This is a genomic window from Streptomyces sp. NPDC001634 (assembly GCF_040298185.1).
GTDB lineage: Bacteria > Actinomycetota > Actinomycetes > Streptomycetales > Streptomycetaceae > Streptomyces.
This window is the reverse complement of record NZ_JBEOZU010000036.1, coordinates 1,115-91,885: the sequence shown is the minus strand read 5'-3', so window position 1 is coordinate 91,885 and position 90,771 is coordinate 1,115. Positions and strand designations below refer to the sequence as shown.

Annotated in this window: 80 protein-coding genes and 4 pseudogenes; 41 read left to right on the top strand and 43 right to left on the bottom strand. The window is 70.5% G+C overall.

Going from position 1 to position 90,771, the window contains the following annotated elements:
• A pseudogene (locus tag ABT186_RS24320) lies at positions 1–411 on the bottom strand (hypothetical protein); the annotation flags it as partial.
• Positions 412–677: 266 nt separating this feature from the next.
• Between ABT186_RS24320 and radA the strand changes: the two are divergent.
• Both radA and disA read left to right on the top strand, forming a co-directional pair.
• Complete coding sequence (gene radA / locus ABT186_RS24315) at positions 678–2,087, top strand: DNA repair protein RadA (RefSeq protein WP_351926806.1); 1,410 nt, start codon at positions 678–680, stop codon at positions 2,085–2,087.
• A gap of 82 nt (positions 2,088–2,169) precedes the next feature.
• Positions 2,170–3,294 carry a DNA integrity scanning diadenylate cyclase DisA gene (gene disA / locus ABT186_RS24310; RefSeq protein WP_351231312.1) on the top strand — a complete coding sequence of 375 codons (1,125 nt, stop codon included), beginning with the start codon at positions 2,170–2,172 and terminating at the stop codon, positions 3,292–3,294.
• A gap of 164 nt (positions 3,295–3,458) precedes the next feature.
• On the opposite strand, the gene ABT186_RS24305 is transcribed toward disA, so the two are convergent.
• Positions 3,459–4,268 (bottom strand): hypothetical protein, encoded by an 810-nt coding sequence (locus tag ABT186_RS24305; RefSeq protein ID WP_351926804.1) that lies wholly within the window; start codon positions 4,266–4,268, stop codon positions 3,459–3,461.
• Between the two features lie 229 nt (positions 4,269–4,497).
• Between ABT186_RS24305 and ABT186_RS24300 the strand changes: the two genes are divergently transcribed.
• The 5 genes from ABT186_RS24300 (at position 4,498) to cseC (ending at position 9,114) form a co-directional block, all read left to right on the top strand.
• Positions 4,498–5,463, top strand: a complete 966-nt coding sequence (locus tag ABT186_RS24300; RefSeq protein WP_351231309.1) for an HhH-GPD family protein — start codon at positions 4,498–4,500, stop codon at positions 5,461–5,463.
• A gap of 407 nt (positions 5,464–5,870) precedes the next feature.
• The gene (locus tag ABT186_RS24295) at positions 5,871–6,410 is read left to right on the top strand and encodes a SigE family RNA polymerase sigma factor (protein ID WP_351231307.1); all 540 of its coding nucleotides are present in this window, start codon (positions 5,871–5,873) and stop codon (positions 6,408–6,410) included.
• Entirely contained in the window at positions 6,398–7,054 is a 657-nt protein-coding gene (locus ABT186_RS24290; protein WP_351231305.1) for a hypothetical protein, read from the top strand. Before ABT186_RS24295 ends, ABT186_RS24290 begins: the two co-directional genes overlap by 13 nt.
• A gap of 9 nt (positions 7,055–7,063) precedes the next feature.
• On the top strand, positions 7,064–7,768 hold the full coding sequence (gene cseB / locus ABT186_RS24285) for a two-component system response regulator CseB (RefSeq protein WP_351231303.1): 705 nt from the start codon (positions 7,064–7,066) through the stop codon (positions 7,766–7,768).
• Positions 7,769–7,776: 8 nt separating this feature from the next.
• On the top strand, positions 7,777–9,114 hold the full coding sequence (gene cseC, locus ABT186_RS24280) for a two-component system sensor histidine kinase CseC (RefSeq protein WP_351231301.1): 1,338 nt from the start codon (positions 7,777–7,779) through the stop codon (positions 9,112–9,114).
• Positions 9,115–9,116: 2 nt separating this feature from the next.
• Here cseC and ABT186_RS24275 read toward each other — a convergent pair whose 3' ends face one another.
• The 3 genes from ABT186_RS24275 to ABT186_RS24265 form a co-directional block, all read right to left on the bottom strand.
• Positions 9,117–9,560 (bottom strand): VOC family protein, encoded by a 444-nt coding sequence (locus tag ABT186_RS24275; protein WP_351231300.1) that lies wholly within the window; start codon positions 9,558–9,560, stop codon positions 9,117–9,119.
• A 58-nt stretch (positions 9,561–9,618) separates the two neighbouring features.
• Positions 9,619–10,128 (bottom strand): helix-turn-helix transcriptional regulator, encoded by a 510-nt coding sequence (locus ABT186_RS24270; RefSeq protein ID WP_351231343.1) that lies wholly within the window; start codon positions 10,126–10,128, stop codon positions 9,619–9,621.
• A gap of 200 nt (positions 10,129–10,328) precedes the next feature.
• Entirely contained in the window at positions 10,329–11,912 is a 1,584-nt protein-coding gene (locus tag ABT186_RS24265; protein WP_351926802.1) for an MDR family MFS transporter, read from the bottom strand.
• 169 nt (positions 11,913–12,081) lie between these two features.
• Here ABT186_RS24265 and ABT186_RS24260 point away from each other — a divergent pair, with 169 nt between their 5' ends.
• The 5 genes from ABT186_RS24260 (at position 12,082) to ABT186_RS24240 (ending at position 14,656) form a co-directional block, all read left to right on the top strand.
• Entirely contained in the window at positions 12,082–12,681 is a 600-nt protein-coding gene (locus ABT186_RS24260) for a TetR/AcrR family transcriptional regulator (protein ID WP_351231296.1), read from the top strand.
• A 190-nt stretch (positions 12,682–12,871) separates the two neighbouring features.
• Positions 12,872–13,069 carry a hypothetical protein gene (locus ABT186_RS24255; RefSeq protein ID WP_351231294.1) on the top strand — a complete coding sequence of 66 codons (198 nt, stop codon included), beginning with the start codon at positions 12,872–12,874 and terminating at the stop codon, positions 13,067–13,069.
• A gap of 56 nt (positions 13,070–13,125) precedes the next feature.
• Complete coding sequence (locus tag ABT186_RS24250; RefSeq protein WP_351926800.1) at positions 13,126–13,461, top strand: hypothetical protein; 336 nt, start codon at positions 13,126–13,128, stop codon at positions 13,459–13,461.
• 103 nt (positions 13,462–13,564) lie between these two features.
• A complete protein-coding gene (locus ABT186_RS24245) occupies positions 13,565–13,984 on the top strand; it encodes a hypothetical protein (protein WP_351231292.1) in 420 nt (139 codons plus the stop codon).
• A 120-nt stretch (positions 13,985–14,104) separates the two neighbouring features.
• Positions 14,105–14,656, top strand: coding sequence for a hypothetical protein (locus ABT186_RS24240; RefSeq protein WP_351926799.1), 552 nt, complete (start codon positions 14,105–14,107; stop codon positions 14,654–14,656).
• 115 nt (positions 14,657–14,771) lie between these two features.
• Here the strand turns inward: ABT186_RS24240 and ABT186_RS24235 are convergent, their stop codons facing one another.
• Positions 14,772–17,297, bottom strand: coding sequence for an ATP-dependent Clp protease ATP-binding subunit (locus ABT186_RS24235; protein WP_351233331.1), 2,526 nt, complete (start codon positions 17,295–17,297; stop codon positions 14,772–14,774).
• Between the two features lie 430 nt (positions 17,298–17,727).
• On the opposite strand from ABT186_RS24235, the gene ABT186_RS24230 reads away from it, so the two are divergent.
• Positions 17,728–18,357, top strand: coding sequence for an SCO3374 family protein (locus ABT186_RS24230; RefSeq protein ID WP_351926797.1), 630 nt, complete (start codon positions 17,728–17,730; stop codon positions 18,355–18,357).
• Here ABT186_RS24230 and ABT186_RS24225 read toward each other — a convergent pair.
• From ABT186_RS24225 to ABT186_RS24180, 10 genes are all read right to left on the bottom strand, one after another.
• The gene (locus ABT186_RS24225) at positions 18,336–18,674 is read right to left on the bottom strand and encodes a histone-like nucleoid-structuring protein Lsr2 (RefSeq protein ID WP_351233335.1); all 339 of its coding nucleotides are present in this window, start codon (positions 18,672–18,674) and stop codon (positions 18,336–18,338) included. The two genes, ABT186_RS24230 and ABT186_RS24225, sit on opposite strands and share 22 nt — an antisense overlap.
• A 273-nt stretch (positions 18,675–18,947) precedes the next feature.
• Positions 18,948–19,481 (bottom strand): amino-acid N-acetyltransferase, encoded by a 534-nt coding sequence (locus tag ABT186_RS24220; protein WP_351233337.1) that lies wholly within the window; start codon positions 19,479–19,481, stop codon positions 18,948–18,950.
• Positions 19,482–19,490: 9 nt separating this feature from the next.
• Positions 19,491–20,006 (bottom strand): BlaI/MecI/CopY family transcriptional regulator, encoded by a 516-nt coding sequence (locus ABT186_RS24215; protein ID WP_502973306.1) that lies wholly within the window; start codon positions 20,004–20,006, stop codon positions 19,491–19,493.
• Positions 20,007–20,186: 180 nt separating this feature from the next.
• Complete coding sequence (locus tag ABT186_RS24210) at positions 20,187–20,366, bottom strand: hypothetical protein (RefSeq protein WP_351233341.1); 180 nt, start codon at positions 20,364–20,366, stop codon at positions 20,187–20,189.
• Between the two features lie 86 nt (positions 20,367–20,452).
• Positions 20,453–21,073, bottom strand: coding sequence for a serine/threonine-protein kinase (locus ABT186_RS24205; protein ID WP_351233365.1), 621 nt, complete (start codon positions 21,071–21,073; stop codon positions 20,453–20,455).
• A gap of 253 nt (positions 21,074–21,326) precedes the next feature.
• Positions 21,327–22,124 (bottom strand): type III pantothenate kinase, encoded by a 798-nt coding sequence (locus ABT186_RS24200; protein ID WP_351233342.1) that lies wholly within the window; start codon positions 22,122–22,124, stop codon positions 21,327–21,329.
• 8 nt (positions 22,125–22,132) lie between these two features.
• Entirely contained in the window at positions 22,133–23,122 is a 990-nt protein-coding gene (gene nadC / locus ABT186_RS24195; protein ID WP_351926795.1) for a carboxylating nicotinate-nucleotide diphosphorylase, read from the bottom strand.
• Positions 23,123–23,127: 5 nt separating this feature from the next.
• Entirely contained in the window at positions 23,128–24,864 is a 1,737-nt protein-coding gene (locus ABT186_RS24190; protein ID WP_351926793.1) for an L-aspartate oxidase, read from the bottom strand.
• A complete protein-coding gene (gene panC / locus ABT186_RS24185; RefSeq protein WP_351233348.1) occupies positions 24,861–25,880 on the bottom strand; it encodes a pantoate--beta-alanine ligase in 1,020 nt (339 codons plus the stop codon). Before panC ends, ABT186_RS24190 begins: the two co-directional genes overlap by 4 nt.
• Positions 25,877–26,797, bottom strand: coding sequence for a Rossmann-like and DUF2520 domain-containing protein (locus ABT186_RS24180; RefSeq protein WP_351233350.1), 921 nt, complete (start codon positions 26,795–26,797; stop codon positions 25,877–25,879). Before ABT186_RS24180 ends, panC begins: the two co-directional genes overlap by 4 nt.
• A gap of 173 nt (positions 26,798–26,970) precedes the next feature.
• Here ABT186_RS24180 and ABT186_RS24175 point away from each other — a divergent pair, with 173 nt between their 5' ends.
• Together ABT186_RS24175 and ABT186_RS24170 are read left to right on the top strand one after the other, a co-directional pair.
• A complete protein-coding gene (locus ABT186_RS24175; RefSeq protein ID WP_502973304.1) occupies positions 26,971–28,233 on the top strand; it encodes a threonine aldolase family protein in 1,263 nt (420 codons plus the stop codon).
• Positions 28,234–28,315: 82 nt separating this feature from the next.
• On the top strand, positions 28,316–29,422 hold the full coding sequence (locus ABT186_RS24170) for a DUF5937 family protein (protein WP_351233352.1): 1,107 nt from the start codon (positions 28,316–28,318) through the stop codon (positions 29,420–29,422).
• Between the two features lie 3 nt (positions 29,423–29,425).
• On the opposite strand, the gene ABT186_RS24165 is transcribed toward ABT186_RS24170, so the two are convergent.
• The 3 genes from ABT186_RS24165 to ABT186_RS24155 form a co-directional block, all read right to left on the bottom strand.
• Complete coding sequence (locus ABT186_RS24165; protein WP_351233353.1) at positions 29,426–30,058, bottom strand: AAA family ATPase; 633 nt, start codon at positions 30,056–30,058, stop codon at positions 29,426–29,428.
• Positions 30,059–30,103: 45 nt separating this feature from the next.
• The gene (locus ABT186_RS24160) at positions 30,104–30,775 is read right to left on the bottom strand and encodes a response regulator transcription factor (protein ID WP_351233355.1); all 672 of its coding nucleotides are present in this window, start codon (positions 30,773–30,775) and stop codon (positions 30,104–30,106) included.
• 74 nt (positions 30,776–30,849) lie between these two features.
• Positions 30,850–32,055 (bottom strand): sensor histidine kinase, encoded by a 1,206-nt coding sequence (locus tag ABT186_RS24155; protein WP_351233357.1) that lies wholly within the window; start codon positions 32,053–32,055, stop codon positions 30,850–30,852.
• A 403-nt stretch (positions 32,056–32,458) separates the two neighbouring features.
• On the opposite strand from ABT186_RS24155, the gene ABT186_RS24150 reads away from it, so the two are divergent.
• The gene (locus ABT186_RS24150; protein WP_351233359.1) at positions 32,459–33,484 is read left to right on the top strand and encodes an SAM-dependent methyltransferase; all 1,026 of its coding nucleotides are present in this window, start codon (positions 32,459–32,461) and stop codon (positions 33,482–33,484) included.
• Here the strand turns inward: ABT186_RS24150 and ABT186_RS24145 are convergent.
• Positions 33,449–34,600 carry an NADH-quinone oxidoreductase subunit D gene (locus tag ABT186_RS24145; RefSeq protein WP_351233361.1) on the bottom strand — a complete coding sequence of 384 codons (1,152 nt, stop codon included), beginning with the start codon at positions 34,598–34,600 and terminating at the stop codon, positions 33,449–33,451. The two genes, ABT186_RS24150 and ABT186_RS24145, sit on opposite strands and share 36 nt — an antisense overlap.
• Here ABT186_RS24145 and ABT186_RS24140 point away from each other — a divergent pair.
• Together ABT186_RS24140 and ABT186_RS24135 are read left to right on the top strand one after the other, a co-directional pair.
• Positions 34,599–35,120 (top strand): PH domain-containing protein, encoded by a 522-nt coding sequence (locus tag ABT186_RS24140; protein WP_502973303.1) that lies wholly within the window; start codon positions 34,599–34,601, stop codon positions 35,118–35,120. The genes ABT186_RS24145 and ABT186_RS24140 overlap by 2 nt on opposite strands.
• 32 nt (positions 35,121–35,152) lie before the next feature.
• Complete coding sequence (locus ABT186_RS24135) at positions 35,153–36,487, top strand: PH domain-containing protein (protein WP_351926810.1); 1,335 nt, start codon at positions 35,153–35,155, stop codon at positions 36,485–36,487.
• A 93-nt stretch (positions 36,488–36,580) separates the two neighbouring features.
• On the opposite strand, the gene ABT186_RS24130 is transcribed toward ABT186_RS24135, so the two are convergent.
• The gene (locus tag ABT186_RS24130) at positions 36,581–38,215 is read right to left on the bottom strand and encodes a hypothetical protein (protein ID WP_502973302.1); all 1,635 of its coding nucleotides are present in this window, start codon (positions 38,213–38,215) and stop codon (positions 36,581–36,583) included.
• Positions 38,216–38,866: 651 nt separating this feature from the next.
• Positions 38,867–39,997, bottom strand: coding sequence for an alpha/beta hydrolase (locus ABT186_RS24125; RefSeq protein ID WP_351236791.1), 1,131 nt, complete (start codon positions 39,995–39,997; stop codon positions 38,867–38,869).
• A gap of 205 nt (positions 39,998–40,202) precedes the next feature.
• On the opposite strand from ABT186_RS24125, the gene ABT186_RS24120 reads away from it, so the two are divergent.
• The 6 genes from ABT186_RS24120 to ABT186_RS24095 all read left to right on the top strand — a co-directional run bounded on the left by ABT186_RS24120 (position 40,203) and on the right by ABT186_RS24095 (position 45,433).
• Complete coding sequence (locus tag ABT186_RS24120; protein WP_351236793.1) at positions 40,203–42,029, top strand: phosphatidylglycerol lysyltransferase domain-containing protein; 1,827 nt, start codon at positions 40,203–40,205, stop codon at positions 42,027–42,029.
• Positions 42,030–42,277: 248 nt separating this feature from the next.
• On the top strand, positions 42,278–43,138 hold the full coding sequence (gene folP / locus ABT186_RS24115; protein ID WP_351236795.1) for a dihydropteroate synthase: 861 nt from the start codon (positions 42,278–42,280) through the stop codon (positions 43,136–43,138).
• Positions 43,135–43,638: a nuclear transport factor 2 family protein gene (locus ABT186_RS24110; protein WP_351236797.1), complete on the top strand. Its 504-nt coding sequence runs from the start codon at positions 43,135–43,137 to the stop codon at positions 43,636–43,638. The genes folP and ABT186_RS24110 overlap by 4 nt, the downstream gene beginning before the upstream one ends.
• 259 nt (positions 43,639–43,897) lie before the next feature.
• Positions 43,898–44,257, top strand: coding sequence for a dihydroneopterin aldolase (folB, locus tag ABT186_RS24105; protein ID WP_351236799.1), 360 nt, complete (start codon positions 43,898–43,900; stop codon positions 44,255–44,257).
• The gene (gene folK, locus ABT186_RS24100) at positions 44,254–44,865 is read left to right on the top strand and encodes a 2-amino-4-hydroxy-6-hydroxymethyldihydropteridine diphosphokinase (protein ID WP_351236801.1); all 612 of its coding nucleotides are present in this window, start codon (positions 44,254–44,256) and stop codon (positions 44,863–44,865) included. The genes folB and folK overlap by 4 nt, the downstream gene beginning before the upstream one ends.
• Before the next feature lie 79 nt (positions 44,866–44,944).
• Positions 44,945–45,433 carry a DUF3180 domain-containing protein gene (locus ABT186_RS24095; protein WP_351236803.1) on the top strand — a complete coding sequence of 163 codons (489 nt, stop codon included), beginning with the start codon at positions 44,945–44,947 and terminating at the stop codon, positions 45,431–45,433.
• A 36-nt stretch (positions 45,434–45,469) separates the two neighbouring features.
• Here the strand turns inward: ABT186_RS24095 and folE are convergent, their stop codons facing one another.
• The 6 genes from folE to dacB form a co-directional block, all read right to left on the bottom strand.
• On the bottom strand, positions 45,470–46,075 hold the full coding sequence (gene folE / locus ABT186_RS24090) for a GTP cyclohydrolase I FolE (protein ID WP_351236805.1): 606 nt from the start codon (positions 46,073–46,075) through the stop codon (positions 45,470–45,472).
• 144 nt (positions 46,076–46,219) lie between these two features.
• Entirely contained in the window at positions 46,220–48,247 is a 2,028-nt protein-coding gene (gene ftsH, locus ABT186_RS24085; RefSeq protein ID WP_351236807.1) for an ATP-dependent zinc metalloprotease FtsH, read from the bottom strand.
• Positions 48,248–48,470: 223 nt separating this feature from the next.
• Positions 48,471–49,031: a hypoxanthine phosphoribosyltransferase gene (gene hpt / locus ABT186_RS24080; RefSeq protein WP_351236975.1), complete on the bottom strand. Its 561-nt coding sequence runs from the start codon at positions 49,029–49,031 to the stop codon at positions 48,471–48,473.
• 124 nt (positions 49,032–49,155) lie between these two features.
• Positions 49,156–50,202: a tRNA lysidine(34) synthetase TilS gene (tilS, locus tag ABT186_RS24075; protein ID WP_351236974.1), complete on the bottom strand. Its 1,047-nt coding sequence runs from the start codon at positions 50,200–50,202 to the stop codon at positions 49,156–49,158.
• Positions 50,203–50,394: 192 nt separating this feature from the next.
• Positions 50,395–51,519, bottom strand: a complete 1,125-nt coding sequence (locus ABT186_RS24070; RefSeq protein WP_351236972.1) for an Rv3626c family coenzyme F420 biosynthesis-associated protein — start codon at positions 51,517–51,519, stop codon at positions 50,395–50,397.
• Between the two features lie 94 nt (positions 51,520–51,613).
• On the bottom strand, positions 51,614–53,275 hold the full coding sequence (dacB, locus tag ABT186_RS24065) for a D-alanyl-D-alanine carboxypeptidase/D-alanyl-D-alanine endopeptidase (protein WP_351236970.1): 1,662 nt from the start codon (positions 53,273–53,275) through the stop codon (positions 51,614–51,616).
• 79 nt (positions 53,276–53,354) lie between these two features.
• Between dacB and ABT186_RS24060 the strand changes: the two genes are divergently transcribed.
• The gene (locus ABT186_RS24060) at positions 53,355–53,846 is read left to right on the top strand and encodes an inorganic diphosphatase (RefSeq protein WP_029381130.1); all 492 of its coding nucleotides are present in this window, start codon (positions 53,355–53,357) and stop codon (positions 53,844–53,846) included.
• A gap of 129 nt (positions 53,847–53,975) precedes the next feature.
• The gene (locus ABT186_RS24055) at positions 53,976–55,733 is read left to right on the top strand and encodes a threonine/serine exporter family protein (protein WP_351236968.1); all 1,758 of its coding nucleotides are present in this window, start codon (positions 53,976–53,978) and stop codon (positions 55,731–55,733) included.
• On the opposite strand, the gene ABT186_RS24050 is transcribed toward ABT186_RS24055, so the two are convergent.
• Positions 55,730–56,674, bottom strand: coding sequence for a DedA family protein (locus tag ABT186_RS24050; RefSeq protein WP_351236966.1), 945 nt, complete (start codon positions 56,672–56,674; stop codon positions 55,730–55,732). The two genes, ABT186_RS24055 and ABT186_RS24050, sit on opposite strands and share 4 nt — an antisense overlap.
• Before the next feature lie 158 nt (positions 56,675–56,832).
• Between ABT186_RS24050 and ABT186_RS24045 the strand changes: the two genes are divergently transcribed.
• The gene (locus ABT186_RS24045; RefSeq protein WP_351926788.1) at positions 56,833–57,198 is read left to right on the top strand and encodes a YbjQ family protein; all 366 of its coding nucleotides are present in this window, start codon (positions 56,833–56,835) and stop codon (positions 57,196–57,198) included.
• Positions 57,199–57,218: 20 nt separating this feature from the next.
• Here the strand turns inward: ABT186_RS24045 and ABT186_RS24040 are convergent, their stop codons facing one another.
• Positions 57,219–57,986, bottom strand: a complete 768-nt coding sequence (locus ABT186_RS24040; protein WP_351926787.1) for a MerR family transcriptional regulator — start codon at positions 57,984–57,986, stop codon at positions 57,219–57,221.
• 156 nt (positions 57,987–58,142) lie between these two features.
• Here ABT186_RS24040 and ABT186_RS24035 point away from each other — a divergent pair, with 156 nt between their 5' ends.
• Entirely contained in the window at positions 58,143–59,429 is a 1,287-nt protein-coding gene (locus ABT186_RS24035) for an ion channel protein (RefSeq protein ID WP_351926785.1), read from the top strand.
• A gap of 113 nt (positions 59,430–59,542) precedes the next feature.
• On the top strand, positions 59,543–60,955 hold the full coding sequence (gad, locus tag ABT186_RS24030; RefSeq protein WP_351230094.1) for a glutamate decarboxylase: 1,413 nt from the start codon (positions 59,543–59,545) through the stop codon (positions 60,953–60,955).
• Positions 60,956–60,962: 7 nt separating this feature from the next.
• Here gad and ABT186_RS24025 read toward each other — a convergent pair.
• From ABT186_RS24025 to ABT186_RS24010, 5 genes and pseudogenes are all read right to left on the bottom strand, one after another.
• Positions 60,963–61,152 (bottom strand): annotated as a pseudogene (locus ABT186_RS24025) (PadR family transcriptional regulator); the annotation flags it as partial.
• Positions 61,145–61,219, bottom strand: a pseudogene (locus tag ABT186_RS48025) (PadR family transcriptional regulator); the annotation flags it as partial. The pseudogenes ABT186_RS48025 and ABT186_RS24025, both read right to left, overlap by 8 nt.
• A 25-nt stretch (positions 61,220–61,244) precedes the next feature.
• Positions 61,245–61,793: a DinB family protein gene (locus tag ABT186_RS24020; protein ID WP_351230092.1), complete on the bottom strand. Its 549-nt coding sequence runs from the start codon at positions 61,791–61,793 to the stop codon at positions 61,245–61,247.
• 146 nt (positions 61,794–61,939) lie between these two features.
• Positions 61,940–63,400 (bottom strand): aldehyde dehydrogenase family protein, encoded by a 1,461-nt coding sequence (locus tag ABT186_RS24015; protein ID WP_351230090.1) that lies wholly within the window; start codon positions 63,398–63,400, stop codon positions 61,940–61,942.
• 135 nt (positions 63,401–63,535) lie between these two features.
• Positions 63,536–64,372, bottom strand: coding sequence for a Sco1979 family transcriptional regulator (locus tag ABT186_RS24010; RefSeq protein ID WP_351230101.1), 837 nt, complete (start codon positions 64,370–64,372; stop codon positions 63,536–63,538).
• Between the two features lie 345 nt (positions 64,373–64,717).
• Between ABT186_RS24010 and ABT186_RS24005 the strand changes: the two genes are divergently transcribed.
• Entirely contained in the window at positions 64,718–65,206 is a 489-nt protein-coding gene (locus ABT186_RS24005) for an ATP-binding protein (protein ID WP_351230088.1), read from the top strand.
• 176 nt (positions 65,207–65,382) lie between these two features.
• Here the strand turns inward: ABT186_RS24005 and ABT186_RS24000 are convergent, their stop codons facing one another.
• The 4 genes from ABT186_RS24000 to ABT186_RS23985 form a co-directional block, all read right to left on the bottom strand.
• On the bottom strand, positions 65,383–65,631 hold the full coding sequence (locus tag ABT186_RS24000; RefSeq protein ID WP_351926783.1) for a DUF397 domain-containing protein: 249 nt from the start codon (positions 65,629–65,631) through the stop codon (positions 65,383–65,385).
• Positions 65,632–65,803: 172 nt separating this feature from the next.
• The gene (locus ABT186_RS23995) at positions 65,804–66,265 is read right to left on the bottom strand and encodes an SRPBCC family protein (protein WP_351230086.1); all 462 of its coding nucleotides are present in this window, start codon (positions 66,263–66,265) and stop codon (positions 65,804–65,806) included.
• Positions 66,262–66,621 carry an ArsR/SmtB family transcription factor gene (locus tag ABT186_RS23990; protein WP_351926781.1) on the bottom strand — a complete coding sequence of 120 codons (360 nt, stop codon included), beginning with the start codon at positions 66,619–66,621 and terminating at the stop codon, positions 66,262–66,264. Before ABT186_RS23990 ends, ABT186_RS23995 begins: the two co-directional genes overlap by 4 nt.
• A 10-nt stretch (positions 66,622–66,631) precedes the next feature.
• Positions 66,632–67,003 carry a VOC family protein gene (locus tag ABT186_RS23985; RefSeq protein ID WP_351230082.1) on the bottom strand — a complete coding sequence of 124 codons (372 nt, stop codon included), beginning with the start codon at positions 67,001–67,003 and terminating at the stop codon, positions 66,632–66,634.
• A 152-nt stretch (positions 67,004–67,155) separates the two neighbouring features.
• On the opposite strand from ABT186_RS23985, the pseudogene ABT186_RS48020 reads away from it, so the two are divergent.
• The 3 genes and pseudogenes from ABT186_RS48020 to ABT186_RS23975 all read left to right on the top strand — a co-directional run.
• Positions 67,156–67,304: pseudogene (locus tag ABT186_RS48020) on the top strand (30S ribosomal protein S14); the annotation flags it as partial.
• A 49-nt stretch (positions 67,305–67,353) separates the two neighbouring features.
• Positions 67,354–67,863, top strand: a complete 510-nt coding sequence (locus ABT186_RS23980) for a hypothetical protein (protein WP_351230080.1) — start codon at positions 67,354–67,356, stop codon at positions 67,861–67,863.
• A 539-nt stretch (positions 67,864–68,402) separates the two neighbouring features.
• Positions 68,403–68,909: a DUF4232 domain-containing protein gene (locus ABT186_RS23975; protein ID WP_351926779.1), complete on the top strand. Its 507-nt coding sequence runs from the start codon at positions 68,403–68,405 to the stop codon at positions 68,907–68,909.
• Positions 68,910–68,942: 33 nt separating this feature from the next.
• Here the strand turns inward: ABT186_RS23975 and ABT186_RS23970 are convergent, their stop codons facing one another.
• Positions 68,943–70,061 (bottom strand): DUF2786 domain-containing protein, encoded by a 1,119-nt coding sequence (locus ABT186_RS23970; RefSeq protein ID WP_351230076.1) that lies wholly within the window; start codon positions 70,059–70,061, stop codon positions 68,943–68,945.
• Between the two features lie 76 nt (positions 70,062–70,137).
• Between ABT186_RS23970 and ABT186_RS23965 the strand changes: the two genes are divergently transcribed.
• Both ABT186_RS23965 and ABT186_RS23960 read left to right on the top strand, forming a co-directional pair.
• Positions 70,138–70,869, top strand: coding sequence for a Clp protease N-terminal domain-containing protein (locus tag ABT186_RS23965; protein WP_351230074.1), 732 nt, complete (start codon positions 70,138–70,140; stop codon positions 70,867–70,869).
• A 57-nt stretch (positions 70,870–70,926) separates the two neighbouring features.
• A complete protein-coding gene (locus tag ABT186_RS23960) occupies positions 70,927–72,633 on the top strand; it encodes a bifunctional 3'-5' exonuclease/DNA polymerase (RefSeq protein ID WP_351230072.1) in 1,707 nt (568 codons plus the stop codon).
• Here the strand turns inward: ABT186_RS23960 and ABT186_RS23955 are convergent.
• Positions 72,596–75,910 (bottom strand): AfsR/SARP family transcriptional regulator, encoded by a 3,315-nt coding sequence (locus ABT186_RS23955; protein ID WP_351926777.1) that lies wholly within the window; start codon positions 75,908–75,910, stop codon positions 72,596–72,598. The two genes, ABT186_RS23960 and ABT186_RS23955, sit on opposite strands and share 38 nt — an antisense overlap.
• Positions 75,911–76,480: 570 nt before the next feature.
• Entirely contained in the window at positions 76,481–77,392 is a 912-nt protein-coding gene (locus ABT186_RS23950; RefSeq protein WP_351926775.1) for a glycosyltransferase family 2 protein, read from the bottom strand.
• A gap of 294 nt (positions 77,393–77,686) precedes the next feature.
• Here ABT186_RS23950 and ABT186_RS23945 point away from each other — a divergent pair, with 294 nt between their 5' ends.
• Positions 77,687–78,523 (top strand): TrmH family RNA methyltransferase, encoded by an 837-nt coding sequence (locus ABT186_RS23945; RefSeq protein ID WP_502973300.1) that lies wholly within the window; start codon positions 77,687–77,689, stop codon positions 78,521–78,523.
• Between the two features lie 75 nt (positions 78,524–78,598).
• Here ABT186_RS23945 and ABT186_RS23940 read toward each other — a convergent pair whose 3' ends face one another.
• Positions 78,599–79,255 (bottom strand): maleylpyruvate isomerase N-terminal domain-containing protein, encoded by a 657-nt coding sequence (locus ABT186_RS23940; protein WP_351230064.1) that lies wholly within the window; start codon positions 79,253–79,255, stop codon positions 78,599–78,601.
• A 361-nt stretch (positions 79,256–79,616) separates the two neighbouring features.
• Between ABT186_RS23940 and ABT186_RS23935 the strand changes: the two genes are divergently transcribed.
• The 5 genes from ABT186_RS23935 to ABT186_RS23915 all read left to right on the top strand — a co-directional run bounded on the left by ABT186_RS23935 (position 79,617) and on the right by ABT186_RS23915 (position 90,631).
• A complete protein-coding gene (locus tag ABT186_RS23935; RefSeq protein WP_502973299.1) occupies positions 79,617–83,390 on the top strand; it encodes a HAMP domain-containing protein in 3,774 nt (1,257 codons plus the stop codon).
• 63 nt (positions 83,391–83,453) lie between these two features.
• Positions 83,454–85,865: a SpoIIE family protein phosphatase gene (locus tag ABT186_RS23930; RefSeq protein WP_351926771.1), complete on the top strand. Its 2,412-nt coding sequence runs from the start codon at positions 83,454–83,456 to the stop codon at positions 85,863–85,865.
• Between the two features lie 662 nt (positions 85,866–86,527).
• The gene (locus ABT186_RS23925; protein ID WP_502973298.1) at positions 86,528–87,748 is read left to right on the top strand and encodes a S53 family peptidase; all 1,221 of its coding nucleotides are present in this window, start codon (positions 86,528–86,530) and stop codon (positions 87,746–87,748) included.
• Between the two features lie 534 nt (positions 87,749–88,282).
• A complete protein-coding gene (locus ABT186_RS23920; RefSeq protein ID WP_351230058.1) occupies positions 88,283–88,765 on the top strand; it encodes a hypothetical protein in 483 nt (160 codons plus the stop codon).
• A 711-nt stretch (positions 88,766–89,476) separates the two neighbouring features.
• Positions 89,477–90,631 (top strand): glutathione-independent formaldehyde dehydrogenase, encoded by a 1,155-nt coding sequence (locus ABT186_RS23915; RefSeq protein WP_351230056.1) that lies wholly within the window; start codon positions 89,477–89,479, stop codon positions 90,629–90,631.
• Positions 90,632–90,771 lie beyond the last annotated feature (140 nt).

Below are 90,771 nucleotides of genomic sequence, written 5' to 3'. Positions count from 1 at the left end.
GGCGCGCCGGTCGGCGGCCTCCTCGTGCACGCGGGAGCCGCGGTCGCGCCCGGCGGCATGGCCGGCCTGGTGGCGGCGCCGGGCCTCGGCGAGCCGGCGCAGACAGGACCAGCGGGCGAGGGCGTACAGCCAGGCGCGGCGGTCGTCGGGGGTCTCCGGGCCGCGTGTGCCGCGGCGCTCGGCGAGTGCGAGGGCATCTCCCAGGGCTGCCGTCGCCGTGTCGTGGTCGCACAGCACGGAAAGGCAGTACGTGAAGAGTCCGTCGAGGTAAGGGTCGTAGCGCGCGGGCAGGCGCTGTGCCGAGGTGCGGTTGTGCGCGCCGCGAGGCGCGCTCCCCCGCTTGCGCGTTTCTCTCCGCGCCGGGTGTGCGCCGCTGGCGTCCTTGGAGGTCTCCGGCCTGCTGCTCATCACCCGTGCGACCGTAGGCGCCCACGGGTGGCACCTTCTTCCCCCTTGAGCACTTTTACTCCGTACGGGTGAAACGATCCCTCATAAGGGGACAGGAACGGCGCATTCCGCGGCTCGGGCGGGGTCGCCGCAGGTGGGCGCGGCCGGAGTGCGGGGAAGGCCGCGGTGACGCCAGTGCGCGGGCGCCCGGCGCGTGCCTCACCGGGCGCACTCCCCGGCCGCCGCAGGCGCGTGCCCCGCTGTCAGTGGGCCCCGCTACCGTTTCGTGCATGGCTGCCCGCACGAAGACCACCAGGGACCGCCCGTCCTACCGCTGCACCGAGTGCGGCTGGCAGACGGCCAAGTGGCTCGGCCGCTGCCCCGAGTGCCAGGCCTGGGGGACGATCGAGGAGTACGGCGCGCCCGCGGTCCGTACGACGGCACCGGGGCGGGTCACCAGCTCCGCCCTGCCCATCGGCCAGGTCGACGGGCGGCAGGCCACCGCCCGTTCCACCGGTGTGCCCGAGCTGGACCGCGTCCTCGGCGGCGGGCTCGTGCCGGGCGCGGTCGTGCTGCTCGCCGGCGAACCCGGCGTCGGCAAGTCCACGCTGCTGCTGGACGTCGCGGCCAAGGCGGCGAGCGACGAGCACCGCACGCTCTATGTGACGGGCGAGGAGTCGGCGAGCCAGGTGCGTCTGCGGGCCGACCGCATCCGGGCCATCGACGACCACCTCTACCTTGCGGCGGAGACGGATCTCGCGGCCGTTCTGGGCCACTTGGACGCGGTGAAGCCCTCGCTCCTCATCCTCGACTCCGTGCAGACCGTCGCCTCCCCCGAGATCGACGGCGCGCCCGGCGGCATGGCCCAGGTGCGCGAGGTCGCCGGGGCGCTCATCCGCGCCTCCAAGGAACGCGGCATGGCCACCCTCCTCGTGGGCCATGTCACCAAGGACGGCGCGATCGCGGGCCCGCGCCTGCTCGAACACCTGGTGGACGTCGTCCTGCACTTCGAGGGCGACCGGCACGCGCGCCTGCGACTCGTGCGCGGAGTCAAGAACCGCTACGGCGCGACGGACGAGGTCGGCTGCTTCGAGCTGCACGACGAGGGCATCACGGGCCTGGCGGACCCCAGCGGCCTGTTCCTGACCCGCCGCGACGAGCCGGTCCCCGGCACCTGTCTGACCGTCACCCTGGAGGGCCGCCGCCCCCTGGTGGCGGAGGTCCAGGCGCTGACCGTCGACACACAGATCCCCTCCCCGCGCCGCACGACGTCCGGCCTGGAGACCTCCCGTGTCTCGATGATGCTCGCCGTCCTGGAACAGCGCGGCCGTATCACCGCCCTGGGCAAAAGGGACATCTACTCCGCGACCGTCGGCGGGGTGAAGCTCTCCGAGCCGGCCGCCGACCTGGCGATCGCGCTCGCACTGGCGAGCGCCGCGAGCGACACCCCGCTGCCCAAGAACCTGGTGGCGATCGGCGAGGTGGGCCTGGCGGGCGAGGTCAGACGGGTCACGGGGGTGCAGCGCCGCCTTGCCGAGGCGCACCGTCTGGGCTTCACGCACGCGCTCGTACCGGCCGATCCGGGCAAGATCCCGCCCGGGATGAAGGTGCTGGAAGTGGCGGACATGGGGGACGCCCTGCGGGTCCTTCCGCGCTCCCGTCGCCGAGAGGCCCCACGGGACGAGGAGGACCGCCGGTAGACTTTGCCCTGGTCTCGCCCGTCCGTACGAACCGAGTGTGCGACACGGGAGCGCCTGAAGAACCTGCGACCGGAGGAGTGCAGTGGCAGCCAACGACCGGGCAGCAGCTCCCGGAAAGTCCGGCGGGAGTTCCGGTGCCGATGGCCTGATGCGCGCCTCACTGAGCGCCGTGGCACCCGGAACGGCCCTGCGTGACGGCCTCGAGCGGGTACTCCGCGGCAACACCGGCGGTCTCATCGTGCTCGGCTCCGACAAGACCGTCGAGGCCATGTGCACGGGCGGCTTCGTCCTGGACGTCGAGTTCACGGCCACGCGCCTTCGGGAGCTGTGCAAGCTGGACGGCGGCCTCGTGCTCTCCTCGGACCTGTCGAAGATCCTGAGAGCCGGCGTGCAGTTCGTCCCGGACCCCACGATCCCGACCGAGGAGACGGGCACGCGCCACCGCACCGCGGACCGGGTGAGCAAGCAGGTCGGCTACCCCGTGGTCTCCGTCTCCCAGTCGATGCGTCTGATCGCGCTGTACGTCGACGGCCAGCGGCGCGTCCTGGAGGACTCGGCGGCGATCCTGTCCCGCGCCAACCAGGCCCTGGCCACCCTGGAGCGGTACAAGCTGCGCCTGGACGAGGTCGCGGGAACGTTGTCAGCGCTTGAGATCGAGGACCTGGTGACGGTCCGCGATGTCTCGGCGGTTGCACAGCGACTGGAGATGGTGCGCCGCATCGCCACCGAAATCGCGGAATACGTGGTCGAACTGGGCACGGACGGCCGTCTGCTCGCCCTCCAGCTGGACGAGTTGATCGCGGGAGTGGAGCCCGAGCGGGAGCTGGTGGTGCGTGACTACGTGCCCGAGCCGACCGCGAAGCGCTCCCGTACGGTCGAGGAGGCGCTGTCCGAGCTGGACGCGCTGAGCCACGCCGAGCTCCTGGAATTGGCCACGGTGGCCCGCGCCTTGGGCTACACCGGCTCCCCCGAGGCCCTGGACTCCGCGGTGTCCCCGCGCGGTTTCCGTCTGCTGGCGAAGGTCCCGCGGCTGCCCGGCGCCATCATCGACCGCCTGGTGGAACACTTCGGCGGCCTGCAGAAGCTGCTCGCGGCAAGCGTGGACGACCTCCAGACGGTGGACGGCGTCGGCGAGGCCCGGGCCCGCAGCGTGCGCGAGGGGCTGTCGCGGCTGGCGGAGTCGTCGATCCTCGAGCGGTACGTCTAGCCGACGGCTGAGCCGGGTGCCGGGGCAGTCACTCGTGGTTGGGCGCCCGGTGCGGTGTGACCGCACCTGGGGGCTGCGCCCCCGGACCCCCATCGGCCTGAACGGCCTCGTCCTCGATCGCCGGACAGGCTGAGATTGCCTGGACTCGGCCGAATTGGGCTGATCTAGTCCTTCGACAGCACGAACGACGTCTGGACCTTCGCGAAGCCGGGCGCCTTCGCCTCCACCAGGTACGTGCCGGCCGACGCGGAACCCGCCGGGGGCGTCGCGCAGTTCGGGGCGCTCGGCTTGCGGTCCCACTTCACCGTGTAGGTGACGTGGTCGTTCGCGGGCACGCGGAACAGCACGCTTCCCGAACCGCTCGGGCAGTCGGCCGAGGACCAGACCTTGTCGTCACTGCCGGTCTGAGTGATCGTCAACACGGCGCTCTTCGGCCCGAGATCGACCTTGCAGTCGCTGCCGGACGAATTCTTGGCGATCAGCTCGAACGTGGGGGTGTCGCCGGGGGCATAGGTGTTGTGGACGCTCTGCAACGTCAACTGCACCGCACTCGCCGTGCAGTTGGGCAGGGAGGACCCGGCACCGGCCGGAAGCTGATTACCGGAGGAGCCGCCGCTGCCGCTGCCGTTGGCCCCGTCGTCCGACCCCCCGGACCCGCTGCCCGACCCACCGGAGCCATCCGACCCCGACGAGGACCCGGGCGACCCCGAACCGGTCCCGCCGCTCGACTCGTCGCGCCCGCCCGGGTGTTGGCTGATCGCCGGACCGGTGCCGGACGGACCCGGCGTGATCGACGACGTGGGACGGTTCCCGTTCGAGCCGTCCGCCTTGTTCTTCCCGCCACTGCTGCCGGAGGAGGTGACCACCCACACTATGAGCAGCGCCAGCACGGCGACCATGGACAGCAGTACGGCCCTCCGTCGCCAGTAGATGGAGGAGGGAAGCGGCCCGACCGGATTGCGCAGAGATCCCACGGCGCAAACTGTACGAGAGATCGAGGCCACGCCTTGCCCCACCCGCCGCCCTGGCCCCAACTTTTCCGGATCATCATCCCGCGCGGGGCCCGCCCACAGGGCCGGCCTGGGCCGCATACGGCGCTCCGCGCCCGGGGGACGGACCATCCCGGCGGAAAGGCCCGCGCACCCGACACCGCGAGCCGGTCCCCCACCCCGGCGCCCCTCGCATGGCAGGATCGAAGACGTCATGACTGCACCCACCACCCCCACTCCCGCCCCCGCCCAGACCGACGCCACCGCCGGCCTGACCCCCACCGATGCCCCCACCGGCCAGGCCCCCGGCAGGGCGTTGCACGGCCCGGTCATCGACTGGTTCGACGAGCACGCCCGCGATCTGCCCTGGCGGCGCCCGGAGGCCGGAGCCTGGGGCGTGATGGTCAGTGAGTTCATGCTGCAGCAGACGCCGGTCAGCCGCGTCCTGCCCGTCTACGAACAGTGGCTCGCCCGCTGGCCGCGCCCCGCCGACCTGGCCAAGGAACCCCCCGGCGAGGCCGTCCGCGCCTGGGGCCGCCTCGGCTACCCGCGCCGCGCCCTGCGCCTGCACGGCGCCGCCGTCGCCATAACGGAACGGCACGGCGGCGACGTACCCACCGATCACGCCCAGCTGCTCGCCCTGCCCGGCATCGGCGAGTACACGGCCGCGGCCGTGGCGTCCTTCGCGTACGGCCAGCGGCACGCGGTCCTCGACACCAACGTGCGCCGCGTCCTGGCGCGTGCGGTCACCGGTGTGCAGTACCCGCCCAACGCGACCACCGCCGCCGAGCGCAAGCTCGCCCGCACGCTGCTTCCCGAGGACGAGCGCACCGCGTCCCGCTGGGCCGCCGCCTCCATGGAGCTGGGCGCGCTGGTCTGCACGGCGAAGAACGAGACCTGCCACCGCTGCCCGATCGCCTCGCAGTGCGCCTGGCGGCTGGCCGGGAAACCGGAGCACGACGGCCCGGCGCGCCGCGGCCAGGCGTACGCGGGGACCGACCGCCAGGTGCGCGGCCGGCTCCTGGCGGTGCTGCGGGAGGCCGTGAACCCGGTTCCGCAGTCCGTTCTCGACCGTGTGTGGGACGAGCCGGTGCAGCGCGCCCGCGCCCTGGACGGCCTGGTCTCCGACGGCTTGGTGGAACCCCTCCCGGGCGGCCTCTACCGCCTCCCGCTCACCTGACGCCACCCCCGTCCGAGCGTCACGACGGACCGCCCGAGCGCCCCATCACCGATGGCGCCCGGGCGGTCCGCGCACAGCCGTCGCTCAGCTGTTTCACAGCCGACAGCTCGCCCTGTCACAGTCAGCCCATCCCATCCGCAGAGTAAATCACCCTATAACCACCCCAACTCCCGCCCCCCTTTACCCCGTTCCTACGGCCGTTACACAACCGACGGACAGCCGAGCGCTCTCCGCAGGCTGCCTCGGACAGGTCCGTGACAACCCCTCCGTAGGTTCATATGCGTGCCGCGGAAGGCCGCGGCACACGAGCTCGCTCGCACGAGCTCACCAAGGTTTTTTGAAACCGGCACCCGGCTGTGGGACCGCAGTCGGAGGACAGGTCGGAAACGGGGATGGAGGCGGTTGCAATGGCGCACGGCGAGGTGCTCGAGTTCGAAGAGTACGTACGCACCCGGCAGGACGCGCTGCTGCGCAGCGCCCGCCGGCTGGTCCCGGACCCGACCGATGCCCAGGACCTGCTGCAGACGGCGCTGGTGCGCACGTACGGCCGCTGGGAGGGCATCGCGGACAAGCGTCTGGCCGACGCCTACCTGCGCCGCGTGATGATCAACACGCGCACCGAGTGGTGGCGGGCCCGCAAGCTGGAGGAGGTCCCCACCGAGCAGCTCCCGGACGCGTCCGTCGACGACTCCACCGAGCAGCACGCCGACCGCGCTCTGCTGATGGATGTCCTGAAGGTGCTCGCTCCGAAACAGCGCAGTGTTGTTGTGCTGCGACACTGGGAGCAGATGTCCACGGAGGAGACGGCCGCCGCCCTCGGCATGTCGGCCGGAACGGTCAAGAGCACGCTGCACCGGGCGCTCGCCCGGCTCCGCGAGGAGCTGGAGGCCCGCGACCTGGACGCACGCGCGCTCGAGCGTGAGGAGCGGGAGCGTTGCGCGGCCTAGGCACGGGGGCCATACGGCCCAGCGGAGCTCTCAAGGCGGCGGTGGCGGCGGTGGCCGCGATCGCCGCCGTCGGCCTTTTCCTGTCCGCCTGCGCCACCGGCGGCACGGGCGCGCGGGACGAGGGTCCGGCGGGCGGCAACTCGTTGGTCGCGGGTGCCGCCTCGCCCTCCGTCTCACCGACCACCGGGGAGCCCTCACGGCTGGACGTGGTGAAACTGGTGAAGGGCGATCCCCGGGTCGCCAAGGTGGTCAAGGACGACCTGAAGCCGTGCGTGGCCGACGAGTACCCGGTCGACGTGTCCTACGGCAATCTGACCGGCGGCAGCGCGAACGACATCGTGGTCAACGTGATGACCTGCCATGATGCCGTCGGTGTGGGGTCGTACGTGTACCAGTTGAAGGACCACCGGTACCAGAATGTGTTCAAGACCGAGGAGCCGCCGGTCTACGCGGAGATAGACCGCGGTGATCTGGTGGTGACGCAACAGATGTACGAGAAGGGCGACCCGGTGTCGTACCCCTCCAGCGAGGAAGTGATCACCTTCAGCTGGTCGGCGAACCACTTCACCGAGCTGTCCCGGACGCGCAACGTATACAGCAACGCGGTGGGCAACAACGGCACGGCCGCCCCGACCAAAAACTGAGAGCAGCGGATGGCAGACCAGACCCACGTCCTGTTCGTCGAGGACGACGACGTCATTCGCGAGGCCACCCAGCTCGCGCTGGAGCGGGACGGCTTCGCGGTCACCGCCATGCCCGACGGACTCTCGGGCCTGGAGGCGTTCCGCGCCGACCGCCCGGACATCGCCCTGCTGGACGTGATGGTCCCCGGCCTGGACGGCGTCAGCCTGTGCCGCCGCATCCGCGACGAGTCGACCGTGCCGGTGATCATGCTGTCCGCGCGCGCCGACTCGATCGACGTCGTGCTCGGCCTGGAGGCGGGTGCCGACGACTATGTGACCAAGCCGTTCGACGGCGCCGTGCTGGTCGCGCGCATCCGCGCGGTGCTGCGCCGCTTCGGCCACGCGAGCGGCGCCGACCGGGCCGCCGAGAACACCTCGTCCGAGGACGGCGGAGTGCTCACCTTCGGCGATCTCGAGGTCGACACCGAGGGCATGGAAGTACGCAAGTCCGGGCAGCCGGTGGGGCTGACACCGACCGAGATGCGGCTGCTGCTGGAGTTCTCGTCGGCGCCGGGCACGGTGCTGTCCCGCGACAAGCTGCTGGAGCGCGTGTGGGACTACGGCTGGGGCGGTGACACCCGCGTCGTGGACGTCCATGTGCAGCGGCTGCGCACGAAGATCGGCCAGGACCGGATCGAGACGGTCCGCGGCTTCGGCTACAAGTTGAAGGCCTGAGCAGGAGTATGCGGGGGATCCTCGGACGCCTGGTCCCGGACGACGCCATACGGACGGGTCTCAGATGGAAGCTCAGCGCGGCGATCGCCCTGGTAGGCGCCATGGTCGCGATCGCGCTGAGCCTCGTGGTGCACAACGCGGCACAGGTGTCGATGCTCAACAGCTCGCGCGACCTCGCCGACGAGCGCATCCAGGTGGCCCAGCGGATGTACGAGTCCGGGCGCACCCAGACCTTCGGGGTCAAGGTCGACGACCCCACCATCCCCCGGGAACTGCTGGAGAAGGTCGCCGAGGGCCGGCGCGCCACGTATGTGTCCGAGGGCGCGCACGGCATGCCGGACATCTGGGCGGCCCTGCCGCTCAAGGACGGCCGGGTGCTGTCCCTGCACACCCATTTCACGGACCGCACGGAAGTGCTGAAGGACCTCGACCAGGCGCTGATCATCGGCTCGATCGCGGTCGTCCTGGGCGGCTCGGCGCTCGGCGTGCTGATCGGCGGGCAGCTGTCGCGGCGTCTGCGCAAGGCGGCGGCAGCGGCGAACCGGGTCGCCAAGGGCGAGACCGACGTCCGTGTCCGGGAGGCGATCGGCGGCGTCGTACGCGACGAGACCGACGACCTGGCACGCGCGGTCGACGCGATGGCGGACGCACTGCAGCAGCGCCTGGAGGCGGAGCGGCGGGTGACGGCGGACATCGCGCACGAACTGCGCACCCCGGTCACGGGCCTGCTCACGGCGGCGGAACTCCTTCCGCCGGGCCGCCCCACCGAACTGGTGCTGGACCGGGCGAAGGCCATGCGCACGCTGGTGGAGGATGTCCTGGAGGTCGCCCGGCTGGACGGCGCCTCCGAGCGGGCCGAACTGCAGGACATCATGCTCGGCGAGTTCGTCACCCGGCGGGTGGCGGCGAAGGACGCCGACATCGAGGTCCGGGTGATCCACGAGTCGTGGGTCACCACGGACCCTCGCCGTCTGGAGCGCGTGCTGTTCAATCTGCTGGCGAACGCGGCACGGCACGGCAAGCCGCCGATCGAGGTGTCCGTCGAGGGCCGGGTGATCCGGGTGCGCGACCACGGCCCCGGCTTCCCGGAGGAACTGCTCTCGGACGGCCCGCAGCGCTTCCGCACGGGCCGCTCCGACCGCTCGGGCGCCGGTCACGGCCTGGGCCTGACCATCGCGGCGGGCCAGGCCCGGGTGCTGGGCGCACGGCTCACATTCCGCAACATCAGGCCGGCCGGGGTGCCGGAGCACATCCCGGCCGAGGGTGCGGTCGCGGTGCTGTGGCTGCCGGAGCACGCGCCGACGAGCACGGGGAGTTTCCCGATGATGCCGCTGTCGGGAGGCTGACGTCAGGCCCAGTCCTTGTCGAGGTCCAGGCCGCCCTCCCGCCGCTGGGTGAAGGAGAACCAGTTGCCGGAGTCGTCTCGGAGGAGCGCCTCGATGCCGTACGGGCGCTCCTGCGGCTCCTGGAGGAACTCCACGCCGCGGTCCTTGAGCTTCTTGTAGTCCCCGTGGATGTCGTCGGTGGCCAGCACGCCGGCACCGAGGGCACCCTTGGCCACGAGCTTCTTCATCATCTCGGCGGACTCGGGGTCCATGGCGGGCGGCCCGGGCACCATGAGCGTCAGCTCGACGTCGGGCTGGTCCGGGGCGCCGACGGTGAGCCAGCGCATACCGCCTTCCCCCATGGTCATGTCCGTACGGACCTCGAGGCCGAGCTTCTGCGTGTAGAACTCCTTGGCCCGGTCCTGGTCGAGGACCCAGACGGTCGTGATGGCGAGCCCCTTGATCATGGCGTTCTCCCAGGTGTGCGGGGTGTTGCTTGCGCTGCCACGGTAGGCACCGGCGACGTCACCGCGCTTCTCCGGAATTGCTCTGTGGATTGCTCCGTGGACTGCTCTCTGGATCGCTCTGTGGATTGCTCCGTGGACTGCTCTCTGGATCGCTCTGTGGATTGCTCTCCGGCTCCCGCTCGGCGCCGGGCCGGAACCCGCCCGCCCAGAGCATCGCGTAGCAACCGGGGATGAGGGCGACCCCGCGGCCCACGTGCTTGGTGCGGTAATCGCTGGGGGTGAGCCCGGTCCAGGCCTTGAAGCGCGCCGAGAACGTGCCGACGCTGCTGAACCCCACGAGATGGCAGATCTCGGTCACGGAGAGGTTGGCGGTCCGGAGGAGGTCTTCGGCCCGCTCGATACGGCGATGCGTCAGGTACTGGCCCGGGGTCTCGCCGTACGCCGCCTTGAAGGCCCGGATGAAGTGATACCGCGAATACCCCGCGTGCGCGGCCACGACGCCGAGATCGAGCTCCGGGTCGGCCCAGTCCCGATCCATGGCGTCCTTGGCCAGCCGGAGCTGCCGCATCTTGTCCACGCCGTCGATGGTGACACGCGGGACCGACAACGCCCCGCGGCCCTGGCAGGGGCACGTCCGCGGCACCCGCACGCCGTCGCGGGGACCGGGACCCCCGCTCCTCAAACGCCGGAGAGGCTGAATTTCGTCGTACACAGGCAAAGGCCCCCGGGGCGGACAACGCCGGGGGCCTTCGGACCGAGGATCGCGCGTCAGACGGCCTCTGCAACCGCCGGCTGCGCATCCGCGGCGTCCCCAGCCGCGTCCCCGGCCTGCTTCTGCGGCCCCGCTCCCCGCAGCGGAACCTCCTTGACGAACACGGCTGCCGCCAGCGCCGCCACGGCCACCACGGCACCCAGCAGGAACGCGGAGTGCGTACCCGCCGACACCGCGTACTGGTACGCCTCCCGTGCCGCAGCCGGCAGCTTCTCCAGGCTCTTCGCGTCCAGCTGCGCGGACTTCTCCGTGATCTTCGAGCCGAGCGAACCCGCCCGCTCGGCCATCACGTGCTGCACCCGGTTGTTGAACAGCGCGCCCATGATCGCGACACCGAAGGAGGAGCCGAGCGTCCGGGCGAGGGTCGTGGTCGACGAGGCGACACCCATGTCCTTCATCTCGACGCTGTTCTGGGCCACCAGCATGGTGATCTGCATCAGGCAGCCCATCCCGGCACCCAGCACGGCCATGTACACACCCGAGGTGAACCGGCTCGTCCCGGTGTCCATCTGGGACAGCAGGAACAGGCCCACGATCATCAGCGCACTGCCGGCCACCGGGAAGACCTTGTACTTACCGCTGTTGGTGGTGACCCGCCCCGCGATCATCGAGACGACGAGCATCGCACCGAGCATCGGCAGAAGCAGCAGCCCGGAGTTGGTCGCGGACGCACCCTGCACCGACTGCTGGTACAGCGGCAGGAACAGCGTCGCACCGAACATCACGAACCCGGTGATGAACCCGATCCCCGACATCAGCGAGAAGTTGCGGCTGCGGAAGATGTGCAGCGGCACGATCGGCTCCACGGCCTTGGTCTGCCAGAACACGAACCCGACGAGCGCGGCGACGCCGATCCCGATCAGCTCCATGATCCGCGCGGAGGTCCAGGAGTACTGGGTGCCGCCCCAGGTGGTGACCAGCACGATCGAGGTGATGCCGACGGTGAGCAGCCCGGCCCCGAGGTAGTCGATACGGCTCTGGGCCCGCTTCTTCGGCAGGTGCAGTACGGCGCTGATGGCGGCCAGGGCGACCACGCCGAGCGGCAGGTTGATGTAGAACGCCCAGCGCCAGCCCCAGTGGTCGGTGATGGTGCCGCCGACCAGCGGTCCGCCGATCATCGCGAGCGCCATGACGCCGGCCATCATGCCCTGGTACTTGCCGCGCTCCCGCGGCGGGATCAGATCGCCGATGATGGCCATCACCCCGACCATGAGGCCACCGGCGCCAAGGCCCTGAATGGCCCGGAAGCCGATGAGCTGGCCCATGTTCTGTGCCATGCCGCTGAGCGCCGACCCGATCAGGAAGATCACGATCGAGCTCATGAAGGCGCCCTTGCGCCCGTACATGTCGCCGAGCTTGCCCCACAAGGGGGTGGAGGCGGCGGTCGCGAGTGTGTACGCGGTCACCACCCACGACAGGTGTTCGAGCCCGCCGAGCTCACCCACGATCGTCGGCATCGCCGTGCCCACGATCATGTTGTCGAGCATCGCGAGCATCATCGTGATCATGAGCGCAAGCAGGACGACCCGTACGCTCCGTGGTTGTTTCTCACTTCCGGCTGGTGCCGTGTTGTCCGCCATGCTCCCCACTCCCCTAGGTACTGCGGGCCGAGCGGCCACTTACTTGCCGCCCGGCTAGTTCACTACACTGAGGGAAGGTAGCCCCGTAACTAGCCGGGCGTCAAGTAAGTTTTGAGGGCTTGCCACTCGGCCGGCATGTAGGTTTTCCGGGAGCGCGAGGAGTACGAGGATGGGCGGCACCACCATGGACGGCACCAAGCGGCAGCGACGCGGGGACACCCGCCAGCGCATCCAGGACGTGGCCCTCGAACTCTTCGCAGAACAGGGCTACGAGAAGACCTCGCTGCGTGAGATCGCCGAGCGCCTGGAGGTCACGAAGGCGGCGCTCTACTACCACTTCAAGACCAAGGAAGAGATCCTGGTCAGCATCTTCGAGGACCTGTCGCGTCCGATCGACGAGCTGATCCAGTGGGGCAAGTCACAGCCGCACAGTCTGGAGACCAAGCAGGAGGTGCTGCGCCGCTACAGCGACGCGCTGTCCGGCGCGGCCCCGCTCTTCCGTTTCATGCAGGAGAACCAGGCCACGGTCCGGGAGCTGAGCATCGGCAACCAGTTCAAGGACCGGATGCTGGAGATGCGCGACATCATCAGGGATCCGGACGCGTCACTGACCGACCAGGTCCGCTGCATCAGCGCGCTGTTCACCATGCACGCGGGGATGTTCGTCCTCCAGGAGGTCGAAGCCGACCCCGAGGACAAGCGCAAGGCGGTCCTGGAGGTCGCGATCGACCTGGTCACACAGGCGCACTCGGGTGCACAGGCGACGTAAGGACACCTCAGACGCGCACACCCTCGGCCCGCAGGAAGGCGACGGGGTCGACGGCGGCCCGAAGTGCCGGGTCGTACGCATCTCGACGTGCAGATGAGGGCCAACCGAACGTCTCGACGCCTACGAGCGATCGCTCCTGGACGCCGTACGCACCAAACCGGACCTCGGCCGCCTCGCCACCAACCCCCTGATGTGCGGGCTGATCTGCGCGCTGCACACGGACCGGCGCGGGTATCTTCCGCACGCAAGGCAGGAGTTGTACGAGGCAGCCCTCTCGATGCTGCTGACGCGCCGCGACGACGAGCGTGACATGTTCGTCCAGGGGGACGGCATCCGCCTCACGGAACTCCCCCGGATCCAGCTGCTGCAGCGGCCGCGTACTGGCTGATCCGCAACAACCAGTCCGAGACGGACCGCGAGCGCGCGGAGCGGATCGTCGACGACGTGCTGCCGTCGTTGCCGTCGGCGGCGTCCCAGGGCGACGGCGGACAGATCCTGGGCCATCTCCTCGTCCGCAGCGGCCTGCTGCGCGAACCCGTCTCCGGGACCATCGAGTTCGTCCACCGCACCTTCGAGGACTACCTGGGGGCGAAGGCGGCGGTCGAGGACGGCGACTTCGGTCTGCTGGTGCGGGGCGCCGTCGACGAGCAGTGGGCGGATGTGATCCGGATGGCGGTGGCCCACGCCCGGCCGCGCGAACGGGCCGGACTGCTGAGCGATCTGAGTGAGTCGGCCGACAACGCAGAGGGAGTGAGTCGGCCGACAACGCAGAGGGAGTGAGTCGGCCGACAACGCCGAGGGAGCCACCGCGACCCGCATCCGGCTCCTCACGCTCGCCTCACTGGAACACGCGACGGAGCTCGACCCCCGAATCCGCGCCCGGGTGGAGTCGCGTGCCGCCTCGCTCATCCCGCCGCGCACGACGGCGGAGGCCCGCGCCCTCGCCGAGGCCGGGCCCCTCGTCCTGGAGCTGCTGCCCGGCCCGGAGGGGCTGACGGACGCCGAGGCCAGGGCGGTCGTCGTCGCCGCCTCCCTGATCGGCACGGATGCCGCGATCCCGGTGCCGGCCCGCTTCCGCTCGCATTCCGCGCTACCCGTTCGGGCCCAGCTGACCTGGACCTGGCATCGCTGCCGGAGGACCTGTACCTCACGGCCCATTCACCGACGGCACTCCGCGCGCTGCGGGAGCCGGGCGGACGGCCGCGGCTCCAGCTCGTCGGCGACCTCGGCTCTGCCGACATCCGTGCCGCGCTGGTCCCCGACCAGCTGGAGGAGCTCGTCGTACGCGACAACCGTGCCCTGAGCGAGCGATCTGCGATTCCTCTCGGATCAGGGACAACTCACCATTCTCGATATCAGCGGATTCACCCCGGGCCTGGACGATCTCATTCCGCTCGCCGGACTGCCGGTCAGGTGGCTGTCGGTGGACAGCTTGCCCGGTCTGGAAAGGCCCGGCGCCCTGGATTCTCTCGCTGCCTCCAGGACCCTGGACTCCCTCGACATCGGCATCCAGCTGCACGGCGAGTCCCTGGACACGGCTCTTCCCCGGCTGCCCTTGGAATACCTCCGATTCACCAGAAACGCGCTCCGGTTCACCGGGCTGCGCGGCCTACGGCGCATGGCCACGGTAAAGAAGCTGAGCCTTGCCTCACTCCCCCGAAAGCTCACCCCGGAGGACTTCGAGGAGATCGCCGCCATGCCGGCGCTGGAGGAATTGCGCCTCAACTGGAATGCCACCGGATGGGAGGCGGGCCCGGTTCTGCCCCCACATCACCCGGCTGCGTCTGAACAAGTTCGCGGGGAACGAGTGAACAAGTTCACGGGGAACGAGGACATCTCGAAACTCTGCACGCTCTTTCCCGAGGTGCGCAGCGTCTCCGTTCTCCTCGCCCCGGAGGTCCTCGACGTTCCGGACCGCGTCCTCGGCCTTCTGCCGGGTCAGCCCGTCGTCGAGAGGAACGAGAGCGTGCTGTGACGGCATCCGTCACAGCAAAGACGGCACCCTCACAGAAAAAGAGGCACAGGTCGGAGAAAAAGGGGCTGCCCCGGGACCGAAGTCCCGGGGCAGCCCCTTGGCGAAACCCGGAGGGTTACGCCTCCTTGCTCAGGTTGGGCCCGGCTCCACCGGCCGCCTGCTCGATCGGCGGAACGTCCGGCAGCGCCGACTTCTCCTCACCGCGGAAGGTGAAGGTCTGGGTCTCGCCCTCGCCCTCCGTGTCGACGACGACGATATGGCCCGGACGCAGCTCGCCGAAGAGGATCTTCTCGGAGAGCGTGTCCTCGATCTCGCGCTGGATCGTGCGGCGCAGCGGCCGGGCGCCCAGGACGGGGTCGTAGCCCTTCTTCGCCAGCAGCTCCTTGGCGGACTGGGCGAGCTCGATGCCCATGTCCCGGTCCTTGAGCCGCTCGTCGACCTTGCTGATCATCAGGTCGACGATCGCCAGGATGTCGGTCTGGGTCAGCTGCGGGAAGACCACCACGTCGTCGACGCGGTTGAGGAACTCGGGGCGGAAGTGCTGCTTGAGCTCGTCCGACACCTTGTTCTTCATGCGCTCGTAGTTGGTCTTCGTGTCGCCCGCGGCGGCGAAGCCCAGGTTGAAGCCCTTGGAGATGTCCCGGGTGCCGAGGTTGGTCGTCATGATGATGACCGTGTTCTTGAAGTCCACGACCCGGCCCTGGGAGTCGGTCAGACGACCGTCCTCCAGGATCTGCAGCAGCGAGTTGAAGATGTCCGGGTGGGCCTTCTCGACCTCGTCGAAGAGGACCACCGAGAACGGCTTGCGCCGCACCTTCTCCGTCAGCTGGCCGCCCTCTTCGTAGCCCACGTATCCGGGGGGCGAACCGAAGAGACGCGACACCGTGTGCTTCTCGCTGAACTCCGACATGTCGAGGGAGATCAGCGCGTCCTCGTCGCCGAACAGGAACTCGGCGAGCGCCTTGGACAGCTCGGTCTTACCGACGCCGGACGGGCCGGCGAAGATGAACGAACCACCGGGACGCTTCGGGTCCTTCAGGCCCGCACGCGTACGACGGATCGCCTTCGACAGCGCCTTGACGGCGTCCACCTGGCCGATGACCCGCTTGTGGAGCTCGTCCTCCATGCGGAGCAGCCGGCTGGACTCCTCCTCGGTGAGCTTGAAGACCGGGATGCCCGTGGCGGTGGCCAGGACCTCGGCGATCAGCTCGCCGTCGACCTCGGCGACGACGTCCATGTCGCCGGCCTTCCACTCCTTCTCCCGCTTGGCCTTCGCGGCGAGCAGCTGCTTCTCCTTGTCACGGAGAGAAGCCGCCTTCTCGAAGTCCTGGGAGTCGATCGCGGACTCCTTGTCCCGGCGGACGGCCGCGATCTTCTCGTCGAACTCGCGGAGGTCCGGCGGCGCCGTCATCCGGCGGATGCGCATCCGGGATCCGGCCTCGTCGATCAGGTCGATCGCCTTGTCCGGCAGGAAGCGGTCCGAGATGTAGCGGTCGGCCAGGGTGGCGGCCTGGACCAGGGCCTCGTCCGTGATGGAGACGCGGTGGTGCGCCTCGTAACGGTCGCGCAGCCCCTTGAGGATCTCGATGGTGTGCGGCAGGGACGGCTCCGCGACCTGGATGGGCTGGAAGCGGCGCTCCAGGGCCGCGTCCTTCTCCAGGTGCTTGCGGTACTCGTCGAGCGTGGTCGCACCGATGGTCTGCAGCTCACCGCGGGCCAGCATCGGCTTCAGGATCGAGGCGGCGTCGATGGCGCCCTCGGCGGCACCCGCACCGACCAGCGTGTGCAGCTCGTCGATGAACAGGATGATGTCGCCGCGGGTACGGATCTCCTTGAGCACCTTCTTCAGGCGCTCCTCGAAGTCACCGCGGTAGCGGGAACCGGCGACCAGCGCGCCCAGGTCGAGGGTGTAGAGGTGCTTGTCCTTGAGGGTCTCGGGCACCTCGCCCTTGACGATGGCCTGCGCCAGGCCCTCGACGACCGCCGTCTTTCCGACGCCGGGCTCGCCGATGAGGACCGGGTTGTTCTTGGTCCGGCGGGACAGCACCTGCATGACCCGCTCGATCTCCTTCTCGCGCCCGATGACCGGGTCGAGCTTGGACTCACGAGCGGCCTGGGTGAGATTCCGGCCGAACTGGTCCAGGACGAGGGAGGTCGAGGGCGTGCCCTCGGCCGGGCCGCCGGCCGTGGCGGCCTCCTTGCCCTGGTAGCCCGACAGCAGCTGGATGACCTGCTGGCGGACACGGTTGAGGTCTGCGCCCAGCTTGACCAGGACCTGGGCGGCGACGCCCTCGCCCTCTCGGATCAGGCCGAGCAGGATGTGCTCCGTGCCGATGTAGTTGTGGCCCAGCTGAAGAGCCTCGCGGAGCGACAGCTCCAGGACCTTCTTGGCACGGGGGGTGAAGGGGATGTGGCCCGAGGGCGCCTGCTGGCCCTGGCCGATGATCTCCTCCACCTGCTGGCGGACCGCCTCGAGCGAAATCCCGAGGCTCTCCAGGGCCTTAGCGGCGACACCCTCACCCTCATGGATCAGGCCCAGGAGGATGTGCTCGGTGCCGATGTAGTTGTGGTTGAGCATCCGGGCTTCTTCCTGAGCCAGGACGACAACCCGCCGCGCGCGGTCGGTGAACCTCTCGAACATCGTTAATCGCTCCTCAGAGCGGTCAGGCAGTAAGGGGACGCTCCCCTCCCTGTCCTTCCGCAGCTTAGTCCCGCAAGCGGGGACCGCTCATTCCAACTGCCGACACCGTCCTTGGCCTCCTGACCCCGAACGCCGACATCTGCTCCAACCCGATGGTGCGAGACGATGTTCCCGCAGGCCAGGCAGATACCCCACTCGCCAGTACGCCGATGGCGAACGTGAGACGGCCCGTCCTGCGTGTCGCCCCCTCCCACTAGGGATGTCTTACCCGTACGCACCGACACTCCATGCCGTGCGCACCGGTTCCCTCCGCTACGGGCGAACATCCTTGCGCGGCCGAACACCCCCGCGCGCCCCTTTTTTCGACACTCTGCGCAAGCAGCTCGCCACCCAGCGTAACCCAGATGCGATTCCGCCTGTTGCTCTTGGCATGGCTCACACAGTGCCCACAGTGCCCCTCTCCGGGCGCCCGCGCGACCCGAGCGCCGCGATGCGCCACTGGTACGAGCGGGAACTGGGGTGGGCGACCATGCCCGGAGAGCCGTTGCGGCTGGTCACGGGCCTGCGCTTCGACGTTCTGGAGGTCCCCGCGGAAGCGGGGTTCGCGGCGCTGCGGCATCTGGGACCGGGGTCCCCGGTGGCGCTGCACGGGGGGCGGATGCGCCTGCTGGTGGCCGCGGGCAGTGCGGACGAGCTGCCGGGACTGCTCGACTGGCTGGAGTGGGGCGCTCTGGCCCTGGACCTCACGGCGACCGGCGCGGGCGGGCACATGGAGGCGCCGCGGCCGCCGGGGTGGAATCCGGCCGGGAGGCCGTCCGGACGGTCCGGCAGCCCGGGGGCCTGGCCGCTTCCCCTGTGCCGGACCGGTTCACAGGGGGCCGCCGTCTGGCTGCGGCCCCCCGAGCCGAGATGCGAGATCGAACTGCTGCTGCCGACGCTGTCGGCCTTGGGGGGCGGTGGGGGCGCCCCCGATCTGGTACGGCTGGTCGACACGATGGCAACGCAGTGCCACCGGGTCCGGCTGAGGCGTGCGTGTGCTCAGGCGTTGGCCTTCTCGTAAGCCTCGCGGATGGTCGCCGGAACACGGCCACGGTCATTGACCTCGAAACCGTTCTCCTTGGCCCAGGCGCGGATCTGCGCGGTGTCCTGGCCGCCACCGGAAGCAGCGGCGCGGGCCTTGCCGCGTCCGCCGGCCGCACGGCCTCCGGTACGACGACCGCCCTTCACATAGGGGTCGAGAAGGCCACGGAGCTTGTCCGCGTTCGCGGTCGTGAGATCGATCTCGTACGTCTTGCCGTCCAGCGCGAACGTCACGGTCTCGTCCGCCTCGCCGCCGTCGAGGTCGTCGACAAGAAGGACCTGAACCTTCTGTGCCACCGGATTTCCTTTCATCGATAACTTCAGGGCCGAGGGTCTGCGGCCTCTGCCGCTTGTTTCGCGTCCCCTGTTATATGCAGTACTGCAGTACGTCGGAAAGCAAACCGCTTTTGCTGGAAAAACACAAACCCCCCGGGAGAGACCGACGTGCGGCCACGCGACCGGAAACATACGCGTTTCGGACATAGGGAACGTGGGCAAGGGGCGTCGGGCTGAAGGAGGGCCGAATAGTCCGCCGCGATCCCCGGGCGATCCCTTGGCGATCCCTGACGATCACAGATGCAGAAGCATCCGGCTGTTGCCCAAGGTGTTCGGTTTCACTCGTTCGAGACCGAGGAACTCCGCGACTCCCTCGTCATAGGAACGCAACAGCTCCGCGTAGACATCCCTGTCCACGGGCGTCTCGCCGATCTCGACGAAGCCGTGCTTCCCGAAGAAGTCCACTTCGAAGGTCAGACAGAAAACACGGCGAACGCCGAGCCAACGGGCGGTCTGCAGCAACTTCCCCAGCAACTGGTGACCGACACCGAGACCCTTCGCCTCGGGCATGACCGCGAGAGTGCGTACTTCCGCCAGGTCTTCCCACATGACGTGCAGGGCACCGCAGCCCACGACCTCGCCGTTGTCGTCGCGTTCCGCCACCCAGAACTCCTGGATGTCCTCGTAAAGCGTGACCGTGGCTTTGTCGAGCAGGATGCCGCGCCGGACGTAGGAGTCGAGGAGGCGGCGCACCGCCGGGACATCGCTCGTCCTGGCCCGTCGGACAGTGATGGCTTTTGCGGCGGCTTCGGGGCTCTCTGCTGGCATGGGCGGACGTTATCGCCCGGTGCGGTCCTCGGCCGAGGTGGGGTTCTTCCCGCCGCGCATCTCGGCGGGGTTCTCCCCCCGGTTCCCACCGGGCTTCCCCTCGGCGTTCCCGCCGGAACGCTCGGGGGGTGCGGCGGATTCGGGGGATTCGGCTTCCGGAACGGCGGCCGTTTCGGCGCTTCCCGTGTCCTGGGCGCTCTCGGGGCCTTGCACGATGCGTACGGCATCACGCAGTGCCTGTCGCTGTTCGTCGCTCATCATGCCGAAGAAGGCGACGAGTGCGGCGGCCGGGTTGTCACTCTGTGACCATGCGTCGTTCATCAGTGCGGCCGCGTAGGCGGCACGAGTGGAGACCGCCTCATATCGATAGGCCCGGCCTTCCGCCTCGCGGCGGACCCAGCCCTTCTGATGGAGATTGTCCAAAACGGTCATCACCGTGGTGTACGCGATGGACCGTTCCTGCTGAAGGTCTTCCAGGACTTCTCGAACGGTCACCGGGCGGTTCCACTTCCACACCCGCGTCATGACCGCGTCTTCGAGTTCTCCCAGTGGGCGAGGCACGCTCAAAACAATAGTGGGAGAAGTCGCCAATGGCCCGTCGAACGTGCACTTAAGTCGCGAACGGCGACAAAAAGGGCGTACGACTCGAAATGTCAACGAGTCGCACGCCGGGGTGGCGCCGAGGAGTGCGGTCGGGCCCTCGGATCAGACCTCGGCGTCCCGGGAGGCCTGACGGGCGCTCTCCGCGCGTGCGAGGGCGGCGTCGACGGCCGCGTCCTCCTTGGCCTTGTTGGCGCCGCCCTGGGTCTTCACGATCACCCTGATGAGCCCGATGAAGAACACGGCCATGACGACCGGGGGTACGAGCGCGGAGACGTAGTCCATGCGTCCAGAGTAGCCAGGGCCTGTCCGATGGATCCCGGTCGGGTCGGGGTTACCGGATTGGGGCAGGTACGGCGGGCGGGGCGCCCTCAGCCGACGGCGAGCTGCCGCTGCGCGTGCGGAGGCCCGGGCTTCCGCTTCGGCGGGAAGACCTCGCCCGGGGTGGGGATGGGACGGGACGGGCGCGGGGCCTGCGGCTCGGGGCGGGGAGCGGGCTTCTCGGGTTTCCCGGCCGGCTTGTCGGGTTTGCGGGCCGGCTCCCCGGCCGGCTCCTCGGCGCTCGCACGCCCGCCCGGAAGCGCCGTGAGGCGGGCCCGGCAGGCGGGGATCGCGGCCCTGCGAGGGGTGAGACGGGCCCGTACGTCGCGTTCGGCGAGGGCGCGGCAGCGGTCGAGGAGCGCAGCGGCGGCCGGGGTGCCGCGCAGGGCGCGCAGAGCGGCAAGGTCGTCCGGGTCCGGGCGGTGGCCTGCACGCAGGGCGTCCTCCAGGAGGGCCAGATAGCCCGTGGAGGCGCCGGGGAGGGCGGCGCGGTAGCGGGCGAGGTCGGCCAGCAGGAAGGCCCTCAGACGGGCGCCCTCGCGCACCGCCTCCTCGACGGACTGGGCGAGCCGGAGGCAGTTCTGGACGTCCTCGGCGGAGGCGGTACGGGGCTGAAGGGCGAGGGCGAGGGCACGGCGGAGCACACGCAGCTCCTCCGCGCCGAACGCCAGGCCGCCGCGGGATCCGTGTGGCGTGGGCATGCGGGGACGCTACCGCTAATCGGACAAAACCGGCCTATCGCTGTGCCGTGTCGCTTTGGGGTTCCCCCGGGTGGGGGTGAGCCTGCGCCCCTTCGCCAGGGGCGGTTTCTGATCGACGGCGAGTGCAGGTCGTGTGTGGTTGCTCGCGCCCACGCGGCGGAGCCGCACGATGTCACAGCCCCGCGCCCCTATCGGGGCCTGCGCCCCTCAGGGGCGCCGCCCCTCACATACGTGACACGTTCCGTTCGTATACGAGCCGTAGGCCGATCAAGGTCAGCCATGGTTCGTGTTCGTCGATCACCGAGGACTCGCCCAGGACCATGGGGGCCAGGCCGCCCGTCGCGATGACCGTGACGTCGTCCGGGTCGTCCGCCAGTTCGCGGGCCATGCGGCTCACCACGCCGTCGACCTGGCCCGCGAACCCGTACACGATGCCCGCCTGCATCGCCTCGACCGTGTTCTTGCCGATCACCGCGCGCGGTCGGGCGAGTTCGATCTTGCGGAGCTGGGCGCCGCGGACGCCGAGAGCCTCGACCGAGATCTCGATTCCGGGAGCGATGACGCCGCCGGTGTACTCCCCGCGCGCGGAGACGGCGTCGAACGTCGTCGCCGTGCCGAAGTCCACGACGATCGCCGGGCCGCCGTAGAGCTCGACCGCCGCCACCGCGTTGATGATGCGGTCGGCGCCGACCTCCTTCGGGTTGTCCATCAGGATCGGGACGCCCGTCTTGATGCCGGGTTCGACCAGGACCGCGGGGACGTCGCCGTAGTAGCGGCGGGTCACCTCGCGCAGCTCGTGCAGGACGGACGGGACCGTGGAGCAGATCGCGATGCCGTCGATGCCGTCGCCCAGTTCCTCGCCGAGGAGGGGGTGCATGCCCATCAGGCCCTGGAGGAGCACCGCCAGTTCGTCGGCCGTGCGGCGCGCGTCCGTGGAGATACGCCAGTGTTCGACGATCTCCTCGCCGTCGAACAGGCCCAGCACCGTGTGCGTGTTGCCTACGTCGATGGTCAGCAGCATGGCCCTACCTACTCCGCCGCTCGCAGGTCCAGGCCGATGTCCAGGATCGGGGAGGAGTGCGTGAGCGCCCCGACCGCCAGGAAGTCGACGCCCGTGTCCGCGTACGCCTTCGCGTTCTCAAGGGTCAGCCGGCCCGACGCCTCCAGGAGGGCGCGGCCGGCGACGATCGCCACCGCTTCCTCGCACTCGCCCGGCGTGAAGTTGTCCAGCAGGATCAGGTCCGCGCCCGCGTCCACGACCTCGCGCAGCTGGTGCAGGGTGTCGACCTCGACCTCGATCGGCACGTCCGGGAACATCTCACGGACCGCCTTGAAGGCCCCCGACACGCCTCCTGCCGCCACGACGTGGTTGTCCTTCACCAGTGCCGCGTCCGACAGGGACATGCGGTGGTTGACGCCGCCGCCGCAGCGGACCGCGAACTTCTCCAGGGCGCGCAGACCCGGCGTCGTCTTACGGGTGTCCCGTACGCGCGCCTTGGTGCCCTCCAGGGCGTCCGCCCACGCGCGCGTGGCCGTCGCGATGCCCGACAGGCGGCACAGGATGTTCAGCGCGCTGCGCTCGGCGGTGAGCAGGTCGCGCGTGCGGGTGGTCACGGTCAGGAGCTTCTGGCCGGCCTCCACCCGGTCGCCGTCGTCCACGTGGCGCTCGACCTCGAACTCGTCGGTGCAGACCACCGAGATGACCGCCTCGGCGACCCTGAGGCCCGCCACCACGCCCGCCTCGCGCGCGGTGAAGTCGCCCGTCGCGACCGCCTCCTCGGGAATCGTCGCGACCGTCGTCACGTCCACGCCGTGGTCCAGGTCCTCCTGGATGGCGACGTTGGCGATGTCCTCGACCTCCACCGGGTCGAGTCCGGCGTCGGCCAGGAGCTGGGCGAGCGCGGGGTCGAGCCCGCACTCCATGTACTCGTCGAACTCGTCGGCGGCGCCGTCGGCTCCGCAGGCACAGCCGTCGCCGCAGCCGCCGCTCGGGACGAGGGGAAGGTCGGGGGTGGTCACTTCTGTCACTGCTCCTGGGGACGGTGCTGCTGCCGGGTCGGGGGGAAGTCTGCGGTGTCGGTGGTGCGTGCGGCCAGCGATCGGTCCGGATTCAGCCGTACGACGATATGGCGGCGCCAGGCGGTGTCGTCGCGCCCCGCGTGGTCCTCGCGCCAGTGGCAGCCGCGGGTCTCCTCGCGCTGGAGGGCGGCGGCGACCAGGACCCGGGCCACGCACAGGAGGTTGGTGGTCTCCCAGGTGTCGACGCCGGGCTCCGCGGTCTTGCCGTTCTCGTCGAGGGCGTCGCGCGCGTCGCTGTGCAGCCGCTGGAGCCGGTCGGCTGCCTCCCGCAGCGACTGCGCGGACCTGAGGACCCCGGCGCCGTCCGTCATGATCCGCTGGATCGTGAAGCGGTCCTCCGGGGCGAGCAGCGGGTGCTCGGGCTTCTCGGGGTGGGCGACGGGTTCCGGCACGCGCGCGTGGAGGCCGTCCTCCGCGTGGGCCCGCGCGATGTCGGCGGCGATCCGCTCGGCGTAGACCAGGCCCTCCAGAAGGGAGTTGGAGGCGAGCCGGTTGGCGCCGTGCACGCCCGTGCAGGCGACCTCGCCGCACGCGTACAGGCCCGGCACGGTCGTCCGGCCCTGGGAGTCGGTGCGCACGCCGCCGGAGGCGTAGTGGGCGGCCGGGGCGACCGGGACGGGCTCGGTGACCGGGTCGATGCCGTTCGCACGGCAGGCGGCGAGGATCGTCGGGAAGCGGTGCTCCCACATCTCGGCGCCGAAGTGGCGGGCGTCGAGGAACATGTGCTCGGCGTCCTGCTCCTGCATGCGGCGCATGATGGCCTTGGCGACGATGTCCCGGGGCGCCAGCTCGGCCAGCTCGTGCTGCCCGACCATGAAGCGCACACCGTCCGCGTCCACGAGGTGGGCGCCCTCGCCGCGCACCGCCTCGGAGACCAGCGGCTGCTGGCCCTCCGCGTCCGGGCCGAGGAACAGCACGGTCGGGTGGAACTGCACGAACTCCAGATCGCTGACCTCGGCGCCGGCGCGCAGGGCGAGCGCCACACCGTCGCCGGTTGACACCGACGGGTTGGTGGTGGCGGAGAAGACCTGGCCCATTCCGCCGGTCGCGAGGACCACGGCGGGCGCGTGCACGGCGCCCACGCCGTCGTGCTGGCCCTCGCCCATGACATGCAGGCTCACGCCCGCGGTGCGGCCTTCGGTGTCCGTGAGCAGGTCCAGGACCAGCGCGTTCTCGATGGTGCGCAGCCCACGCGCGCGTACCGCCTCGACGAGCGCCCGGGAGATCTCGGCACCGGTCGCGTCACCGCCGGCGTGCGCGATGCGCCGGCGGTGGTGGCCACCCTCGCGGGTGAGCTCGATGCCGCCCTCGTCGTCGGTGTCGAAGTGCGCGCCGGTGGAGATGAGCCGGCGTACGGCGTCGGGGCCCTCGGTGACCAGGATGCGCACGGCGTCCTCGTCGCACAGGCCGGCTCCCGCGACCAGGGTGTCGTCCAGGTGCTGTTCGGGGCTGTCGCCCTCGCCCAGGGCCGCCGCGATGCCGCCCTGCGCCCAGCGGGTGGAGCCGTCGTCGAGGCGGGCCTTGGTCACGACGACCGTCCTCAGTCCGGCGGCCTCGCAGCGCAGGGCCGCGGTGAGGCCGGCGACGCCGGAGCCGACGACCACGACGTCCGACGAGACGGACCATCCTGGGGCGGGTGCGTGCAGTCGTATGCCTGTGCTGGTGTGCCTGCGCTGGTTCACGAGGCGGCTCCGTGAGGGTCGACGGGTTCGGGGGCTCCGAAGGAGAGGGGGATGTTGTCGATGAGCCGGGTCGTCCCGACCCGGGCGGCGACGGCGAGGACCGCCTCACCGTTGAAGTCGTCGGGGATCTCGGTGAAGTCCGACGGGTCGACCAGGGCCAGGTAGTCCAGGACCAGCGGCGGTTCCTGGCGGGCGGCCTCGTCGAGGACGAGCCGGGCGGCGGCGCGGACGGCGGCGGGACCGCCGGGGACGGCCTTCGCGACCGCGTGCGCGTCGGCTGCGGCGCGCGACTCCCCTATCGCGCTGAGGGCCTCGGCACGCGCGTGCGTGGAGGGCACCTCGCGGGCACGCGCGCGCAGCGCCTCCTGCGCGGCGTGCCGGTCACGGCCCGCGAACAGAGCCCGGGAGAGAGCGAGCGCGGTGTGCCGCTCGTCGGCCGCGAGGTAGCGGTTGCGGCTGGAAAGGGCGAGACCGTCGTCCTCGCGCACGGTGGGCACGCCGACGATCTCCACGCCGAAGTTCAGGTCGCGCACCATCCGGCGGATCAGGGCGAGCTGCTGGGCGTCCTTCTGCCCGAAGAGGGCCGCGTCGGGGCGGGTGAGGTGCAGCAGCTTGGCGACGACGGTGAGCATGCCGTCGAAGTGGCCGGGGCGGAATGTCCCTTCGAGACGCTCGCCCATGGGGCCCGCGGTGATCCGCACCTGGGGTTCGCCGCCCGGGTAGACCTCGTCCGCCGAGGGGGCGAACACGACGTCCGCGCCGGCCTGTTCGGCGACCTTCAGGTCGGCGTCCAGGGTGCGCGGATAGCGGTCGAGGTCCTCGCCCTTGCCGAACTGCAGCGGGTTGACGAAGACGGTGACGACGACCTCGCCGTCCGGCCCGGCGATCTCGCGGGCGGCGCGGATCAGGGTGGCGTGGCCCTCGTGCAGCGCGCCCATGGTCATCACGACGGCACGGCGGCCGCGCTTCACGCGCGCGTGCAGTTCGTCGACGGTACGCATCAGGGCGGTGGTCATCGGGCGTCCCCTTCGGTCCCGTTGGCGAGTACCCCGAGAAGGTCTTCGGCCAGCTCCGGCTTGAGCAGTCCGTGGGCCAGGGCCCGGTCGGCGGTCGCGCGGGCCATCGCCAGATAGCCGGCCACGGTCTGCGGGGCGTGCCGGCGCAGCTCGGCGACGTGCGCGGCGACCGTGCCCGCGTCGCCGCGCGCGACAGGGCCCGTCAGGGCCGCGTCCCCGGAGCGCAGGGCGTTGTCGAGGGCGGCGCCCAGCAGCGGGCCGAGCATCCGGTCGGGGGCCTCGACGCCCGCGGCACGCAGCAGCTCCATGGACTGGGCGACCAGGGTGACCAGGTGGTTGGCGCCCAGAGCGAGGGCCGCGTGGTACAGCGGGCGCATCTCCTCGGCGATCCACTCGGGTTCGCCGCCCATCTCGATCACGAGTGCCTCGGCGGCCAGCCGCAGCTCCTCGGGGGCGGTGACCCCGAAGGAGCACCCGGCCAGGCGCTGGACGTCCACGGGAGTGCCGGTGAAGGTCATGGCGGGGTGCAGGGCGAGCGGCAGCCCTCCCGCGCGCAGGGCGGGGTCGAGCACCTTGGCGCCGTACCGCCCGGAGGTGTGCACGAGCAGCTGTCCCGGCCGTACGGCCCCGGTCTCTGCGAGACCCTCGACGAGTCCCGGCAGTGTGTCGTCCGGCACCGTCAGGAGGACCAGGTCGGCCCGCTGCAGTACCTCGGAGGGCGTCAGGATCGGCACGTCGGGGAGCATCAGGGCCGCACGTCGTCTGGAGGCGTCCGAGACCCCCGAGACGGCGACGGGACGGTGCCCGGCGAGCTGCAGCGACGCGGCGAGCGCCGGGCCGACCCGGCCGGCTCCGACCACGCCCACGGTGAGCCGCGCGGGGCGGTCCTTGGGGTCTGGCTGTTGGAATGTACTCACTCGACGGTGGCCTTCCGTTCCAGTCCGCTCGGGGTACCGGACGATTTCTCGTCATGTTAACGCAAACTGTCGACGGGCTGGACGGTTGTCCACAGGCTGTGGGTTTCCGCAGGTCGTGGTGGGTACGGAAATCAGGGTGCCGGGCGCGGTGGGCGCGCGGCATCATCCGGGGGATGACCACGAGGGCGGAGCGGGACATGGCGCGGACGGCGGGACCGGGCGGGGAGGCCTCGGCCGGGCAGGGCGGGGAGGCCTCGGCCGGGCAGGGCGGGGAGCGGCCGGCCCGGTCGCCGGAGGAGGAGCGGCGACGGCAGCGGGAGCGCCGGATCGCCGCCTACCGGGGCGCGGAGCGTGTCCTGGCGCGCCCCGGCTTCCTGGGCACGCTGCGGGAACGGCTGGCGCTGCTCGACGGCGCGCAGGACCTGTACGACCTGGACGAGTCGTCGGACATCTACGGCAACGGCGTCGTCGAGGCTCTGGAGGAGAAGGTCGCCGGGCTGCTCGGCAAGGAGGCCGCCGCCTTCTTCCCGACGGGCACGATGGCCCAGCAGGTCGCCCTGCGCTGCTGGGCGGGACGTACCGGCGACCCGACGGTCGCCCTGCATGCGCTGGCCCACCCCGAGGTCCATGAACGGAACGCGTTCAGCCAGGTCAGCGGCTTGCGCCCGGTCCGGGTGACGAGCGAGCCGCGACAGCCGACCGCCGACGAGGTGCGCGACTTCGAAGAGCCCTTCGGGACGCTGATGCTCGAACTGCCCCTCAGGGACGCCGGTTTCGTGCTGCCCTCCTGGGAGGAGCTGTGCGAGGTGGTGGAGGCCGCGCGCGAGCGGGACGCGGTCGTGCACTTCGACGGCGCGCGCCTGTGGGAGACCACGGTCCACTTCGGCCGCCCGCTGGACGAGATCGCGGGCCTCGCGGACAGCGTCTACGTGTCGTTCTACAAGTCCCTCGACGGCTTCGGGGGCGCGGCGCTCGTCGGCCCGAAGACGCTCGTCGACGAGGCGAAGGCCTGGCGGCACCGGTACGGCGGCATGGCGTTCCAGCAGTTCCCCACGGTGCTGTCGGCCCTCGCCGGTCTGGAGCGGGAACTGCCCCGGCTGCCGGACTACGTGCGCCACGCGCGCGTGGTGGCCGCCGCGCTGCGCGAGGGGTTCGCGGCGGCCGGGGTGCCGTGGACGCGCGTACACCCCGGGGAGCCGCACACGCACGACTTCCAGGTGTGGCTGCCGTACGACGCAGGTGTCCTCGGGAAGACCGCCATCAGGCAGGCCGAGGAGACCGGCACCCTCCTGTTCGCCCACGCCTGGGACCGCGGCGGCCCGGACCTGGCCTTCACCGAGGTCTATGTACGGGCTGCCGGGCTGGAGTGGACGGCCGACGACGTGAAGGCGGCGGTGACCGAGTTCGTGGCGCGGCTGCCGGGGGCCGGTGGCTGAGGCGGTTCGGCGGCCCGGGTTCGATTGACGGCCACCGTCAATCGTCGGCGGCGTTGTCAGTGGCGGGGTGCACCATGAGGTCATGAGCGTGGACATCGACATCACCGGTCTGCGGCGGGAGAGGGTCGCCGTGGTGCCCTCTCCGCTGGCCGAGCTCGGGATGGCCCTGCACGCGCTGTCCGAGCCCGGCCACCATCCCGGGCTGCAGGGCTGGGCGACCGGCGTGACCGCCGGCCTCGACTCGCACCTCGCCGACCGGATGTGCGAGGCCGATTTCCTGTGGCGTACGACGTTCTCGGACCTCTTCCTGCCCTGTGCGGGCCTGCCGGGCCGGGACACGCTCCCCGGTGCCACGCTCGCCGAGGAGCTGGACCTGCTGGACAAGCTCAGCGACGAGCAGTTCGTGGACGCGGCGCTGGAGTTCACCTGCGCGCTGCCGTACGGCGCCCCGGGCCCCGACGCGCTCACCGACGCCGAGGCCCGCCGGCGCGCTCTGGAACTGGCCGCCGCACGCGGACCGCAGCAACTGCGGTTCAGCGAGCGGCTGCTGGCCGACCCGCCGCGGACCCGGGCCTGGCTGCGGCAGTTCCTGGAGGACTGCGACGCGGCGTTCTTCGCGGACACCTGGTCGCGGCTGAGTCACCAGCTGGCGGCGGACGCCCGCCACAAGACGGACCTCCTGCGGCGCAGGGGCCTGGCCGAGGCGCTGGCGTCGGTGTCGCACGCGGTGGCGCTCGACGAGGAAGCGGGCCGCATCACCGTCGACAAGCTCGGCGAGGGCCGCACCGCCACGGCGGGCGGCGGACTGCTGTTCGTCCCCACCAGTCTGGGATGGCCTCACCTGATGGTGCTGTACCGGTACGGCTGGCAGCCGGTGCTGCACTACCCGGTCCGCTCCCCTGAGCTGTCGGCGCCGCCGTCGCTGGAGCAGCTGACCCTGCGGATGGCCGCCCTGTCCCACCCGGTACGGATGCGCATGTGCCGCCATCTGGCCCGCAGCGCGTACACCACGGGTGAGCTGGCCCGGGTCCACGGCATGACGGCCCCGGAGATATCCCGGCACCTGGCCGCCCTGAAGAAGGCGGGCCTGCTCACCACCCGCCGCCGCGGCCGGTACGTCCTGCACCAACTGGACGTGACCGTGGTGGCCCGGCTGGGCAGCGACTTCCTGGAAGCGGTACTCAGGTAACCGTCAGTCGAACCGGATGTGCTGGAACCCGACCTTCGCCTGCCGCAGCCGGTTCCGCAGCGCACTCTCGTTGTTGGGGCGAAGCGTCAGCCCGGCCAGCACGGCGATCCGGTCCGCCGTCTTGGGCACCGTCGAGTGGTCCGTCCACAGATGCTCGGCGAACTCCGGCTCCCGCAGCCGCTCCAGGCAGTGGTCGAGCTGCTGGACGGCCCAACTCTCCCTGCGCAGTGGGGCGTCCTTCCCGGCGACGTACTGAAGGAGGTGCCCGAAGCCGCGTTCCCGCAGTCGTTTCAGTACCGTCGCGCGCTCGGCGAGGAGCGCGAAGTGGCGTACGTCATGGCCCAGTTCGCGCAGCCGGCCGACCGTGTCCTCGAAGCAGACGGAGTCCGTGACCGTCATCGGGGCGATGACCACGCCATCGTGCTTGCTCAGCGCCAGATCGAGGACCTCGACCACACCCTGCCGCCAGGACACCAGGTCCTGGAAGTTGCCTCGCAGTTCGGGCGGCAGCATGCGGCGCAGGCCGAAGCCGGCGTGTTCCGGGTCGCAGATGACGCTGCCGGGCAGGCGTCGCTGGATCTCGTGTGCGGTCTGTGTCTTGCCGCCCCCGAAGGGGCCGTTGATCCACAGGAGCATGCGCCGACCCTAGTGGGTGCCGGTCACATGGAGGTCACCGTTGACTCAACCGTGCCCGCCCGCCCGTACCAGACCCGTCTCGTACGCGAGGACGACCACCTGCACCCGGTCCCTGAGTCCCAGTTTCGTCAGTATGCGGCCCACATGGGTCTTCACGGTCGCCTCGGACAGCACGAGCCGGGCCGCGATCTCGCCGTTGGACAGGCCCTGGGCGACCAGCACCATGACCTCGCGCTCGCGGTCGGTGAGCCGTTCCAGCTCCTTGTGCCGGGGTTCCGTGGTGCCGCCGGGCAGCATCGGCGCGAACCGGTCGAGGAGACGGCGGGTGGTGGAGGGCGCGACCACGGCGTCGCCACTGTGCACGGAGCGGATGGCGGCGAGGAGTTCGCCGGGCGGCACATCCTTGAGCATGAAGCCGGAGGCGCCCGCCTTCAGCCCGGAGAAAGCGTACTCGTCGAGGTCGAAGGTGGTCAGGATGAGCACCTTCGGCGGGTTGGGCTCGGCGCAGATGCGGCGGGTGGCCTCCACGCCGTCCAGCTTCGGCATGCGCACGTCCATGAGGACCACGTCGACCGCGGTGGAGCGCAGCACCTGGAGGGCCTCGACGCCGTCGCCCGCCTCCGCCACGACCTCCATGTCCGGCTGGGCGGCGAGCACCATCCGGAACCCGGTGCGCAGCAGCACCTGGTCATCGACGAGCATCACGCGGATCGGCATGGCGGGGGTCCTCCGGTCGGCCTTCGGTCGGTGGGTCGGGTCGTGTCATGGGCGGTCGGGCAGGGGTGCACGTGTCAGTGGGCCGGTTTCAGCGGCAGCAGGACGCTGATGCGGAAGCCTCCTCCGGGGCGCGGTCCCGCGTCCAGCGTGCCGCCGACCATCCCGACGCGCTCCCGCATGCCGATCAGTCCATGGCCCTGGCCGTCGGCGCCGCCCTCCTCGTACAGCTCGTGCGGGGCGCCCTTGCCGTCGTCCTCGACGAGCAGTCCGAGACCGTCGTCGAAGTACACCAACCGTACGCTCGCACCCGCATTCGGGCCCCCGTGCTTGCGGGTGTTGGTGAGAGCCTCCTGGACGATGCGGTACGCCGTCAGCTCCACTCCGCTGGGCAGCGGGCGCGGGGTGCCCTCCACCTTGAAGTCGACCGGCAGGCCTGCGGTGCGGCACTGCTCGACGAGCTCGTCGATCTGCTCGACGTCGGGCTGCGGAACGTACTCACCGGCCTCCTTGTGCTCGCCGGTGCGCAGCACGCCGAGCAGGCGGCGCATCTCGGCGAGGGCCTGGCGGCCGGTCCCGGAGATCGTCTCCAGGGCCTTCTTCGCCTGGTCGGGGGCGGTGTCGAGGACGTATGCGGCACCGTCGGCCTGCACCACCATCACCGAGACGTTGTGGGCGACCACGTCGTGCAGCTCGCGGGCGATACGGGCACGCTCGGCGGCCACGGCGACCTTGGCCTGAGCCTCACGCTCCTTCTCCAGCCGGGCGGCGCGCTCCTCCAGCTGGGCGAGGTAGGCGCGGCGGGTGCGCAGGGAGTCGCCGAGGACCCAGGCGAGGGCGAAGGGCACCGTCTGGAAGACGGCGATCGCGACGTTGCCCAGGGGACTCGACTGGTGTTCCGTCCAGCGCGTCACTGAAAGGGCTCCGGCGCACAGACCGGCGACCAGGCCGACGCGCGAGGCCCAGCGGGCACCGTCCGCGGCGACCGTGTAGATGATCACCAGCATGGCGAAGTCGGCGATCAACGGCTGCTGGTCCAGGACCAGCTGCGTGACTCCCATCGCGGCGGCCAGGAGGAGCATCTTCTCCGGCATCCGGCGGCGCAGCGCTACGACCACGGACAGGACGGCGGAGATCGCGAGCCCCACGGGGAGCGATCCGTGATAGTTCCGCGCCCTTTCAAGGTTCGTCACACTCACGCAGGAGAGCCCGAACAGGACGACGGCCCAGAAGCTGTCGACCCACGTCGGGTGTCTGCGGAGGAAGTCATAGAGGCGCTGCACGTAACCCAGCGTAGGGAAGCGTGATGTGTGCAGGGGTCAACCGGAGGGCCGATCCGCGCGGAGCGGGCATACTCCGCAAGGTGGATGCTCCATGATCCCGAACGGTGAGGGGGCTGCCGGACGGGATCGCACGGGAGCCGCCGGGGCCTGGGCTGTGCAGAGCGGTTGCGCGCGCCACGCCCGGGGCGCGTACCGCAGGTGCGGGTCGCCCGGGGCGCCCTCCCTCCTGCCGTCCGCGCCCCGCCCCGGCCGGCCCAGGGCCTGCCTTTCGGATCAGCTCGGCGTCGCGGACCCTGGCACGCACTCCCCCAGAGGGGGGACCCCATGACCACGCTCGGCTGGGCCGCAAGGCACCGCCCCCATCGGCCAACCTGATCCGAAAGACAGACCCTAGCCTGGCCCCGTGACGCACAAGGCGAACGGCGAGTGGCGCGGATGGCGGGCGGCGGCCCAGGAGGCGCTGTACGGGGCGAACGGGTTCTACCGCGGGCCCGAGGGACCCGCGGCGCACTTCCGTACATCCGTGCATGCCTCGCCGCTCTTCGCCGTCGCCGTGGCGCGGCTGCTGTGCCGGGTCGACGAGGCGCTGGGACGGCCGGCCGAGCTGGCGTTCGTGGACATGGCGGCCGGCCGGGGCGAACTGGCCGCCGGTGTCCTCGACGCGCTGCCCCCGGACGTCACGGCCCGTACGCGCGCGTACGCGGTCGAGATCGCCGATCGCCCCGAGGGTCTGGATTCACGGATCGAGTGGCTCGGCAAGCCCCCGGAGGGGATCACCGGGCTGCTGTTCGCGAACGAGTGGCTGGACAACGTGCCGGTCGAGGTCGCGGAGGCCGGCTCCGACGGCGTGCCCCGGCTGGTCCTCGTACGGGAGGACGGGGCCGAGCGCCTCGGGGAGCCGGTCGCGGGCGCGGAGGCCCGGTGGCTGGAGCGCTGGTGGCCGCTGTCCGCCGAGGGGTGCCGCGCCGAGATCGGCCTGCCCAGGGACACCGCCTGGGCCGCCGCCGTCGCCACCGTCGACCGCGGGCTCGCCGTCGCCGTCGACTACGCGCACAGCGCGGACGCCCGGCCGCCCTTCGGGACGCTCACCGGATTCCGCGCGGGCCGGGAGACCGCGCCCGTGCCGGACGGCTCCTGCGACATCACGGCGCATGTGGCGCTGGACGCGTGCGCCCTGCCGGGGGCGCGCCTGCTGACCCAGCGCACGGCCCTGCGCGCCCTGGCAATCACCGGCGCACGCCCCCCGCTTGCGCTCGCATCCACGGACCCCGCCGGATACGTACGCGCCCTCGCACACGCCGGAGCCGCCGCCGAACTCACAGCGCCCGGCGGCCTCGGCGACTTCGGCTGGCTGCTCCAGCCCGTCGGCATCCCCGACGCGCCGCTCGGGGGGCTACTTGTCGATGTCCCCGACCACGAAGAACATTGACCCCAGGATCGCCACCATGTCCGCGACCAGCGTCCCCGGCAGCAGCTCGGTCAGCGCCTGGATGTTGTTGTACGAGGCCGAGCGCAGCTTCAGCCGGTACGGGGTCTTCTCACCCTTGCTGACCAGGTAGTAGCCGTTGATGCCGAGCGGGTTCTCGGTCCAGGCGTACGTGTGGCCCTCGGGCGCCTTCAGCACCTTCGGCAGGCGCTGGTTGATCGGCCCGGGAGGCAGCTCGGCCAGCCGGTCCAGGCAGGCATCGGCCAGGTCGAGCGCGATGTGCGTCTGCTCCAGGAGGCACTCGAAGCGGGCCAGACAGTCGCCCTCACGCCGGGTGACGACCTTGAGGGTGTCCTGGAGCTCCCCGTATGCCAGGTACGGCTCGTCGCGGCGCAGGTCGAAGTCCACGCCGGAGGCACGCGCGATCGGCCCGCTCACGCCGTACGCATGCACGGTCTCCGGTGTGAGGACGCCCACGTCCCGGGTGCGCCCGCGGAAGATCTCGTTGCCGAGCACCAGGTCGTCGAACCGGTCCATGCGGGAGCGCACGTCCGAGACGGTGGTACGCGCGCGTGCGGTCCAGCCCGCGGGCAGGTCCTCCTTGAGGCCGCCGACGCGGTTGAACATGTAGTGCATGCGCCCGCCGGAGATCTCCTCCATGACGTTCTGGAGTTCCTCCCGCTCCCGGAAGGCGTAGAACACCGGCGTGATGCCACCCAGCTCCAGCGGATAGGAGCCGAGGAACATCAGATGGTTCAGGACCCGGTTCAGCTCCGCGAGCAGCGTGCGCATCCACACCGCCCGCTCGGGGACCTCCATGCCGAGCATCCGCTCCACGGCAAGGACCACGCCCAGCTCGTTGGAGAAGGCGGAGAGCCAGTCGTGGCGGTTGGCAAGCATGATGATCTGGCGGTAGTCGCGCGCCTCGAAGAGCTTCTCCGCGCCGCGGTGCATATAGCCGATGACCGGCTCCGCACTCTTGATCCGCTCGCCGTCCAGCACGAGCCGCAGCCGCAGCACGCCGTGCGTGGACGGGTGCTGGGGCCCGATGTTGAGCACCATGTCGGTGCTTTCCGCGGCGCCGCCGATCCCGACCATGGTCTCCGTCGTAGGAGTCATGGACACAGTCTCTCGTACGTACCCTTGCGGCATGGAAACGGGGACTGTGGAGGGCGCCGAGCCCGTCTGGACGGGGCTGCCGCCGGGCCTGCTGCGGATGCGACGGCTGTTGCTGGTGGTGTGGCTGGGACTGCTCACTCTCGTGGTGGGACTGCTTCCGGGTCTGCTCGCCGGACCCGCCTGGGCGCTGTTCGCGCTGCTCCCGCTGGCCACGCTGCTGTGGGGCTGGGTGCTGCTCGGCCGCAACTGGCGCTCCTGGCGGTATGCCGAGCGGGCCGACGACCTGCTGATCAGCCGCGGGGTGCTGTGGCGCGAGGAGACCGTGGTGCCGTACGGGCGCATGCAGCTCGTCGAGGTCACCTCCGGGCCGGTCGAACGGCACTTCGGGCTGGCCAGCGTCCAGTTGCACACCGCGGCCGCGAGGACGGACGCCACCATCCCGGGCCTCGACCCGGCCGAGGCGGAACGGCTGCGGGACCGGCTGACCGAACTGGGCGAAGCCCGATCGGCGGGGCTGTGAGCACGCCCGACGCACAGCCCGGCACGCCCGGCATCGAGGAGGGGCAGGTCGCGGACGGGCAGATCGCGCAGGGACCTGAGGTCACCGAGCGGCGGCTGCACCCCGTGACCCCGTTCCGGCGGGCCTGGGCGCCCGTCGCCGTGATCGCCGGCTGGGCCGTGCACGACCCCGGCCAGGCCCAGGAACAGCTGACGAGGCTGACCACGACCGCACTCCTCACAGGGCTCGCGATACTCGTCCCGGCCGCCTCCCTGTATGGCTTTCTGAGCTGGTGGTTCACGCACTTCGCGGTGACCGACACCGAACTGCGCATCCGCACGGGCCTGCTGTTCCGCCGCACCGCCCACATCCGGCTCGACCGGCTGCAGGCCGTCGACGTCACCCAGCCGCTGCTGGCCCGGGTCGCAGGCGTCGCCAAGCTCAAACTCGACGCCATAGGAACGAACAAGAAGGACGAACTCGCCTATCTGGGCGAGGGTGAGGCCCGCGCCCTGCGCGCCGAACTCCTCGCCCGCGCGGCCGGTTTCGCGCCCGAGACGGCACGCGATGTGGGCGAGGCGCCCGTACGGCAGCTGCTGCGCGTGCCACCGGGCGAGCTGGCCCTGTCCCTCCTCCTCATCGGCGCCACCTGGACTTCGCTGCTCGGCGCCCTCGCCGTATCGGCGCTGGTGTGGTTCGGCACGCACAGCGTGGGGGCGCTGCTCGCCACCGGGCTGCCGTTGCTCGGCGGAGCGGCCACGAGGAGCGTGGGGCAGTTCGTCCGTGCGTACGACTGGACGCTGGGCGAATCGCCGGACGGGCTCCGCATCGACCACGGGCTGCTCGACCGCGCCCATGAGACCGTGCCGCCCGGGCGGGTGCAGACCGTACGCATCGTGGAGCCGCTGCTGTGGCGGCGGTTCGGCTGGGTGCACGTCCGGCTGGACGTGGCGGGCTCGTCCAACTCGGTGCTGATGCCGGTCGCCCCGCGCGCGGTCGCCGAGTCGGTGATCGCACAGGTACTGCCCGGGGTGACCGTGCCCGCGTCCCTGTCCCGGCCGCCACGCCGCGCGGGCTGGTGCCTGCCGCTGTGGTGGCGCGGCCACGGACTGGCCGTCACCGACACCGTCTTCGCCGCCCGGCACGGCCTGTTGCGCCGCACCCTGTCGCTGGTACCGCATGCGAAAGTGCAGAGCGTACGGCTGTCGCAGGGGCCGTGGGAGCGGTTCAGGCGGGTCGCCGACGTCCATGTGGACACCGGCGCGAACAAGACGGTGACAGCGCGCCTGCGGGACGCCGAGGAGGCGGCGGCGCTGCTGTACGCACAGGCGGACCGGTCGCGCACGGGCCGGCGGGACGCCCGGCCGGAGCGGTGGATGGCCTCGTAGACGGGGCCGGAGAACGGTGAGGGGCGGCGGCACGTCGTGTGCCGCCGCCCCTGCGCGTACGTCGACCGGGCGCTGACCCGGCGTCGGCCGGGCTCAGGACGCCGCGGTACGCAGCCCCTGGATGTTGATCTGTTCCGTCTCGTCGTGGGCCGTCAGGTCGATGACCTGGCCGGCGCCGGCGGGGAGCGTCTGCGGGTCCGCGGGCCCGGAGCCCGACTCGGACTCCGCCTTGTGCTCCGCGAGCGCCTCCTGGCCGACGACGTCCGCGAGGTCCTCGTTCTGCATGGTCTCGAGGGCCTCCTGCGACTTCTGTGTGCCGAAGAAGTCGAAACCGCCCTCGACGGCCGGGCGCCGCCGCGGAGCCGGCGGTACGACGGCCACGGCGGTCGGCACGGTGAAGTGCCCGGTGGCATGGGCCGGCTTGGTGACGGCCGGCAGGGACTGCTGTGCGGTCGGGGCGGCCGCGTGCTCCTGCCCGGCGACCGCCGCGGGCTTCCCCTCGGCCTCGCCCTCCTCGCCGTAACCGCCCTCCCGGGCGTCGGACTCGGGGGCGCCGGCCTCGGGGGCGTCGGGCTCGGCGGGGCTCCGCTTCCCGCCGCCGTTGCCGGGGCCGCCCTCCGTCGGGAAGGTCTGCGCGGCAGTCGCGGAGGTCCCGGGAGCCTTACCGGCGTCACCCCGAGCGGGTCCGCCATGAGCGGCGGTGTCCGTCGGGTCCATGGCTGCGTGCTCCTCGGCGGACGCGGTCGCCCCGGTCTCGTCGTCGTCCTCCGCGGACACGGTCGTGCCGGGCCCGTCGCCGTCGCCGTCGCCGTCCTCCGTGGACGTGCTCTGCTGCGCCTCGTCGGTGTCCTCCACGGAAACGGTCGTCTCCGCAGCCTCGTTCTCGGCCTCGGCCTCGTTCTCGGCCTCGGCCTCGTTCTCGGCCTCGGTCTGGGCCTCGGCCTCGGTCTGGGCCTCGGCCTCGGTCTGGGCCTCGGCCTCGGTCTCCTCGGCCGGGTCCGCCTCCTCCTGCTCCTCGACGCCACCCTCCGCGGCGAGCCGCGCCAGCGCCGAGTCGGCCCGCAGGAAGAGCGCGGAGCCCTCCGGGGAGAACACCCGGGGAGTCGACTCCCCGGTCTCGGCGTCCTTCTCCCGCCCGGCGGTGACCGAGGGAGCCACGTCCCCGGCGTCCCGCACATCCGCGGCCGCAGCCACGTTCTCGGCAGTGTCCGCCGTCTTCCGCGCACCGGGCGCGTCCGAGTCCGCCGCGGGCAGCGCCCGCGGCCCCGGAACCGTCGCCTCTATCTCCAGCAGGCGGCGGCCCTCCAGGGCGCTCGCGCGCTCCGTCTCCGCTGTGGCGTACCGCCGCAGCAGCGCCGCGTGTTCGTTGCGCAGCTTCGCCAGCTCGGCGCGCTTGGCCCGCAGCTTGTGCTCCAGCTTGGTGCGCAGCTCGCGCGACTCCTCGAGGTCGGTCTCCAGTTCGGCGACCCGCTCCTCGTGGCGCCACTCGTCGTTCGCTCGCGCGCGCGTGAGGTCGGCGACGCGTTTGCCCGCGGCCACGTCCCAGCGGCGCATGATGACCGCACCAAGGACCGTCGTCACCGCGGCACCCGCGGCCAGCCCACGGAGCACCAGCGGCTCCGCGAACAGCCAGGGCCCCGCGGCGCAGACGACCGAGACGCCGGCGATCACCGAAGAGGGCAGCAGTCTGTGCAAGGGAGGGGAATGGCGGTGACGTCCACGTGGCATGGCCAGAAACTTACCGCGCGTAGGCGAATGATGGTGCCCCGGCTGGTAAAAACACAGCCACCCCGAAGTCTTCAGGGGCCTCGGGAGCACCGGAAACGGAAGATGCGCCTCCCAAATCCGGCGCATTCCCTTCGGTCGCGGATACGCCGTGGCCGCCCGAGCGTGCCGGCAGCCGCCCTGCCAGCCCCTTCCCGGGCTCAGCAGCGGCCTTCGGAAGCCGCCAGACATCCTGCAAGATCATTTCTGTCGGGCACCGGGAACTCGGCCCGAGGCCTTCGCCGCACCCGCGCCGAAAGGGATCCGATGGCGCGCCACCCGGCGAATTCCGGACCCGCCCGGCGACAACGCCGAGGCGGGGGGGGGCCGCCCGGGGCGGGCCGCCCGCGGGGGGGGGGGGGGTACGGGGGGGGGCCCCCCCGGGTGGCCCGCCCCCCCGCGGGGGGGGGGGCCCCCCCCACACAGCCCCGGCGCCCCCCGCGACCCCCGCCCCGCGGCCCCCCCCCCCCCCGCCCCTCCTGGGCCCGGTGCCCCCCCCCCCGGCCCATTCCCGCCCCCCCCCGCCCCCCCCCCCGCGCCCCCCGGCTCCACCATGGAGCCGGCCGCCTTCGGATTGCGCGGAATTCCGCGCGGCGCCGCCGCGTATTCGCCCGCTCAGCGGTCGCTGAGCCGCCCGCTCATCCACTGCAGCGCACCCGGGATCTCCCGCAGCCACGTGTTGAAGTTGTGACCGCCGCTGTCGAGGATGAGCGACGAGATCCTGGTCAGCTTGTTGGCCCGCACCTGCTGGATGAACTTGAGCGTGTCCTTGTAGTGGTACTCGCCGTGCTTGCTGCTCGTGACCAGCAGCGAGGTGTTGGGCGCCGGCATGTGCTTGAGGCACCACATCAGGTCGGCGTGGTTCTTCAGCTGCTTGTTCTTGTGGAAGAGGTCGCCTGTGGTCGGGTCGATCGGCGCCTTGTAGTACGGCGACAGACCCGCCGCGGCGGCATAGACGTCCGGGTGGTGCGTCGCGAACTTCAGCGCGCAGTAGCCGCCCGTGGAATCGCCGATGACGCCCCAGCCGACGGGGCTCGCGCCCACCCTCTTGTAGTGGGACCGGACCGCGTCGGGGAGGTCCTTGGTGAAGAACGTCTCGACCTGCGGCCCGCCCGGGACGTCCACGCACTCCGTGTCCCGCGGCGGCACCACGGTGGGCCGCAGCATCACCAGGATCATCGGCTGCATCTTGCCCTGCTTGGACAGCTCGTGCGCCGTCTGCGGGTATTTCAGCCCCTTGATGAGCGCCGCGGCCGTACCCGGATAGCCGGTGAGGACGACGCCCACCGGGAACGACCGCGTGCGGAACGCCGGCTGGAAGTACTCCGGCGGCAGGTAGACGAACGCGGGCGTGGCGATATGGGTCTTCGGCCCGAATATGGTGACTCTCTGAATCTGGCCGCCGATCTGCGGCTGCGCGCCGCCCGACACGTTCACCGTCTGTGTGCCGACCACCTGGAGAGGGCCGCCGCTCGCTCCCGCGGCACCGTTGTCGACGACCACGCCCTGTCCAGTGTCCTGACCGAACAGATCGGACCAACTGGCGTAGAACCCGAAGGCCTGGTTGGCGGCAAGACCGACCGACGCGAAGATCGCCAGCTGGGTGGCGAACATCAGACCGACGCGGCCGCTGACGGCCCGCCAGTTGCGTCGCGCGAATCTCGGCCAGTACCACACCGTGCCGGCGAACAGCAGCACGGCGAACACGACCGCCAGAACCAGCACTTTGTTGCTCGTGAGACCCATGGGCTCTCTTCCGTCTGCGCTTTCCGCCATGGGGCAAGCCCTCGCACTTTCGCGAGGGCTTGCCCCGAACTTTCCTTCGGCTTTGAACCGGCTTTGTGATGGGGAGTGAACCTCTCTCCCCGAGACACCGTCCTAGAGGGCGCAATGTCGCCGGATGCCCTGATCGGCACCGGACTCAAGGTCTCTCGCAGAACTACGGGATGCGATGTCTGTCAGGATAGATGGGGAAAAGTCAGGTGAGGTTCCGGAGCGGTCTGTGGTGCGGCGCATACTGCGCGGCCCTCGCCCGGAAGCCGTTCCCACGCTGATCGCCAGGGCCTGCACGCTCGTGGGAGTCCTGGACATTGCCGCGGGCGTGTTCCCGCGCTTCCGGCACAGCCGCATGCACCGCATCGCAGAGGTCCTGCCGGGCTCGCTCGGTCCGTTCGCGGCGGCCCTGTCGCTGAGCGCCGGCGTCCTCCTGCTGCTCCTCGCGCACGGACTGCGGCGGCGCAAACGACGCGCGTGGCGCGCGGCGGTGACACTCCTTCCGGCAGGTGCCGTGGGTGAGTACGTCTACCGCCACTCGATCGTCGGCACTCTCATCTCGCTTGCGCTGCTGGTACCGCTGGTGCGTCACCGGAGCGAGTTCGAGGCCCTGCCCGACCCGCGCAGCCGCTGGCGCGCGCTCGCCAACTTCATCCTCATGGGCGCCGGGTCCCTGGGCCTCGGTCTGATCATCGTCAGCGTCCACCCGCACCGCATGGTCGGCAACCCGAGCCTGTCCGACCGCATCGAGCACGTCCTGTACGGCCTCTTCGGCTTCGAGGGCCCGGTCGACTACACCGGCAACGCCTCCTGGACGGTGGGCTTCTCGCTCGGCGCGCTCGGCCTGCTGACCGCCGTCACCACGATCTACCTGGCCTTCCGGCCCGAACACCCGGCCGCCCGGCTCACCGAGGAGGACGAGGCACAGCTGCGCGCCCTGCTGGAGAAGCACGGCGCCCGCGACTCCCTCGGCCACTTCGCGCTCCGCCACGACAAGGCGGTCGTCTTCTCGCCCAGCGGCAAGGCGGCGGTCACGTACCGCGTCGTGTCGGGCGTGATGCTGGCCAGCGGCGACCCCATCGGCGACGTGGAGGCCTGGCCCGGCGCCATCGAGCGCTTCATGGACGAGGCGAAGGCCCACTCCTGGACCCCCGCGGTCGTGGGCTGCTCGGAGACGGGCGGCGAGGTGTGGACCCGTGAGACCGGCCTGGACGCCCTCGAACTGGGTGACGAGGCGGTGGTGGACGTCGCGGATTTCTCTCTCACCGGGCGCGCGATGCGCAACGTGCGCCAGATGGTGAAGCGCATCGAGCGCGCGGGTTACGAAACCCGGGTACGGCGCATCCGTGACCTCGGCGAGGGCGAACTGGAACGCATACGGCGCGCGGCCGAGGACTGGCGCGGCACCGACACCGAACGGGGCTTCTCCATGGCGCTCGGTCGCGTCGGCGACCCGTCCGACGGTGACTGCCTGATCGCCACGGCCCACAAGGCGGACGAGGAGGCCGGCCCGTACGGCGACCTGAAGGCAATCCTGCACTTCGTGCCGTGGGGCCCGGACGGGGCCTCCCTCGACCTGATGCGCCGGGACCGCTCCGCCGACCCGGGCATGAACGAACTGCTGATCGTGGCCGCCCTCCAGGCCGCCCCGAAGTTCGGCATCGCACGCATCTCCCTGAACTTCGCGATGTTCCGCTCGGCGCTCGCGCGCGGCGAGAAGATCGGCGCAGGCCCGGTGCTGCGCGCGTGGCGGGGCCTGCTGGTCTTCCTCTCCCGCTGGTTCCAGATCGAGTCCCTGTACAAGTTCAACGCGAAGTTCCAGCCGCGCTGGGAGCCGCGCTTCATGGTGTACGCCTCCTCCCGCGACCTCCCGCGCATCGGCCTCGCGGTCATGCAGGCGGAGGGCTTCGTGAACCTGGCCCTGCCGTCCTTCCTCCGCCGCAAGGCCCCCGTCCAGCGCCCATGCGCCCACACGGTGGCGGAACACGGGGTGCGGGCCGCGTGAACCGGGCCCGCAACCATGGGCGAGCCCGAAAACAATGAGCCAGGCCCGAAAACAATGAGCCGGACCTGAGCGAAACAGAGTCACACCACGGACAGGCCTGAGCGAGGGCCCGACCCGCCCAGCCCGGGGTCCCCGCTCAGGCCGCACGTCCCTCCGCCCCCAGCGGCCCACAGGCCCCCACTCGGGATGCGACACCGACTGCCGCGCACGAGCCGAACACGGGGCCGCCGGGGGCCTACGCTGAACGTATGAGCACGAAGACCGGGCGTGGCCACGTGACAGGCCTTCCGACATGGGACCGCTGCGCTGTCATGGGGGTGGTCAACGTCACCCCCGACTCCTTCTCCGACGGCGGCCGCTGGTTCGACACCACCACCGCCGTCAAGCACGGCCTCGACCTGGTCACCGAGGGCGCCGACCTCGTCGACGTCGGCGGCGAGTCCACCCGCCCCGGCGCGACCCGCGTCGACGAGTCCGAGGAGCTCAGGCGCGTCATCCCCGTCGTCCGCGGCCTCGCCTCCGAAGGCGTCACGATCTCCGTCGACACCATGCGCGCCTCCGTCGCCGAAAAGGCCCTCGCCGCCGGCGCCGCGCTCGTCAACGACGTCAGCGGCGGCCTCGCCGACCCCGCGATGATCCCGGTCGTCGCGGCCGCCGGCGCCCCCTTCGTGGTCATGCACTGGCGCGGCTTCCTGGAGGGCGGCAACGTCAGGGGTGCCTACGAGAACGTCGTCACCGAAGTCGTCGACGAGCTCCACGCGCGCGTGGAGGCCGTTCTGGAGGGCGGTATCGCCCCCGACCGGATCGTCGTCGACCCCGGACTCGGCTTCTCCAAGGAGGCCGAGCACGACCTCACGCTGCTCGCCCACCTCGACCGCCTGCACGCCCTGGGCCACCCCCTGCTGGTCGCCGCCTCCCGCAAGCGGTTCCTGGGACGCGTCCTGGCAGGCCCGGAGGGCGCGCCGCCCCCGGCGCGCGAACGCGACGCCGCCACGGCCGCCGTCTCCGCGCTCGCGGCCCAGGCCGGCGCATGGGCCGTACGCGTGCACGAGGTCCATGCGACAGCGGACGCCGTACGCGTCGCACGCGCCATCGAAGGAGCCCGGTGAGCACCGCCCACACGGACGTCGAACAGGTCGAACAGGCGAACACGGCCTTCTACGAGGCGATGGAGCGCGGTGACTTCGAAGCGCTGTCCTCGCTCTGGCTGACGCCCTCCGACCTGGGCGTCGACGAGGAGTACCACGACCCGGCGGACGCCGGCGTGATCTCCTGCGTCCACCCCGGCTGGCCCGTACTGACCGGCCGCGGCGAGGTCCTGAGGTCCTACGCGCTGATCATGGCGAACACCGACTACATCCAGTTCTTCCTCACCGACGTCCACGTCTCCGTGACCGGCGACACCGCCCTGGTGACCTGCACCGAGAACATCCTCAGCGGCGGCCCGGCCCCCGACGAGGGCGACGAACTGGGTCCGCTCGTCGGCCAGCTGGTGGTTGCCACGAACGTGTTCCGTCGCACCCCCGAGGGCTGGAAACTCTGGTCGCACCACGCCTCCCCCGTCCTGACCGAGAACGATGACGAAGAGGACGAGGACTCCCCGGCATGAGTGGGTGGCGGCCCCTCGCGAATGGGTAGGCGGCTCGTAGTGGTCGGAATCACCTACTCCTGAGTAGCCGGCGGCTCACCGGCCGATGAGCCGCCGTGTTCCCCAGGGAGAACGCCCGATGAACCCTCCCGCCGTCACACGGGCGCGCGCCCCGATGAGCGAACGCCGTCAGTGCCCGCAGGTAGATTCATTCGAGGCTGGTACGCCGACCGCACTCGGTGAGTACCCGCCGCTACCGACGATTGCAGGAGTGATTCGCGTGGATCGTGTCGCGCTTCGCGGCCTGAAGGCCCGCGGGCACCACGGTGTGTTCCCCAAGGAGCGCGAGGAAGGCCAGACCTTCATCGTGGACCTCGTCATGGGCCTGGACACCCGACCAGCAGCGGCCGACGACGATCTGTCGAAGACCGTGCACTACGGCGTCGTGGCGGAGGAGGTCGTGGCCCTGGTCGAAGGAGAGCCCGTCGACCTGATCGAGACGCTCGCCGAGCGCATCGCCCTCTCCTGCCTCAAGCACGCCCCCGTCCGGGAGGTCGAGGTCTGCATCCACAAACCGGACGCACCGATCACCGTTCCCTTCGACGACGTGACCGTCACCATCACCCGGAGCCGAGTATGACCGCCTACTTCAACGGGGGTCACAGCGACCCGACCGTACAGCCGGTGCCCGCGTCCGTGGTCGAGAAGGTGGACGCGGCCGACACGACCCTGCAGAACCCGAAACGGGCCGTGATCTCCCTCGGCTCGAACCTGGGCAACCGCCTGGAGAACCTCCAGGGCGCGATCGACGCCCTCGAGGACACACCCGGCGTCCGGGTCAAGGCGGTCTCGCCCGTGTACGAGACGGAGCCGTGGGGCGTGGAACCGGGCAGCCAGCCCGCGTACTTCAACGCGGTGGTCGTCCTGAAGACCACCCTGCCCCCCTCCTCGCTCCTCGAGCGGGCACACGCCGTGGAGGAGGCCTTCCACCGAGTGCGGGACGAACGCTGGGGGGCGCGCACCCTCGACGTGGACATCGTTTCGTACGCGGAGGTCGTCTCCGACGACCCGGTCCTGACCCTCCCCCACCCGCGCGCCCATGAGCGGGCCTTCGTCCTCGCCCCGTGGTACGACCTGGACCCCCAGGCCCTGCTCCCCGGCCGCGGCCCGGTGGCCGACCTGCTCGCCGTCGTCACCCGCAACGGCGTCACGCCCCGGGCCGACCTGGAACTCCGGCTGCCCGAGTAGTCGTTAAGGTCTACCGGGCCGGGATCTTCCCCGCTCCATGACCTTGTACGGGCGACCGTCGGGCTGACGAAGGGACATCGTGAAAGAGCTGCGCATCAGGACGCTGGCAGCGGTGTTCGTGGTGGCCGGAGTGCTGTCCTGGGCGGGCGCCCGCCTGTGGAACGCGGTGGGCACGCTGCCCCGGGTCCCCCTGGCCGCGCCCATCGTCCTCGCCCTGATCGCCGTGGTCCTGCTGTCCACGGCCCTCTCCCTCCGCGCCCGCCTCAAGGCCCAGCGGGAGCGCCGCCCCGGGGCCAAGGGAGTCGACCCGCTGATGGCGGCCCGCGCGGTCGTCTTCGGCCAGGCAAGCGCCCTGGTCGCGTCGCTGGTCGCCGGCATGTACGGCGGCGCGGGCGTCTTCCTCCTGGGATCCCTGGACATCCCCACCCGCCGCGACCAGGCCATCTACGCCGGCTTCTCGGTCCTGGCAGGCATCGCGGTCATAGCGGCGGCGTTCTTCCTGGAACGGGTCTGCAAACTCCCGGAGGACGACGACGACCACGACGGCGGGACAGCACCGGTTTCGTGACGGCTACGGCCGCGCGGTGCTGCGAAGGCGCGAGACTCAGCGCGCCATGATGAGGCTCATCGCCTCGTTGCGTGTGGCCACGTCCCGCAGCTGACCGCGGACCGCCGAGGTGAGCGTCTTCGCGCCGGGCTTGCGGATGCCGCGCATCGACATGCACATGTGCTCGCACTCGATCACGACGATCACACCGCGCGGCTCGAGGATCTCCATCAGCGAGTCGGCGATCTGCGTCGTCAGACGCTCCTGCACCTGCGGCCGGCGGGCGAAGACGTCCACGAGCCGGGCGAGTTTGGACAGACCCGTGATCTTGCCGCTGGTGGACGGGATGTAGCCGACATGCGCCACACCCCTGAACGGGACCAGATGATGCTCACACGTTGAGAACACCTCGATGTCCTTCACAAGCACCATCTCGTCGTGACCGAGGTCGAACGTCGTCGTCAGGACGTCCGCGGGCTTCTGCCACAGGCCGGCGAATATCTCGCGGTACGCCCGGGCCACCCTCCCCGGCGTCTCGCGCAGCCCCTCCCGGTCCGGGTCCTCACCGACCGCGAGAAGCAGCTCTCGTACGGCGTTCTCGGCTCGTTTCTCGTCGAACTCGCCGATCGTTCCCTCGCCGTCCAGCGTCACCGGGTCGGTCATCTGTGCCTCGTTCCTGCGCCTGTGACGCGTACGGATCTCGCGTCTCATCAGCGGCCCTACGGAAATGCCGCGCCCCCCAGGCTAAAACCCTGGGGGGCGCGGCAGAAATCCCGGGCCTGGTGAGGGCCTCGGGAGAGCTGTGATTCAGCTCTCGCGGCGGTCCTCCGCAGCGGTCTCCGTGGTCGGGAGGGACTCCGTCGCGTTGGCGATCGCCGGGGTGGCGCCGTTGGCTCCGTTCGTCAGTGCGAGCTCCTTCGGGGAGAGCACCGGCGGGCGGGTGGACGGCGTGCGGCGGGAGGAACCGGTCCAGGCGGGCCGCGGCGGGCGCTTGACGATGGGGGCGAAGATCTCGGCGATCTCCTCCTTGCCCAGTGTCTCCTTCTCCAGCAGCGCGAGCACCAGGCTGTCGAGGACGTCGCGGTTCTCGACCAGGATCTCCCAGGCTTCGTTGTGCGCGTTCTCGATGAGCTTCTTGACCTCTTCGTCGACGAGCGCTGCGACCTCTTCCGAGTAGTCGCGCTGGTGAGCCATCTCACGTCCGAGGAACGGCTCGGTGTTGTCGCCGCCGAACTTGATCGCGCCGAGGCGCTCGGTCATGCCGTACTGCGTGACCATGGCCCGTGCGGTCGAGGTCGCCTTCTCGATGTCGTTCGCGGCGCCCGTGGTCGGGTCGTGGAAGACGAGCTCCTCGGCCGCGCGGCCGCCCAGCATGTAGGCCAGCTGGTCCAGCATCTCGTTGCGCGTCGTGGAGTACTTGTCCTCGTCCGGGAGCACCATCGTGTAGCCGAGGGCGCGGCCGCGGGACAGGATCGTGATCTTGTGGACCGGGTCGGAGTTGGGCGAGGCCGCCGCGACCAGGGCGTGACCGCCCTCGTGGTACGCGGTGATCTTCTTCTCCTTGTCCGACATGATCCGGGTCCGCTTCTGCGGGCCCGCGACCACGCGGTCGATCGCCTCGTCCAGCATCTGGTTGTCGATCAGCTTGCGGTCGCTGCGGGCCGTGAGCAGCGCCGCCTCGTTCAGCACGTTCGACAGGTCCGCGCCGGTGAAGCCGGGGGTGCGGCGGGCGACGGCCGACAGGTCGACGTCCGGGGCGACCGGCTTGCCCTTCTGGTGGACCTTGAGGATCTCCAGACGGCCCTGCATGTCGGGGCGGTCGACCGCGATCTGACGGTCGAAGCGGCCGGGGCGCAGGAGGGCCGGGTCGAGGATGTCGGGGCGGTTCGTGGCGGCGATGAGGATCACGCCGCCCTTGACGTCGAAGCCGTCCATCTCGACGAGCAGTTGGTTCAGGGTCTGCTCGCGCTCGTCGTGACCGCCGCCGAGGCCGGCGCCGCGGTGGCGGCCGACCGCGTCGATCTCGTCGACGAAGACGATCGCCGGGGCGTTCGCCTTGGCCTGCTCGAACAGGTCACGGACTCGGGAGGCACCGACACCGACGAACATCTCGACGAAGTCGGAACCCGAGATCGAGTAGAAGGGGACGCCCGCCTCGCCGGCGACGGCGCGCGCGAGCAGCGTCTTGCCCGTACCGGGAGGCCCGTACAGGAGCACGCCCTTGGGGATCTTGGCGCCGACGGCCTGGAACTTGGCCGGCTCCTGGAGGAACTCCTTGATCTCCTGGAGTTCCTCGACCGCCTCGTCCGCGCCTGCGACATCCGCGAACGTCGTCTTCGGGGTGTCCTTGGTGATGAGCTTCGCCTTGGACTTCCCGAAGTTCATGACCCGGGAGCCGCCGCCCTGCATCTGGTTCATCAGGAACAGGAAGACGACCACGATGAGGACGAAGGGCAGCAGGGAGAGCAGGATGCCGACGAAGGGGTTCTGCTTGGACGGCGAGACCGTGTAGCCCTTCGGGATCTGCTTGTTCTGGTACTTGTCCTGCAGGGTGTTGGCCAGGGTCACGCCCTGGTCGCCGATATAGCTCGCCTGGATCTTGTCGCTGCCGTCGACCTTTTCGCCGTTCTTGAGCGAGACCTTGATGATCTGCTCGTCGCCGGTGGTCAGCTTGGCCTGCTCGACCTTGTTGTCATTGATCGCCTGGACGACCTGGCCGGTGTCCACCGTTTTGTAGCCGCCGGAGGAGCCGACGACCTGCATCAACACGACCACGGCAAGGACGGCCAGCACGATCCACATGACCGGCCCACGGAAGTATCGCTTCACGTCCATCCATACGGAGCGGTGCCGCCCCGTCCCTCCTGCCATAGTGAGTTTGATAAAAACAGTTCTTCTGACGGTACCCCAGGATTGTCACCCGCAGCCGCAGGGGACTGGTGGCAATACCGTCCACGCATGCTCCAACGGCGCTGAACCCGCTCGGGTTCCCGAACGTCTTAACAAAGAACGGAACCCGGGTCCGGCCGCCGTGGACGGCGGCCGGACCCGGGGAGGTTCAGCCGCCGTAGACGTGGGGCGCGAGCGTACCGACGAACGGGAGATTGCGGTACTTCTCCGCGTAGTCGAGGCCGTAGCCCACGACAAATTCATTCGGGATGTCGAAGCCGACCCACTCGACGTCGATGGCGACCTTGGCGGCCTCGGGCTTGCGCAGCAGCGTGCACACCTTGAGGGAGGCGGGCTCGCGGGAGCCGAGGTTGGAGATCAGCCAGGACAGCGTCAGACCGGAGTCGATGATGTCCTCGACGATCAGGACGTGCTTGCCCTTGATGTCGGTGTCGAGGTCCTTGAGGATCCGTACGACGCCGGAGGACTGGGTGCCCGCGCCGTAAGAGGACACGGCCATCCAGTCCATGGTGAGGGGGGTGGACAGCGCCCGGGCGAGGTCGGCCATGACCATCACCGCGCCCTTGAGAACTCCGACGATCAGCAGGTCCTTGCCCGCGTACTCCGCGTCGATCTTCGCGGCCAGCTCGGCCAGCTTCGCGTCGATCTCTTCCTTGGTGATGAGCACCTGCTTGAGGTCGGCACCCATGTCTTTCCCGTCCACCCGCATCACTTTCGGTCGTCCCGCCGCTTTGGTTGCTCGCTCGCCCTCGGGGCGCCCTCGGGTTCGCTCGCGTGGGGCTGACCGGTCCCTCCCCGAAAGGGCGACCGGGCGCCTCCCGCAGGGGGCGTTTTCAGCCTTGCCGAATCACCAGTCTGCCACCCTGTCGCTGGGCGACGACTTTGCCCGGGAGATTGATGGCTCCCTGGCCGCGCCAGCCGGTGATCAGCCGGTCGACTTCTTCGATGTGGCGCGCGAAGAGCGAGCCGGCCGGGGCGCCGGCCTCGATGGCGGCGCGGCGCAGGATTCGGCGTCGTACGGCGGGGGGCAGGGCGTAGAGCTTGGCGCACTCCAGGAGGCCCGTGGCGTCGCGCACGGAGACCTCGGCCTGGCTGGCCCAGGCGTCGAGGGCATCGGCGTCGTCACGGGAGAGCTGCGCCGTGCGGGCGAGGGCTTCGACGACGCCCCTGCCGAGCGCCTTTTCGAGGGCGGGGAGGCCTTCGTGGCGGAGCCGGGAGCGCGTGTAGGCGGGGTCGGTGTTGTGGGGGTCGTCCCAGACGGGCAGGGACTGGGCCATGCAGGCCTTGCGGGCGGTCTGCCGGTCGAGCTGGAGGAAGGGGCGGCGGTAGCGGCCGCCGGCCCCCGAGACCGCGGCCATTCCGGACAGGGAGCGGATGCCGGAGCCGCGGGCGAGGCCGAGCAGGACGGTTTCGGCCTGGTCGTCGCGGGTGTGTCCGAGCAGGATCGCGGTGGCGCCGTGGTGTTCGGCGGTGGCGTCCAGGGCGGCGTAGCGCGCGTCGCGGGCGGCGGCTTCGGGGCCGCCGTCGCGGCCGACGCTCACGGCGACGGATTCGACCGGGCTCAGCCCGAGTTCGCGCAGGCGCAGGACGACTTCTTCCGCGCGCAGGTCGGAGCCCGGCTGCAGGCCGTGGTCGACAGTGATGCCTCCGGCCCGGATGCCGAGCTTGGGGGCCTCGAAGGCAAGGGCGGAGGCGAGCGCCATGGAGTCGGCGCCACCGGAGCACGCCACGAGCACGAGCGGCGGGAACGGGCGCTCGTGTGGGATGGGGCCGGTGGTCTGTGTGGTCTGCTCGGTGAGGGTGGTCTGCTCGGTGAGGATGTCGTGGAGGACGCGGCGAACCGCCAGGCGTATCGCCGCGACCGCAGGATGGGGACCCATGTCCGGTTCCCTTCATGAAGTTTTCGGGGGGTGAGCCCGAAGTCGGTCACTCAGAGTATGTAGATGGTGACAGAAACGGGCCGTTCCCCGAGCATTGCACGCCTACCCATGGCTCACGGTCCCTCGGACGGGTGATTGGCGGGGCGTTCACCTGCCGACGGCCGGATTCGTTTCACTACGCTCGCGCGGGGCTCACGACTCTGCCTTGCGGTGCACCCGTGCGACCCAGTCCGCCGGTTTGGCGATCTCCGCCTTGGTCGGGAGGGTGTTCGGGGAGGTCCACACGCGGTTGAAACCGTCCATGCCGACCTGTTCGACGACCGATCGCACGAACCGTTCGCCATCGCGGTACTGCCTGAGTTTGGCGTCCAGACCCAGCAGTTTGCGCAGGGCGAGGTCGAGGCGGGAGGCGCCCCGGGCACGGCGTTGCTGGAACTTCTCGCGGATTTCGCCGACGGAGGGGACGACGTCCGGGCCGACTCCGTCCATCACGAAGTCCGCGTGCCCTTCCAGGAGGGACATCACCGCGGTGAGACGGCCCAGGATCTCCCGCTGGGTGGGCGTCTGTACGAGTTCCACGAGGGAGCGTCCGTCGTCGCCCTCTTCTCCCTCCGGGCGGCCGCCGGCGAGCGACTGGGCGGCTTCCCTGATGCGCTCCAGGACCGTCATGGGGTCGACGTCGGTCTCCCCCAAGAAAGACTGGATTTCACCCTCGAGGTGGTCACGCAGCCAGGGCACCGCAGTGAACTGCGTACGGTGCGTCTCCTCGTGCAGACAGACCCAGAGGCGGAAGTCGTGGGGGCGCACGTCGAGTTCGCGCTCCACGTGCACGATGTTCGGCGCGACCAGCAGGAGGCGGCCGCCGCCGTTCTCGCCCGCGGGCAGCTCACGGGTCGCCGGGGCGAAGGTCTCGTACTGGCCGAGGACCCGGGAGGACAGGAACGACAGGAGCATGCCCAGTTCCACGCCGGTGACCTTGCCGCCGACGGCGCCGAGGACGGCTCCGCCGGGGGTGTTCCCGCGCCGCTCCTGCATCTTGTCGAGGAGGGGCTTGAGGAGCTCCCGGAACCCGGCGACGTTCGCCCGCACCCAGCCTGGGCGGTCGACGACGAGGACGGGGGTGTCGTGCACGCCCTGTTCACCCATACGAGTAAAGCCTCGGACGTGCTCCTCCGAGGCCTTCGCGTGTCGGCGCAGCTCCGCGACGACGGCACGGGCCTCGTCGCGGCTCACCTCGGGGCCCGGCCGCACGAGCCGGGTCGCGGTCGCGACCGCGAGATTCCAGTCGACCATCTCGGCACCACCGATGCTCGTCATGTGTCAACCGTACGTGGTCGCGCGCGCGTGCGGTGAGGGGTACGACGCCGGGGCGGGTCCAGGTGCGGGGCCCCTGGTGCCGGTGGTGCGGCCGTTACCGGCAGCCGCAGCTCGCCAGTGCCGCCGCCGTACGGTCCAGGGCCGCCCTGGCCGCCGTCTGGTTCATCGAGCCGTCGGTCAGGAACGCGAAGGCCAGCAGGCGGCCGTCGGAGTCGACCACCGTTCCGGCGAGGGTGTTGACGCCGGTCAGGGAGCCCGTCTTGGCTCGTACGAGGCCGACGCCCGAGCGTTCGGCGGCGTCCTCGTAGCGGTCGCTGAGCGTGCCCGTGAAACCGGCCACCGGCAGGCCCGTGAGGACCGAACGGAGTTCGGGCCGGGACGGGGAGCCCGCAGTGGCCAGCAGGGCCGTCAGCAGGTCCGCCGAGAGCTTGTCGTCGCGGTTGAGCCCGCTGCCGTCGTGGAACTGCGCTCCGCCGACCGGCAGCCCGAGGGACTTGAGCCGGCCGGCGATCGCGGCCGCTCCCCCGTCGAAGCTCGGCTGCCCGCCGGTGGCGAGGGCGGTCTGGCGGGCGAGGGCCTCGGCGATGTCGTTGTCGCTGTTGGTGAGCATCCGCTCGACCACGGCGGACAGGGGCGGCGACTGGACCGAGGCCAGAGCGTCCGCGCGGTCCGTGGCCTTCGAGGGGCCTGGTGCCGAGGTCTTGATGCCGCGGTCCTGGAGCAGGTCGCCGAAGGTGCGGGCGGTGTCCGCCGCGGGGTCCTTGCTGCGCGTGGCCGGCCCGCTCGTGGAATCGTTCGTGCGCCCCTCGTCGGCCATCAGGGCGGTGACCGGGGCGAGGTTGTCGTTCTCCCCGATGGGGTGCACGGCCGGGCCCGTGAACAAGGATGTGTCGTACGACAGGGTCACCGAGGCCAGGTTGCGCTTCTTCAGGGCGGCAGCGGTCCGGTCGGCGAGGGTGCGCAGGCTCGCCCAGCCGTCGGTCGCTTTCTCCGTGCGGGCGGTCAGGGTCGGGTCCCCGCCACCGACGAGCACGACCTTGTCGGTGCCGGGCTCCAGCACCGCGCGCGTGGTGAAGCGGTGGTCCGCGCCGGCCGCGGAGAGCACGGCGACGGCCGTGGCGATCTTCGTGGTGGAGGCGGGGGTCAGTGCTTCGTCCGCGCCCTTGGCGTACAGGCGTCTGCCGGTGGCGACGTCGACCACCGCGGCGGTGCGCCGGGTGCCGAGGGCGTTGTCGCTAAGGAGCTGGTCGAGCACGCCGGTCAGGGCCTTGCCGGCCGGCGCGGACTTGGTGCTGTTCGCGGCGCCGCCGAGGCCGAACAGCACGGACGCGGCGCTCGGCGCGGGCGCGGGCTCCGCATCGGTCCTACCGGAAGGACGTCCGTGATCTGCGCCACCCTCGCGGCCCCACGCCACGGCCCGCTCGCGCTCGGCCGTACGCTGACCCGTGGAGTCCCAGGGACCGGCGGCGGTCACGGCCCCGGCCGCGAGAGCCAGGCCCAGAAGGGCGGCGACAGCCGTCAGCTGCGGGGTCGTGAGCTTCCCGGAGCGCGGGCGCACGCCGTGCGCGACCCGCGCGACGTGCGGTTTCACCACCCCGGTGAGCCGTGCCAGGCGTGGTCCGACGGATTCGGTGATCCGTGCCGCACGGGGTTTCAGGGCCTGGGCCGCGCGCGCGAGGCGCGGTTTCACGGTTTGTACGACCCGCACCACATGCGGTCTCGCGGCCCGCCAAGGCTTCAGCTCTGGCACGACCACCAGCCCCTTTCGCGATCACACACCTGCGTGAGGGACACTTAACCACCAGAACTATGTGCTGATCATGGAGGAGCCACCGGTGGAGTTCGACGTCACGATCGAGATCCCGAAGGGTTCGCGGAACAAGTACGAGGTGGACCACGAGACCGGTCGTATCCGCCTTGACCGTCGTCTCTTCACCTCGACCGCCTACCCGACCGACTACGGCTTCGTCGAGAACACCCTCGGCGAGGACGGCGACCCGCTGGACGCGCTGGTCATCCTGGACGAGCCGACCTTCCCGGGCTGCCTCATCCGGTGCCGCGCGATCGGCATGTTCCGTATGACGGACGAGGCGGGCGGCGACGACAAGCTGCTGTGCGTGCCGGCGACGGACCCGCGCGTGGAGCACCTGCGCGACATCCACCACGTCTCGGAGTTCGACCGCCTGGAGATCCAGCACTTCTTCGAGGTCTACAAGGACCTGGAGCCCGGCAAGTCCGTCGAGGGTGCCAACTGGGTCGGCCGCACCGACGCGGAGGCCGAGATCGAGCGTTCGTACAAGCGTTTCAAGGAGCAGGGCGGTCACTGACCCCTGCTGTCGTACAACGGGCCGCGTGACCCCGAGGGGGTGACGCGGCCCGTTGGCGTACGGTGCGCATACTGAGGCGTACGGGAGGTACGCAGGCGACACACGCGCACGAGAGGCAAGGCGGAGCTGGTGGCGGAGCCGGACGCGGAGGACCGCAAGCCGCGGTCGGACGAGGCGAGGAGTGCGTTCGCGGGGCGGGACGGGGGCGAGTCCGCCGTGACCGTCGAGTTCGCCGTCCCGGGGGCCCTCGGCGCCCTGCCGCCGGCCGGCACCGACTCGTCCACAACCTCCGAGTTCGCGATCCCCGAAGGGCTCGACGTGCCCGCGGCGGCTGCCGAGTCCGAGACGACGTCCGAGTTCACCGTCCCGGAGGGGCTGGAGATCCCGCAGCCGCCCGCAACCGAACCGGAGGGTTCGGCGTTCAGCCCGCCGAGCACCTACAGCGCCGGACAGGCCCCGCCCGCCTTCACCCCGCCCTCCGGTATACCCGCGGTCCGGCTGATCAAGGAGGCGCCCTGGCAGGACCGGATGCGCACGATGCTGCGCATGCCGGTGGCCGAGCGGCCCGCGCTGGAACCCGTGCAGAAGCCCGACGAGCCGGGTCCCGCCGTGCCACGCGTGCTCGACCTGACCCTGCGCATCGGCGAACTGCTGCTGGCCGGCGGCGAGGGCGCCGAGGACGTGGAGGCGGCGATGTTCGCGGTCTGCCGCTCCTACGGCCTGGACCGCTGCGAGCCGACCGTCACCTTCACACTGCTGTCCATCTCGTATCAGCCGTCCCTCGTGGACGACCCGGTGACGGCGTCGCGGACGGTACGCCGCCGCGGCACCGACTACACGCGCCTGGCGGCCGTGTTCCGGCTCGTGGACGACCTCAGCGACCCGGAGACGGCGATCTCCCTGGAGGAGGCCTACCGAAGGCTCGCCGTCATCCGCCGCAACCGGCACCCCTACCCCGGGTGGGTGCTGACCGGAGCGAGCGGGCTGCTCGCCGGCGCGGCCTCGGTGCTCGTCGGCGGCGATCTGGTCGTGTTCGTCGCGGCCGCGCTGGGCGCGATCCTCGGCGACCGGCTGGCGTGGCTGTGCGCCGGGCGCGGGCTGCCGGAGTTCTACCAGTTCCTGGTGGCCGCGATGCCCCCGGCCGCGATCGGCGTCGCGCTCACGGTCGCCCATGTGAACGTGGCGGCGTCGGCGGTGATCACCGGTGGGCTGTTCGCGCTGCTGCCCGGACGGGCGCTGGTGGCGGGCGTGCAGGACGGCCTGACCGGCTTCTACATCACCGCGTCCGCGCGCCTGCTGGAGGTCATGTACTTCTTCGTCGGCATCGTCACCGGCGTCCTGGTGGTCCTGTACTTCGGCGTGAAGGTGGGCGCCCAGCTCAACCCGGACGCGGCCCTGACCCTCGCCGAGCGGCCCGTCGTGCAGATCATCGCGTCGATGCTCCTGTCGCTGACGTTCGCGGTGCTGCTCCAGCAGGAGCGGTCCACCGTGCTCTGGGTGACCCTCAGCGGAGGCGTCGCCTGGAGCGTGTACGGCGCCATGCACTACCCGGGCGGGCTGTCACCGGTCGCTTCCACGGCCGTCGCGGCGGGTCTGGTGGGCCTGTTCGGGCAGCTGCTTTCGCGCTACCGGTTCGCGTCCGCGCTGCCGTACACGACGGCCGCGATCGGGCCGCTGCTGCCCGGCTCGGCGACCTACTTCGGGCTGCTGTCGATCGCCCAGAACAACGTCGACAAGGGACTGGTGTCCCTGGCCAAGGCCGCCTCGCTCGCCATGGCCATCGCCATCGGCGTGAACCTGGGGTCGGAGATCTCGCGGCTGTTCCTCCGCGTACCGGGTGCTGCCGCGGCGGGGCGGCGGGCGGCCAAGCGGACCCGGGGGTTCTAGTAGCCCTGGTTGTAGGGGTGCTGCTGACCCTGCTGGTAGTCCTGCTGCGAGCCGTACGGCTGCTGCGGGTAGCCCTGGGGGTACTGCGGGGCGTGGGGCTGCTCGGGCCGGCCGTAGTACTCGTCGTAGCCGCCCTGGTCCGAGCCGTACGGCTGCTGCGCCTGCGGGTAACCCTGGTTGCCGTACTGCTGGTTCTGGTGCTGGTTCTGGTGCTGGCTCTGGTGCTGGTCCTGGTAGGCCGGCTCGACGCGGCGCAGCTGGGTCGTCGCGTCGTCCATGACCGGCGGCTGCTGCTGGGCCGGGGGCTCCTGCGGGTTCTTCCTGGCCTTGGACCGCGCCCGCAGGAACTCGATGATGATCGGTATCACCGAGACGAAGACGATCAGGATCAGGATCGCCTCGATGTTCTTGTGGACGAAGGCCACGTTGCCCAGCCAGGAGCCCAGCAGGGTGACGCCCGCGCCCCACAGGACGCCGCCGATGACGTTGAAGGTCAGGAACGAGCGGTACTTCATTCCGCTGACGCCGGCGACGATCGGCGTGAACGTGCGCACGACGGGCACGAAACGGGCCAGGACCAGGGACTTCGGACCGTACTTCTCGAAGAACTCGTGGGCCTTGGTGACGTTCTCCTGCTTGAAGAGGCGGGAGTCCGGGCGGTTGAAGAGCGACGGCCCGACCTTCTTACCGAACATATAACCCACCTGGTCGCCCAGGACCGCGGCGAGACAGATCAGCGCGATGGCCCCCCACAGGGGGAAGTTGAGCTGGTTGGACGTGATCAGCAGGCCGCATGTGAACAGCAGCGAGTCACCCGGCAGGAAGAAGCCGATGAGCAGGCCCGACTCTGCGAAGACAACGAGGAGCAGGCCCCAGATTCCGAAGGTGTCCAGCAGGTTGTTCGGATCCAGCCAGCTCGGTCCGAGGGCAAGCGTCGTCACGGTTCCGGGCTCCTGAAGAGTGAGGGAAGGTACGGCGTCCTGATGGCGGCCGACACGCAGCAATGGCCGGACAAAGCTATCAACGCACGGTGTCCCCACCAGGTTCCACAGGTGTCCGCGGGATGCACTGTGCGCGGACTGGGGCAAAGCTGTGAACCATGGGCATCGAAGAGTACGGCGGCGGCCAGGGTCCCCAGGCGGACGTTCTGGTCGTGACGACGAACGACGTACCCGGCTACCGCGTCGAGCAGGTCATCGGCGAGGTCTTCGGCCTCACCGTGCGCTCGCGCCACCTGGGCAGCCAGATCGGCGCCGGTCTCAAGTCGATGATCGGCGGCGAACTGCGGGGGCTCACCAAGACGCTCGTGCAGACCCGCAACCAGGCCATGGAACGGCTCGTCGAGCAGGCACGCGCGCGTGGCGCCAATGCAGTGCTGGCGTTCCGGTTCGACGTGACGGAGGCCGCGGACGTGGGCACGGAGGTGTGCGCTTACGGCACGGCCGTGGTCCTGGCCCGGGAGTAGGCCTCCCGGGCCAGGACCCGTCAGGAGGTGTGCCTGTCGGCGTTGGCGGTGATCGCGTCGCGCAGATGCTCGGCGAGGCCCGGCCCCATGGAGTCGTAGTACGCCTTGAAGCGCTCGTCGGAGACGTACATCGCACCGAGGCAGCGGTGCATCTCGTACGGGCATTCGTAGAACCACCTGCTGATGTGCAGCCGGTGCTCCTCGGCCATGTCCATGGCCGCCTCGCCGGACGGCTGCTCGTCGGCGGCCACCAGGGCGGTGTACCGCTCGCTCCAGTCGTCGACCTCGGCCTTGATGCGCTTCCATTCCTCCTTGGTGTAGCGGGCGGCCCGGCGCTGGGACTCGGCCCATGCGGCGGTGTCGCCCCACCGCTGCTCCGCCTCCTCGGCGTACTGCTCGTTGAAGGGGTCCTTGTCCCCGAAGACCTCGAAGCGCTCCTCGGGCGTGAGGTTGATGCCCATCTTGCGTGCCTCCATGGCGTGCTCCACGGCCACGGCCATCTTCTGCAGCTTCTCGATCCGGGCGGTCAACAGTTCGTGCTGGCGGCGCAGATGCGCGCGCGGGTCCGTCTCCGGGTCGTCGAGCAGGGCCGCGACCTCGTCGAGCGGGAAGCCGAGCTCCCGGTAGAACAGGATCTGCTGCAGCCGGTCGAGGTCGGCGTCGCTGTAGCGCCGGTGGCCCGCGCGGCTGCGCTCGCTCGGGACGAGCAGACCGATGTCGTCGTAGTGGTGCAGCGTGCGCACCGTCACCCCGGCGAAACCGGCAACCTGTCCCACGGAGTAGCTCACTTCCGCTCCCTTCTCGTTACGCACTCCACGCTGAGCCCTCACGCGACGTGAGGTGCAAGCCGGTTTTCCTTCCGGTTTTCCTTGCGGTTTTCCTTCCGGATGCCGCGCTCGGATGTTGCACCGGTTTCGCCCGCTTCATCCGTTTATGGTGAGCCCGTGGCCCAGGACACCGCGCAGCAGTCAGCCGCCACCCCGGCGACCCCCGCGCGAGGTCTGCTGCCATTGGTCCTTCCGGCGCTCGCCGTCGGCATCGGGGCCAGTCTGCTCTTCCTCGGGGTGAGCACTCTCGCCGAACGTCTCGAGCACGTCCTGTGGCAGAACCTGCCCGACGCGCTGGGCGTCGGCCGCTACTCCGTGCTCTGGATGCTCGTCATGCTCACCGGCACCGGCGTCCTGGTCGGGCTGGTCGTCTGGAAGGCGCCGGGGCACGCGGGACCGGACCCGGCGACCGTCGGGCTGAGCGTGACGACCCCGCTCTCCCCCGCTGTCGTCCCCGGCCTGCTGGTGGCGGCCGCCCTGATGCTGGCCGGCGGTCCGAGCCTGGGCCCGGAGAACCCGATCATCGTGTCCAACATCGCGCTGGCGTTCTGGCTGGGCCGCAGGATCGCGCCCGGGCTGCCGGGCGACGTGTGGGTGGCGCTGGCCGAGACGGCGACGATCGGCGCGCTGTTCGGGACGCCCGTCGCGGCGGCACTGGTGCTCTCCGAGGCGCTGGCCGGGCAGCCGATCAAGGGCCTGCTGTGGGACAACGTCTTCGGACCGCTCATCGCGGCCGCCGCGGGTGCGCTGACGACCACTCTGGTGGCCCATCCGACCTTCGACCTGCATCTGCCCGCACTCGGCCGGCCCGCCTGGCGTGACCTGCCGGCCGCCCTGGTGGTCGCCTCGGCGGCCGCGCTGCTCGGGATGGCCGCGGTGTACGCCTTCCCGTACGCCCACGGCGCCTTCAGGCGCCTGCGGCACCCGATGGTGGCGCTCCCGGTGGGCGGGCTCGTCCTGGGGCTGCTCGGAGCCCTCGGCGGGCATCTGACGCTCTTCAAGGGACTGAACGAGATGGCGGAGCTGGCGCGGAATCCGGAGGGCTGGTCGGCCGGACAGTTCGCGGCCATGGCGGTGGTGAAGCTCGCGGCGATGGTGGTCGCGGCATCCTGCGGGTTCCGCGGCGGGCGGATCTTCCCCTCCGTGTTCATCGGCGTGGCGTTCGGGCTGTGCGCGCACGCGCTCGTCCCCGCCGTGCACCCGGCGCTCGGTGTCGCCATGGGCGTGCTGGGCATGCTCCTCGCGGTCACCCGGCAGGGCTGGCTCGCCCTGTTCACGGCCGCCTTGCTGGCGCCCTCCGCGATGGTCCTGGCCCTGCTGTGCGTCGCGTCACTGCCGGCCTGGCTGCTGGTCACGGGCCGCCCCCAGATGCAGCTCCGGGAGGACGGAACCGCGATCCGTTGAACCCGGTGAGGAACCGTTGAGGAACGGAGTCCGGGGGAACCGATGAACCAGCAGGCCCCCTTGATCCGATGAATCATTGGCCGCGCTGCCGATGCGATGGGAGACGAGACACCATGCCGCTCCACACAGGCCCGGGGAAGCCCGACGAGCACCCCCGCTCGATGAACCCCTTCTACGGGGAGGCGAATCCGGTCGTCGAGATGACCGAGGCGCCGCCCAGGCAGCGGCTGCCCGAGGGACCGATACTGCCCACGACCGCGTACCAACTGGTCCATGACGAACTGATGCTGGACGGCAATTCGCGGCTGAATCTCGCCACTTTCGTCACCACCTGGATGGAGCCCCAGGTCGCGGCGCTGATGAACGAGTGCCGGGACAAGAACATGATCGACAAGGACGAGTATCCCCGCACCGCGGAGCTGGAGCGCCGCTGTGTGGCAATGCTCGCCAACCTGTGGAACGCACCGGATCCGCAGGCGGCCGTGGGCTGTTCGACGACCGGTTCGAGCGAGGCCTGCATGCTCGCCGGGATGGCGCTGAAGCGGCGCTGGGCCCGGCGCAACGCGGACCGCTACCCGTCCGGGGACGCCCGCCCCAATCTGGTCATGGGGGTGAACGTGCAGGTCTGCTGGGAGAAGTTCTGCAACTTCTGGGAGGTCGAGGCGCGCCAGGTGCCGATGGAGGGCGACCGGTTCCACCTGGACCCACAGGCCGCCGCCGAACTGTGCGACGAGAACACGATCGGCGTCGTCGGGATCCTGGGGTCCACCTTCGACGGGTCGTACGAGCCGATCGCCGAGCTGTGCGCGGCCCTGGACGACCTCCAGGAACGCACGGGCCTGGACATCCCCGTACACGTGGACGGCGCGTCCGGTGCCATGATCGCGCCCTTCATCGACGAGCACCTGACGTGGGACTTCCGGCTGCCGCGGGTCGCGTCGATCAACACCTCCGGCCACAAGTACGGGCTGGTGTACCCGGGTGTCGGCTGGGCACTGTGGCGCGACACGGAGGCCCTCCCCGAGGAACTCGTCTTCCGGGTCAACTACCTGGGCGGCGAGATGCCGACCTTCGCCCTCAACTTCTCCCGGCCCGGCGCCCAGGTCGTCGCGCAGTACTACACGTTCCTGCGGCTTGGCCGGGACGGCTTCAGGGCGGTCCAGCAGACGACGCGGGACGTGGCGCGGGGCCTCGCCGAACGGGTGGAGGCGCTGGGTGACTTCCATCTCCTCACCCGCGGCGACGAGTTGCCGGTCTTCGCGTTCACGACGGCTCAGGACGTGACGGCGTACGACGTGTTCGACGTGTCCCGGCGCCTAAGGGAGTTCGGCTGGCTGGTACCCGCGTACACCTTCCCGGCCAACCGTCAGGACCTGTCCGTCCTGCGGGTCGTGTGCCGCAACGGTTTCTCGACGGACCTCGCCGATCTGTTCATCGAGGATCTGACCCGCCTGCTCCCGCTACTGCGGCGGCAACCGCACCCGCTGACCCACGACAAGGAGGCGGCGACGAGCTTCCATCACTGACACCGCTTCAGCGGTCATACTCCGGAAGCCGCTCTCCCGTGGCGTACGGGTTCTCCTCGCCCTCGGCCAGGACACCCACGAACGGGTTCGTCCTCGCCCGCGAAGGTGCAGGCGCCGTCCCCGATGCGCTCGATCAGCCCGCGGGTCCACGCGGCCTCGCCGTCGGCCGCGTGGACCCACATGGTCATGATCTCGCACCTGGTAGCCGTGGGCCCGCCCGTGCCGGCGGACGGCGCCCAGCACGAGGAGACGGATCGCCGACATGCGCTCCAGCGCAGGACCCGCCAGGTCAGCCCCAGGTCTCGCCTCGCTCCAAGGCCACCAGCTCGAAGGCCGTCTTCCCGTCCAGCGACTCCCTGATGATGTCCGCGTGCCCCGAGTGGCGGGCCGTCTCCCGGATCAGGTGGAGCGCCAGCCAGCGCATCGACACCCGCCCTTCCGGCGGGAACCAGGGGTCGTTCGGCAGCGCGAACGTGTCGTCGAGGCTGGGCACCGAACGGATGAACGCCTCCGTCTCGTCCGCGACCTTCTGCCAGTACGCGAGCTGCGACTCGACGGTCTCGTCACCCATGAGCCGGAAGCACTCGTGCCAGTTCGACTCGTCCCGCTTCACCGCCGGCTGCTCGCCCTTGGCCCGCGCGACCCAGCTCTGCTCGACCTCGGCGACGTGCTTGAGCAGCCCGGCGAGGGACAGTTCGCTGACGCTCGGCCGCGATACGGCCTGCTCCTCGGTCAGCCCGAGCAGGGCCCGGCGAAGTCCGCCGCGCTGCTCCTCCAGGAAGGAGAGCAGCGCTCCGCGCTCGTCGCCCTGCGTCTCGGCCTTCACGTGAGTGACCATGACCGGCTGCCTTTCGTCGGTTCCAGCGAGTGGGTTCTCTGTCTGACAACGACGACGCTACGGGCCCTTGCGGTCAGCTTCTGTCCGCAAGGGCCCGCAGGAACGAGGGAGACGAGGGAGCCGAGGGAGCCGAGGGAGACGAAGGATCAGAACGGGAAGCCGCTCCGGCCGTGCTGCACCGAGATCCACTTCAGCGTGGTGAAGGCCTCCATGGTCGTCTCACCGTTCAGGCGGCCGATGCCCGAGTGCTTCTCGCCGCCGAAGGGGACGAGCGGCTCGTCGTGGACGGTGCCGTCGTTCACGTGGAACATTCCGGTGTCGATCTGCTTCGCGAAGTTCACGCCGCGCTCGATGTCACCGGTGTGGACGGCGCCGCTCAGCCCGTACGGGGTGTCGTTGACGATGCGTACGGCCTCCTCCTCGCCGTCGAACGGGATGAGGAAGGCGACCGGGCCGAAGATCTCCTGCTGGAGGAGGGCCGAGTCGGCCGGGACGTCGGTCAGCACGGACGGCTCGACGAGGTTGTCGGTGGTCGTGCCGTGCACCAGCGCCGTGGCGCCCTCGGCGATGGCCTGCTCGACGACGCCCGAAATGGCGTCCGCCTGCGAGGAGTTGATCACCGGGCCGATGACGGTCCCCGGGTCGCGCGGGTCGCCGACCTTGAGGGACTTCACCTTGTTCACGAACTTCTCGGTGAACTCGTCCTGGAGCGAGCGGTCCACCAGGATGCGGTTGGCGGCCATGCAGACCTGACCCTGGTGCACGTACCGGCTGAAGACGGCCGCGTCGACGGCGTAGTCGATGTCCGCGTCGTCCAGGACGACGATCGCGCTGTTGCCGCCCAGTTCCAGGACGGAGCGCTTGAAGAGCGAGGCGCAGACGGTGGCCACGTGCCGGCCGACCTTGTCGGAGCCGGTGAAGGAGATGACCTTCGGGATCGGGTGCTCGAGGAAGGCGTCGCCGATCTCGGCGATGTCCGTGATCACGACGTTGAGCAGACCGCCCGGGAGGCCCGCGTCCTCAAAGATCTTGGCGACCAGGGAGCCGCCGACGATCGGCGTGTTCTGGTGCGGCTTGAGGACGACGCCGTTGCCGAGCGCGAGCGCCGGGGCGACGGACTTGATCGACAGCAGGAACGGGAAGTTGAACGGGCTGATCACACCGACGACGCCCACGGGCACACGGTAGAGACGGTTTTCCTTGCCGTCGATCGGCGAGGGGAGGATCTTGCCCTCGGGACGCAGCGCCAGCTGGATCGACTCCCGCAGGAACTCCTTGGCGAGGTGCAGCTCGAAGCCCGCCTTCAGGTGCGTGCCGCCGAGTTCGGCGATGATCGCCTCGGTTATCTCGGCCTCGCGCTCGTCGATGATTCTCAGGGCCTTCTCGAACACCGCGCGGCGGGCGTACGCGTTGGTGGCCGCCCACTCCTTCTGGGCTGCCGCGGCGGCCTTGTAGGCCTCGTCGATCTCGTCGACCGTGGCTATCGTGATCGAGGCCAGCTTCTCGCCGTCGTACGGGTTGAAGTCGATGATGTCCCAGGATCCTGTGCCCGGGCGCCACTCACCGCCGATGTACTGCTGAGCCAGATCGGTGAAGTAGGACGACATGTGAACCCTCAATCCCTTGCAGCCGAAGCAGACACCCGTTCACGTACCCGCGATCGCATCACGGTCTGATCACGCGTCATCGTACTTGTGACCGAAGGGAGTTGGTGGGCGCCTCGGAATACTCCGAGAGGGCTCTCAGGAAAGCTGAAGGAGTCCCCGCAGCAGATCGCGGCTCTCGTCCGGTCCGGGGCTGTCCTGCTGCAACTGCTTCATCGCGGTCTCGTACTGGGTGACGTCCTCGCGTTTGTCGAGGTAGAGCGCGCTGGTGAGCTGTTCCAGGTAGACCACGTCGGACAGGTCGGACTCGGGGAAGCTCAGGATGGTGAAGGAACCGCTCTCACCGGAGTGCCCTCCGAAGCTGAACGGCATGACCTGCAGCCGTACGTTGGGGCGCTGAGAGATGTCGATCAGATGCTGGAGTTGGCCGCGCATCACCTGCCGGTCGCCGTAGGGGCGGCGCAGTGCGGCCTCGTCGAGCACGACATGGAACTGCGGGGCGCTCTCCGCGACGAGGTACTTCTGCCGCTCCAGCCGCAGGGCCACACGCCGGTCGATGTCCGCGGCGCTCGCCCCCTTCATGCCCCGGGAGACGACGGCGTGTGCATACGCCTCGGTCTGCAGCAGGCCGTGCACGAACTGGACCTCGTACGACCGGATCAGATGCGCCGCGCCCTCCAGGCCGACGTACGTCGGGAACCAGCTCGGCAGGACGTCGGAGTAGCTGTGCCACCACCCCGCGACGTTGGCCTCCTTCGCGAGGGAGAGGAGGGAGGTGCGCTCGGCCTCGTCCATGATTCCGTACAACGTCAGCAGGTCCTCGACATCGCGCGTCTTGAAGCTCACCCGTCCCAACTCCATGCGGCTGATCTTCGACTCCGAGGCCCGGATGGAGTAGCCGGCCTGCTCTCTGGTGATGCCGCGCGCCTCCCGGAGGCGCCTGAGATGGGATCCCAGCAGAATGCGCCGCACCACCGAGCCGCTCGAGTCCCCAGCGCTCACGTTCGTCAGCCTCCCCAACGTCCTTCAGACCGCGCAGTCTGCCACTAAACCACTTCGAGCAGTACTCGTGCGGTTACAGAAATGGAAAGGAGCCAAAGTTGAGGCACAGAGAAGCATCAGGAAGGGACAAGCAAGAGGGAAGAAAGTGGCAGAAGAAATAAGCAGAAAGCGGTACGGGAACGACCAATTCCGGCGCGTGCACGTGCATCTGCCCTTGCATCTGCCTGGCTCATCCGAAACCATGGTCCCGCGCCACCGCTGCATCGCCACGACCGCGAACACCCGGGAGTGCCTCGCATGGGAACGAATGGATCGACCATGCTCGAGCCCTTACGGCAGGGACTTCCGCCGCTCGACCCCGCTGCCGTGTCCAGCGCCGCCTCCTGCGCCCTGCCCGCCCGCCTCGAAGCGGTGCGCGAAGCACGGCAGTTCACCCGCAGAACCCTCGGACAGTGGGATGTCGGCGAGCGCTTCGACGACGTCTGCCTCGTGGTCTCCGAACTCGTGACCAACGCGCTGCGGCATGCGCTGCCCGCGCCCGCCGCACACATGGGCGAACAGGAACCGGCGGTGCGGCTGCATCTGATGCGCTGGACCTCACGCCTGGTGTGCGCCGTGCGCGACCCCAGTCACGACAGTCCGGTCGCGGGCGACTCGGAGGACTTCTCGGCGGAGTCGGGCCGCGGCCTTTTCCTGGTGGACTCGTTCGCCGACAGCTGGGGCTGGCACCCGCTTGCGGGCACGCTGAGCGGCAAGGTGGTCTGGGCGCTGTTCTTGCTGCCGACGACCCCGATATGCGCGAAGTGACGCCCTGCGGCCTTTTGCGAGGCCACGAATCTACGCGTGTTACAGCCTGCGGCGCGTGAGTGCACCGCAGGCCCGGGGCCGTTGCGGGCAGGCAGGGCACAACACCCCTGTGGCACCCGCCCATTGAGGCCGAGGCCGACAGGGTCTCGATCCACCCCCCGATCCACCTACACGTGTTACGTGATCAGGTGGTCGAACTCGCCGTCCTTGATGCCCAGCAGCATGGCCTCGATCTCCGCGCGGGTGTAGACCAGCGCGGGCCCGTCCGGGAAGCGCGAGTTCCGTACCGCCACGTCTCCCCCGGGCAGCCGGGCGAACTCCACGCATGACCCCTGCGAGTTGCTGTGCCGGCTCTTCTGCCAGGCCACTCCGTGCAGCTCTGTCGCAGCCATGCCGTTGTACACGTCGTACACGTCGTGGTCCACAGGTCGCTCCCCGGGTGGTGCATTGGCTGGTGTGGCCATTGATGCAGCGGTCAACTGCCCCGGATCATAGCTCCGTTCACATGCAGATGCATGGGCAGATGCACGTGCACGCGGGGTGTCCCTGCGGTTACAACTTTTACAGTCCCTTGACTACAGCCTGACGCGCGCCTGGCTACAGCCGGTCAAGCGTCTGCCCCAGAGATCGCAACACATGCGACCTCCAGCCCCCGTCCATGATCTTCCGCGCCATCATCTGTGCCGGGTCGTCCGGGTCGAACCCTTCATGCACTAGGAAGAGACGCGTACCGCGGCCTTCCTGTTCCAATGTCCATGTGATGGTCCAGTCCGCGGGATTGGCGGGGTCGGCGTCGGCCCACCGGACGCGCAGCATCCGCTCGGGCTCGTACGCAAGAACCTGCACGTCAACCGTGCCGGAGAAGTTGGAGCTGGGGCGCGGGACCGACGTCATCGTGTACCGGTGGCCGACTTCGAGACGGAAGTTCTCGCTGCCGGGCATCTGCCACTGGGCGAGCAGTTCGGGCTCGGTGAGGGCCCGCCAGACCTTGGCCGGAGGATGCGGAAGAAACTGGTCCACGCGGACCGTGGTGAGGTCGTCGCCGGGTGCGGTGCTCATGACCGGTCATCGTCCGGCATACGGTCGAGCAGCTCGCCGAGCCCGCGCAGCCGCTGCCGCCAGAACCGCTCGTACGGATGGAGCCAGTCCTGCACCTCGGCGAGCGGCGCCGCCTCCAGACGGTAGATGCGCTGCCGGCCGGAGCGCTGCTCGGAGACGAGGCCGGCCTCGCGCAGCACCTTCAGATGCTCCGAGAGGCTCGGGCGACGCATGTCGAAGTGGTCCGCCAGGGCCTGGACGGGCTGCGGTCCCTCCTCGCGCAGCAGGCGCAGCACCTCGCGGCGCGTGGCGTTGGCGAGGGCGGCGAAGACACGGTCCTCGATGGCGGCGCCCGCCCCGGCCCCGGTCGTGGTCATACCGGTCTTCCTATCCGTGAGCCTCCGTCAGCAGCATCAGACCGTTGCCGTCCGGGTCCCGGAAGGACGCCATGCGGCCCCAGGGGAGGTCGTCCGGGCCCTGCACGGAAACCCCCGCCCCGGCCAGCCGGGCGCAGTCGGCGTCGACATCGGTCGTGACCAACATGATCCCCCGGGTGGAGCCCGGCTCGAAATCACCCATTCCGGGGCCGGAGAGCGTGAAGACGGTCTGTGCGCCCTTGGGCGCCACCTGGAGCCACCGCCCCTGCGGAGTATCCAGGTCGGCGGTGACCACGAATCCGAGGACGTCCGTGTAGAAGCGCAGGGCGCGGTCCTGGTCGGTGACGGGGAGCGTGACGAAGGAAGCGTGCGTGATGGTCATACGAAGCACAATAGGTAGGAGATTACCTACACGTCAAACGTAGGGAATCTCCTACCTGTCTGGGGACGGCCGACGCGATCGGCATCGAGGCTGCCGTGGCCCGATCCGTGCACGCGCTGTGAAGATCTGAAGGGCCGAGGTACCGATATGGCAAAGAAGAGCAAGATCGCGAGGAGCGGGAAGCGGCGAGAGATCGTCGCGCGGTGCGGCGGTACTTCGTGGCCTTCGGCCCGTCCCGGGTGAGCTGCGTGAGCAAGCGCACGCCGGATACCTCCCCGGCGTCCGAAAGTCCTCCTGGTAGCTTGCTGCGGCCGTCCCCACGACCTCATCGGCAACCTTGGGAGACTTCAGTGACTTCGCTGACCCATGTCACGCGTCGGCAGGCCCGCATCGCGCTCGCGGCCGCCGGGCTGACGGCCGCGCTCGTGCTGACGGGCTGCAGCAGCGACTCGGGAGACAACGGCTCCGGCGGCACCTCGACGCCGAGCGCCTCCGCGTCCACGGCGGGCACCGGAGGCTCCGCCTCTCCGAGCGCCAAGCCCGGGAAGCTGGAGGGCAGCTGGCTGGCCACCACCAGCGGCAAGGCCGTGGCACTGGTGATCACCGGCAAGGAAGCCGCGCTCTTCACGACGGGCGGCACCGTGTGCAGCGGTACCGCGGGCGAGGAGGCGGGCATGCAGATGATCCACCTCAAGTGCACGGACGGCAGCAAGAACCGCAGCACCGGCATGGTCGACTCCGTGAACTCCAAGGGCATGAAGGTGACGTGGTCGGGCGGCAGCATCGGCACCGAGACGTATGTGAAGTCCGAGGGCGGCAAGATGCCGAGCGGTCTGCCGACGGCGAGCCTGGGCTCGTGACCTCGCTCGACGGGCCGTGAGACCCCCTGGGGCCCACGGCCCCTTCGTCCGCCATGGACGGTACGGCCGTGCCGAGGGCCTCGGTGAGTTCCTGCTGGGCGTCGAGGATCAGGCCCGCGCCCCGGCGGATGACCGCGCCGGAGACGCCGCCGGCGGCGGACTGCTCCGTGTCCCACAACGTCCCACGCCCGAAGCGCCTCGCACAGGGCGCCCCACAACAGCGCGCCGCCCTCGCACAGGGCCTTGGCGCCCTGCTCGGTCCCGGCGGCCAGGGCGTCGGGAGCGCGTCGCGGTGGGCGCCCCAGCGCCCTACCGGAAACAGCACGACCGGCGCTGCCTGCAAAAGACCGCCCACGATCATCATCACGCGAGGGCCCGAAGCTGCCGCACCGACTCATTCCGTCGGCGTGAGGGAGACATACGGGACGATTCGCGATACCTACGGCCGATGGCGCATGCCGCATTCGGGGGGCGCGCAACATGCGGTCGCCCGCCTGCGTGATGATCCATGAAGACCGTCACAACTCCAGAGGACCTTCATGCGCACCCTCTCCGTCCCCCTCGCCGTCACCGCCCTCGCCGCGGCCCTCACCCTGACCGCCTGCTCCAGCAGCAGCAAGGGCGACGACCACAAGGTGGCGTCCTGCAAGATCGCCGTCAAGGTCGGCCCCGGCAACGCCGCCACCACCGCCGGCGACACCGGCAACGTCCCGGTCACCATCACCAACCACGACACCGGCAAGTGCACTTTCGAGGGATTCCCGGGCATCGAACTGACCGGCGGCAACTCCAACTGGAGCGTCGCGGACCAGAAGGACGCCAAGCCGGCGAAGGTGACGCTGCAGAAGGACGAGACGGCGACCTTCACCATCACATACGTCCGCGGGAACGGCGGCTCGCTCAGCGCCCCGGTGCGGAGCCTGAAGATCACCGTCCCGGGTGCAGGCGACGCGAAGAGCTACCCGTGGTCGTACGGCGATGTGGCGCTGAAGAGCCCGGACGCCCCCGACGCCTCGGTGACCCCGCTCCAGGTCGCAGGCGACTGACCCACGCGTTCAGGGGAGCGGGGCCGTCCGTCTTCAGGGGAGGCGTGGCCGTCCGGCGACCTGCGCCCGGTCGGCGGCCGCCGCCCCCTGTTGCCACCCGGCCGCGTCGCTGACCCCGCGCAGCCGGGTGGTGACCGTCTCCGGGAACATCCGCTCCATGCGGTCCGCGACGGCCACGTCCCGGGCCGCGAGCACCGGCAGCAGGTCCCCCTCGCTCTGCGCCACCTGCCCCTCGGCGGCGCTCTGGAGCCGGTCGCCGATGCGGTGTGCGTACGCGGCCAGGAACGACTGCCGGAACGTTTTCGTACGCTTCCTGCCGCCCTTGCGCTCGGCCGCCTCCGCCTTCGTCATCGCGGTCGTGGCCTGTACGAGCAGCGAGGTGTAGAGCAGTTCGACGGCCTCCAGGTCGGATTCGAAGCCGATGACCGTGGAGAAGCCGAAGGCCTCGTGCCACACGGCCCGGCAGCGGTTCGCGGTGGCCACCGCGTCCAGGAGCACCGCCTTGGCCGTCTCGTACGGCGCGTCGACGCCTATGCGGCAGGCGCCGGGCGTGTCCCCCGCGTGCGTACGGGACGCGAGCAGCGCCTCGTCGATACTGTGCCGCGCCATCAGCTCCTGCGCCTTGGCGCTCAGCGCCTCCGCCTCCTCCGGATAGCCGGTGGCCTCCGCCTTGGCGAGCAGGGCGCGGATGCGGGTGAGCATGCGGGACTCGGGCTGCTGCGGGGCGGCGGACTGCCGGGGCGCGTCGAGGGTTTCGAGGGCGGGGAGGCGGAGAAGCAGGCGGTACAGCTCCAGTACGGCGGTGGCGTACGTGAAACGGTCGGCGGCGTGCGGCGGTTCCGCGTCGAGGTCCTGGAGCTGGGCCGCCCAGCGCGGACCGGGGGAGGGCCGCTCCCCCGCCTCCCGGCGGATCAGCTCCGACACGAGGCGTACATGGGAGTCGTCCAGCGTGCGGCGCACGATGCGTACGACATCGGCGGGCTGCCAGCCGCGCCGCCAGGCCGCGGCGACGAACTCCTCGCCGCGCCGGGCGAGTTCGCCGTCGGCCGCGGGGTCGGCGGCGAGCAGCGACGCGCCCGTGTCGAGGGCCGCGTCGGTGTCGTCGTAGAGGGCGGCCTCGAAGGCGCGGTCCACGGTGGTCGTCGTACTCACGCGTTCGATCGTGACATGCGAGGCCGAGTGTCAACTTCGGGTTGACACTCCCCAGGTGTCAACCTAGGGTTGACACATGACGGAGAAGCCCATCACAGCGAACCTGCGTCTCGACGACCTCATCGAAGCCATCAAGAAGGTCCACACCGACGCACTCGCCCAGCTCCAGGACGCGGTGATCGCCGCGGAGCACCTCGACGACGTGGCCGACCATCTGATCGGCCACTTCGTGGACCAGGCCCGGCGTTCGGGCGCGTCCTGGACCGATATCGGCAAGAGCATGGGCGTGACCAGGCAGGCCGCCCAGAAACGCTTCGTCCCCAAGGAGTCCACGGACCTCGACCCCAGCCAGGGGTTCAGCCGCTACACCCCCCGCGCACGGAACGTGGTCATGGCCGCGCACAACGAGGCGAAGGCGGCGGGCAACGCCGAGACCGTCCCCGAGCACCTCGTTCTGGGGCTGCTCGCCGAGCCGGAGGGGCTCGCGGCCAAGGCCATCGTCGCGCAGGGCGTTCCCCTGGACGCGGTGCGCGAGGCGGCGTCCGCAGCACTCCCGGCGCGCTCGGAAGAGGTCCCGGAACTCATCCCGTACGCCCCCGCCGCGAAGAAGGCCCTCGAACTCACCTTCCGCGAAGCTCTTCGCCTGGGCCACAACTACATCGGCACCGAGCACATCCTGCTCGCACTCCTCGAGCTGGAGAACGGCCACGGCCTGCTGAGCGGCCTCGGCATCGGCAAGGCGACGACCGAGGAGCAGGTGACGAAGGCGCTCGACAAGATCCGTGTGACCTTCGAAGAGGAGGGCTGAGCGGGCCCGGACAGCACGTCCCGGCCCGTTGTCAGACCCCCCTGCGACACTCGCAGCATGACCGGGCGCTGGGCTCTCGCTCCGGCCGAGGACGGTGGCGCGGAAGTCGCCGCCCTCGGCCCGGACGGGCTGCTCGCGGGGCCCGTGGTCAGGGAGGGGGATCTCGGGGAGGCCGTGCGCACGCGGCCCGAGGTCACCCGGTGGGTGTGGCGGTCCACCGCCGACGTCCAGCCGCGTCTGCTCGCCACGGGGGTGCGAGTCGACCGGTGCTACGACGTCGAGGCCGCCGAGACCCTCCTCCTGGGCCACGAGGGACGCCTCGGCGAGCCCCGGTCGGCCGCCGCCGCGCTGGCCCGGCTGCGCGGCGGACCCGTGCCCCCGGATCCCCCGCTGCGCTCCGCCGAGCCGGGCTCGCAGTCCTCCCTCTTCGAACCGAACCCCGTCCGCGTCCCCCTCAAGGACCTCGTCGAGGTGTACGCGGACCAGCAGCGCCGGCACGACGCCACCGCACACCCGGACCGCATGCGGCTGCTGACGGCCGCCGAGTCGGCCGGAATGCTGGTGGCCTCCGAGATGAACCGCTCCGGGCTGCCATGGAGCGCGGACGTCCACCGCGAGGTGCTCCACGAACTGCTCGGCGAGCGTTACGCGGGCGGCGGCGAGCCCCGGCGGCTGGCCGAGCTGGCCGACGAGGTCTCCGCCGCCTTCGGCCGCCGCGTCCGGCCCGATCTGCCCGCCGACGTCGTCAAGGCCTTCGCGCAGGCCGGGATCAAGGTGCGCTCCACCCGCCGCTGGGAGATCGCCTCCATCGACCACCCCGCCGTGAAGCCCCTGCTGGAGTACAAGAAGCTGTACCGCATCTGGGTCGCCCACGGCTGGTCCTGGCTGCAGGACTGGGTGCGCGACGGCCGCTTCCGGCCCGAGTACCTGCCGGGCGGCACGGTCACCGGCCGCTGGGTCACCAACGGCGGCGGCGCGCTGCAGATCCCCAAGGTCATCCGGCGCGCCGTCGTCGCCGACCCCGGCTGGCGGCTGGTCGTGGCCGACGCCGCCCAGATGGAGCCGCGCGTCCTGGCCGCGATCTCGCGCGACCCCGCGTTCATGGAGGTCGCCGGACGCGAGGCCGACCTCTACCAGTCGGTGTCGGACCGGGCGTTCTCCGGCGACCGAGCCCAGGCCAAGCTCGCCGTGCTCGGCGCGATCTACGGCCAGACGTCCGGCGACGGCCTGAAGAACCTCGCCGCACTGCGCCGCCGCTTCCCCCGGGCGGTCGCGTACGTCGACGACGCGGCCCGCGCGGGCGAGGAGGGCCGGCTCGTCAGAACCTGGCTCGGGCGTACGTCCCCGCCGGCGGCCGGGGCGTCGGAGGACGCGGCCGAGGAAGCGGGCATTCCGCAGGAAGCCCCGGAGGACGGTCCAGCGGGCGCGTCCGAGGAACCACAGCAGTGGCTGCCGGGGTACGCCTCCACCAACTCCCGCGCCCGCGGCCGCTTCGCACGCAACTTCGTCGTGCAGGGCAGCGCCGCCGACTGGGCCCTGCTGCTGCTCGCCGCCCTGCGCCGCGCCTGTGCGGACCTCGCTGCCGAGCTGGTCTTCTTCCAGCACGACGAGGTGATCGTGCACTGCCCGGCCGAGGAGGCGGACACGGTGGTCACCGCGATCCGGGAGGCTTCGGAGCTGGCGATGCGGCTGACGTTCGGCGAGACGCCGGTGCGGATTCCGTTCACTACGGCCGTGGTGGAGTGCTACGCGGACGCGAAGTGAGGGCGCGTACGCGGCCGGACGGATCGCCCTGGGGACGACCTGGGCGACCGGCCTGCCCCTCCGCGAGCAGTTCCCTCAGCTCTTCGGGCACCGGGCTGTCCGTCCCGTCCAGCGCGGCGAGCGCGGACGCCCACTGCCGACGGGCCTCCTGGGCGTCACCCTCGGCCTGGTAGAGCAGTCCCCGCTGGTGACGGGCGAGCCCCTCGGCGTACCGGTCGCCGCGGCGGGTGGCGTGGGCCAGCAGCACATCGCACTCCCGCGCGGCCCGCCCGGCGTCCCCCCGCCCCCGCAGCGCCCGCACCAGACCGAGCCGGGTCTGCGACTCGCCCTGCCAGTGGCCATGACCGCCGAGGATGCGCAGGCTCTCCTCGAAGTGCGGTACGGCGGCGTCGGGTTCGCCGAGCGTGAGATGGGCGAACCCGATGTTGCAGTGCGCGGAGTGACGGACGATGACATGGCCGATCCGCTCGCCGATCTCCAGGCTCCGGCGGTGGTGGTCGATCGCGGCCCGCGGATCCGTGTGCTCGTACAGGTTGCCGAGGTTGCTGTAGGTGATGGCCTCCTGCATCGGGTCTTTCAGTACGCGCAGGTACTCCAGGCACTGCCGCAGCGCCTCACCGGACTCCTCGTGCCGGCCGAGCACTTCCAGGAGCAGTCCGCGGTTGTTGAGGGAACGGCACAGACAGGAGACGTACTCGAGCCGCCGCCAGATCTCCAGGGCCTCGTCCAGCAGGGCGAGCGCGTTGTTCCCGCGGCCCTTCATGAAGTGCAGCCCGGCCAGATCCAGCAGCGCGTACGCCTCCGCGGGCGCGTCCGCCAGCCGGCGCGCCCCGCGCAGGGAGGCGCGGACCAGCACTTCCAGCTCGGCGACACGGCCACGGTGTTGGAGAGGCGTGGCGATCATGCGGACGAGCAGGGGCACCTGGGCGGAGGACTCCGCGTGGCGCTCCACGAGCGCCAGCATGTTCTCAAGTTCGAGCACGATCCATTCGGCGGCGGCCCGCGCCGAGCCGAAGGCGGGCGCGGCCGCAACGTCCGCGCGGTGCGTACGAGGCTGTGACGGGGTCGCCCGGAGCCGGTCCTCGCGCTCGGCACCCGGGCCTACGAGGGCCTCGTACGCGCGCACGGCCACGGCGGTGTACCAGCGCAGGGCGAGGTCGGCGACGACATGATCCGTCGCCCCGCCCTCTGCACCCACTGCGCCCACTGCGCCCACTGCGCCTTCTTCGGCCGCCGCGGTCTCGCGGGCGAAGTCCCGGACGAGGTCGTGCGGCGCGTATCGCCCATACGCCGTCTCCTCCAGGAGCGCGACGTCGACGAGCCGGTCGAGGGCGGCCTCGGCACGGCGTTCGTCCGCGTCGAGCAGGTGGGCGAGGAGGGGCGCCCCGTAGCCGGGGAGGTCCAGCGACCCGATGCGGCACAGGGCGCGTGCCGCGTCCCGGTCGGCCTCGCGGTCGGAGGCGCGCAGCGCGTCGTGCGCGACGGCGAGCGATCTGCGGACGCTCAGGTCGTCGTACTCCAGCTGGTGCAACCGCCCTTCGGTGGCCGTCAGCTGACCGGCCAGGACGTCGGGGTTGAGCGCCTGGCGGGCGGCGAGCCGTGCGGCGACGACGCGGAGGGCGAGCGGCAGCCGCCCGGCGAGTTCGACGAGCGGATGTCCCGCGTCGAGCCCGTCCCGGCCCGAGACCGCGCGGAGCAGGGCCGCGCTGTCCTCGGCCGACAGGGGCGCGAGCGGGACCCGGTGTGCGCCGTCGAGCGCGGCGAGCGGGGAGCGGCTGGTCACGATCACCGCGCAGCCGGGGCCACCGGGCAGCAGCGGGCGCACCTGGGCGGCGCTCGCGGCGTCGTCCAGCACCATCAGGGTGCGGGTGGGGGCGAGGAGCGAGCGCAGCAACGCGGCGGCAGCGTCCGGGCGTTCGGGGATGCGGCGCGGTTCGGCGCCCAGATCGCGCAGCAGCGAGGTGAGGGCCTGCTCGGGGGTGAGCGGGGTCATGCCGGGCGTGGCGCCGTGCAGATTGACGTAGAGCTGACCATCGGTGAAACGTTCCCGCAGTGCATGCGCGACGTGCAGGGCGAGCGCGCTCTTGCCCACGCCCGCCATGCCACTGAGCACGGCGACGCGAGGCGCGGAGCGTTCGGCGCCGAGGAAGCCCAGGAGCTCCTCGTGCACGGCGCCACGGCCGGTGAAGTGCGCGGGCGGGGGCGGAAGCTGGGCGGGGCGCGGGACGCCGTCCATGATCGCGCCATGGGTGACCGTGCCGTCGGCGACGGAGGCGTTGGGGACCGCGGAGTTGGCAACAGCGGCGTTGGCGACCGTACGGTCTGTGACCGCACTGCCCGCGCGCGTGTCGTCGGCGACCGCACCGTCCACAGCCGTGTCGTCGGCGTTCGTGAGGTCGGGCTGCGTGCCGTCGGCCTGGGTTCGGTCGCCACGCGCGCTGCCGGCCTGGGTCCGGTCGGCACGCGCGCTGCCGGCGCCTCCCGGCCCGGACCGGTCGTCCCGGAGGATTTCGAGATGGGCCCCGCGCACCCCGGCGCCGGGCTCGACTCCGAGTTCCTCGACGAGGCGTACGCGCAGGTCGCGATGGACGGCCAGGGCCTCTGCCGGGCGGCCGGTACGGTGCAGGACGAGCATGAGCAGCCGGTGGAACCCCTCCCGAAGCGGGTGCTCGGCGACCAGCGCGGCCAACTCCGGCGCAAGACCGCCGAGTCGGGCGCCGCCGAGGTGCAGTTCGGCGTCGTACCGCCACTCCAGGACGAGCAGCCGCGCCTCCTCCAGCCGCTGCACCAGCGCGCGCCCGCCGGTCTCCGGCGGCAGGCCGCTGAGCGGGGTGCCGCGCCACAACCCGAGCGCGGCGGACGCCTCGCGGACGGTGCGCTCCCAGTCGTGGGCGGCATGCCCGGCGCGGGCCGCGACGACATGGTCCTCGAAGACGCGAACGTCCAGCTCGCCCTCGCCGACACGCAGGAGGTAGCCGGGCGGTACGGCGCGCAGCCGCTCGGGGCCGTCGTCGCCGAGGAGCCGGCGCAGCCGGGTGACGTGGTTCTGCAGGGAGGCTTGCGCCGAGGCCGGCGGCGCCCCGCCCCACAGCGCGTCCTTGAGCGCATCGACCGAAACGACCCGGCCCGGCTCCAGCAACAGTGCGGTCAGCAGGGCGCGCATCTTGCCACTGCCGATGGGCCGGATCTCGCCGTCGGCGTCGTACACGACGGGCGAACCGAGCAGTCCGAACCGGAGCGCGTAGCGCGTACTGCCGCCCCGCGACAACGACTTCACCCCCGCGACGACGACTACGCGCCTGCTTCCGGCGACTTCCCGCCGACCGTCCCGCGATTCCTTCTAGAACCGTTGGCCACATGTTAGCGATCTGTTGGCGTGGCCTGATGTGATCCCTTCATCGGATCTGGCCCGACGGCGCGCGCGTTCACGCGTAGCTCGGGGGAGTGTCGCCGCCGTGGCCGGATCCGGGGTAGCGCAAGGGCCCGGTCGGCGGAGGTGAACGACCGGGTCCTTCGTCATTGCCCGGTCCTCGAGGGGTGAATGACCGGATGACCGGTGGGCCGGTGGGCCGGATGACCGGTGGGGCGGCGGACCGGTGGGCCGGATGACCGGTGGGGCGGCGGACCGGTGGGCCGGATGACCGGTGGGCTGGCGGACCGGTGGACCGGATGACCGGTGGGCCGGCGGACCGGTGGGCCGGATGACCGGTGGGGCGGCGGACCGGTGGGCCGAGGGGGCGGTGGGCCGGTGGACCGGATGACCGGTGGGGCGGTGGGCCGGTGGGCCGAGGGGGCGGTGGGCCGGTGGACCGGTCGGCCGATGGACCGGTGGGCCGGATGACCGGCGCTAGATGACCGGCGGCCGGCCGAGCCTGGTGAGCCGCCAGACCGTGCGCCAGCGCATGGGCCGCCGCTCACCACCGGAGGTGCGCAGCCCCTCCATGAACCCGCCGAACCAGGCTTTCAGCCCGCCGACCGATCGCGTCCGCAGGAGGGTGACGGCGATCCACACCCCCAGGTGCACGGGAATGAGCGGAAGGGGCAGCCGCCGCCGCACCAGCCACACGCGGTTCCGCGCCGTGACGCGGTAGTAGATGGCGTGCCGGGCGGGCGAGGTCTTCGGATGCTGGAGAAGCAGTTCGGGCGCGTACAGGATGGTCCACCCGGCGTCGGCGGCCCGCCATGCCAGGTCCGTCTCCTCGTGCGCGAAGAAGAACTCGGCGGGCCAGTCGCCGGTCTCCGCGAGCATCGCCATGGACAGCGCGTGCCCGCCGCCCAGGAATCCGGTCACCGGTCCGCCGCGCATCGGGTCGGCGGCACCGGCCCGCGGGACGTGCCGCCGCTGGGTCTCGCCGTACTCGTCGGCGATGCGGAACCCGACGATGCCGAGCCTGGGGTCGGCGGCGTACAGGTCCCGTACGCGCCGGAGCACATCGGGGTCGACGAGCAGCCCGTCGTCGTCGAGTTCGACCACGACGTCGACGTCCCCGAACTCCCGCAGCCTGGCGAGGGCCACGTTGCGGCCGCCGGGGCAGCCGAGGTTCTCGTCGGTCTCGACACAGGTGACCTCACCGGGAAGGCCGAGGCGCTCGGCGAAGTCGGGCAGCGGGCAGCCGTTGCCGACGATGACGATGCGGGTCGGGGCGAGATCCTGCTTGGCCACGGACGTGAGGAGCGCGTCGACCTCGGCGGGCCGGTTGCCCATGGTGACGACGGCGACGGCGATACGGGGCCCCGGCTCCTGCTGCGTCTGCGACACGACACTCACCCCATTCCGGCCGACGACAATGTCCGCGATGCTAACCGTTCACTATGAGGACGCCTGGTGTCCTTCGGTTCTCCTCGTGCCGGAAGATTTACCTCCTTACTACTGCGGCGCTACTGAGGCCTTTCGGACGGTACGGGTACGGGCGGACACGGGGCGTCGTGGGCGTCGCGCGCGGGCGCCCTCCCCTTGAGACCCGCATGTACGCTGGCCCACGACCGCGCGCAGTGCACAAGAGAAAGGGGGCGGAGGATCGGGGCCCGAAGGGCGCCGTGATTCCCACCGCCGATGTCGTCCATCCCGCGGGTTGGTTCACCCAAGGAAATCTCCAGCCCGAGCAACCCCCATGTGAAGGAACTCGCCGCTCTCCGCCGCCGTCGCAACAGGCAGAGTGCCGGAGTGACGCTCGTGGAGGGGTACGAGGAACTGGACCTCGCCCTACGGGCCGGCGTTCGTCCCCGCGAGCTGTACTTCTGCCCCGCACTGACCGGTGGATCGGACCCGAGGAACGTCGTGGCCCGGGCCGCGGAGCGCGGAGCCGCCCTGTTCAGCCTCAGCCGCCAGGCCTTCGACAAGGCCGCGTACCGCGAGGGCCCGGACGGCTGGCTCGCCGTCGTGCCGGACATCGAGACGGATCTCTCCCGCATCGCGATCGACGACCGGGCCCTGTTCCTCATCTGCGAGAGCGTCGAGAAGCCCGGCAACCTGGGCTCCATGCTCCGCACCGCGGACGCGGCCGGCGTGACCGCCGTCATCTCGGCCAACCCGGTGACCGACTGGGGCAATCCCAATGTGATCCGGGCCAGCAAGGGCACGGTGTTCGCCGTACCGATCGCCTCGGCCGACTCCAAAGAGGTCATGAACTGGCTGGCCGAGCACTCGGTGAACGTCGTCGCCACGACCCCCGACACGGACGTCCTGATGGCGGACGTCGACATGACCGGGCCCACGGCGATCCTGGTCGGCAGCGAGAAGTACGGCCTGTCGGACCAGTGGCTCGCCGGCAGCCACACCAAGGCGAAGATCCCGATGTTCGGCCAGGTGGACTCACTCAACGTGGCGGTGTCGGCGGCCCTGTTCACCTATGAGGCCGTACGGCAGCGGATGGCGTCGCAACAGCGCTGAGAAGCACCTGCACAAAGGTCCGGCCGAAGGTCCCGTTCAGCCAGACGATCAGAAGGTCCCCGTTCAGCCAGACGATCATTCGAGGAAGAGCGGGAGTCTCGCGGCCATCTCGCCCAGTTCGGCCTTCTCCACGTCGGTCGGGGCACGCCGCCCGGTGCCGACCAGCAACGCGTCCTTGTCGGAGAACGACGCGGGGAACACGGCCCGGGCGATCTTCTCCAGCATCTCGCGTGACCGGGCAAGCCCCTCCGCGGACGGTCCCGCCACGTCCGGCAGATGCGCGACCAGGTCGAGGTGGTGCAGCGTCCACTCCAGGACGTACGCGGAGAGGTAGTCGCCCGCGGTGAGGACCTGGTCACGGGTGCGGACCCGGAGGCCCGGGTCGGCAAGTCGGGCGGCGCGACCGGCGGCGGAGCCGACGTCGTCGAGGTGGAACTTGAGCAGCCGCGGCTCCTCGTAAGCGGCGGCCAGCCGGACGATCAGCGCGTCGAGCGGGTCGTCACCGGTCGGCGGCGTTTCGGCGACATCCCAGTAGGTCACCGCGTCGCGGGTCGGTTCCGTTTCGGCGGGGGTCACGAGAGTGATCAGGACGTCCTGTGCGTCGATGATCAGGTGGCACACCAGGTCCCGTACGAGCCAGCCGGTACAGCCGGACGGTTGTGCGAAGTCCTCGCCCGGGAGCTCGGCAACCGCCGTGCGCAACGCTGTCCATGAGCGTAAGAAGAGATCCACATCGGCAACGTAGTGCGGTGCCGAAATGGCGGACAAGCGCATTTACGACGGATTGCGCGATCGCGCCGGGTGGTTCTGGGCGGGGCTCGAGCGTCCGGTTTTGACTGGTCAGCGATGTGCACCTTGTCGACCGGTCCAATCCGTGAGGCGCGGGCCCGGGGCCTTGCCGCGAGGCGCCGGGCGGCGGCCCATGGGGCCACCGTGGCACCTCGGGCCTGCGCTGTCCGCCGTGCCTCGTCGGCGGCACACTGGAGACGACGGGGAGACCGCCAGGCAGCCTCCGGGTCGGGCCGAGGGCCCGACCCTCCAGGCAGCCTTCCGGCCGGCCGGCCGGTGGCGGATCAGTACGGCGGGAGCGGAGATGGCTGAGGCTTCCGGGGCGGCCACGCGGGACGGACCTGCGAGCGTGGCCTCCCAGATGGACGAGACCGGGTTGCGCCGCCTGCTCGCCGGTCTCACCGCGGTCCGGGACGGCGATTTCCGCACCCGGATCCCCGAGGACGGCGACGGGCTGCTCGGCGAGATCGCCACTGTCTTCAACGGCATGCTGGACCAGCTGTCACGGTTCACCTCCGAGGTGACCCGGGTGGCCCGCGAGGTCGGCAGCGAGGGCCGCCTCGGCGGACAGGCCCGGGTGCCGGACGTGTCGGGGTCGTGGAAGGACCTCACCGAGTCGGTGAACGCCATGGCGGGGAACCTCACCACTCAGGTGCGGAACATCTCGCAGGTGGCCACCGCCGTGGCCCGCGGCGACCTCTCCCAGAAGATCACCGTGGACGCTCGCGGGGAGATCCTGGAGCTCAAGGAGACCATCAACACGATGGTCGACCAGCTTTCGGCGTTTGCCGACGAGGTGACCCGGGTGGCCCGCGAGGTGGGCACCGAGGGCAACCTCGGCGGCCAGGCCACCGTCCGCGGGGTCTCCGGCACCTGGAAGGGCCTCACCGACAACGTCAATGTCATGGCGTCCAATCTCACCGGCCAGGTGCGCAGCATCGCGCAGGTGGCCACCGCCGTTGCCCGGGGCGACCTCTCCCAGCGGATCGTCGTCGAGGCCAAGGGGGAGGTCGGCGCCCTCGCCGGGGTCATCAACACCATGGTCGACACCTTGTCCGCGTTCGCCGACGAGGTGACCAGGGTGGCCTCCGAGGTGGGCACCGAAGGCATCCTCGGCGGGCAGGCCCGGGTGCCGCATGTGGCAGGTACCTGGAAGGACCTCACGGACAGCGTCAACTCCATGGCGAACAACCTGACCGGCCAGGTCCGCAACATCGCCCAGGTCACCACCGCCGTCGCCGGCGGTGACCTCACCCGCAAGATAGACGTGGACGCCCGCGGGGAGATCCTGGAACTCAAGACCACCATCAACACCATGGTCGACCAGCTGTCCTCCTTCGCCGCGGAGGTGACCCGGGTGGCCCGCGAGGTCGGCAGCGAGGGCCGCCTCGGCGGGCAGGCCGAAGTTGAGGGCGTCTCGGGCACCTGGAAGCGGCTCACCGAGAACGTCAACGAGCTGGCCGGCAACCTCACCCGGCAGGTCCGCGCGATCGCCGAGGTCACCAGTGCGGTGGCCGAGGGCGACCTGACCCGCTCCATCACCGTGGACGCCTCCGGAGAGGTCGCCGAGCTCAAGGACAACATCAACGCCATGGTGAAGTCGCTGCGGCAGACCATCCGGGCGAACCAGGAGCAGGACTGGCTCAAGACCAACCTGGCCCGGATCTCCGGCCTGATGCAGGGCCGCCGCGATCTCGCCGACGTCGCCAGGCTGATCATGGACGAACTGGTGCCGCTGGTCTCCGCCCAGTACGGCGCCTTCTTCCTCGGCGAGGACACCCACGAAGGCGTGCAGCTGTGCCTCATCGACTCCTACGGACGCCCCGAGGGCACCCGCCGCCCCACGCGATTCCGGCTCGGCGAGTCGCTGGTGGGTCAGGCCGCCCTCAGCCACCGCACCATCGCGGTCGACGACGTACCGGCCGATTACGTCACCGTCTCCTCCGGTCTCGGCGCTGCGGCCCCCGCCAGCCTGGTCGTGCTGCCCGTCATGGCGGAGGAGCAGGTGCTCGGCGTCATCGAGCTGGCCTCCACCGGCCGCTTCACCCCCGTGCACCGGGACTTCCTGGACCAGCTGATGGAGGCCATCGGCGTCAACGTCAAGGCCATCATCGCCAACGCCCGCACCGACGAGCTCCTGGGCGAGTCCCAGCGCCTCGCGGGCGAGCTTCAGGCCCGTTCGGAGGAACTCCAGGCCCGCCAGGAGGAATTGCAGCACTCCAACGCCGAGCTGGAGGAGAAGGCCGCGCTGCTGGCCAGCCAGAAACGCGACATCGAGACGAAGAACCTGGAGATCGAGCAGGCGCGGCAGGAGCTCGAGGCCCGGGCCCGGGAGCTTGCCCGTGCTTCCAAGTACAAGTCGGAGTTCCTGGCCAACATGAGCCACGAGCTGCGGACCCCGCTCAACAGCCTGCTCATCCTCGCCCAGCTGCTGGCCCAGAACCCCACTCGCAACCTCACCCCGAAGCAGGTGGAGTACGCGGAAGTCATCCACTCCGCCGGCTCCGACCTGCTCCAGCTGATCAACGACGTCCTCGACCTGTCCAAGGTCGAGGCGGGGAAGATGGACATCAGCCCCGAGCGGTTCCGCCTGCGTCAGCTGCTGGACTACCTGGAGGCCGCCTTCCGCCCCCTGGCCTCCCAGAAAGGACTGGAGTTCCGGGTCGTCACGGCACCCGGAGTCCCGTCCGAACTGGTCACCGACGAGGCCCGGCTGCGCCAGGTGCTCCGCAACCTGCTCTCCAACGCGGTGAAGTTCACCGAGGCAGGCCATGTCGAGCTGCGGATCGAACCCATCGACACGGCCGCCGCCGACCTGCCCGTCCCCATCCGCCGCGGCAGCCCCGCCCTGGCCTTCCGGGTCAGCGACACCGGCATCGGCATCTCGGACCAGCACCTGGAGAACATCTTCGGTGCCTTCCAGCAGGCCGATGGCACCACCAGCCGCCGGTACGGAGGAACCGGCCTGGGCCTGTCCATCTGCCGTGAGATCGCCTACCTGCTCGGCGGCTCCATCCACGCCCAGAGCACTCAGGGCGAGGGCAGCTGCTTCACCCTGTACCTGCCGGCCGTGCACCCCGCCGTCCAGGACACCGCGGGCCTACCGGCAGCCGCCGGGGCCCCCGTGGCGGCAGTGCCCGGCGCCGAGCCCCCCGTCCACCGCGGCACCGCACCCGGCGGTCCGGGACGCCCCGGCGAAGCCGGCCTCCCCGAGGACACTCACGGCGCGCCACCCGCAGAACGCCGCGTGCTGGTCGTCGAGGCCAGGCCGCGAGGGCTGCTGTCCCTGCTGACCGAGAGCGCCGTCGCCGATCTGCCCGGGGTCTCCTCGCCCGTCCGGGTGGACACCGCCGCCGATCCCGGGGAGGCGGCGGCCGCACTGGCCGGCCGGGCCCACCACTGCGCAGTGGTGGACTGCGGCCTGCCCGGCGAGGGTGCGGGCGAACTGCTGCATCTCCTCGAGGCCGACCCGGCCCTGCGCCACGTCCCCGTCCTGGTCCACTGCAGCCACCCGGCGCCCTCGGCCGAGGAGGAGCACTGGCTCAGGGCCCGGGCCGGCGCCCAGCCGCTCGAAGTGCTCACCAGTCTGGACGAGGTGCGTGAACGCATCCTGCTGCACCTGACCGCCGAGCGCCCCGGCGAGGCCCTGCCACCGGTCCACGCCCCGGAGGCCAGGCCGGAGCCCGCACCTCAGGAGGCCGACCCGCTGGCCGACCGCACCGTACTGATCATCGACGACGATGCCCGGAACGTCTTCGCCCTCACCGGCATCCTGGAGCTGCACGGCATGCGCGTCCTGCACGCCGAGAACGGCCGTGAAGGCGTGGAGGTGCTGGCCGACGAGGACATCGATCTGGTCCTGATGGACGTGATGATGCCGGAGATGGACGGCTACGCCGCCACCGCGGCGATCCGCGCCATACCCGGACGTCGCCGTGTGCCGATCATCGCGGTCACCGCGAAGGCCATGTCCGGCGACCGGGAGAAGTGCCTGGCCGCCGGGGCCGACGACTACGTGCCCAAGCCCGTCGACGCGCAGCGACTGGTCCACTGCATGCGCCGCTGCCTCGACCTGTGATGTGCTTGGGGTGGCACCGGGCGAGCAGCCGCCCGCCGGATCCCCGGGCCGAGGAGCAACCCCATGGTGGAGCAGCAGCGCGAGCCCACGCGGCGGCCGCCCACTTCCGAACCCGCCGCAGGTCCTGCCCGGCACGGTGAGACCGGAGCGGCCGGGCTGGCGGCCACGGTCGACCGGCTGAGTGCCGAGATCCGCGCCCTGCGGGAGGACCGCGAGGCCCGGGTTCTGGTGGAACTCGCCCAGGGCATCCTGGTGGAACGGCTGAACTGCTCTCCGGCCGAAGCCGCGCGGCAGCTGCAGAGGCTTGCCTCCGACGCCCGGATGGCCCTGCCCGAGCTGGCCGCCGAGATCGTCAACCAGGCCGCCCCGGACGCCACCGCCCGCGCGGTCGCGGAAGCCCGTGCAGCGCAGGCCACGCCCGGCACCGGCCCGACGGCAGAGGAAAAAACCTCGGGCCCGCAGGACGGCGGGGCCGCCCTGCGGCTGCGTACGGCGGAGGCCGCCGCCATCCTGGCCGGTGACGACGCCCAAGCGCTCGCCCGCGCCCTCCTCGACCGGGCCCTGAGGCCGTTGGGCGCCACCGCCGCCGCCGTGTGGTCGGCCGCCCCGGACGGCTCCCTCACGTTGGCGGGAGAGGCAGGGTTCGGCCCCGCCGAGGCCGCCCGCTGGCGCTATGTCCCGCCAGGGCTCGGCACCCCGGCCCAGCAGGCCATCACCGAGGACCGAACGCTGTGGATCACCGAGTCCGGCGAGGCGCTGCCGCCCACCATCGGCGGCGGCAGCAGCGGCACACGGGCCATCGTGCCTGCTCAAGGCGGCGGTCAGTGGGTGGGCGTCCTGGAGGTCCACTGGCCCGGCGCCCACCCCACGCTCGCCCTCCAGCGGCAGCTGGACGCCCTGGCCCAGCTGTGCGCCCTGTCACTCTCCGACCACGGCATGGAATCGGGCGGCCCGCCCGGCGGGGCTGCCGCCTGGCTCGTCGGACTGCTCGACGGCCTGCTGGACTCGGCCGCCCTGCTGCGGCCGGTGCGGGACCGCGACGGCCGGATCACCGACTTCATGATCGAGCACACCAATGAGCGCTTCACCGACCCGGCCGGTCGTCCCCGTGGCTCGCTGACCGGACTGCCGCTGCTGGAGGCGTATCCGCTGTTCGCCGGGGAGGGCGGGCTGTTCGAGCGGATCAAGCGGGTGCACAGCACCGGGGCCCCGTATCGCAGCCAGAGCACGGTACTCAGGTTCCCGGGCAGCCCGGCCCCGCCGGCCGTGGTCGCTGTCGTGGGGCTGGCCCGCTTCGGCGATGTGGTGCTGCTCAGCTGGCGACTCCCGGAGGGCGACGCCCGGCTTGCCGACCTGTTGGAGCACGCCCAGCGGGTCTGCCGGATCGGCGCCTTCGAGGAGAGCCTGACCACCGGTGAGATCACCTGGACCGAGCAGCTGTTCACCCTGTACGGGCTGCCACCGGGCGCGGCCCCGGTACCGCTGCACCAGCTCTCCGGACATGCGCACCCCGACGACACCGGCGCCGTGGGGCGCTTCCTGCGCACCGTGCTGCACCAGCGGGAGGAGAGCGCGATCACCTTCCGGCTTCGGCGCGCCGACGGGGTGGTCCGCCACCTGCGGGTGGTCGCCGAACCCCTCTGCGACGCCTCCGGACTCCTGGTCGCAGTACGCGGCGCCTACCAGGACATCTCCCCGCACCACTGGACCGAGGTCGCGCTGGCCGCCACCCGCGACCGGCTGGCCGGTGCGGAACAGCAGGCCGCGGAGCGTCGCCGCCTGGCCAGGCAGCTGCAGCGGGCGATCATGCCCCCGACGGCACACCCGGTGTACAAGGCGGGGCTGCGGGTCGCCGTGCGCTACCGCCCGGCGGAGGAGGACCAGCGGGTCGGCGGAGACTGGTACGACGCCGTCGTACTGCCTGATGGCCGGGTGCTGCTCACGGTCGGCGACATCGCCGGCCACGGCATCGGTGCCGCGACGGGCATGATCGTCCTGCGCAACGCCCTGCGTGGCCTGGCCATCACCGGTGCGGAGCCGGGCCGACTGCTCTCCTGGCTGAACAGCGTCGCCTGTTGCCTCACCGAGCAGGTCACCGCGACAGTCGTCTGCGGCCTGTTCGATCCCGCCGCCCGCACCCTGCGCTGGGCCAATGCAGGACACGTGCCGCCGGTCCTCGTCAGCCACGGGAAGGCCGAAGCGCTCACGCCGCCGGACGGCGTGCTGCTGGGTGCTGTCGACGCCGCCTCGTACGGGGAGACCCGGCACGAGCTGCAGCGGCAGGACATCCTGCTGATGTACACCGACGGCCTGATCGAGCGCCGGGACAGCAGCATGGAGCAAGCCCTCGAACAGCTCCTCGCCGCCGCCAGCCGCCCGGAGGACGACCTCGAGGACTATCTGGACCATCTACTGTCCTGTGACATCGCCGACACCGACGACGACACCTGCCTGATCGCCGTTCAACCGACCTAATCACCGTGCTGCCGCCGGACCGACAGCCGGACCGGGCCCGGCGGACGGCGGCGCCACATCCGCCAAGCAAAAAGCCCAGCTCTAACGCCGTCTGAGCTGGGCTTCACTGGAGCCGCCTTCGGGATTCGAACCCGAGACCTACGCATTACGAGTTGTCCGATCTTCGTCCACGGCGATCCGACACCGTCCACCCACCCGAAAAGAGCGAGGTCAGGGCGTCTCGCACACGTCATAGGACGCCATCGGACGACGCCGGACGGAGCGACTACTGAGACCCCAAGTGAGACCCGTGGCTCTCCAGGGTCGGCCGCAGGTGCGGGCGAGGACCCCAGTCGCCGCTCCGATGGCTTGGGGGCGGAATGTCTGCCTGCTCTCGATCCTGGCCTGCTTCGGAACGGGGACTGTCGACTGAACCCAGGGCGAACCGTTACCCGGGTCGGTCAAGCCATGATCAGGCCGAATTTCGGCCATGACTCACCCAAGGACAACACGCGAACACCTTAGAAAAGGCAAAGGAACGTTCTCGCTTCAACATAGATCTTGTTGACGTGGCCCCGACATCCATACGGTCTGCCCGACCACGGCGCATATCCCGCGCCGAGGTCGTACCCGCGCACCCCCCACAGCCCTTCCCGGTTCACCCACCATGTGGAGGACGTACGTTGCGCAGAACCGTTACCCTCACCGCCGTGGCCACGCTCGCCACGGCAGCCCTCGCCCTGGCCGCCCCCGTTGGCCAGGCAGCCCAGGCCACTGCCTCCCCATCCCATGGCGTCACCGTCGCCCACGCCTGCGCCGCCCCGACGAAGAAGGGCGGGATGGCCTGCAACGCCCTTCAGGTCACCTCGGGCACCCCGAAGTCGGCACACGCCGAGAGCGATCTGACCGCGGCCGCCGCTCCCTCCGGCTACGGCCCCGCCTCGCTGCAGGCGGCGTACAACCTGCCCTCCTCGACGGGCGGTTCGGGCCAGACGGTGGCGATCGTCGACGCCTACGACGACCCCAACGCCGAGTCCGACCTGGCCGTCTACCGCTCCCAGTACGGCCTGTCCGCCTGCACCACCGCCAACGGCTGTTTCAAGAAGGTCGACCAGAACGGCGGCACCAGCTACCCGCGCGGCGACTCCGGCTGGGCGGAGGAGGAATCCCTCGACCTCGACATGGTCAGCGCAGCCTGCCCGAACTGCAAGATCCTGCTGGTGGAGGCCAGTTCGGCGACCATGACCAACCTGGGCACAGCCGTGAATTCGGCGGTCAGGCTGGGCGCCAAGTTCGTCTCCAACAGCTACGGCGGCAGCGAATCCTCCAGCGACACGACATACGACTCCACCTACTTCAACCACCCGGGCGTCGCCATCACCGTCTCCTCCGGTGACAACGGCTACGGCGTCGAGTACCCGGCAGCCTCCAAGTACGTGACGGCGGTGGGCGGTACGTCCCTGAAGACCGCGTCGAACGCGCGCGGCTGGACGGACACGGTGTGGAGCGGCGCGGGCTCCGGCTGCTCCGCCTACGACGCCAAGCCGACCTGGCAGACCGACAGCGGCTGCGCCAGGCGCACCGTGGCGGACGTCTCAGCGGTCGCCGACCCGAACACCGGCGTCGCGGTCTACGACACCTACCGGCAGGCCACCGGCTGGATGGTCTTCGGCGGCACCAGCGCCTCCTCCCCGCTGATCGCGGCGACCTACGCGCTGGGCGGCACTCCGTCCTCCGGCTCCTCCCCCGCGTCCTTCCCGTACGCGCACACCTCGGCGCTGTACGACGTCACCAGCGGCTCAAACGGCAGCTGCGGCGGCTCCTACCTCTGCACCGGCACCACCGGGTACGACGGCCCGTCCGGGCTCGGCGTCCCGAACGGCACCACCGCCTTCACCGGCTGAACCTCCAGGCGAAGCCATCTTGCTCTGCACTGCGGTTGCGGCATAGTCGCGCACCACAGGCTCGCCTCCATCGCCGCGCCCATCGATCGAAAAACCCCAGCTCAGACACTGTCTGAGCTGGGGTTCCACTGGACCGCTCTGGGGATTCGAACCCGAGACCTACGCACATTACGAGTTGTCAGGCCTTGATGCGCGTGGCAGACCTGCCAGCAGCTCTCAGCAACGCAGCCGACGACATCAGGACTGCTGCGGCTTCACTCTCGGGCGCGAGGAGGTACTGAGCAGGGCAAGCACCAACGCCCGGCTACACCGCCACCTGCATTGGATCTACGGCATTAGCGATTTTCAGACGTTGTCCGCGCACGTCAGTGGATCACTGCCTGATCGGGCAGACTGGCAGGCGGAGGGAAACCGCCTTGTGTGCCATTTGGCGTTGAAATGGGGGAAGTAGTGATCGTCCGACGTCACCTAGACAAAGATGACGAACTGGCTCAGCACCTCACTCACCAGCTCAACACTCCACTGGACTGGCCAATGGACGCAGAGCTGGACACCGAGCACGTCGCGAAGATTGCTGCTGCGGCAGCCTGCGACGTCTCATACAACCAAGCGGCCAACGGTCATTTGGTCGACCTCTTCGCCGCGCTCCCGCTGCCAGGCACGGCCGAGGGGCGTGAGTTCTGGGCGTCGCTGCGGGAGGCGGGAGGCATTGCCGCCATGAACATCGTGCCGGCCAATGCCGGCGGTCCCTTCTTCGACTACCTGGTCGGGGGGAACGAGTCGGGCATTGCCCGTCGGGTGCTCAGCTTCCTTGCAGAGCTCGACGACGGCAAGCGCGATGCCGTCGCCGAACTGATCGGGGGCGCCTTGGACGTCATAGGCAGCGCCAGGTACTTCGGGAACTTGTGGCTGCGTGACGCCGAGACCACTGCCTGGCATGTCGTGCTCGCCGACCACCGGAAGCACGAAACGGCCGAGGACCGCGAGCGATTCCTTGAGGCATGGAGGAACGCCTAGTGATCGTGTGCGCGTAGACCCAACGCGAAAAGGCCCCGCTGGGAACCGGCGGGGCCTTCGATCTATACGCGCTCGGCAGGTTCGGAACATGCAACCCTCCGATCCGTAGGCGCGTTGACCCTGGACGCTCGAACCGTCCACCAGCCGTTCAGTGCTGTCAATCCACCACGTTGCGGCCAGATCGGTCCGTGAGTGTGCGCCGTTGTGCGTGGCTGTTGATGTCGGGCGTTGATGTCAGGATGGCACCCCGTTGCCGCTGGTCAAGTGGGGAGATGGGGCGCGGGGCGTCTTCTTGGGATGTGTCACGCCACCTCGATGAAGATCAGGATGATCACAAGATCGCGAAGCGGGTCACCGTTCATCCGCCCATCAGCGGTCAGATTTCATTTCACCCGTCGCCGAGACTCTCCCCGGTTTCCGGTTGACATGCGGTTCACCGGTGGGAGGGTGGAGGTAGTAAAAGCCTGTGAGACGTATGTCTCTCGCCGCGGGCGTGGCCCTCGGAAGCAGCTGCTCGGCCGTATGGGTCTGTAATGCTGAGCGTGCGCCCTGTTCACCTCTGGTTGAGTCCGTACTCTGCGTCAGTCCGCAACGCCTCAGCGTGCACCCATCCATGTATTGGTAATGCGCTCTCTGCGCCAGAGACAGGTAACCAAGAATGTCTCAATGCGCGTTACATGAGTTGCGCATCAGGAAGGTGGCGGGAATTCCATGAAGGCTCTGGTATATGAGGGCCCGCGCACGGTGACCGTCCAGGATGTCCCGGACGCGAGGATCGAGCGGCCGACCGACGTGCTGGTGAAGATCACCTCGACGAACATCTGCGGTTCGGACCTGCATATGTATGAGGGCCGCACCGACATGGAGACGGGGCGTGTCCTGGGGCACGAGAACATGGGTGAAGTCGTCGCGGTCGGGGACGGCGTGGACCGAGTGCGGGTGGGGGACCTGGTCTGCTTGCCGTTCAACATCAGTTGCGGGTTTTGCCGCAACTGCGACAAGGGCCTGACGGCGTTCTGTCTGACCACCCCGGTTGATCCCAAAATGGCCGGCGCCGCGTACGGCTTCGCGGGGATGGGCCCCTACAGCGGCGGTCAGGCGGAGTTCCTGCGTGTTCCGTACGGTGACTCCAACTGCCTGGTGCTTCCGGAGGAGGCCTGGGAGAAGCAGACCGACTACGTGATGCTGTCCGACATCTTCCCAACCGGCTGGCACTGCACCGAACTTGCGGGCGTGCAGCCCGGCGAGACTGTCGCCATCTACGGAGCCGGCCCGGTCGGCCTGATGGCCGCATTGTCGGCGACCCTGAAGAGCGCCGCCAAGGTGATGGTTGTCGACCGTCACCCAGACCGGCTGCGACTGGCCGAGGAGATCGGCGCCATTCCCATCGACGACTCCAAGGCCTCACCGGTAGACCAGATCAACGAGCAGACCAATGGTCTTGGTGCGGACCGCGGCTGTGAGTGCGTCGGCTACCAGGCGCACGACCCGCAGGGCCATGAGCATCCGAACCTGACGTTGAACAATCTGGTGGAATCGGTGAAGTTCACGGGTTCCATTGGCGTGGTCGGCGTCTTTATCCCCAAGGACCCGGGCAGTCCCGACCCGCTGTACAGGGAAGACGGCGAAATCGCCTTCGATTACGGGCTGTTCTGGCTCAAGGGCCAGTCGGTCGGCAACGGGCAGGCCAACGTCAAGGCGTACAACCGGGAACTGTGCAACCTCATCCAGCAGGGCAAGGCCAAACCATCCTGGATCGTCTCGCACGAGCTGCCCCTCGACCAGGCGCCGCAAGGCTACGAGCACTTCGACAACCGCGACGACGGCTGGACCAAGGTCGTCCTCCACCCCGGCGACGCGGCCTGACCTCAAACCCCCGCGGCGGGGGGGGGGGGGGCCCCCCCCGCCCCCCCCCCCCCCACCCCCCCCCCCCCCCCCGGGCAACACCACCACAAACCGAACGGCACCGTCCAGCCCGACGGTAAAGCGGCCGAGAACACGAACAT

What these genes read in the sequence shown, in the direction of transcription:
- ABT186_RS24070 (WP_351236972.1), bottom strand. Translation starts at nt 51,519, where the DNA reads ATGACGAGCATCGGTGGTGCCGAGATGGTCGACTGGAATCTCGCGGTC.
- ABT186_RS23975 (WP_351926779.1), top strand. Translation starts at nt 68,403, where the DNA reads ATGCGCACCCTCTCCGTCCCCCTCGCCGTCACCGCCCTCGCCGCGGCC.
- ABT186_RS24210 (WP_351233341.1), bottom strand. Translation starts at nt 20,366, where the DNA reads ATGGACTACGTCTCCGCGCTCGTACCCCCGGTCGTCATGGCCGTGTTC.
- ABT186_RS23935 (WP_502973299.1), top strand. Translation starts at nt 79,617, where the DNA reads ATGGCTGAGGCTTCCGGGGCGGCCACGCGGGACGGACCTGCGAGCGTG.
- panC (WP_351233348.1), bottom strand. Translation starts at nt 25,880, where the DNA reads ATGACCACCGCCCTGATGCGTACCGTCGACGAACTGCACGCGCGCGTG.
- ABT186_RS24175 (WP_502973304.1), top strand. Translation starts at nt 26,971, where the DNA reads ATGACCACGAGGGCGGAGCGGGACATGGCGCGGACGGCGGGACCGGGC.
- ABT186_RS24200 (WP_351233342.1), bottom strand. Translation starts at nt 22,124, where the DNA reads ATGCTGCTGACCATCGACGTAGGCAACACGCACACGGTGCTGGGCCTG.
- ABT186_RS24215 (WP_502973306.1), bottom strand. Translation starts at nt 20,006, where the DNA reads ATGACGCGGGTGTGGAAGTGGAACCGCCCGGTGACCGTTCGAGAAGTC.
- ABT186_RS24160 (WP_351233355.1), bottom strand. Translation starts at nt 30,775, where the DNA reads ATGCCGATCCGCGTGATGCTCGTCGATGACCAGGTGCTGCTGCGCACC.
- ABT186_RS24265 (WP_351926802.1), bottom strand. Translation starts at nt 11,912, where the DNA reads ATGGCGGACAACACGGCACCAGCCGGAAGTGAGAAACAACCACGGAGC.
- folP (WP_351236795.1), top strand. Translation starts at nt 42,278, where the DNA reads ATGAGCACGAAGACCGGGCGTGGCCACGTGACAGGCCTTCCGACATGG.
- ABT186_RS24295 (WP_351231307.1), top strand. Translation starts at nt 5,871, where the DNA reads ATGGCGCACGGCGAGGTGCTCGAGTTCGAAGAGTACGTACGCACCCGG.
- ABT186_RS23965 (WP_351230074.1), top strand. Translation starts at nt 70,138, where the DNA reads ATGACGGAGAAGCCCATCACAGCGAACCTGCGTCTCGACGACCTCATC.
- cseB (WP_351231303.1), top strand. Translation starts at nt 7,064, where the DNA reads ATGGCAGACCAGACCCACGTCCTGTTCGTCGAGGACGACGACGTCATT.
- ABT186_RS23920 (WP_351230058.1), top strand. Translation starts at nt 88,283, where the DNA reads ATGGACGCAGAGCTGGACACCGAGCACGTCGCGAAGATTGCTGCTGCG.
- ABT186_RS24220 (WP_351233337.1), bottom strand. Translation starts at nt 19,481, where the DNA reads ATGCCAGCAGAGAGCCCCGAAGCCGCCGCAAAAGCCATCACTGTCCGA.
- folK (WP_351236801.1), top strand. Translation starts at nt 44,254, where the DNA reads ATGACCGCCTACTTCAACGGGGGTCACAGCGACCCGACCGTACAGCCG.
- ABT186_RS24230 (WP_351926797.1), top strand. Translation starts at nt 17,728, where the DNA reads ATGGCTCACACAGTGCCCACAGTGCCCCTCTCCGGGCGCCCGCGCGAC.
- ABT186_RS24020 (WP_351230092.1), bottom strand. Translation starts at nt 61,793, where the DNA reads ATGGTCACTCACGTGAAGGCCGAGACGCAGGGCGACGAGCGCGGAGCG.
- ABT186_RS24300 (WP_351231309.1), top strand. Translation starts at nt 4,498, where the DNA reads ATGACTGCACCCACCACCCCCACTCCCGCCCCCGCCCAGACCGACGCC.
- ABT186_RS24165 (WP_351233353.1), bottom strand. Translation starts at nt 30,058, where the DNA reads ATGCTCCTGTGGATCAACGGCCCCTTCGGGGGCGGCAAGACACAGACC.
- ftsH (WP_351236807.1), bottom strand. Translation starts at nt 48,247, where the DNA reads ATGGACGTGAAGCGATACTTCCGTGGGCCGGTCATGTGGATCGTGCTG.
- ABT186_RS23915 (WP_351230056.1), top strand. Translation starts at nt 89,477, where the DNA reads ATGAAGGCTCTGGTATATGAGGGCCCGCGCACGGTGACCGTCCAGGAT.
- ABT186_RS23930 (WP_351926771.1), top strand. Translation starts at nt 83,454, where the DNA reads ATGGTGGAGCAGCAGCGCGAGCCCACGCGGCGGCCGCCCACTTCCGAA.
- tilS (WP_351236974.1), bottom strand. Translation starts at nt 50,202, where the DNA reads ATGGGTCCCCATCCTGCGGTCGCGGCGATACGCCTGGCGGTTCGCCGC.
- ABT186_RS24130 (WP_502973302.1), bottom strand. Translation starts at nt 38,215, where the DNA reads ATGCCACGTGGACGTCACCGCCATTCCCCTCCCTTGCACAGACTGCTG.
- ABT186_RS24015 (WP_351230090.1), bottom strand. Translation starts at nt 63,400, where the DNA reads ATGTCGTCCTACTTCACCGATCTGGCTCAGCAGTACATCGGCGGTGAG.
- ABT186_RS23995 (WP_351230086.1), bottom strand. Translation starts at nt 66,265, where the DNA reads ATGAGCACCGCACCCGGCGACGACCTCACCACGGTCCGCGTGGACCAG.
- folE (WP_351236805.1), bottom strand. Translation starts at nt 46,075, where the DNA reads ATGACCGACCCGGTGACGCTGGACGGCGAGGGAACGATCGGCGAGTTC.
- ABT186_RS24045 (WP_351926788.1), top strand. Translation starts at nt 56,833, where the DNA reads ATGGGCATCGAAGAGTACGGCGGCGGCCAGGGTCCCCAGGCGGACGTT.
- ABT186_RS24260 (WP_351231296.1), top strand. Translation starts at nt 12,082, where the DNA reads ATGGGCGGCACCACCATGGACGGCACCAAGCGGCAGCGACGCGGGGAC.
- ABT186_RS24145 (WP_351233361.1), bottom strand. Translation starts at nt 34,600, where the DNA reads ATGACTCCTACGACGGAGACCATGGTCGGGATCGGCGGCGCCGCGGAA.
- ABT186_RS24140 (WP_502973303.1), top strand. Translation starts at nt 34,599, where the DNA reads ATGGACACAGTCTCTCGTACGTACCCTTGCGGCATGGAAACGGGGACT.
- ABT186_RS24270 (WP_351231343.1), bottom strand. Translation starts at nt 10,128, where the DNA reads ATGCGGCAGCTCCGGCTGGCCAAGGACGCCATGGATCGGGACTGGGCC.
- ABT186_RS24120 (WP_351236793.1), top strand. Translation starts at nt 40,203, where the DNA reads ATGTCTGTCAGGATAGATGGGGAAAAGTCAGGTGAGGTTCCGGAGCGG.
- gad (WP_351230094.1), top strand. Translation starts at nt 59,543, where the DNA reads ATGCCGCTCCACACAGGCCCGGGGAAGCCCGACGAGCACCCCCGCTCG.
- hpt (WP_351236975.1), bottom strand. Translation starts at nt 49,031, where the DNA reads ATGCGGGTGGACGGGAAAGACATGGGTGCCGACCTCAAGCAGGTGCTC.
- ABT186_RS24255 (WP_351231294.1), top strand. Translation starts at nt 12,872, where the DNA reads ATGTGCGGGCTGATCTGCGCGCTGCACACGGACCGGCGCGGGTATCTT.
- cseC (WP_351231301.1), top strand. Translation starts at nt 7,777, where the DNA reads ATGCGGGGGATCCTCGGACGCCTGGTCCCGGACGACGCCATACGGACG.
- ABT186_RS23945 (WP_502973300.1), top strand. Translation starts at nt 77,687, where the DNA reads ATGTCGTCCATCCCGCGGGTTGGTTCACCCAAGGAAATCTCCAGCCCG.
- ABT186_RS24005 (WP_351230088.1), top strand. Translation starts at nt 64,718, where the DNA reads ATGCTCGAGCCCTTACGGCAGGGACTTCCGCCGCTCGACCCCGCTGCC.
- radA (WP_351926806.1), top strand. Translation starts at nt 678, where the DNA reads ATGGCTGCCCGCACGAAGACCACCAGGGACCGCCCGTCCTACCGCTGC.
- ABT186_RS24170 (WP_351233352.1), top strand. Translation starts at nt 28,316, where the DNA reads ATGAGCGTGGACATCGACATCACCGGTCTGCGGCGGGAGAGGGTCGCC.
- ABT186_RS23960 (WP_351230072.1), top strand. Translation starts at nt 70,927, where the DNA reads ATGACCGGGCGCTGGGCTCTCGCTCCGGCCGAGGACGGTGGCGCGGAA.
- ABT186_RS23985 (WP_351230082.1), bottom strand. Translation starts at nt 67,003, where the DNA reads ATGACCATCACGCACGCTTCCTTCGTCACGCTCCCCGTCACCGACCAG.
- ABT186_RS24125 (WP_351236791.1), bottom strand. Translation starts at nt 39,997, where the DNA reads ATGGGTCTCACGAGCAACAAAGTGCTGGTTCTGGCGGTCGTGTTCGCC.
- ABT186_RS24275 (WP_351231300.1), bottom strand. Translation starts at nt 9,560, where the DNA reads ATGATCAAGGGGCTCGCCATCACGACCGTCTGGGTCCTCGACCAGGAC.
- ABT186_RS24235 (WP_351233331.1), bottom strand. Translation starts at nt 17,297, where the DNA reads ATGTTCGAGAGGTTCACCGACCGCGCGCGGCGGGTTGTCGTCCTGGCT.
- ABT186_RS23990 (WP_351926781.1), bottom strand. Translation starts at nt 66,621, where the DNA reads ATGACCACGACCGGGGCCGGGGCGGGCGCCGCCATCGAGGACCGTGTC.